The sequence below is a fragment of the Candidatus Baltobacteraceae bacterium genome (assembly GCA_036489885.1).
GTDB lineage: Bacteria > Vulcanimicrobiota > Vulcanimicrobiia > Vulcanimicrobiales > Vulcanimicrobiaceae > JAFAMS01.
This window is the reverse complement of sequence record DASXEW010000001.1, coordinates 576716-692058: the sequence shown is the minus strand read 5'-3', so window position 1 is coordinate 692058 and position 115343 is coordinate 576716. Positions and strand designations below refer to the sequence as shown.

101 protein-coding genes, 1 tRNA gene and 2 pseudogenes (2 of these 104 running past the window's edge) are annotated in these 115343 nt (G+C 60.5%); 44 read left to right on the top strand and 60 right to left on the bottom strand.

Annotated features, from left to right (window positions below; all coding sequences use genetic code 11):
* Window positions 1–1082 carry the 3' portion of a peptide ABC transporter substrate-binding protein gene (locus tag VGG22_03270; protein ID HEY1727383.1) on the top strand. 526 nt of this gene lie to the left of the window's left edge, so the window shows 1082 of its 1608 coding nt (coding positions 527–1608); the start codon falls outside the window, past its left edge; the stop codon is at window positions 1080–1082.
* On the opposite strand, the gene VGG22_03265 is transcribed toward VGG22_03270, so the two are convergent.
* Window positions 1083–1967: a LysR family transcriptional regulator gene (locus tag VGG22_03265; GenBank protein HEY1727382.1), complete on the bottom strand. Its 885-nt coding sequence runs from the start codon at window positions 1965–1967 to the stop codon at window positions 1083–1085. It lies immediately after the preceding gene.
* A gap of 309 nt (window positions 1968–2276) precedes the next feature.
* On the opposite strand from VGG22_03265, the gene VGG22_03260 reads away from it, so the two are divergent.
* The gene (locus tag VGG22_03260; GenBank protein HEY1727381.1) at window positions 2277–5138 is read left to right on the top strand and encodes a TonB-dependent receptor; all 2862 of its coding nucleotides are present in this window, start codon (window positions 2277–2279) and stop codon (window positions 5136–5138) included.
* A complete protein-coding gene (locus VGG22_03255) occupies window positions 5135–6967 on the top strand; it encodes a methyl-accepting chemotaxis protein (GenBank protein ID HEY1727380.1) in 1833 nt (610 codons plus the stop codon). The genes VGG22_03260 and VGG22_03255 overlap by 4 nt, the downstream gene beginning before the upstream one ends.
* Here VGG22_03255 and VGG22_03250 read toward each other — a convergent pair.
* From VGG22_03250 to VGG22_03230, 5 genes are all read right to left on the bottom strand, one after another.
* Complete coding sequence (locus tag VGG22_03250) at window positions 6895–7941, bottom strand: chemotaxis protein CheB (GenBank protein ID HEY1727379.1); 1047 nt, start codon at window positions 7939–7941, stop codon at window positions 6895–6897. The two genes, VGG22_03255 and VGG22_03250, sit on opposite strands and share 73 nt — an antisense overlap.
* Window positions 7938–10043 carry a response regulator gene (locus VGG22_03245; protein ID HEY1727378.1) on the bottom strand — a complete coding sequence of 702 codons (2106 nt, stop codon included), beginning with the start codon at window positions 10041–10043 and terminating at the stop codon, window positions 7938–7940. The genes VGG22_03250 and VGG22_03245 overlap by 4 nt, the downstream gene beginning before the upstream one ends.
* Complete coding sequence (locus VGG22_03240) at window positions 10033–10659, bottom strand: chemotaxis protein CheW (GenBank protein HEY1727377.1); 627 nt, start codon at window positions 10657–10659, stop codon at window positions 10033–10035. Before VGG22_03240 ends, VGG22_03245 begins: the two co-directional genes overlap by 11 nt.
* Window positions 10656–11483 carry a protein-glutamate O-methyltransferase CheR gene (locus tag VGG22_03235; GenBank protein HEY1727376.1) on the bottom strand — a complete coding sequence of 276 codons (828 nt, stop codon included), beginning with the start codon at window positions 11481–11483 and terminating at the stop codon, window positions 10656–10658. Before VGG22_03235 ends, VGG22_03240 begins: the two co-directional genes overlap by 4 nt.
* A 79-nt stretch (window positions 11484–11562) precedes the next feature.
* A complete protein-coding gene (locus VGG22_03230; GenBank protein ID HEY1727375.1) occupies window positions 11563–12564 on the bottom strand; it encodes an ABC transporter substrate-binding protein in 1002 nt (333 codons plus the stop codon).
* Between the two features lie 41 nt (window positions 12565–12605).
* Between VGG22_03230 and VGG22_03225 the strand changes: the two genes are divergently transcribed.
* Window positions 12606–13481: an oxaloacetate decarboxylase gene (locus VGG22_03225; GenBank protein HEY1727374.1), complete on the top strand. Its 876-nt coding sequence runs from the start codon at window positions 12606–12608 to the stop codon at window positions 13479–13481.
* Here VGG22_03225 and VGG22_03220 read toward each other — a convergent pair whose 3' ends face one another.
* The 4 genes from VGG22_03220 to VGG22_03205 form a co-directional block, all read right to left on the bottom strand.
* Window positions 13482–14207 (bottom strand): hypothetical protein, encoded by a 726-nt coding sequence (locus VGG22_03220; protein ID HEY1727373.1) that lies wholly within the window; start codon window positions 14205–14207, stop codon window positions 13482–13484.
* 113 nt (window positions 14208–14320) lie between these two features.
* Complete coding sequence (gene leuD, locus VGG22_03215) at window positions 14321–14959, bottom strand: 3-isopropylmalate dehydratase small subunit (GenBank protein ID HEY1727372.1); 639 nt, start codon at window positions 14957–14959, stop codon at window positions 14321–14323.
* Complete coding sequence (gene leuC / locus VGG22_03210; GenBank protein ID HEY1727371.1) at window positions 14959–16368, bottom strand: 3-isopropylmalate dehydratase large subunit; 1410 nt, start codon at window positions 16366–16368, stop codon at window positions 14959–14961. The genes leuD and leuC overlap by 1 nt, the downstream gene beginning before the upstream one ends.
* Before the next feature lie 98 nt (window positions 16369–16466).
* Window positions 16467–16542 (bottom strand) — tRNA-Asn (locus VGG22_03205).
* 89 nt (window positions 16543–16631) lie between these two features.
* On the opposite strand from VGG22_03205, the gene VGG22_03200 reads away from it, so the two are divergent.
* On the top strand, window positions 16632–16910 hold the full coding sequence (locus VGG22_03200) for a hypothetical protein (GenBank protein ID HEY1727370.1): 279 nt from the start codon (window positions 16632–16634) through the stop codon (window positions 16908–16910).
* Window positions 16907–18295 (top strand): amidase, encoded by a 1389-nt coding sequence (locus tag VGG22_03195; GenBank protein ID HEY1727369.1) that lies wholly within the window; start codon window positions 16907–16909, stop codon window positions 18293–18295. Before VGG22_03200 ends, VGG22_03195 begins: the two co-directional genes overlap by 4 nt.
* Before the next feature lie 51 nt (window positions 18296–18346).
* Here VGG22_03195 and VGG22_03190 read toward each other — a convergent pair whose 3' ends face one another.
* Window positions 18347–19216 carry a cyclase family protein gene (locus tag VGG22_03190; protein HEY1727368.1) on the bottom strand — a complete coding sequence of 290 codons (870 nt, stop codon included), beginning with the start codon at window positions 19214–19216 and terminating at the stop codon, window positions 18347–18349.
* Between the two features lie 146 nt (window positions 19217–19362).
* Here VGG22_03190 and VGG22_03185 point away from each other — a divergent pair, with 146 nt between their 5' ends.
* From VGG22_03185 to VGG22_03175, 3 genes are read left to right on the top strand one after another with little or no spacing between them, the layout of a single operon-like run.
* Window positions 19363–20586, top strand: coding sequence for an MFS transporter (locus VGG22_03185; GenBank protein HEY1727367.1), 1224 nt, complete (start codon window positions 19363–19365; stop codon window positions 20584–20586).
* A complete protein-coding gene (locus VGG22_03180; protein ID HEY1727366.1) occupies window positions 20555–22315 on the top strand; it encodes an IlvD/Edd family dehydratase in 1761 nt (586 codons plus the stop codon). Before VGG22_03185 ends, VGG22_03180 begins: the two co-directional genes overlap by 32 nt.
* A gap of 2 nt (window positions 22316–22317) precedes the next feature.
* Entirely contained in the window at window positions 22318–23523 is a 1206-nt protein-coding gene (locus tag VGG22_03175; protein ID HEY1727365.1) for an MFS transporter, read from the top strand.
* Here VGG22_03175 and VGG22_03170 read toward each other — a convergent pair.
* From VGG22_03170 to VGG22_03140, 7 genes are all read right to left on the bottom strand, one after another.
* Window positions 23520–25067 carry a DHA2 family efflux MFS transporter permease subunit gene (locus VGG22_03170; GenBank protein ID HEY1727364.1) on the bottom strand — a complete coding sequence of 516 codons (1548 nt, stop codon included), beginning with the start codon at window positions 25065–25067 and terminating at the stop codon, window positions 23520–23522. The two genes, VGG22_03175 and VGG22_03170, sit on opposite strands and share 4 nt — an antisense overlap.
* A 15-nt stretch (window positions 25068–25082) precedes the next feature.
* Entirely contained in the window at window positions 25083–26312 is a 1230-nt protein-coding gene (gene metK / locus VGG22_03165) for a methionine adenosyltransferase (protein HEY1727363.1), read from the bottom strand.
* Window positions 26313–27590 carry an adenosylhomocysteinase gene (ahcY, locus tag VGG22_03160; protein ID HEY1727362.1) on the bottom strand — a complete coding sequence of 426 codons (1278 nt, stop codon included), beginning with the start codon at window positions 27588–27590 and terminating at the stop codon, window positions 26313–26315.
* A gap of 68 nt (window positions 27591–27658) precedes the next feature.
* Window positions 27659–28465 carry a PHP domain-containing protein gene (locus tag VGG22_03155; protein HEY1727361.1) on the bottom strand — a complete coding sequence of 269 codons (807 nt, stop codon included), beginning with the start codon at window positions 28463–28465 and terminating at the stop codon, window positions 27659–27661.
* Between the two features lie 3 nt (window positions 28466–28468).
* Window positions 28469–28777: a stage V sporulation protein S gene (locus VGG22_03150; protein ID HEY1727360.1), complete on the bottom strand. Its 309-nt coding sequence runs from the start codon at window positions 28775–28777 to the stop codon at window positions 28469–28471.
* Window positions 28774–29544, bottom strand: coding sequence for a TIGR00282 family metallophosphoesterase (locus tag VGG22_03145; GenBank protein HEY1727359.1), 771 nt, complete (start codon window positions 29542–29544; stop codon window positions 28774–28776). The genes VGG22_03150 and VGG22_03145 overlap by 4 nt, the downstream gene beginning before the upstream one ends.
* Before the next feature lie 23 nt (window positions 29545–29567).
* A complete protein-coding gene (locus VGG22_03140) occupies window positions 29568–30116 on the bottom strand; it encodes a hypothetical protein (protein HEY1727358.1) in 549 nt (182 codons plus the stop codon).
* A gap of 713 nt (window positions 30117–30829) precedes the next feature.
* Here VGG22_03140 and VGG22_03135 point away from each other — a divergent pair.
* Genes VGG22_03135 through VGG22_03125 form a run of 3 tightly spaced genes read left to right on the top strand, consistent with a single transcriptional unit; the run spans window position 30830 to window position 34120 of the window.
* Window positions 30830–31330, top strand: coding sequence for a zf-HC2 domain-containing protein (locus tag VGG22_03135; GenBank protein HEY1727357.1), 501 nt, complete (start codon window positions 30830–30832; stop codon window positions 31328–31330).
* On the top strand, window positions 31317–32405 hold the full coding sequence (locus tag VGG22_03130; protein HEY1727356.1) for a DUF4367 domain-containing protein: 1089 nt from the start codon (window positions 31317–31319) through the stop codon (window positions 32403–32405). Before VGG22_03135 ends, VGG22_03130 begins: the two co-directional genes overlap by 14 nt.
* 8 nt (window positions 32406–32413) lie before the next feature.
* Window positions 32414–34120, top strand: coding sequence for an NAD-dependent malic enzyme (locus VGG22_03125; GenBank protein ID HEY1727355.1), 1707 nt, complete (start codon window positions 32414–32416; stop codon window positions 34118–34120).
* Here the strand turns inward: VGG22_03125 and VGG22_03120 are convergent.
* The 3 genes from VGG22_03120 to VGG22_03110 are packed head-to-tail and all read right to left on the bottom strand — an operon-like array spanning window position 34117 to window position 37906.
* Window positions 34117–35406 (bottom strand): hypothetical protein, encoded by a 1290-nt coding sequence (locus tag VGG22_03120; GenBank protein ID HEY1727354.1) that lies wholly within the window; start codon window positions 35404–35406, stop codon window positions 34117–34119. The two genes, VGG22_03125 and VGG22_03120, sit on opposite strands and share 4 nt — an antisense overlap.
* Window positions 35403–35759: a hypothetical protein gene (locus VGG22_03115; protein ID HEY1727353.1), complete on the bottom strand. Its 357-nt coding sequence runs from the start codon at window positions 35757–35759 to the stop codon at window positions 35403–35405. Before VGG22_03115 ends, VGG22_03120 begins: the two co-directional genes overlap by 4 nt.
* On the bottom strand, window positions 35756–37906 hold the full coding sequence (locus tag VGG22_03110) for a hydantoinase/oxoprolinase family protein (GenBank protein ID HEY1727352.1): 2151 nt from the start codon (window positions 37904–37906) through the stop codon (window positions 35756–35758). Before VGG22_03110 ends, VGG22_03115 begins: the two co-directional genes overlap by 4 nt.
* On the opposite strand from VGG22_03110, the gene proC reads away from it, so the two are divergent.
* Window positions 37787–38773: a pyrroline-5-carboxylate reductase gene (gene proC, locus VGG22_03105; GenBank protein HEY1727351.1), complete on the top strand. Its 987-nt coding sequence runs from the start codon at window positions 37787–37789 to the stop codon at window positions 38771–38773. The genes VGG22_03110 and proC overlap by 120 nt on opposite strands.
* Window positions 38774–38840: 67 nt before the next feature.
* A complete protein-coding gene (locus VGG22_03100) occupies window positions 38841–39176 on the top strand; it encodes a hypothetical protein (protein ID HEY1727350.1) in 336 nt (111 codons plus the stop codon).
* A gap of 86 nt (window positions 39177–39262) precedes the next feature.
* Here VGG22_03100 and VGG22_03095 read toward each other — a convergent pair whose 3' ends face one another.
* The gene (locus VGG22_03095; GenBank protein HEY1727349.1) at window positions 39263–39550 is read right to left on the bottom strand and encodes a hypothetical protein; all 288 of its coding nucleotides are present in this window, start codon (window positions 39548–39550) and stop codon (window positions 39263–39265) included.
* A 420-nt stretch (window positions 39551–39970) separates the two neighbouring features.
* Between VGG22_03095 and VGG22_03090 the strand changes: the two genes are divergently transcribed.
* The gene (locus VGG22_03090; protein HEY1727348.1) at window positions 39971–40324 is read left to right on the top strand and encodes an STAS domain-containing protein; all 354 of its coding nucleotides are present in this window, start codon (window positions 39971–39973) and stop codon (window positions 40322–40324) included.
* Window positions 40325–40427: 103 nt separating this feature from the next.
* Here VGG22_03090 and VGG22_03085 read toward each other — a convergent pair whose 3' ends face one another.
* Entirely contained in the window at window positions 40428–40907 is a 480-nt protein-coding gene (locus tag VGG22_03085) for an SRPBCC family protein (protein ID HEY1727347.1), read from the bottom strand.
* A 63-nt stretch (window positions 40908–40970) separates the two neighbouring features.
* Here VGG22_03085 and VGG22_03080 point away from each other — a divergent pair, with 63 nt between their 5' ends.
* Complete coding sequence (locus VGG22_03080) at window positions 40971–41234, top strand: hypothetical protein (GenBank protein HEY1727346.1); 264 nt, start codon at window positions 40971–40973, stop codon at window positions 41232–41234.
* Window positions 41235–41279: 45 nt separating this feature from the next.
* Here VGG22_03080 and VGG22_03075 read toward each other — a convergent pair whose 3' ends face one another.
* Window positions 41280–42722, bottom strand: a complete 1443-nt coding sequence (locus tag VGG22_03075) for a SpoIIE family protein phosphatase (GenBank protein HEY1727345.1) — start codon at window positions 42720–42722, stop codon at window positions 41280–41282.
* A 478-nt stretch (window positions 42723–43200) separates the two neighbouring features.
* On the opposite strand from VGG22_03075, the gene VGG22_03070 reads away from it, so the two are divergent.
* From VGG22_03070 to VGG22_03025, 10 genes are read left to right on the top strand one after another with little or no spacing between them, the layout of a single operon-like run.
* Window positions 43201–48807 carry a HAMP domain-containing protein gene (locus VGG22_03070; protein HEY1727344.1) on the top strand — a complete coding sequence of 1869 codons (5607 nt, stop codon included), beginning with the start codon at window positions 43201–43203 and terminating at the stop codon, window positions 48805–48807.
* Window positions 48804–49643 (top strand): CheR family methyltransferase, encoded by an 840-nt coding sequence (locus tag VGG22_03065; GenBank protein ID HEY1727343.1) that lies wholly within the window; start codon window positions 48804–48806, stop codon window positions 49641–49643. Before VGG22_03070 ends, VGG22_03065 begins: the two co-directional genes overlap by 4 nt.
* A gap of 40 nt (window positions 49644–49683) precedes the next feature.
* Window positions 49684–51273 carry an AMP-binding protein gene (locus tag VGG22_03060; protein HEY1727342.1) on the top strand — a complete coding sequence of 530 codons (1590 nt, stop codon included), beginning with the start codon at window positions 49684–49686 and terminating at the stop codon, window positions 51271–51273.
* Window positions 51273–52064 carry an SDR family oxidoreductase gene (locus tag VGG22_03055; GenBank protein HEY1727341.1) on the top strand — a complete coding sequence of 264 codons (792 nt, stop codon included), beginning with the start codon at window positions 51273–51275 and terminating at the stop codon, window positions 52062–52064. The genes VGG22_03060 and VGG22_03055 overlap by 1 nt, the downstream gene beginning before the upstream one ends.
* A gap of 10 nt (window positions 52065–52074) precedes the next feature.
* Window positions 52075–53706, top strand: a complete 1632-nt coding sequence (locus tag VGG22_03050; GenBank protein ID HEY1727340.1) for an AMP-binding protein — start codon at window positions 52075–52077, stop codon at window positions 53704–53706.
* Window positions 53703–54581 carry an amidohydrolase family protein gene (locus tag VGG22_03045; protein HEY1727339.1) on the top strand — a complete coding sequence of 293 codons (879 nt, stop codon included), beginning with the start codon at window positions 53703–53705 and terminating at the stop codon, window positions 54579–54581. The genes VGG22_03050 and VGG22_03045 overlap by 4 nt, the downstream gene beginning before the upstream one ends.
* A complete protein-coding gene (locus tag VGG22_03040; protein ID HEY1727338.1) occupies window positions 54578–55798 on the top strand; it encodes an ABC transporter substrate-binding protein in 1221 nt (406 codons plus the stop codon). The genes VGG22_03045 and VGG22_03040 overlap by 4 nt, the downstream gene beginning before the upstream one ends.
* On the top strand, window positions 55795–56661 hold the full coding sequence (locus VGG22_03035; GenBank protein HEY1727337.1) for a branched-chain amino acid ABC transporter permease: 867 nt from the start codon (window positions 55795–55797) through the stop codon (window positions 56659–56661). Before VGG22_03040 ends, VGG22_03035 begins: the two co-directional genes overlap by 4 nt.
* Window positions 56658–57623, top strand: a complete 966-nt coding sequence (locus VGG22_03030; protein ID HEY1727336.1) for a branched-chain amino acid ABC transporter permease — start codon at window positions 56658–56660, stop codon at window positions 57621–57623. Before VGG22_03035 ends, VGG22_03030 begins: the two co-directional genes overlap by 4 nt.
* 11 nt (window positions 57624–57634) lie before the next feature.
* On the top strand, window positions 57635–59149 hold the full coding sequence (locus VGG22_03025) for an ATP-binding cassette domain-containing protein (protein HEY1727335.1): 1515 nt from the start codon (window positions 57635–57637) through the stop codon (window positions 59147–59149).
* Here the strand turns inward: VGG22_03025 and VGG22_03020 are convergent.
* From VGG22_03020 to VGG22_02895, 26 genes and pseudogenes are all read right to left on the bottom strand, one after another.
* A pseudogene (locus VGG22_03020) lies at window positions 59125–59841 on the bottom strand (cytochrome c oxidase assembly protein). The gene VGG22_03025 and the pseudogene VGG22_03020 overlap by 25 nt on opposite strands.
* Before the next feature lie 11 nt (window positions 59842–59852).
* The gene (locus tag VGG22_03015) at window positions 59853–60917 is read right to left on the bottom strand and encodes an HD domain-containing phosphohydrolase (protein ID HEY1727334.1); all 1065 of its coding nucleotides are present in this window, start codon (window positions 60915–60917) and stop codon (window positions 59853–59855) included.
* Window positions 60910–61194, bottom strand: coding sequence for an Hpt domain-containing protein (locus VGG22_03010; GenBank protein HEY1727333.1), 285 nt, complete (start codon window positions 61192–61194; stop codon window positions 60910–60912). The genes VGG22_03015 and VGG22_03010 overlap by 8 nt, the downstream gene beginning before the upstream one ends.
* A 68-nt stretch (window positions 61195–61262) precedes the next feature.
* Window positions 61263–61646, bottom strand: a complete 384-nt coding sequence (locus VGG22_03005) for a hypothetical protein (protein HEY1727332.1) — start codon at window positions 61644–61646, stop codon at window positions 61263–61265.
* 182 nt (window positions 61647–61828) lie between these two features.
* Complete coding sequence (locus VGG22_03000) at window positions 61829–63088, bottom strand: helix-turn-helix transcriptional regulator (protein ID HEY1727331.1); 1260 nt, start codon at window positions 63086–63088, stop codon at window positions 61829–61831.
* Window positions 63089–63308: 220 nt separating this feature from the next.
* Window positions 63309–64562 (bottom strand): NAD(P)/FAD-dependent oxidoreductase, encoded by a 1254-nt coding sequence (locus VGG22_02995; protein ID HEY1727330.1) that lies wholly within the window; start codon window positions 64560–64562, stop codon window positions 63309–63311.
* 13 nt (window positions 64563–64575) lie between these two features.
* The gene (locus VGG22_02990) at window positions 64576–67515 is read right to left on the bottom strand and encodes a response regulator (GenBank protein ID HEY1727329.1); all 2940 of its coding nucleotides are present in this window, start codon (window positions 67513–67515) and stop codon (window positions 64576–64578) included.
* Complete coding sequence (locus tag VGG22_02985) at window positions 67493–68101, bottom strand: CheB methylesterase domain-containing protein (protein HEY1727328.1); 609 nt, start codon at window positions 68099–68101, stop codon at window positions 67493–67495. The genes VGG22_02990 and VGG22_02985 overlap by 23 nt, the downstream gene beginning before the upstream one ends.
* Entirely contained in the window at window positions 68098–70029 is a 1932-nt protein-coding gene (locus VGG22_02980; protein ID HEY1727327.1) for a response regulator, read from the bottom strand. Before VGG22_02980 ends, VGG22_02985 begins: the two co-directional genes overlap by 4 nt.
* Complete coding sequence (locus tag VGG22_02975) at window positions 70026–71501, bottom strand: methyl-accepting chemotaxis protein (GenBank protein ID HEY1727326.1); 1476 nt, start codon at window positions 71499–71501, stop codon at window positions 70026–70028. The genes VGG22_02980 and VGG22_02975 overlap by 4 nt, the downstream gene beginning before the upstream one ends.
* Window positions 71501–72013: a chemotaxis protein CheW gene (locus tag VGG22_02970; protein HEY1727325.1), complete on the bottom strand. Its 513-nt coding sequence runs from the start codon at window positions 72011–72013 to the stop codon at window positions 71501–71503. The genes VGG22_02975 and VGG22_02970 overlap by 1 nt, the downstream gene beginning before the upstream one ends.
* Window positions 72010–73209 carry a protein-glutamate O-methyltransferase CheR gene (locus tag VGG22_02965; GenBank protein HEY1727324.1) on the bottom strand — a complete coding sequence of 400 codons (1200 nt, stop codon included), beginning with the start codon at window positions 73207–73209 and terminating at the stop codon, window positions 72010–72012. The genes VGG22_02970 and VGG22_02965 overlap by 4 nt, the downstream gene beginning before the upstream one ends.
* Entirely contained in the window at window positions 73206–73688 is a 483-nt protein-coding gene (locus VGG22_02960; GenBank protein ID HEY1727323.1) for a chemotaxis protein CheW, read from the bottom strand. Before VGG22_02960 ends, VGG22_02965 begins: the two co-directional genes overlap by 4 nt.
* A 144-nt stretch (window positions 73689–73832) precedes the next feature.
* Entirely contained in the window at window positions 73833–76397 is a 2565-nt protein-coding gene (aceE, locus tag VGG22_02955; protein HEY1727322.1) for a pyruvate dehydrogenase (acetyl-transferring), homodimeric type, read from the bottom strand.
* Entirely contained in the window at window positions 76394–77008 is a 615-nt protein-coding gene (locus VGG22_02950; GenBank protein HEY1727321.1) for a TlpA disulfide reductase family protein, read from the bottom strand. Before VGG22_02950 ends, aceE begins: the two co-directional genes overlap by 4 nt.
* A gap of 135 nt (window positions 77009–77143) precedes the next feature.
* Entirely contained in the window at window positions 77144–77587 is a 444-nt protein-coding gene (locus VGG22_02945; protein HEY1727320.1) for a MauE/DoxX family redox-associated membrane protein, read from the bottom strand.
* On the bottom strand, window positions 77584–78543 hold the full coding sequence (locus VGG22_02940) for a histone deacetylase (protein HEY1727319.1): 960 nt from the start codon (window positions 78541–78543) through the stop codon (window positions 77584–77586). Before VGG22_02940 ends, VGG22_02945 begins: the two co-directional genes overlap by 4 nt.
* 49 nt (window positions 78544–78592) lie before the next feature.
* Entirely contained in the window at window positions 78593–80098 is a 1506-nt protein-coding gene (locus VGG22_02935) for a tetratricopeptide repeat protein (protein HEY1727318.1), read from the bottom strand.
* Window positions 80095–81075, bottom strand: coding sequence for an electron transfer flavoprotein subunit alpha/FixB family protein (locus VGG22_02930; protein HEY1727317.1), 981 nt, complete (start codon window positions 81073–81075; stop codon window positions 80095–80097). The genes VGG22_02935 and VGG22_02930 overlap by 4 nt, the downstream gene beginning before the upstream one ends.
* Entirely contained in the window at window positions 81075–81863 is a 789-nt protein-coding gene (locus VGG22_02925; protein ID HEY1727316.1) for an electron transfer flavoprotein subunit beta/FixA family protein, read from the bottom strand. Before VGG22_02925 ends, VGG22_02930 begins: the two co-directional genes overlap by 1 nt.
* 63 nt (window positions 81864–81926) lie before the next feature.
* Window positions 81927–82781 carry an ABC transporter permease gene (locus VGG22_02920; GenBank protein HEY1727315.1) on the bottom strand — a complete coding sequence of 285 codons (855 nt, stop codon included), beginning with the start codon at window positions 82779–82781 and terminating at the stop codon, window positions 81927–81929.
* Window positions 82778–83488 (bottom strand): ABC transporter ATP-binding protein, encoded by a 711-nt coding sequence (locus tag VGG22_02915; GenBank protein HEY1727314.1) that lies wholly within the window; start codon window positions 83486–83488, stop codon window positions 82778–82780. The genes VGG22_02920 and VGG22_02915 overlap by 4 nt, the downstream gene beginning before the upstream one ends.
* A gap of 38 nt (window positions 83489–83526) precedes the next feature.
* Window positions 83527–84513, bottom strand: coding sequence for a hypothetical protein (locus VGG22_02910; GenBank protein ID HEY1727313.1), 987 nt, complete (start codon window positions 84511–84513; stop codon window positions 83527–83529).
* Window positions 84514–84554: 41 nt separating this feature from the next.
* Window positions 84555–85346: a type II CAAX endopeptidase family protein gene (locus VGG22_02905; protein HEY1727312.1), complete on the bottom strand. Its 792-nt coding sequence runs from the start codon at window positions 85344–85346 to the stop codon at window positions 84555–84557.
* A 414-nt stretch (window positions 85347–85760) separates the two neighbouring features.
* A complete protein-coding gene (locus VGG22_02900; GenBank protein ID HEY1727311.1) occupies window positions 85761–86708 on the bottom strand; it encodes a hypothetical protein in 948 nt (315 codons plus the stop codon).
* A complete protein-coding gene (locus VGG22_02895) occupies window positions 86666–87058 on the bottom strand; it encodes a VOC family protein (protein ID HEY1727310.1) in 393 nt (130 codons plus the stop codon). Before VGG22_02895 ends, VGG22_02900 begins: the two co-directional genes overlap by 43 nt.
* Before the next feature lie 38 nt (window positions 87059–87096).
* Between VGG22_02895 and puuE the strand changes: the two genes are divergently transcribed.
* The 3 genes from puuE to VGG22_02880 are packed head-to-tail and all read left to right on the top strand — an operon-like array spanning window position 87097 to window position 89610.
* Window positions 87097–88005, top strand: a complete 909-nt coding sequence (gene puuE, locus VGG22_02890) for an allantoinase PuuE (GenBank protein HEY1727309.1) — start codon at window positions 87097–87099, stop codon at window positions 88003–88005.
* Window positions 87908–89221, top strand: coding sequence for a Zn-dependent hydrolase (locus VGG22_02885; GenBank protein ID HEY1727308.1), 1314 nt, complete (start codon window positions 87908–87910; stop codon window positions 89219–89221). The genes puuE and VGG22_02885 overlap by 98 nt, the downstream gene beginning before the upstream one ends.
* Before the next feature lie 11 nt (window positions 89222–89232).
* The gene (locus tag VGG22_02880; protein ID HEY1727307.1) at window positions 89233–89610 is read left to right on the top strand and encodes a gamma-glutamylcyclotransferase; all 378 of its coding nucleotides are present in this window, start codon (window positions 89233–89235) and stop codon (window positions 89608–89610) included.
* Here VGG22_02880 and uraH read toward each other — a convergent pair.
* Genes uraH through uraD form a run of 3 tightly spaced genes read right to left on the bottom strand, consistent with a single transcriptional unit; the run spans window position 89607 to window position 91638 of the window.
* The gene (uraH, locus tag VGG22_02875; protein ID HEY1727306.1) at window positions 89607–89933 is read right to left on the bottom strand and encodes a hydroxyisourate hydrolase; all 327 of its coding nucleotides are present in this window, start codon (window positions 89931–89933) and stop codon (window positions 89607–89609) included. The two genes, VGG22_02880 and uraH, sit on opposite strands and share 4 nt — an antisense overlap.
* Window positions 89933–91138: a urate hydroxylase PuuD gene (locus tag VGG22_02870; protein HEY1727305.1), complete on the bottom strand. Its 1206-nt coding sequence runs from the start codon at window positions 91136–91138 to the stop codon at window positions 89933–89935. Before VGG22_02870 ends, uraH begins: the two co-directional genes overlap by 1 nt.
* Window positions 91135–91638, bottom strand: coding sequence for a 2-oxo-4-hydroxy-4-carboxy-5-ureidoimidazoline decarboxylase (gene uraD, locus VGG22_02865; protein ID HEY1727304.1), 504 nt, complete (start codon window positions 91636–91638; stop codon window positions 91135–91137). Before uraD ends, VGG22_02870 begins: the two co-directional genes overlap by 4 nt.
* 29 nt (window positions 91639–91667) lie before the next feature.
* On the opposite strand from uraD, the gene VGG22_02860 reads away from it, so the two are divergent.
* Together VGG22_02860 and VGG22_02855 are read left to right on the top strand one after the other, a co-directional pair.
* Window positions 91668–93017, top strand: coding sequence for an 8-oxoguanine deaminase (locus VGG22_02860; protein HEY1727303.1), 1350 nt, complete (start codon window positions 91668–91670; stop codon window positions 93015–93017).
* 9 nt (window positions 93018–93026) lie between these two features.
* A pseudogene (locus VGG22_02855) lies at window positions 93027–93335 on the top strand (VOC family protein).
* On the opposite strand, the gene VGG22_02850 reads toward VGG22_02855, so the two are convergent.
* The gene (locus VGG22_02850; GenBank protein HEY1727302.1) at window positions 93231–96905 is read right to left on the bottom strand and encodes a molybdopterin cofactor-binding domain-containing protein; all 3675 of its coding nucleotides are present in this window, start codon (window positions 96903–96905) and stop codon (window positions 93231–93233) included. The pseudogene VGG22_02855 and the gene VGG22_02850 overlap by 105 nt on opposite strands.
* 91 nt (window positions 96906–96996) lie before the next feature.
* Here VGG22_02850 and VGG22_02845 point away from each other — a divergent pair, with 91 nt between their 5' ends.
* From VGG22_02845 to VGG22_02790, 12 genes are all read left to right on the top strand, one after another.
* Window positions 96997–98310: an NAD(P)-dependent oxidoreductase gene (locus tag VGG22_02845; protein HEY1727301.1), complete on the top strand. Its 1314-nt coding sequence runs from the start codon at window positions 96997–96999 to the stop codon at window positions 98308–98310.
* Window positions 98310–99560 (top strand): NAD-dependent dihydropyrimidine dehydrogenase subunit PreA, encoded by a 1251-nt coding sequence (gene preA / locus VGG22_02840; GenBank protein ID HEY1727300.1) that lies wholly within the window; start codon window positions 98310–98312, stop codon window positions 99558–99560. The genes VGG22_02845 and preA overlap by 1 nt, the downstream gene beginning before the upstream one ends.
* A gap of 24 nt (window positions 99561–99584) precedes the next feature.
* Window positions 99585–100976, top strand: a complete 1392-nt coding sequence (gene hydA / locus VGG22_02835; GenBank protein HEY1727299.1) for a dihydropyrimidinase — start codon at window positions 99585–99587, stop codon at window positions 100974–100976.
* On the top strand, window positions 100973–101869 hold the full coding sequence (locus VGG22_02830; GenBank protein HEY1727298.1) for a nitrilase-related carbon-nitrogen hydrolase: 897 nt from the start codon (window positions 100973–100975) through the stop codon (window positions 101867–101869). The genes hydA and VGG22_02830 overlap by 4 nt, the downstream gene beginning before the upstream one ends.
* Window positions 101869–103350 (top strand): NCS1 family nucleobase:cation symporter-1, encoded by a 1482-nt coding sequence (locus VGG22_02825; protein ID HEY1727297.1) that lies wholly within the window; start codon window positions 101869–101871, stop codon window positions 103348–103350. The genes VGG22_02830 and VGG22_02825 overlap by 1 nt, the downstream gene beginning before the upstream one ends.
* Before the next feature lie 9 nt (window positions 103351–103359).
* Window positions 103360–103662 (top strand): urease subunit gamma, encoded by a 303-nt coding sequence (locus VGG22_02820; protein HEY1727296.1) that lies wholly within the window; start codon window positions 103360–103362, stop codon window positions 103660–103662.
* Window positions 103659–103967 carry an urease subunit beta gene (locus tag VGG22_02815; protein ID HEY1727295.1) on the top strand — a complete coding sequence of 103 codons (309 nt, stop codon included), beginning with the start codon at window positions 103659–103661 and terminating at the stop codon, window positions 103965–103967. The genes VGG22_02820 and VGG22_02815 overlap by 4 nt, the downstream gene beginning before the upstream one ends.
* A gap of 69 nt (window positions 103968–104036) precedes the next feature.
* The gene (ureC, locus tag VGG22_02810) at window positions 104037–105755 is read left to right on the top strand and encodes an urease subunit alpha (protein HEY1727294.1); all 1719 of its coding nucleotides are present in this window, start codon (window positions 104037–104039) and stop codon (window positions 105753–105755) included.
* The gene (locus VGG22_02805) at window positions 105752–106210 is read left to right on the top strand and encodes an urease accessory protein UreE (protein HEY1727293.1); all 459 of its coding nucleotides are present in this window, start codon (window positions 105752–105754) and stop codon (window positions 106208–106210) included. Before ureC ends, VGG22_02805 begins: the two co-directional genes overlap by 4 nt.
* Window positions 106207–106878 (top strand): urease accessory UreF family protein, encoded by a 672-nt coding sequence (locus VGG22_02800; protein HEY1727292.1) that lies wholly within the window; start codon window positions 106207–106209, stop codon window positions 106876–106878. The genes VGG22_02805 and VGG22_02800 overlap by 4 nt, the downstream gene beginning before the upstream one ends.
* Window positions 106875–107486 carry an urease accessory protein UreG gene (gene ureG, locus VGG22_02795; GenBank protein ID HEY1727291.1) on the top strand — a complete coding sequence of 204 codons (612 nt, stop codon included), beginning with the start codon at window positions 106875–106877 and terminating at the stop codon, window positions 107484–107486. Before VGG22_02800 ends, ureG begins: the two co-directional genes overlap by 4 nt.
* A gap of 5 nt (window positions 107487–107491) precedes the next feature.
* The gene (locus VGG22_02790; GenBank protein ID HEY1727290.1) at window positions 107492–108196 is read left to right on the top strand and encodes an urease accessory protein UreD; all 705 of its coding nucleotides are present in this window, start codon (window positions 107492–107494) and stop codon (window positions 108194–108196) included.
* On the opposite strand, the gene VGG22_02785 is transcribed toward VGG22_02790, so the two are convergent.
* The 6 genes from VGG22_02785 to VGG22_02760 all read right to left on the bottom strand — a co-directional run bounded on the left by VGG22_02785 (window position 108166) and on the right by VGG22_02760 (window position 114023).
* Complete coding sequence (locus VGG22_02785; protein ID HEY1727289.1) at window positions 108166–108474, bottom strand: hypothetical protein; 309 nt, start codon at window positions 108472–108474, stop codon at window positions 108166–108168. The two genes, VGG22_02790 and VGG22_02785, sit on opposite strands and share 31 nt — an antisense overlap.
* Window positions 108471–109715: a molybdopterin-dependent oxidoreductase gene (locus VGG22_02780; protein HEY1727288.1), complete on the bottom strand. Its 1245-nt coding sequence runs from the start codon at window positions 109713–109715 to the stop codon at window positions 108471–108473. Before VGG22_02780 ends, VGG22_02785 begins: the two co-directional genes overlap by 4 nt.
* A 92-nt stretch (window positions 109716–109807) precedes the next feature.
* Window positions 109808–111856: an elongation factor G gene (locus VGG22_02775; GenBank protein ID HEY1727287.1), complete on the bottom strand. Its 2049-nt coding sequence runs from the start codon at window positions 111854–111856 to the stop codon at window positions 109808–109810.
* 66 nt (window positions 111857–111922) lie between these two features.
* Complete coding sequence (gene dtd / locus VGG22_02770; GenBank protein ID HEY1727286.1) at window positions 111923–112372, bottom strand: D-aminoacyl-tRNA deacylase; 450 nt, start codon at window positions 112370–112372, stop codon at window positions 111923–111925.
* A 6-nt stretch (window positions 112373–112378) separates the two neighbouring features.
* A complete protein-coding gene (locus VGG22_02765; protein HEY1727285.1) occupies window positions 112379–112699 on the bottom strand; it encodes a hypothetical protein in 321 nt (106 codons plus the stop codon).
* Between the two features lie 49 nt (window positions 112700–112748).
* The gene (locus VGG22_02760; GenBank protein HEY1727284.1) at window positions 112749–114023 is read right to left on the bottom strand and encodes an amidase; all 1275 of its coding nucleotides are present in this window, start codon (window positions 114021–114023) and stop codon (window positions 112749–112751) included.
* A gap of 314 nt (window positions 114024–114337) precedes the next feature.
* Between VGG22_02760 and VGG22_02755 the strand changes: the two genes are divergently transcribed.
* Window positions 114338–115343 carry the 5' portion of a diguanylate cyclase gene (locus VGG22_02755; GenBank protein ID HEY1727283.1) on the top strand. 269 nt of this gene lie beyond the right edge of the window, so only the first 1006 of its 1275 coding nucleotides appear in the window; the start codon lies at window positions 114338–114340; the stop codon falls past the right edge of the window.

Genomic DNA, 115343 nt, shown 5'->3' with positions numbered 1-115343 from the left:
TCCCTAAACACATCCTTGGCGGGAGTACGTTGATCAACACCGCTGCCTACAATGGGCTTCCGGTTGGTATCGGCCCCTTCCGTTTCACCGCCTACAATCGCGGCAGCGACGTCGAGATGGAAGCGAATCCATACTATTGGCGTGGCCTGCCGAAGCTGCACAAGGTCATCTATAAGATCATCACGGACGACAATACGCGACTCACGGAATTGCAGTCGGGTGAACTTTCCTTGTCGGACTTGATCAACGGCACGCAGGTGGCAACCGCCAAAGCCGTACCCGGCAAGAAAAACGCAACGCGCTTAAGTCAATTCATGGGCGGGCTGTTCTTCAACGTGACACACCCCGCAGTCTCGGAGGCAGTCGTTCGGCGTGCGTTACGCATGGCGACCGATCGCGCGACGTCGTTCGATAAGGTCTTTCTTCGTAATGGGAGGATGACGGAATCGGTGGTCCCGGTTATCACGCGTAACTATCTCGAACTTCCACTAACCAAGTACGATCCCGCCGCTGCTGCGAAGATGCTGGATGCCGATGGATGGAAAGTCGGCCCTGACAGAATCCGCCACAAAAACGGGGTTGCCCTCAACCTCGACATGGCGATTCCTTCGGGTTATCAGCCGAGCGCGACGCTCGCCGCGATCTTGAAAGAAGACTGGGCGCAAATCAACGTCGGCATCACGATTCACACGTGGTCGACATCGCAGTTCTTTGCAATCTATGCGAATGGTGGAATCATCCAAACGGGCAAGTTCGATGTCGCGCTCTTTTCGCAGTCGATGGGCCCGGTGTTTGCGAACATCAACGGCGTGTACGATTGCGCCGGCGCTCCTCCCAACGGAGCGAACGCTTCGCATTACTGCAATCACAAGGTCGATGCACTCGACGATCGCTACTTGCATTCGTACGATCCCAAAGTGCAGGAGGCCGCCGCAACCCAGTTCCAGCGCATCATCGACGAGGACGCTCCGGCGATCATCCTTTACGATCGCGCGTTTTTCTCCGTCTACGATGGCCGTATCACGGGGTATCATCCCCATCCGTTTTCCTACTGGGGTGATCCGATGGAGCTGGATATCTAGCTAGACGACGAGCCCCGTAGCCGAACACTCGATAAACGTCGAGAGCGCGGGCGAGAGCCATTTGTCCTCTCGATACGCGAGTAGCGTCGCGACGTTGCCGCGCAAATTGATCGGGAGTATTGCGTACTTTCCGTCCAAAAGCTCGCGTTCGATAGTAAAGCGCGGTAAGAGGCCGATACCGATTCCGGCTGCTACGCACTGCTTCACGGCTTCAATCGAGTTGAATTCCGAAACGACCGACGCGCGCCGTCCGGCGCGCGCGAGAAACGCTTCGAACAGCGTGCGATACGCGCAGGTCGGCTCCAGAACCAGAATCGTTTCGCGCACGAGATCGGCAGGACGTACGTTCGCGCGGTCCTCGAGCCGATGTCCCTTGGGAGCGATCAACACCAACTCGACCTCGCCGAAATTGTGCGTGCGGAAGCCCGCATAGTCTTTCGGTTCATCAATGAACAGGCCGATGTCGTAGCGGCAGCTCTGAATGCCGTTGCGGACGACGCCGCACTCCTCGACCTCGACGTAAACGCTCGCGCGCGGATGCCGCTTACGAAGCGCCTGGACGATCGGCGGCAAGCGGTACGTGCACAGCGACTCGGCCGTACCGACCCGTAGCGTCTCGGTCGCCTCCTCTTCCCGCAGGGCGTTGACAGCTTCCTCAGCCAGCTCGACCATGCGGGCCGCATAGGATTCGAGCTTTTCCCCGGCCGCGGTCAGCTCGACGCGTCGGCCAAGGCGCCTGAAGAGGGGCTGCCCGAGCTCCCGCTCGAGGGACTGGATCTGTGTCGTCACGGCGGACTGGGCATAGCTCAAGTGCTCGGCCGCCCGCGTGAAATTCAGGGTCCGGGCGACCTCGCGAAAGGTTCGCAGCTCTTTGAGCTCCAGCACGGGCGCATCTCTCCAATCTTGTTTTGAGATTGATGCTATCAGAATATTCGTTCTTTGCGATGGATGAAATACCCTAGAATATGCATATGGAACTGCTCGCCTTTGCCCTCACCCTAGCGGCGCTCGGGGCACTCGCGCTCCGCTACGGCAACGACTCGCGTGATCGCCACATGAGGAGCTGGCCCTTTCGCCGAGAACAGACGTCTTAACCCAGGTCAAGCCGGATGTACATTAGGCGCGTCATAGACGTCGCTTAGTCAATATGTCCACGGTGTCGCTACCCCTGAACTGGGTGCAGGAGGGCGACGCATGTTCCGAACTTGGCACGGAAGCATATTCTCAGCTCTTACCATCGCGCTCAGCGTGTGCACGTTCGGGACTTCGCAGGCGCAGACGCTTCCCACGGTGACCGGTCACGTTCGCACGTCGAGCGGCCAGCCGATCGCAGATGCAGCCGTCGCGCTTGACGGCGCGATTCACCTCGCCACGAAGACCGACGCCCGAGGTACGTTCACATTCGGAGACCTGAAGCCCGGCACGTACGTGGTACGAATATCGAAAGCTGGATTCGCGGAATTCGTCCGTAACGACCTTAGCGTTGCGCAGGGAACAAACGCGACGGTCGATGTCACGCTAACGGCTTCGTCCTTTTCCTCACTGCAAGTCATCGGGCAAGTCTCAACTGCATTGAGTGGGAAAATACCGCTCAATCAAACGCCTGCGGCCTTGCAAATAATTCCGGTGCAAGACTTCGTTGACCAAGGCAGCACCCAAGTCACGAAGCTACTCGAAGAGGCTCCAGGCGTAACATTGACCTCAAACGCTGCCGGCGGCGGTTCGAACAACGCGTCGCTTGGAGCGCCTGAATACCCGCAGCTGCGCGGTGCGCTTTATTACGAAACCGAATCGCTAATCGACGGCCATCCGGTTTCAGTCGGCGCGCTCGGCACGTTCAACCCGTTGCTCGTCCTGCCAGCACTCTTGCAAAACGTCGAGATCGCCGAGGGCCCCGGATCGATGCCGGATGAGATTAACTACGCGGTCGGAGGGACGATCAACTATCGGACGCTCGACCCAACGATTGCGCGAATTTCGTCATTTACGATCGGCACGGATCAGTACGGCGGAATCGACACGTCGGCGCGTGCCACAGGTTCCTTTTCCAACGGCAAGGTCGAGTACGCGCTGGCATACGGAACGGTGGGCACGCCCGGACCGCTTCAGAACTATCCCATTGCCGGGTCACCGGTTTGGCTCGCATTCGGGAAAGCGCCGTGGACGATCAACGGCCAACAAGTCTTAGGTATCCCCGTCTACATAACGCCGTCGCAAATACCGAACTATGTCGGCGGACCGGGAACCTCACACTTTTCAGAACCGGTGTACCTGTGCTGCACGCCCGTAAACACCGACTACAACGCGCGTGCCGAGCTCGCAAAGCTACGTTTCAATTTTTCGCAGCAAACGACGCTGACCGTGAGCTATCTCGGCGGACAATCGGGACAGAATTACACCGGGTCGATTCTTGGCTCCGGCACGCCTGTCTTCAACTTCTCGACGTTCGCGCCACCGGCCGGATACACGGGGTCGGTCCCGGCCGGTGTGTCGATCCCCTTCGATACGCAAGCCAACACGAATTACTATGAGTATTTGCAGCAGAATCTTTTTCAAGCCGAGCTGCGAACGACGATCGGTGAGAATACGCTGCTGGCCCGCGCCTACGGCGGATACGACAGCACGGTAGCCGAGGACTATACGCCGGGGCAACCCGCGACGGTCACCGAGAAGGCGTGGGGCGGAATCGCGCTCTGCCCGACCGGGGACATCAACGCGATCCTCGCGTGTGTGACTCCGGGCGGAGCGCCGGTGCCTTCGGTCGAGACGTTCTTCAACGGCCAGCCGGTCACACTGGGAACCGCCGACTCCGCAAACTACACGATCCTCACCGATCACGTTCGCGGTTATTCGCTCGAAGCGGATCGTCTCGTAGGCGACGTTCTTCTGACCCTGGCAGCGGATCGCTCGAATCACGACTCCTACGAATTCGCGATTTCACCGACAACACCGAACACTGTCGTCCTCCCGCCTGGCTCCTCGCAACAATTCACGACCTTCTTGAGCCGCGCGCTCGTGCAATTCACTCCGGGCCTTTCGATGACGCTCGGCACGTACTTGACGTCGTACGCGAGTCACTACACGGGGAACGGCGGCATGACGTGGAGCGATGCAACCCACACGCAAACGATTCCGCGGCTCGCGCTGCTGTGGCATCCGGACGTCGACTCCGTGTGGCGCTTCTCCGCCGGCGGATCGATCGCGCCACCGTACATTTCGCTCTTATCTTCTCCGGGAAGCACGCCGATTCACGATCCGCCCGGCGCTGCGCAGGGCTACTTCGTCAACGCAAACAACGGCCAAATCGCACCCGAGCAAGCTTTCGGCTTCGATCTCGGCTACGATCGCCGTCTACAAACAACATTACGTTTCTCGACCGATTTCTATTTCACGCACCTGCGCAACATGTTCTTGACCGAAACGTCTCAGCAAGGAACGTACGCGGCTCCGACGGGTCCCTCCGCCGGAATTGCAGAGCCGCTCTACGTGACGGAAACGGAGAACCTCGGCAACGCTCGTTACGAAGGCGTCGAAGTCCATTTGGACGACGCGCCGCGCGCCGGCTTTGGGTTCAAGGCACAAGGTTCGCTGCAACGAGCCTTCGCCTATGATTTGTCACCCGGATTCTATAGCACGACATCGGGTCCGTTCACGACGAACCTCGGCGTGATTCCCAACATCAATTTCCAAGCCAGCGGCAACGGCTTCAATGCAATCTCACCGGGCCGGGTTCCGTACAGTCAAGGCTACGGCGAGCTGAACTTCAGATCGTCAGGCGGCATGCTGGCGCTCCTCGGCTGCACCTACTTCGGCCCGAACAACAGTTACAACGAGCCCGCTTTCGAGGTGTTCAATGCGTCGCTGCGCTTCCCGGTCGCGCGCAGCGCATGGATACAACTCTCGGCCAACAACCTTACCGACATCTACGGAAACGCCTATTCCGCGCTGGTCGGCGGAGTGCCGGTTCCGCTCATCAATGGGAAGCTTGGAGCGATCGCGGGGTCGAACGTAGGTCCCACCAGCTTTCAACTCATGCTCCATGAAACGGTCCGATGAAAAATAAATCCGTCGCAGGCATTCGCATTCAGATCCTCCTGCTCACGATCGTTCCGCTCGCATTTCTCGTACTGACGCTCGTGCTGCTATTGGGACTGGTTCGAACGACGCTAAAATCGACCCAGATCTCGGAACACGTGACCCGTGTGCTTCAGGAATCGGATTTGATCACGCAAGGCTTCGACGCAATGAGCCGCAGCACGAGTCTCTTTGCAAAAACGCATAACCGCAAAGACCTTGCCGGCTCGTTTGTCGCGCAGCGCGACGTTGCCGATCAGCAGAACAAAATGCTGGACCTTGTCGCTAACGATCCCGTTCTGAAGCCGGAAGCCGAGCGTTACGTAAAGGACACGAGGGCCGTCGTGGCGCTCTTCATCACGGGACGGCAGCTCTTGGAGCAAAATCGCATGAAAGATGTGGCGAAGCTGATCACTTCGCCGTCGTCAAAGGCCCTTGGGACGGAGCTTGAGGGCGCCAAAGCCGCGCTGAGCACGAAGGCGGCTGCGATTGCTTTTGCATTGAACGTCGCCGGAAATCGAGCCATTACGGTTGGTGAACGCGTGCTGCTCCTCTCGGCAGCCGTCGGCATCTTCAGCACGCTCGTGCTCGCGTTGCTCTTCGGATTGCGATTCGTACGGCGGCTCGGAAATCTGGCGGATAATGCGCGCCGGCTGGCAGCGGGCGAAGCCGCGGAACCGCTTCGCGGATCTGACGAAATTACCGAATTGGATCGCATCTACCGGCAAATGTTCGAGATGGCACGCGAAGCGAAACTACGCTTGCAACATTCCGTACGCTCGTACGGATTGCTCGCGGGTTGGATTGCGGAAGGCAATCTGTCCGCGCGCGTCACCGTCGAAAACCCTGACGACGAGCTCGGCCAGCTCGGAACGAGCCTCAATGCAATGGCCGAGTCTCTCGAACGGCTGGTCGGCGAAATCCGCCGAGCCGCAACCAGCCTCGCGTCCGCCAGCTCGCAGATTCTCGCTGCAACGAGTCAACAGGTCTCGTCGGCGACCGAAGAGGCGGCTGCGGTGCGTCAGACCGCAGTAACGGTAATGGAAGTCCGGCAAACCGCCGAAGTCTCGTCACAAAAAACGAAGATGGTCGCCGAGCTCGCCCAGCGCGTGCGGCAAACGGCCGAAGACGGAAAGCTCTCCGTCGAGCAGAGCGTGCGCGGCAGCGAAGCTGCGAAGGAGCGCATGGAGATTCTTGCCGAGCGCATCATCGCGTTCAGCGAACAAGCGCAAGCCATCGCCGAGATCAACGCGACGGTCGCGACGTTAGCCGAACAGTCGAATCTCCTTGCAGTCAACGCGGGAATCGAAGCCGCAAAAGCGGGAGAAGCCGGCCGCGGCTTCGCCGTCGTTGCGGGCGAAGTCAAGGAACTCGGCTCACGCAGCAAAGAGGCTACCGTGCAAGTGCGCCGGATCGTCAGCGATATTCAGCGGTCCGCGCAAAACGCCGTCCTTGCGGCCGAGCAAGGCATGAAGGTAGCCGACAGCGGGATGGAAGTCGCCAAACGCTCGGGACAAGCAATGGAGATTCTCGCAACCAGTATCGGCTCGGCCTCAGACGCGGCGCAACAGATCAGCGCATCTGCAGCTCAGCAAGAAATCGGAATGGATCAGATCGCAGTTGCCATGCAAAGCATCGAGCAAGCCTCGATGCAGTCGGTCGCCGCGACGCAACAAGTCGAGCACGCTGCGCACGACCTCACGCGCCTCGCACAGAAGCTAACCGAAACGATCGAGCGTCACGTCCGGGTCAACGGCGTCGGCGAGAAATCTTTGATCAAGTTGACGATCCCCTCCGGTGAGAGGACATGAGCGGCCGCGTTCGCTGCGATCGCTTCCTTTGACATACCGAAGACGACGCAGCTTTCCTCATCTTGCGCGACGGTAACAGCGCCCGCACCTTGCAGCTCGACAAGTCCGGCAACACCGTCGCGTCCCATTCCGGTAAGCACGATCCCCATTGCAAGCCGTCCGAAATTATGCGCGGCAGAACGTAACAAAAACGTCCCTGACGGACGAAAACCGTCCTCCGGCGGTGCACTCGAGTCGAGCCGGATCACGCAAGGACGCTCGATAGACATCTGCGTACCGTCGGGTGCAATGTAGAGGTTCCCCGGCTTCGCAGTCATGCCGTCGGCAGCCACGTGTACGTCGACGCCCGTGTGCGCGGCCAGCCACAGTGCAAATCCTTCGACGAAACCTTCGGCAATGTGTTGCACGAGCAATATCGGCGGCCACGTACCGCGACCAAGACCGGTCAAAATCTCCGCAATCGCACCGGGCGCTCCGGTCGAGCCGGCGATCACGATGACTCTGGGGCTGGGAAGCATTGCTGCGCGCTCGCGAGTCGCAGACAGCCGTTTATCGCGTGGCCACCGGCGTACGACCTTTACATCGGACATGAGGCGCAGCGTGCGGACCAACTCATCGGCGACGCGGTCGAAATCCGGCGAACCGAGGTCGGGCGGCTTGCTAACGACTGCGAGAGCACCGTTTTGGATCGCCTCGAACGTTATCTGAACGTCGCGCGCCTCCGAACGCGCACTGGCAACGACGATCGGGACGGGACACGTCTCCATGATGATCCGCGTCGCTTCTATTCCATCGACCTTCGGCATGTGGCAATCCATTAGGATTACGTCGGGCTTTACTTCGCCCGCGAGTTTTATTGCTTCGGCACCGTCGACGGCCTTGCCGACGATCTCGAATGTTTCGGCGGTTTCCAGCACGTAACTCAAAAACTCGCGCTGGACTGCCGAGTCTTCCGCGAGCAAGACACGTATCACAGGAGCCTCCTAACGATCTCAAGCAACACGGTTTGATCGAAACCTGATTTCAGGACGTACGAATTCGCCCCGGCCCCAAGACCTCGTTCTCGGTCCTCGAGGGCTTCGCGTGCTGTCACCAGCACGACCGGCAGGTTCGCGAGCGTTGCGTGTCCCCGAATGCGCGACGTCAGTTCAAAACCGTCCATTCTCGGCATGTCGATGTCCGAGACGATGAGATCGAACTCTTGTGTTTGCAACAGCTCCCACGCCTCCATACCGTCGGCCGCAAGCGAGACGAGATAGCCGGCAACCTCGAAGAGATTCCGTTCCATCGTGCGGGTCGTAATCGAATCGTCGACGATGAGAACGCGCGGGATGCGCGGTCGAGCGAGCGCGTCGCTTTCATCGCGAACGGTTGCGTGCGAACCAAGGGACGTCAGAACGTCGAGGGGACGGAGAACGAGGACCAGCTCTCCCGATCCCAAGAGGCCCGCAGCGAGGACGTTTCGCACGCGACGCAACGGCGGCAAGAGCGGCTTCACGACGATCTCGCGCTCACCGATCACGTCATCGACGAGCACGACGCCACGACGGTCGCCGTTCGCGACTACCAACGCGGGCATCTCACGCCGAACCTCGTCGTCGCTGCCGTGCCGGATCAGACCGAGCGTCGCATCGAGGCTTCCAAACGGCAGAGACCGCTCTTTCTGCACGAACGTTCCGGCCTCAAGCGCAGGCAGCGCATCTTCGCGCGAGATCAGGAGCGTCCGCTCGACCGATTCAATTGGAAAAAGAAATTGCTGTCCGCCCGCGCTGACGAGCAACGCACGATACGTGACGATGCTCGCCGGAAGATCGAGTCGTATGGCCGTGCCTTTCCCCGGCGACGATCGGGTCGAAACACGTCCGCCGACGCGTTCGATCGAATCGCGGACGATCGCAAGGCCACGCCCGTGACCTGAGATCGTGGTCACCACGGGCGCCGTGCTGACGCCGGCACTAAACGCGAGTTCCGTTACTTCGGCGTCGCTCATACCGGCGACCGCGTCGGGTGTCGAGAGATGCGAACGCAGCGCAGCACCGCGAATCGCATCAATCGCAAATCCGCGGCCGTCGTCGCGGACTTCGATGCTGACCTTGTTTCCGTCCGCGGGCGCGATCGTTACGGAGACGTTTCCCGCGCGCGGCTTCCCGTTTGCAGCGCGTTCCTCCGGCGATTCGATGCCGTGATCGATCGCGTTGCGAACCATGTGAATCAATGGGTCCTTCACGAGATTGAGCACTTTCCGATCGACTTCCAAGTGCTCGCCCGAAGACTTCCAGACTACTTCCTTCCCGGTCATGCGGCACAAATCTCGAACCATCGCGGGAAAAGCCTCGAGTATCGTCTGCGCCGGCGTCAGGCGTGCGCGCAATAACTCATCGTAAAGGTCGTCAATGGTCGTTTGCAGGGCGCGCTGGTCCGAGCGAAGCGCATCCAAATGACGACGCGCGCGTGCCTCGAGCGTCCGCAGCCCTTCCAGAACCTCGCCCTTCGCGGTTTCGCGCAACCGGACGATTTCTTCCGCGATTTCGATCGCCTGCGTCGCATGTGCAGCTACGGCGAGCTTCGGACTCAACAGATCTTCCATTAATACGACGAGCCGGTCGAGACGCGACGCCTCGACGCGAATGACGTCAGTCGCCGGCTGAGTGATCGGTACGGCATGCGTACGAACCGGCGTATCCGCGACCTGAGCCGCCTTCTTCTCACCGCCGACCTGCGCGAGATCTTTCGCATCAACCGCTCCGGCGAGGAAGCCCGCGAACATCTCCGCGGCCTCACGGAGCGAGCGAATCGTGCCCGCATCCGGGGCGGTTCCGGCATCGACGTGCGAACGCAGAATCGATTCGCAGCGATGCGCCGCCGCCTCGAATGACTCGAGGCCTACGGAGCGCGACGCGCCTTTGAGCGTATGCATGACACGAAAGAGCGTTTCGACGTGCGTCGGAGTATCGGATGACGAATCGTCCGAGAGAACCTCGAGCTCGGCGGCAATCGTCTGCAAATGCTCTTCTGCTTCGAGCCGGAAGGTGGCGAGCAGCCGCGCACGCAGGGCCTCCGCGCGATCAGCCTGCATTGCCCGAATCCCCACTCGATGAATGCTCTGCGACGCCGATGCGATCGTCGACGACGAGCCGGACGTCCGCGATTAGTGCCCGCATATCGACGATCTTGGCACCGTCTGCCGCCTGCCACCCATCGATTCCGGCTACGTCGACACGCTGGAGTGATTCGACCGCATGCGCGCCTACCGCAACGGCCGCGCCGCCCGAGGTGAACAAAATCGCTTGAGAAAATTGGACGCTCCGCAACAGCGCACCACCCACGAGCGGCCGAATGTCGAGCAGCGGATAGACGCTGCCGCGATGGCTTATCAATCCGCGAAAGAACGTCGGCACACCGGGTAAGGCCGTTACATGCGTGATGGCGATTGCTTCGGAAGCCTCTTTGACGTCAAATGCATAGCGTTCACCGGCGACCAGCAATATCACGAGGTCGATGGCGTCGGGTAACGGAGGCGCGTTCGCCAGTGCTTCGAGCTGTCGTGCGCGCGCGCGAACGAGCGCTTCGATTTCTTCTTGCGAGCGCAGGTCGATCGCATTGATACGCTCCTCGGCCGACCGCAAACGCGCGTAGGCATTTCTCCAGTCGAGCGGCGCGCGAATTCTGCGTGCATCGCGATCGGAACTCAAACGAGACTCAATTCTTCGCCGGTGCGTGCATATTGAAAGAAGATCGCGCTCGGCAGCCGCAGAGGCCTCAGCCCCGGAAACCATTCCGAATTCGCCTCGACCGGCGCAACCGCGAGCCAGCCACCTGAGGCAAGACATTCAGCCAACCGGCGCGCGAGCCCGGCTTGATGCTCCGGCGTTAAATAGATGAGGACGTTGCGGCAAACGAGCAGATCGATGTTCGCGATACCCGGAGTGTCGGCCAGGTTCACCGCGTAGAACGAGACTTTCTCGCGGATAGATTTCGCGATCTCGAAGACGTCGGATTCGACTTCGGTAAAATAGCGCGCGCGCAACGCGGCATCGACTTCGCGGAGTGCCCATGCACGGTATCGCCCGGTGCGCGCGGCATCGAGCGCGCGTTCGTTGACGTCCGTTCCAATGATGCGCACTTCCCAATTCTCGCCGCGCAGCATTCCATCGAGCGCGATTGCGATACTATAGGGCTCTTCGCCGGAGGCACAACCCGCGCTCCAAACGTTGAGTCGCTTTACGCCGGCCCGCTTGGCTGCGATGAGCGGCGCGAGCACCTGGTCTTCGAGACTCGCAAACCAGGCGTTGTGCCGGAAAAAACTCGTCTCGCGAACCAGCAGCAGCTCGATGAGGTCTTGCCACACCGCCTGATCCGTCCCAGCGGTTGCCAGCCAATCCACCGCCGCATCCGGTGAGACACGCAGTGCCGCCGTCGCGCGCGCAAGAGCGAGATCGATGCGGTTAGACTGCATCGACTCGGCCTTGATTCCAAAGCGATCCTTGACGAGTTCCTGGAGACGGAGCCGGGTCACCCCTGGGTGCGGACTTCCTTTCGCGACGCTTTAGACTTAGGCGCGCGCAGCCTTGGCCCCCGTGTAGGGAACCCGTAACCTAGATCGGCTTGAGTGCGACGCGCTGCGAAGGCGGCAAAGTGCTTTGATCGCAGATTCGCGGGAGATCGACTTTTTCAGGACCGATCAGCTTTCCGAGACGCATCGAATCAATCGCGAGCTTCATCCCTTCGATGTTCAACTCGCCCTTGCCGAAATACGCCGTAGGCCGTTCGTGTGCGAGGCCAAGGCTCAAATAATGCTCGTCCGATCCTCCGAGCTGCGCGTAGATATGCGCTGACTGCAATGGATGACCGACGATGTAGTCGACCGCCTGAGCGCAAGCGCGCAGGAACCCCGCGACAAGATCTTTCTGCTCGCGAAGAAACTGTGGTGTCGCGACCCATACGGTTTGCATGTAGTGCGGGAGGTAGTCGCGCACGTAAAAAATCAACCGAATCTCGCTCTCATGCTGACTTAAGGTCGGATCGACGGTGAACGCAACGTCGAGCCCGCCACCGTTTAGAAGGACTAAGTTGTCGCCCACACCACCGGCCGCAATGAGCTGAACGCTCGCAGGATCGATACCGGCTGCCTGCAGACAGAGTGTGATCATCGCCTGACTGCTCGACGTCGGCTGCGTAAAACCGACGCGCTTTCCAACGAAATCGTGGATAGACTTAATAGGCGAATTCTTCTTCACGACCCAACAACACGTGCCGGGAGTTTGGACGCCACCTGCTATAATCTTCAGATCTTCTCCGGCCAGGATCGCCTTGATTGCAGCCGACGTCGCGACCAGCCCGAGCGAAAGCCCGCCTTGCGAGATGTTGCGAATGCTCGTCCCCCCGCCGTTCGATCCCGTGATCTCTCCTAAGACAATTCCCTCACGTTGCATGTAGCCCAAATGCTGCGCGATTGCGACGGGCATCCCGTAATCGAATCCGGGATACTGGGCTACCTCAATATTCAGATTCGCGGTCGCTGCAAGCACCGGCTGCGACATCACGGCTTGCATGAGTACGCATGCGCTTGATGCGATGAATGTTCCACGTTGTTGCATCAAAGGGGATTCTTCAGAACGCGCAAAGTCCTCTCTAATTCATGAGCGCCGAAACGGCAGCGCTACGCCGAGCCCTTGCAGATCCCGGCATCGTCGTAATGCCGGCCGCATTCGACGGAATGTCGGCGCTTGAGGTCGCCCGTGCAGGCTTCCAAGTCGTCTTTCTAACCGGCAATGGAGTATCCGCAAGCGCACTTGCGCTCCCCGATGTCGGATTTCTCAACCTCACCGACGTTGCAACCGTTACGGCCAACATCGCGCGAAACGTGGATTTACCTTTAATTGTTGACGCGGATACAGGTTATGGAAACGCGGTCAACGCCTACCACACTGTTCGCGTTCTTGAAGCGGCCGGAGCGGCTGGAATAATGTTGGAAGACCAAGTGAATCCAAAACGTTGTGGTCTACTCGCAGGAAACCGCGAGGTCGTCGGGTTCGATGAAGCCGTCGGAAAGATTGCGGCGGCGGCATCCGCACGACGCGATCCGGATTTTGTCCTAATCGGTCGAACCGATTCAGCGTCCGCTCACGGACTCGATGAGGCAATTCGCCGCGCAAATGCTTTCTTGGGGGCGGGCGCCGACGTGGGGTTCGTCGAGGGTGCGTGGACGAAGAACCAAATCGAAGCGATCGTAAAAGGCGTCGACGGTCCCATTATGATTAATCAAGACGAGAGCAGCGTCTCGGCGCAGTATACCGTCGCAGAGCTCGCCACAATGGGCGTTAAGCTTGCCGTATATCCCGGTATTCTTCGATATTCAGTCTGCTATGCGATGCGTTGGGGGCTCGAGATCCTAAAGCAAGACGGTTCAACAAAGCGCGCGAGAGATCGCATGATCTCATTCACCGATTACAACGATCTGGTCGGCCTAGATGGCGTCAAGAATCTCGAAGATCAATTTTTGCCCCCAAAATAATTAGACGAGCCTAACGTGATCTAGCCGTCCCATCTCCGCAGCGTTAGTGCCATAGACGTCCGCTGGGAGATGCAGACCCTTAAAAGCATCTAGCCCGTCACTCGGATGCTCGATCCCGGCGCGATCCAATGCCGTCGTGACTTGCTTCAAATGCATCGCCGTATGGTTTCGCAAGAAACCCAAGACGATGCTGAACGGCCACGGTTTACCGTTGCTTTTGTCGCGTCCTGATCCTTGCTCCCAAACCATGACGTCGGGACCAGCGTCACTCGTCTGGGCGTCGTAGTGCTCCATGAGAAACGCTTGCCAATCGGCGATATGTCCCTCCATATATCGGACCGCGTCAGTCGTCGACTGCAACCGTTGTGCGATATGCTCCGTGTCAATCGTTAGCCGATAGTCGCCTTCATTCCGTGCGCGCGGACCTTCGGCGATTTTCTCAAACACGTCTCCGACCAGGTCGCGCGTCGAACGGCTGCGCGCCGGCGTCGGCATGATGAACGCGTCCCAGCTCAATGACTGCACGAGCCTTAGCCACGTCTCGAGCATCGTCTCAATATCCCAGGCGAAACGTCTCTCGTCGAATTCCGCCGGCATTGCTAGTCCAAGCAGCGAGAACAGCTGCGAAACGTGCAGAATCGTGCCGACGTAACTGCCGACCTTGACGGCCGGGACGAGTGGGGAGCCGAGGTCCTTCCATTGCTGCGTCGATTGTTCGTCCTGCAACGGGTTGATCGCGACGAACGGAACGTTGTTCTTGCCAAGGAACTCCTTGACGATTACACACGTAGTTCAACCAGGAAGATGAAAGAGGACAACTGAGTCCACGGCGGCTCCTTTCAAACTGGCGTACCGTTCTCGAATCCGACGTCATACATCCATGGCCGCCGGGCACGGGCCTGCTTTTCGAACGCTTCGATCTTGTCAGCTTGCAGCAGCGTTACGCCAACGGCGTCAAGGCCCTCAAGCAGCATCCGACGGCGCATAGGTTCAATTTCAAAGTGAAACTCGACGCCGTCAGGGGTCGTGATCCTCTGAGCTTCAAGATCCACATGCATCGGATTGCGCCCGGCAGAACGTTCAACTGCGTCGCCGACAGCGCTGATAGCCGAGCCAGGCAAGATCACCGGCAACAGTCCCATGCGCAGGCTACTGTTATAGAAGATGTCGCCGAAACTCTCAGCAATGACGCAACGAATCCCAAATCCCATGAGAGCCCAGACGGCATGCTCGCGTGAGCTTCCACATCCGAAATTTTTTTGCGCCACGACGATTTGAGCCCTGCGATATTCGCGTCGATTTAGGATAAAGGCCGGAATTTCGCGACCATCGACGTCGTAGCGCAGATTATGAAAGAGATGCGCGCCAAAATCCGTGTTCGGGTCCTTGAGAAAAGGAACGGGGATGATCGCGTCGGTGTCGATATTGTCGCGCAGCATAGGAACAGCGACGCCGCTGATGTGTTTGAACTTTTCCATCAGTTTTGCATAAGCTTTCGGACGTCCACGATCTTCCCGCTTACCGCAGCGCCGGCCGCCATCGCGGGGCTCGCCAGATGCGTGCGAGAATCTCGGCCTTGACGATTTTCATAATTGCGGTTTGCAGTCGAAACGCAACGCGCACCGGGCGGCACGAAATCCGCATTAACCGCCGCGCACATCGAGCACGCCGACGCGTGCCACTCGAAGCCCGCCTCTTTAAAGATCCGATCTAAGCCCTCTGCTTCGGCTTGTCGCTTGACGGACGATGACCCGGGTACGACCATCGCACGGATACCTGGAGCTACCTTGCGTCCTTTCGCAACGTCGGCGGCGACACGCAAGTCGCTGATGCGACTGTTCGTGCATGAGCCGATAAAGACGACGTCGATGGGCAAACCTTCCATGCTGGTGCCGGGTCTCAGATCGGTGTAACGGAGCGCGCGCGCCATCGCTTCGCGGCGTTCGGAGCTCGTCTCCATTTCGGGATTTGGGACAGGTTCGTCGACGCCAATGGTGTCCATGGGATTGGTTCCCCACGTGATCTGCGGTGCAATGCGTGTGGCGTCGACGCTAATCTCACGTTCGAAATGAGCGTCGACGTCGCTCGGAAGCGTGCGCCAATATTGAAGCGCCGATTCCCAAGCGCTTCCTTTGGGAGCGTAGCGCCGATCGGCAAGATATTCATACGTGACGTCGTCGGGAGCGACCATCCCAATACGAGCTCCCCACTCGATCGACATATTGCAAAGCGTCAAACGTGCCTCGATAGACAGCGCACGCACTGCTGCGCCGGCGTATTCTACCGCCATGCCGTTGCCGGCCGCAGAGCCGGCCTGGCTGATGATATAGAGGATCATGTCCTTGGCGTATAACCCAGGCCCCATCCGGCCTTCGACGGTTACACGAATCGGCTCAGGACGCTTCATCGGGAGCGTTTGTGTCGCCAGCACGTGCGTAACGTCGCTCGTACCGAGGCCGAATGCCAGTGCACCGAGACCGCCGTTCGTACATGTATGGCTGTCGCCACACGCGAGCGTAAGCCCAGGTAAGGTTACGCCAAGCTCGGGGCCGACGACGTGGATGATTCCTTGCTCGGCATCGTTGATATCGAGCAACGCAACCCCGTACGCCCTTGAATTGCGTCGCTGCGCTTGGATGAAGACCGTGCCCTTGTCGTAGCTGAGATCGTTGCGATCCTCATTGGTCGCAAGCAAATGGTCCTGCACAGCGAGCGTTAGATCCGGCCGCCGCAAGCTCTGACCGGATCGCTCCAGATCGGCGAATGCTTTCAAGGAGGTCAAGTCGTGCATGATGTGACGGTCGATGTAGAGGAGATCGCTGCCGTCTTCAAGCGTTGCGACCACATGCGCGTCCCAGATCTTGTCGAACATCGTAGCGCCGGCCATTTGCATACCGTTTCGCTACAAACCGAAAAACTCCGCATCAAAAAGAGAAGCCCGATTGCTCGGGCTCCTCGATGCCGTCATCCGGCGTTCGCATGAATTGGCTCCCGGAGTTGGACTCGAACCAACGACCCGCTGATTAACAGTCAGCTGCTCTACCAACTGAGCTATCCGGGACCGGCAACCGCCCGTGGTTCGCCCGGCGGTACTCGTACCCTTCCCCCGTCCGAGGTCCCTACACATGGTTTACGAAGTGGCCCCTCACAATGGGAAGCACGCGTAAGGAATTCTTAGCAGCGGCCGCTATTGCCGCGAGTACGGCCACCGTCGCACAAGCCGAAACGATCGCCAAGGCCGATCCGGCGCCATCGCCCGCGGCCATCGAGTTCGCGAATCGCATGCGCCGCTTCGATCCGTCGCTGACCCCGAAGCAGCTGCACGATATCGCCAAGAGCAACGACGATACGTGGAAGGTCGGCGCGAAGGTGCACAAAGGACTAGAGAACGGTGATCCGATGTCGCCCTTCTTCGAGATCGGCGAATGACGCACGACGATCTCGCGTTTTCCGATGCTACGGCGCTCGGGAAACTGGTCGCCGCGAAAAAGATCAGCTCGCTCGAGCTGACCAACATCTATCTCGATCGTCTCGAACGCTACGGCGCGAGATTCGGCGCAGTCGTAACGATTCTGCACGATCGCGCGCGCGCCGAAGCGCAAGCTGCGGATCGAGCACTCGCACAAGGTCAGCCCTTGAGCGCGTTGCACGGCGTCCCGTACGGCGTCAAGGATCTGCTTGCCGCCGTCGGCGGACCGACGACATGGGGCGCGGCGCCGTATCGCACGCAAACCTTCGACTATGATGCAACGGTCGTTGCGCGCTTGCGCGCGGCCGGCGCGGTGTTGCTGGCAAAGTTATCGATGGTCGAGCTTGCCGGCGGCTTCGGTTACGATCAAGCCGACGCATCGCTGACCGGCCCCGGACGCACGCCGTGGAATCGCGCCTATTGGAGCGGCGGCAGTTCGAGTGGTCCGGGAGCTGCCGTTGCAGCGGGCCTCGTCGGCTTTGCAATCGGTTCCGAAACGGACGGTTCGATCATGAACCCGAGCACGAATTGCGGTGTCAGCGGACTGCGTCCCACGTTCGGCCGCGTAAGCCGCTATGGTGCGATGGCGCTCATGTGGACGTCGGATAAACTTGGGCCGATGGCGCGCTCGGCGCGCGATACCGGATTGATTTTGCGCACGATCGCCGGCGCCGATCCGCACGACTCGAGTGCAAAGAGCATCCCGTTCCGTGCTGCTACACGCCGTCCGCGCATCGGCATCATCGCGAAGTCGATGGACAAGACGCAGCCCTCCGTCGTCGCGAATTTCAAGCGTTCGCTCGAGGTGCTCCGCGATTTCGCCGACGTCACCGAAGACGTTCCGCATCCGGAATTTCCCTACGGCGAAGTGTTCGGCACACTGTTGTCGGGAGAATGCGCGTCTGCATTTCGCGATTTAATCGAAAGCGGACGCTCGAAGCTGCTGCACTCGCCGGACGATAAGATCGGCGGCTACGAGCAATATGCGACGCTAGCCGTAGACTTCGTCGACTCGATGCGCCAACGTGCGAAGATCGACAAAGCCATTCGCCGGATGATAGCGCCGTTTGACGCGCTGGTGCATCCGACGCAGCCGACCGTTGCTTATCCGGTCGGTCCTCGCTTTAGCAAGACATACACCCAGTGGCCGGGCGCCGTCGATCCCGTTACCTCATCGAATCTGGCCGGCATTCCGGCGATGAGCGTGCTCAACGGTTTTGCCGAGCACGGCCTGCCAACGGGACTCGGCATCATCGCAAACGCATGGCGCGAACCGCAGCTGGTCGCGATCGGCAACGCGTATCAAGCCCGAACGTCGTTTCACAAGCGCCGGCCGCCCTTGTAGCTGTCCCTCGACTACGCGCCCTTCGGGGCCGCTACGCTCGGGATGACAAATCTAGACTACAGCAATTGGGTTTGCCGGCGAGCCGACGTGGCCGCGCAAGCGCAGCGGCGGCGCAGCCAAAAAGAACCGAAAGCGATCGTGCTTTTCGAGCCACAGCGCAAGCTCGGTGAGATACCAGATCTCGCCGAGGTGAATGCCGAGCTTGAAAAGACAGTGTTCGTGCAGCGGTAAGAACGGCGTCCCCGGATCGCGCACGCGGGCCGGATAGGCTTCGACTGCAAAATTGTCGGCAACGATTGCGACGACGCCCGACTTCGTGATCCACTCTAGCAGCTCGGGATCAGAACCGTCCAAGGCCGCGCACGAGTTGTGCAACGTCTCTTTGTCCGGGCGACCGTGCATGTTGAGAATCACCTGACCGAAGCCGGTGTGAAGCGCGAGGATGTCGCCCTTCTTCAAAGTCACCTTTTGATCGCGCATCACGTCGCGAAGCATGTCGTAGTCAACGTAGGTCTTTGCCGTTCCGTAAGCCCGGTGCAAATCGACCATTACGCCCCGCCCGACGATGCAGGCCGCAGCCATCTCCTCGACGTCCGGACCCGGGTAGGTGCCGTTGTAGTAGCAAATCTCGGGCTCGCCGTCGCCGTTCGCGTCGAAGTGCGAGCCGATGTGGCTGAACGCATCCCACTGCGTCGAGTATTGCGTGTACAGCACGACCATGTCGTCGTTGACGACGCCGGTTGCTCCCTCGCGTTGCAAACTCAGCGGAAAATCGTGAGCCGGAATGCCGTTCGTCCGTTCGACGAACCGATGCTCGGGCGGATGACGGCTCGGGTGCAATACATTTCCGCCCGGCAAGTCAAGCGGTAAACTCAGGCAGAAACGCATCCCCGTGCGAATCTCTTCCGCAGCACGACGCACACGCTTAGGCGTTAGCTCATTAAGGCGTCCACGGCGGTCCGTATCGCCGTAATCGCCCCAATTTGAGCCGGGCGGTCGCTTTGTTTGCATGGCGATCATCTGCGCCAACCAGGACGGCGGAACCTCGGTTCTCAAATGCAGACTGGATGAGCGCTCCGTATCCATTACGCGCTTCGGCACTGCTTAACGCGTTCTGGGTTCCGCTCGCCTTTCAAGAGGCAGCACTTTTGGCAATAGCGGTACCGGCGCGTCTCCTGAAGCTCGCGCCTACCTCCTATACAACCGCGCTTGCGACGATCGCTTCCTTGTGCGCGGTCGTCTCGATGATCGCACCGCCGATCGCCGGGACGATCTCCGATCATTTGCGGCGTCAACGCGGTGGAACACGCAAGACGATCATCGTCGCCGGAGCAACTGTCGACATCATCTGTCTCGCGCTGGCCGCACGAGCTACCACGACCATCGCCTTCGGGGTCTTTATCTGCGGATCGATTCTGGGCGTCATGACCGCGATCGCCGCATATCAAGCCCTGCTGCCGGATACGGTTCCGCGCGCTGCCTGGGGCGAGGTTTCCGGAATGCGCGGCGCCGCGACGTTGATTGGAACGGTCATCGGTCTCGGCATTGCGGCGGTCATAAGCCCCGCCGGCACTCTAATCGTAACGGCCATCTTCGTTGCCTTGGGGACCGTTTCGGTCTATGCCATCCGTCCAGGCGCGCACCACGACGAGGAAGAGCACGCGAAGGTACGTGACTGGCACGACTTCATCGTCGCCTTTATCGCACGCTTGTTCGTTGGATTCGGGCTCTCGCTTTTGATGACGTTCGCGCTCTACTTCTTCCGCGACGTCATTCACACCGCAAATCCGCAAGCCGGGACGGGACTCGTCGCCGGCTGCTCGATCCTCGGCGCGATCGTGTCGACGATGTCACTCGGCAAGCTCTCGGATCGCGTCGACCGTAAGTTGGTCGTCGCATTCTGCGGCGCCCCGATGGCGCTTGCGGCCTTCGGCTTTGCTATGGTGCCGAACATGCACTTCATTTACATCTTCGCGCTGTTGTTCGGTTTCGGCTACGGGGGCGTCTTTTCGAGCGCGTGGGCGCTCGCGATCGATTCGGTGCCGCAGTTGCGCGACGTTGCGCGCGATCTAGGTATCTGGGGACTCGCTTCCAACATTCCGGCGGTGGTCGCGCCGGTCATCGGTGGCTGGGTGCTCGTTCATTTCGGCGGCACGGTCCTCGGCTATCAAATCTTGTTCTTTAGTGCGGCATTCGCGTTTGCGGCGGGTTCGCTCGTCGTGCTCGCAATCCGCGGCACAGCTACGGGAAGGAACCTCTATGGGCGGACAGTCGAACGGCAGCAAGCGTAACGGAAAGGGCTCAGGCGAGCTTCGCAGTCACGGTTGGTTTTCGAAGAACGATCGCGACGGCTTCATTCACCGAAGCTGGATGCGCAGCGAAGGCTTCGCACCCGACGTTTTCGACGGACGCCCGGTCATCGGCATCTGCAATTCCTGGTCGGAGCTGACGTCGTGTAACGTTCATCTTCGCCGCATCGCCGAATCCGTGAAACGCGGCGTTTGGGAAGCCGGTGGTTGGCCGCTCGAATTCCCGACGATCTCGCTCGGCGAAACCTACATGCGTCCGACCGCGATGCTCTTTCGCAATCTCATGTCGATGGACGTCGAAGAGTGCTTGCGCGCAAATCCGGTCGACGGCGTCGTGCTGCTCTCGGGATGCGACAAGACGACGCCGGCGCAATTGATGGGCGCAGCCAGCGTCGACCTCCCGACACTGCAACTCACCGGTGGCCCCATGCTCAACGGAAAATGGCGCGGTGAAGACATCGGTTCGGGTACGGCTGTATGGCGCCTGAGCGAAGACGTGCGCGCCGGGAAACTGACGACCGAAGAGTTCTTCGAAGCCGAAGCCGGGCAATCGCGTTCCAACGGTCACTGCATGACGATGGGCACCGCTTCCACGATGGCGAGCATGTCGGAAGCACTCGGCATGGCTCCGACCGGCAACGCTGCGATTCCGGCGGTCGATTCGCGCCGCTACGCGCTTGCGCAGTTGGCCGGACGCCGCATCGTCGAAATGGTGCGCGAAGATTTGCGCATGTCGAAGATTGCAACACGCGAGGCGTTCGAAAATGCAATTCGCGTCAATGCAGCCATCGGCGGCTCGACGAATGCAGTGATCCACCTGCTCGCAATTGCGGGACGTCTCGGTGTTCCGCTCGAGCTCGACGACTTTGATCGCCTGGGCCACGATCTGCCGCTACTCGTCAACTTGATGCCGTCGGGCAAGTATTTGATGGAAGACTTTTACTATGCGGGCGGCGTCCCGGTCGTGATGCGTGAGCTTTCGAAGAATCGTCTCTTGAACGATCGCGCTATGACCGTGAGCGGCAAGCCGATGGGTGACAACATAGCCGACGCAAAGAATTGGAATTCCGACGTCATTGCTACGTTCGAGAAGCCGTTCCAAGAGCACGCCGGCATCGCAGTACTCAAAGGCAGCCTTGCGCCGACCGGCGCAGTGATAAAACCGTCCGCAGCGACACCGAAGCTGCTCAAACACGGCGGACGCGCCGTCGTTTTCGAAAATGTCGAAGACTTTCACGCGCGCATCGACGATCCGAATCTCGACGTCGACGAAACGTGCGTTCTTGTCCTCAAAGGCGCGGGTCCCAAAGGCTATCCGGGAATGCCGGAAGTCGGCAACATGCCGCTGCCGCCGAAGATTCTCGCCAAGGGAATCACCGACATGGTGCGCGTCTCCGACGGCCGCATGAGCGGAACTGCGTATGGCACCGTCGTTTTGCACACGGCGCCCGAAGCCGCGAATGGCGGGCCCCTGGGTCTTGTGAAAAGCGGCGACCGCATCGAGCTCGACGTCAACGCACGCCGTCTCGATCTTGCCGTAAGCGAGACCGAACTCGACGCTCGCCGGCGCGCGCAGCACTATCCGCCAGTGAGCTTCGAACGCGGGTACGGCAGACTGTACGTCGACCACGTGCTCGGACCGGAGCGCGGCGCCGATCTCGACTTTCTGGTCGGCCATAGCGGGGCGTTCGTCGCGCGCGAGAGCCACTAAGGATGGCGCGCGAGAGCATCTTCCGCTCTCGCGACTTCCGTCTCTTTTATTTCGGGCAAGCGACCAGCTACATCGGTGATGGGCTGCGCACGATTGCGTTGCCGCTGCTCGTCTTCAAGCTGACCGGCTCGGCGCTCAACTTGGGTCTAACGTTTTCGCTCGAATGGTTTTCCTTCGGCGTTTTCAGTCTGGTCGGCGGATCGCTTGCCGATCGTCTCAACCGCAAGCGTCTGATGATTTCCGCCGACGTCGTTCGTTCGCTGATCATTCTCAGCTTCGCGCTCGGCTATCGAAGCGGTTGGTTAACGTTGCCGTTGCTCTACGTCGGAATTGTTCTGCACACGGCTTGCGGCGCAATCTTCAACGGCGGTCAAGCCTCCAGCATACCGTACGTGCTCGGCAAAGATCGTGCGACTCGCGCCGTCTCAGCACTCATCGGCACGGAGTCGGCGGTGAACACGGCCGTTCCGCCGCTGGGCGGCGCGATCTTTGGCCTTTTTGGTCCGTTCCCCGCGCTGATCGTAAACGCGGCGACGTATCTCGCATCGATCTTTTCGCTGAGCATCATTCGCGACCTCGGACCGGAAACGGTCACGGGTTTCCCGCGCGTGCATCACGTCGCGAGCGACATCGCGGTTGGGTTTCGCTTTCTGTTCGCCGACAAAGCGATGCGGATCGTGACCTTTGCGTCATTCATATCTAACTTTTTTGGCAGCATCGGCTTTACGGCATACGTTCCGTTCATCAAGCGCGATCTCGGTGGCAACGACTTGAGCGTCGGTATCGTTTTCGGCGCAATGGGCGCGGGCACGGTGCTTGGTGCGCTCTTGGTTTCGCGCGTGCACGTACCGTTCGGGAAGATCATGGTGATCGGATATCTCTGGGGTCTTCTTCAATTCGGTCTGCTGTGGTCGCACAGTACCGTCCTCGCCGCAATCGTCCTCGGGATTCTATCCGTTGGCGGCGGCTGGACCGTGTCGGCGACGCTCGGTTGGCGCATGCGCATCATTCCAGAGGAGACGGTCGGTCGCGTCTTCGGCGCCGCGCGCTTGATCGTGCTCGGCGGAACATTGCCGGGAGCGCTGCTGGGCGGAATAATCGCCGACGTCTATGACGCACGAACCGCAATCGCCGCGAGTACGATTGGCATCGCCTGTGTCGTCGTTTGGATCGCTGCGAACCGGACGGTGCACGAAGAGCGCCGCTAAGCGGCTTCGATAGAAACGTGCTGCGCTTGTTGAGGATTGTGCGGCGCCGGCTTACGTATCAGGAACACGAGTGGTGCGAGCACGAGGCTCAGCAGAGCGAGAAACATCGAAGCGTCCGCAAAAGCTAGCGTCAACGCTTCCCGATTGATGATGCCGAAGAGCTGCGCGAGAGGAAGTCTGTGCGCTAGCCACTCGGCGACGGCCGGATTGCGCAGCGTCGCGTTGCCGGCTAAGTCCGAGAGATGCGCTGCTGCCCGGCGGTCGAGCAACGTCACGAGAATTGCCGTCGAGATTGAACCGCCCAGCTGCAACGAAAGCGACGTAAACGCGACGGCCTTGGGCGCAACGTCTTGCGGAACGGCTGAAAGCACGGCGATCGAGATCGGAACGAAGAGCATCCCGAGTCCAACCCCACCCGTCAACTGAGCCCATAGAAACGTCCAGAACGTCGAGATCGAGGTCGTGTCGAGACACTGGAGATAGTTCGAGACCGAGAGCAACAGGAAACCGATCCCAAGCGACAGGCGCGCATCCAATTTTCCGCGCCCAACCAGATTCGCGATCGGAATCGTGGTTATCGCAATACAGATCGCGCGGACGAAGATCAGTTCGCCCGAAAGCGTCGCCGTGAACCCCAGGATGCCTTGAACGTACTGCGGCAAGATAACGATTGCGCCGTAAAGCGACGCACCGACGGTAAACGCGAGCATCGAGCCCGACCACACGCTGCGAAACTTCAGGACGCGAAGGTCAACGACGGGATTGTTTGTCCTCAACTCCCACCATACGAAGGCAATCAGCGCAGCTGCGGTCGACGCAACGAAAAACCGGATCACACCGGAATCAAACCACTCGCTGCGCTCCCCCTGACCGAGAACGTACTGCAACGAGCCAAGGCCAATCGCCAGCAAACTCAAGCCGATTGCATCGATCGGCAGCTTACGCGGCTCCGTCGGATTGCGCAATCGCATGAGAACGATGATGCCGGCCAGCGTTCCCGGAACGAGGTTGATGAAAAAGACCCAGTTCCACGCGTAGTTGTCGGTGAGCAGGCCGCCGAGATAGGGGCCGACGCTCGGACCGACGATTGCGCCCAGCGCAAAAATGGCTTGGCTGGCGCCGAGCTGCGCTTTCGGAAACGTGTCGCGCAGCGTCGCTTGACCCGTCGCGATCAAACCGCCGCCGAACGCGCCTTGCACGATGCGCCAGAAAATGAGCTGCTCGATCGAGCTGGAGATGCCGCACAGCATCGATGCGATCGTGAAGCCGAAGATGGCCGTTGCGTAATATTGCCGGCGCCCGAAACGCAGCTGAAGCCAAGGCGTCAGCGGGATGATGACGACGGCCGAAATGATGTAACCCGTGACGATCCAAGCACCCTCATCAATCGTCGCGCCGAGATTTCCCTGAATCGTCGGCAACGCCACGTTGACGATCGTCGTGTCGAGCGTCTGCAACAACGTTGCAAGCATGACGCCGATGACAACGATCACGCGTGCGCTGCCGTACTCTACGACATTCGAACCCAGGTCTTGCTGAGCCATCCGCCCAGCAGAACCTTACCCGACGAGCGTTAGTTCCGGATCGGGCGGAGCGCCCTTGAGGCCGGCGGCTTCCCGCAACGTAGCAGCCTTGTCGATCTGCTCCCACGGCAGGTTGAGATCGGGCCGCCCGAAATGCCCGTACGCCGCGGTCTGTTGATAGATCGGACGTCGCAGATCGAGATGCCGGATGATTGCCGCCGGACGCAAATCGAAATGCTTAGCGACGAGCGCAGCAATCTTTTCTTCGTCGATTTTGGCGGTTCCGAAGGTCTCCACCAGGACGCTAACCGGATGCGCGACGCCAATTGCATACGCAACCTGTAATTCGCAACGATCGGCAAGTCCCGCGGCGACGACGTTCTTCGCAACATAGCGCGCCATGTATGCAGCCGAGCGGTCGACTTTGGTCGGATCCTTTCCGCTGAAAGCACCGCCGCCGTGGCGCGACATGCCGCCGTAGGTGTCGGCGATGATCTTGCGCCCGGTCAAACCGGCGTCGCCCTTAGGCCCACCGATGACGAAGCGGCCCGTCGGATTGACGAACACGCGCAGATCCTTATCGCGGAGCGCTTTGGGAATCACGTGATCGATGACACGCTCGGTTACTTCCTGACGGAGTGTATCGAGCGGGACGTCAGGCTCGTGCTGCGTTGAAATGACGACTGCATCAACGCGCACGGGACGTTGACCGTCGTACTCTACCGTAACCTGCGACTTGCCGTCGGGGCGCAGATACGGAATATTCTCGTTCTTGCGAACCGATGCCAGCATGCGCGTCAAATTGTGCGCGAGCGTGATCGGCAGCGGCATCAGCTCGTTCGTCTCGCGGCACGCGTAACCGAACATCATACCTTGGTCGCCGGCGCCGATCAGATCGAACGCTTCGTGCGAACCGGCTTCCTTGGTTTCCAGCGCGCGGTCGACTCCCATCGCGATGTCGGGCGATTGCTCGTCGATCGAGACGCTGACGCCGCACGTTTCGGCGTCGAAGCCGACGTGTGATTTCGTATATCCGATGTCGGCAATCGTCTTACGGACGATGCGCGGAATATCGATATAGCTCGAGGTCGTCACCTCTCCTGCGATGTGAATCTGGCCGGTGATCGCAAAAGTCTCGACGGCGACTCGGCCGTTCGGGTCCTTCTCCATAATGGCATCGAGAACGGCATCGGAAATCTGATCGGCAATCTTGTCGGGATGACCCTCGGTTACCGATTCGCTGGTGAACAATCTGCGATACGCCATTTAGGTCGTTCCCTCCGACCAGGATGCGAGATATTTTGCCTGTTCCGGAGTCAGGGTATCGATGCGAACGTTCATTGCTGCAAGCTTGAGAAGCGCAACTTCTTCGTCGATCGATTCGGGAACCGGATAGACTTTTTTCTCTAAACTCTTGTGATGCTTGACGAGATGCGCGGCCGCCATCGCTTGGTTTGCGAACGACATGTCCATCACGGCCGCGGGGTGACCTTCGCCGGCCGCAAGATTGACGAGACGGCCGTCGGCGAGAATCGAGACCCTCTTACCGTTCCCCAGTGTGTAGCGCTCGACGAACGTACGCGGCGATTCACGCTCGGTCGCGATGCGGGCAAGCGACTCGAGATCGATCTCATCGTTAAAGTGCCCAGAATTGCAGACGATCGCGCCGTCTTTCATCGATGTGAAGTGCTTTTCGTTGACGACGTGATAGTTGCCGGTGACGGTCACGAATACGTCGCCGAGCTTCGCAGCGTCGTTCATCTCCATGACCATAAAGCCGTCCATCACCGCTTCGATCGCTTTGCGCGGATCGACTTCGGTGACGATGACGTGAGCGCCGAGCCCTTTAGCGCGTGAGGCGACGCCGCGGCCGCACCATCCGTAACCGCACACGACAACGGTCGAGCCGGCAAGCAAGACATTCGTTGCGCGAATGATGCCGTCGAGCGTGGATTGTCCGGTTCCGTAGCGGTTGTCGAACATGTGCTTGGTCAGCGCATCGTTGACGGCAATCACCGGATACGGCAGAACGTTGTCCTTCTGCATCGCGCGCAGACGAATGACGCCGGTCGTCGTCTCTTCGCAGCCGCCAATCATGCCCGCAAGCAGCTCTTTGTGCTTGGTCGTGATCGCGGTGACGAGATCGCACCCGTCGTCCATCGACATCTGTGGTTTGCTGGCGATTACCGCTTCGATGTGACTGTAATACGTTTTGTTGTCTTCGCCTTTGATCGCGAAAGTCGGAATCTCGTACGTCTCGGCGAGCGCCGCGGCCACGTCGTCTTGCGTCGAGAGCGGATTGCTGGCGCAAAGCGCAATCTGTGCACCGCCGGCTTTGAGCGCGAGCATCAGATTTGCCGTTTCGGTCGTAACGTGCAAACACGCACCGATGCGAACGCCGGCGAGCGGCTTCTCTTTCGCGAAGCGGTCCCGAATTTGACCGAGTACCGGCATGAACGAACCTGCCCATTCGATCCGGGAACGGCCGGCTTGTGCGAGGCTCGCGTCTTTGATGTCGCCGCGGGCCGATTCGATGACGTGCAAAATCAGACTCCTGTTGGGGGCTTCGAAGTGTCCACCATACCCCGATGGGGGCCTGGACAACAATTACTTTATCGGCCGATTAGCTCCAGAAACGGCGCGATATCCCCCTCTTCGACGTCCATGCCGACCACGCTTGAATTCCAGCGTGAGTCGTGGAAGTCAGAGCCCCCTGTCATGACCAGTCCGAGACGCTCGGCTTGGGCTCGAAAATGAGCGATCATCGGTGGGGTATGCGATGGATAGAAGACCTCGAGGCCGACAACGCCGTGCGCGGCCATCTCGTCGATGATCGAGTAGTCGGAGAGCCGCCCAGGATGGGCGAGGACCGGGACGCCGCCCGAGCGCGCAATCGCCTCGATCGCCTCCGGGGCCGTGATATGCGCCGAAGGGACGTATCCGGGGCCGTCCCGCCCGACCAGATCATTGAAGACGGTCTGCACGTCTTTGACCATCCCGGAGCGGACCAATGCCTTTGCTACGTGCGGCCGGCCAAGGGATTCACTACCGCCGGCCTCCGCAGCGACCATCTCTTCCGTTAGCGGGTAGCCGGCACGCGCGAGCCGCTCGATCATCGTTTTGATGCGTACGGTCCGGGCTTGGCGATTTGCCTCGAGTGTGGCATGGATCGGCGCCGCGGAAGACGGGTCGAAAGCGTAGCCGAGAATGTGAATGTCGACACCGTCGCGGGTTGTGTTGATCTCGATGCCCGGGACGATCTGCGCGCGTGATTCCGGCAGCTCACCGTACGCACGCGTCGTGTCATGGTCGGTGATCGAAAAGATGCGGACGCCGCGCCGGTCCATCGACTCGACCAGCTCGGCGGTCGACAGACTCCCATCGCTATTGCGTGTATGCGAGTGAAAATCGACGAGCAAGATCTATTTGGATCTACGCTCGACTGCGAGACGAATGGCGGTTCGTTCCTTTCCGTCGATTTGCACGTCGATAAATTCCGGCACGCACACGAGATCGTAAGCGCTCGCCTCGAGGTACGAGCGAGCGATGGCGATTGCCTTCACGGCTTGGTTCGTAGCGCCGGCGCCTATGGCTTGCAGTTCGGCGGTGTCACGCTCGCGCAGTACGCCGGCAAGCGCGCCGGCGACCGAGTTCGGGTTGCTCTGTGCGGAGACTTTGAGGATGTGCGTTCCGGGACTTCGGGACGGAGGTGTGCCGGGATTTTCATTCATGCGATCCCTCGGAGAAAGATGCGTTTGATATCGAGGGCCTTGCCGCTTGTGCGGTCGATTGCGACAACCGCCGCACAAAATTGCTTCAAACCTCCCTTCTCCACATTGAACCGTTCTGAAAACGCAGTCGTGAAGCGGTCGATGACTCCGGCCGCTTCCATTCCGATCACGCCTTCAGTCGGTCCGGTCATCCCGACGTCGCTCAGATAGGCCGTCCCACCGGAAAAAACTTGATCGTCTGCGGTCTGCACGTGTGTGTGCGTCCCGTAGACGAAGCTAACTTGACCATCGAAGAACCGAGCGATCGCCATTTTTTCGGACGTCGCTTCGGCGTGCATGTCAACGATGATGATCGGCGTCGCTTCGCGCAGCTCGTCGACGAGCTCACGCCCGACGCGAAACGGATCGTCGACCGTGGGCATGAATACGCGGCCCATCAGATTGAGCACGCCAACGCGGACGCCGTCGACGTCGATCGTCGTCGAGCCGCGGCCGGGCGTGCCGGGCGGATAATTAGCCGGGCGGATGATGCGATCGGAGTCCTCGAGGTGCGAACGAAACTCGCGCTTGTCCCAAATGTGGTTGCCGCTCGTAATCACGTCGACGCCGACGCTGAACATCTCTTGGGCCGTCGGAACGGTCAAGCCGAATCCACCCGCAGCATTTTCACCGTTGGCAATGCAGCAATGAATTTGATGCTGCTCGCGAGTCGACGGCAGGCAACGCTTCAGCGTCTCGCGGCCGGGTGAGCCGACGACATCGCCTATAACGAGAACGTTGAGCGCGTTGCTTATCGGCGCGCCGGAGCCTTCGCTTTGCGATTTTTTACGAAATACACCATGACGCGCCGTTCGTCGCGATATCCGACGAGCGAACGCTTTTGATCCGGATCGCGCATCGCATCGATCGCGTGCTCGACTTGCAAGTCCTCGAGCTCCGCGTTTTCTTCGTCTTGTTCTTCGACCGGATTCTTCACGAGAGCGTCGCCATAGCGCGCACTGAGCACGCCTATCTGCAGCAACAGCTCTTCGCGTGTGAAGGACGCCGAATCACGCGTGCAGTGAACGAACGTCACCGCGTGGTCCGTCTCGCACCGCACGCTAATCGTGCTCACATCCCGCCCCTCGAGCGCAACGAACGCACGGACGTGATCGTCGAGCACCGCAGCAAGCTCCCGCTGCTCGAGCCTGGTCAGCCGTCGTGCGACGACGTACGTAAGCCGCAACGTCCCGTCGGTCGGATGCGACCACAGCGACGAGATCTCTGGAAAGCGCACCAAAAGCGAAACGATCGAGTCGACCGTATCACTATTTTCGAGCGGAACCTTCGTCGAAATCATTATCTGCTTCTAAGGACGGAGAAGCCGTCCTGAGCGTACTCGAACGGCGGCTGGGGGGTCTTGCCATTCGTACCCGCATGACGGCTGCCCCTGTCGGGGCGAGGGGGCCACTTCTCGGGCCCCAGAATCAGCCTGACCGTGGGACAGCCCCGAAAGAGGCCCGAGCCCCCGTCGGCGGAACAGACGGCGTTCGTCGAGCGGGCGATTGAGCAGTATGGGAAGGCGACCTATAACTTCGCGTTCCGCCTCGTCGGAAACGAAACCGACGCGCGTGATCTCGCGCAAGAGGCCTTTATCCGCGTCTACCGGGCTTGGCGGTCGTTCCAACCAGGCACCTCGTTCCTCTCCTGGATCTATAGAATCGTCACAAACCTCTATCGCGACGAACTAAGACGGCGAAAGGGACGTTTCCAAGAGGAGATACCTGAAGACAACGCTCCCCAGGAATTCGGTGGCCAGCGCCCGCTCGCCGTCGACCCAATCGAGGAATACGTCGACAGGCAACTCTCCGAACCGCTTTCACGGTCTCTGCGGAAGCTTTCGCAAGACCAACGACAAGTGATCATACTAGCCGACATCGAGGAATACAGCTACCAGGAAATCGCGGACATAATGGGGTGTTCGATCGGAACGGTCCGGTCTCGGCTTCATCGTGCTCGCGCACTGCTTCGGCGTTTGGTTCAACAAGAAAACGAGCGTTCTCAATCACGATAATGCAGCATCTCACGAGCGACCTACTCATCGACTACCTCCACCACGAGCTCGGCCCCGCGGACGACGCTCGCGTACTAGCACATCTCGAGACGTGTGAAGAATGCAAGCACGAACTCAACGTCGAGGCAACCATAACCGACCGGCTGCGCGCAGTCGCGCGGGCCGAAGAGCTCGATCTTCCGCTGGGCATGCAAAGCGCGATCATGGCACGCATCGCGGACCTGCGCCCAAATCGCTGGCATGCATTGCATAAGTTCTTGCGTCCGATCGTGATCGTTCCGTTCGCCGCTGCCATCGCCGCCGGCGCCTTCTTCCTCACGCCCGTCTTGTCGCCGCCGGCGTCGCAGAGCGCTGGGCTCCCCGTCAGCTATTATCTGCAAGAGCATGACGTTCGGGCACAGGAGAATCCGCTTGGTGACCGGAGCGCAGTCATTTTGTCGTCGCTGAACTCGACGAATGACGGCGTACCGGTGATGCAAGCCGTTGATGCGTCGCGCTAAAGCGCTAACGTTTGCGTATCTTAGCGGCCTAGCTGCGGTCATCGCCGGAGTTTGTTCCGCGGGCGCCGCAACACCGGCGCCGAGCGCGACAGCCGCTACTTCGGCAAATCCGAATCAAGACGACGCGCGAGCCACGGAGCTGCTCAGCGACGCAATGCACGCGCGCCAGTCAATCTCTTACATGGCGCAAGTGCAGACGATCCATTTCGGGCCGTCCGGCACCGTCGCGACGATCGCGCGCGAAGAACACCTCGCGCCTAATCAAACTCACAAGCTCTACCTCGCGCCCCAAGAGATGTACGGCGACAGCGTCGTCATTCACGGCGCCGAAACATTTTCGTACGACGCGCAACATCAGCGCGTCGTCATTTCGCATGGACCGACGTTCGATCCGCAGACGATCACGAACGGAAACCTCGCACTGCTCTTGGCGAACTACCGTCCGATAATCGCCGCGCCGGAGATCGTCGCGGGCCGGCCGACGATTCCGTGCGCGCTCGTCAACCGCTTCACCGGGGTGCGCGTGATGCGCGTCTGGATCGATGCTCAAACGCACTTGATCCTGCAAAAGGAAACGTATCGCGCCGACGGGACGATCGGATCGCGCACGCAATTCGAGAACGTTCGCTACACGCAAGCCATGCCGAATACGCTTTTCTCGACGCCGATCCCGGCCGGCTATCACGTCGTCGAAAACCAAACGCCGACATCAAACGCAACCGATATCGAACGCGTGGTCAAAGATGCGGGATTTACACCGGCAAGCCCGCGCTATCTACCGGAGGGATTCACGGTTGTGAGCGCCGACGTAACGATCGTCAAGGGCGTGAAGACGTTGCAGCTGATGTATTCGGACGGGGTACGTTCGCTTTCGCTTTTCGAGAATGCCACAAACGTTACGGCAGATTTCGGACACACGAAGCCCGTTCCGATCAAGATCGAGAACCGGGATGCGCTCTATATGAACGACGGTTCGACGACGCTGTTGTCGTGGAAAAACGCCGGCCTGACCTTTGCGCTGGTCGGCGATCTCGATATCAAGGAGCTCAAGGCAATAGCCGCTAGCGTCTCGTAGGGAACGGGGTGCCCGCAGCTCGACCGTATACAACGAATGCCCGCGGGGAATTCGAAATCTCCGCGCGTGGATCGGATGTTTTACATCTCCCGGCGATCAACAAAGGGACTGCGTTCACGAACGTGGAGCGCGCCGCTCTGGGACTTACGGGATTGCTGCCGCCGGCCGTCGTTTCGATCGAGCAGCAAGCAGCTCGTTTGTACGACATGTACTCACGTCTGCCGAACGATCTTGCGAAGAACCAGTTTCTTGCCGCGCTGCAGGATCGCAACGAGACGTTGTTCTTCTACTTGTTCGGTCAACACGTCGTCGAGATGTTTCCGATCGTCTACACACCGACGGTCGGAACGGCAATTCAGCAGTACAGCCGCCAGTATCAACGCCCACGCGGGGTGTTTCTCTCGATCGAACACCCGGAGCTGCTCGAAGAATCGCTGCGCAATGCCGGCGCGTCAAGCGACGACATCGACCTGCTGGTCGCAACCGACGCCGAAGCGATTCTTGGGATCGGCGACTGGGGCGTCGGCGGGATGGACATCTGCATCGGCAAGCTCGCCGTCTACACGGCGGCGGCCGGAATCGATCCGACGCGCGTGATCCCGGTAATGCTCGATGTCGGGACCGACAACCCGTCGTTGATGGACGATCCGCTGTACCTTGGCTACCGGCATGCACGCGTGCGCGGCGCGCTATATCAAGCCTTCGTCGATCGCTACGTGCAGACCGCGCACCGTCTGTTTCCCAACGCTCTTCTGCACTGGGAAGACTTCGCGGCCTCGAACGCGCGTTGGATTCTGGATCAGTATCGTTCGAAACTGTGCACGTTTAACGACGACATTCAGGGAACGGCCGGCGTCGTGCTGGCGGCGATTCTCTCTGCGCTCGAGGTAACGGGCGGCCGGCTACGCGACGAGCGCATCGTGATCTTCGGCTCGGGAACGGCCGGAATCGGTATCGCGGATCTCATTCGCCGCGCGATCGCAACGCAAGGCGTAACAGATGAGGAAGCGGCTCGCAGTTTCTGGTGTATCGATCGCAATGGTTTGCTGGTGCGCGACATGCCGAACATTCGCGACTTCCAGGCGCCGTTTGCTCGCAAGCGAGACGACGTTCGTGATTGGACTGCCGATCCCCAGCGCGGCATCACGCTCGCCGAAGTCGTCCGTCGCGTTCACCCGACCGTCTTGATCGGCTGCTCCGGGCAAAGCGGCGCGTTTACCGCAGAGGTCGTGCATGCGATGGCGCAGGGAACGCCGCGCCCGATCATCTTGCCGCTCTCGAATCCGACGGCACTCTCCGAAGCGGTTCCGGAAAATCTGGTCGAGTGGACCGACGGGCGCGCGCTGATCGCGACGGGAAGCCCGTTCGATCCGGTGTTGCACGACGGCATCTCGTACACAATCGGACAAGCCAACAACGCCATTATCTTCCCGGGCCTCGGCCTTGGTGCGATCGTTACGCGCGCACGCGTCATCAGCGATGCCATGTTCGTTGCTGCGGCCAGCGCCCTCGCCGAGATGGTCGACGCCTCGACGCTCGGCGCCGCGATTCTTCCGCCCGTTTCAACTTTACGTGACGTTTCGCGCAAGGTGGCAATTGCGGTTGGCGAGCAAGCGGCGCGCGAAGGGATCGTCGGCGCGCCCATCAGCGATCTCGCGCAAAAAATCGACGCCACAGCTTGGCAGGCGCGCTACCGCACGATCCGCGCCGTCTAGCGCAAATAGAGCAATACGGCGAGGACGACGCCGGCGAACGCTGTTGCCCACGTGAATGGCAGCGTTTGACGCATCACGTCCTCCGGGCGAACGCCCGCGTATTCGGCGCTCCACACCGTTTGGGTCCCTGTCGGATCCGAGACGCCGACGATTCCATTGATCGACGCAAAGGTGCCGAGCACGAGCAGCGCCGGATACGTTCCAAGTGCGAGCAGGACGCCCGCGATTCCAACTCCCATTCCGACGATGTTGAGAGGACCGCGGTAGAGCGCGAGCGGCGCGAGCAGGCCGAACCCGATCGCATACACCCACGGATTGTGGGGCGCGATCGCACTGACGATCGGATGAAGTGCGTCGACGATTCCCGGCATGCGTACGGCCGTGAGCAGCATCCCGATTACGATGAAGAGATACATTGGCGCCGCGGCCAGTTCCAGGCCGCGATATGCGGTCTTGAGCATCACTTCATTGAATGCGCGTGGTCGAGTGGTCAGCACGCCGTAGAGAATTCCGATGATAAGCGCGGGAATGACATCGAACGAAATCCCGAATGCAGCGCTCCCGAGCACCAGTGCAATCGGAATCGCCGGCGTGATAAGCGCGTACCATGGCGCCGTGCGTGCGGCTTGACGCGTTCGCGGCGCGGACACGGCCCAATTGTAGACACGGCCCGAAATCCGTGACTGAACGAACAAGAACGACAAGCCGCCGATCAGGACGATCGGGAAATAGCGCACCAGGAATCCGACGACGTCGGCTTGCGGTACGCCCATCGCTTGCGAAAGATATTTCCAGGTTTGCAATTGAAGCGGATTTCCGCACCACAGCCCGACGACCACCGTAGAGGCTGCAACCGTGCGCGGCACGCCTGCCGCCAACATCGCGGGAATCCCGATCAATCCTACCAGGATCGCTGCGGGCGCGCTGCCGGTAACCGTTCCAACGAAGATCGCGACGAACCAGACGGCAAAGGCCACTGCGTACGGGCGATCACCTCCGAGCTCAACCGCTTTGCGCACGAGCGTTTGCGCGATTCCGGTCTCGTCCATGACGGCGCCGAGCCAGCTCCCGAAAACTACCGCGACGATTGTCGCTGCGAGCGCCGTTGCGCCGCTTGCGATGATGCCGCCCAGGATACTATCATCGGGCTTCCCGATCCACGGGATTCCGAGAATGATCCCGACGACTACCGCAAGCGCCATCAAGGCGAGCGGCGTCGCAAGCTTCTTCGTCATCATCAGAATGACGAAGATCGCCATCGCGGCGAGCAGCAGCGCACCGGTCACGGCTGACCTGATTGACGGCTCAAAAGCTCGTTGAGCAACTCCGGTGAGGCCGGCAAATCGAGGAGCTCGCGCGCAAACCTATGCGCGTCCTCTTCGCCTTGCGGACCGTGCGAACTCCCGGAGATCATATGAAAGCACTCGTGCGCGATCGCAATCTCGTCGAGATGCTCCGGATCGAACGGCAAATCGTTGACGAGCACCAACTCTGAGAGCATCTCGAGCGTGTCGAGATAGATCACGATCGTCTTTTCACGTGCATCGAATTCCGAGATGATCCAGCGATCCTCACCGATCCCCCCGCGGCGCTCGACAATCTTGGCGCCTAAACGCTTGGCGAGGGCGCGCGCGGTCACGCGCGATGCTCGGCGACGATGATGCCCGGTTCGGTGGCGCTCATCGTACGAAGATGGTCGGATGCGATCGTGACCACGAGCTCCGGATCGACCATCCCGCTCAAGTTGACGATCCGGTCACGCAGCAGCAAGTGCAGCGCGGGAAGCATCTTCCCAGCGTCGCCGTACGACGTCAGTGCCTCGAGAATCTCACGCAGCTCATCTTCGGCCTGCGCGATCGTCGTTGGGACGATCCGCGCGTCCGGCACGCGTAACCGAATCACGCCTTCGCGGTCGATGACGCGCACGGGATCTTTCGCGGATCCGAAATAGCGCAACAAACCCGACGGCTGCATTCGCGCCGTATAAACGGAAAACTGCGGTGTGCTTGCCGCCAGCTCGAGGACCTCGGGCGCTGCGCCCATCGACTCGGCCGCGATGCTGCGCCGCTCGTCTTCGGCGGCTTCCATACGCCTGAGATCTCGCGCGCGCAGCTCAGTCGCTCCGCTGGCAGCGGCACGCACGATGTTGCGCTGAGAATCGACGCTGACATCGACCTCGACGCTCTCGCGCGCCGCTCCGGCCGCGACGGCGGCATCTTCCGCTTCCGCTCGAATCTGCGCGATGTCCAGAGGCGTGGGACTCGGGATCATGCGTTCGACGACGTCACGTACCAGCGCCAGCGCCACGCCGATAGGCGAGATGACGTGCGCGTTTCGCGCGATGCGGAATTCGCAGCCGAGTGTCTTCGCGAGCGCTGGAACGAGCGCCGAAGCTCCGCCCCCGCCGCCAACCAACACCATTCGCTTTAGGTCCAGGCCGTAATCGGCCGCCAACTCGTCGACAGTCGAGCGTGTCTTCGCAACCGCTGCATCGATAACGGCCCGCGCGATCTCATCGACCGTACAACCGAAACGTTCAGCCAGCGGTCCGAACGCGACTCGCGCGTTTTCCACATCACCTCGCGCCCAGTCTCCATCCGGAACAAACCCGGCAATGTTGGCCGCGCACGAGAGCGTCAACGCCGAGCGTCGACCTGCGGCGTCAACCGCGATGTAGTCTTCGGGATCGGACGGCAACGGACGAAATTCGATCAACCGCGCGTTTGCGCACGCGCCGGAACTCGCGTAGACCGCATAGTCGAGCCCCGCAATGTGCGCGCTGCGAGGACCGACGTCGATCTTTCCGTTGCGAACGCGCACCATCGACCCGCCGCCGATTCCGATCGAGCGGACGTCGAGTGACTGCAGAAACGTTCGGTGGCCGCCGAGCATCGCGTAGCGCACTTGGACGCGACCGTCGCGAATCGCCGAAATGTCGACGCTCGTTCCACCGACTTCCAGAAAGACTGCATCCGAGACGCGCTCGTACATGAGCGCGCCAGCCACTCCGGCTGCGGGCCCGGAGACCAGCGTCAGTATCGGACGGCTGCGCAGTTGATCGATTCGCATCACGCCGCCGTCGCCTCGCATGATCATGAGCGGCGAGGTGATCCCCGCACTGCTGACGCTCGATTCCACACTGTTGGCCGTTTCAATCATTCGCGGCAAGATCGACGCGTTAATCACGGCGGTCCTCGTCCGCGTTCGCAAACCGTAGAGCTTGCTGATCTGGTGGGCCGCAGCCGCGGGAACATTCGCGCGCCGTGCCGCGTCCGTCACCGTGTCTTCCGCCGTAGAATCGTCAACGCTATACAAACCGCTGGCTACGATCACGCCTGCACCTTGTCCAAGCAACGCGCGAATAGCACGATCGGCGTCCTCTGCGCTCGGCGCCGACGTCGCAAGAAACTCGCGCATCGAACGCAGATACGTACCAGGCGCGAGCTCGATCGGCTTGATGAACGTCTGGGAACGGGCCCGCAAGCCTTCGAGTCCCCCGCCGATTCCGACAATCCCAACGAGTGCAACGTCGCCCTCGAGTAGTGCGTTCGTGGCTTGCGTCGTACCGTGCGAAATGTAGCGCACGTCGGATGCCTGCAGATTGTGCGTCGAAAGCAAACGCTGCAGCGCCTCGATGATCCCAGCCGCTACGCCCTGCGGCGAACGATGCGTCGTCGGGACCTTGACATGACCGATCAGCTCCAGCGAGGTCGCGTCTATTGCAACGGCATCAGTAAACGTGCCGCCGACGTCGATACCGATGCGTATCCCGAGGCCAGTCCCCACGTATTTTGGCGCTTCATGTTTGCAAACGGAACGTCCTTGCGGACGGCGAAAGAGCGCTTGAGCATGAAAAAGAAAACATTGGGGATCGTCGGTGCGGGCGCGATCGGCCAGGCATTGCTGCGCGGCCTGCAATCCGGCTCGGCTCCGTTCAAGATTTGGGCTGCGACGCGTACGCCGCAATCCGCGGCGCGCATCGAACGCGATTTCTCGATCACGGCAACCGATGAATACGACGAGCTTGTACCGGAAACCGACGTTGTCCTCGTCTGCGTCAAGCCGGCGCAAACCGATGCAACACTCGAGCGGCTACGCAAAGCCGGACTCAAAAAACATGCACTCGTCATCTCGGTAGCCGCGGGAGTTTCGATCGCTGCGCTCGAGCGCGCGATCGGCGACGACGTCGCCGTGATCCGCGCCATGCCGAACGTGCCCGCGCTCGTGAGCGAAGGTATGACCGTCATCGCACTCGGACGTCACGTAACCAAAGATCAGGCCTCCGAAGCGACGGACATTTTTAAATCCGTCGGACGCTGCATCGAGCTGCCCGAGCACCATCTCAACGCCGTCACTGCAATCAGCGGCTGCGGACCGGCCTACGTCTTCCTTATAATCGAAGCTCTCGCGGACGCGGGCGTTAGCGTCGGGCTTCCTCGCGACGTTGCGCGTGAGCTGGTCGCGCAAACGGTTCTCGGCGCATCAAAGATGGTTCAGGATAGCGAACGGCACCCGGCGGCTATGCGTGACGACGTCACGACTCCGGCCGGGTGCACGATCGGTGCGCTCTTGGTGCTCGAAGACGGAAAGATCCGCTCGGTGCTGGCGCGCGCAATCGCCGAGGCGACGCGCATCGCAGGCACCTTAGCTTAGATTACCGGCTCTGCGGCGACGGAGCGCTCGGCACTTGTTGGTCTTGGCGATGACGTTCCCGTAGCGTTTGGAGACGCTGCTGGAACTTCGCGCGCTGATCGGGATTCAGTACCGCCATGATTTCTTGCCGTTGCGCATGCATGCTCGCACGACGCTGACTGCGATCGGCGACGCCTTGGTTTTGCGCGCGGTACTTCTGATGGATGGCCTTGATCCTCGCTTTCTGACCGGACGTGAGATTCAAGCCCTTGAAAAGCGAAGAATGATGATGACGTTGGGCCGCAGCCGGCGGCGGTGCGGGTTGCGGTGCCGTTTGCGCGAACGCGGCGCCGGTTTGTATAACCGCGGCGGCGACGAGTACCGCGATGGCAGTACGAATGAACACGTGGACTCCTCTGTCTGACGTGCTCATCGTACTGCCCGCCTGTTGCTAGCGCTTTAACTCAGAATTAGAGCCCGGGCAAAAAACGCTGGGAATGCGAGTTAGAGCTAGTGGCTACTTCCATTGGTCGTTCCGCTATTGCTTCCGGCGCCACTACCGCTCGTTGAGCCCGAACTGCCGCTCGAGTTGCTCGAACCGGTTGAGCCGTTCGAACTGCCTTGCGATCCGGCTGCGCCCTGGCTTTGCGCAGGCGGCTGAATGATCGTCGTATTCGACGTCGTTGCCCACGGGTGCCACAAAAGGACTGCAACGATGAGCGCGATCGCGATAACGGCGACGATTGCAACACCGGCCGTGCCGCCTCCGCCTTGAACCACTACGGGTCGGTCGGACATATCTGCCACGTTTGGCACCTCCTGGTGAAGGCTTTTACCCCGTCCCAGGATCTACAACGACGCTTGCTAGGCTTTCGGAAAGACTGAGCGATGATCCGAAATCGAACGTGCTACTGCTGCGTCGAGCACCCAGCCCCGATCCCGCGAACAGGTGCACGTACGTGGGCGCAGCGCGCGGCATCCCATACTGTCGTGCATTCCGATCGCATGTCCGCACTCGCAAACAACCAGCTCTTCGAGGGCAGTCGTTCCCGCGGCCCCTTGTGCGTAACGTCGAACCATTTCCATAGAAAAAGGCCTCCTCGCCCGGAGTGCGATTGAGCGTTGAAATACCCCGTGAGTCTTTCGGGCAAACCTTCTGCCCGCAAAGCCTAATCTGTCTAGGGCTTGGGTACAAGGTTCTCGGAGAGGTCATTTTCTATGACGACGACATTTGCGCCGGTGACGGTGGAGCAGCTTGGAAGGCTGACACTCGTTCATGTCCTCGGCGAGCTCGACATCACGAACTATCACGAGCTCAGCGAAGCGATCGAGCGAGCAGGCGCCGGATCGCCCGACCCAATTCTCGTCGCATTCGTCGAGTGTACGTACATCGATACGTCCGGCATCACTGCGCTCGTGAGCGCGCATCGACATTTTGGGAAAAGACTGCACGTGATCGTCCCCCACCATTCAAAGATTCGCAAGATTTTCGAAGCGACCGGATTACACCGCGCGCTCCTCGTTCATGACGATTTCCGTGCCGCAATCGAAGACGCAACGTCGCAGCTCTAAGTGAAGATGCATCGCCTTCCGCCCGACGTTCCACCGACCGGACCCGGACCCACTCCCGAGCCGATACCGCCCGAGATGCCGTATCCGCCGGGTCAAGCTCCCGCTACGCCTGAAGCGCCGGTGCCGCCTGAGCACCCGCCGATGACGGAGCCTTGGGGCTGATCTTCGACTCCAGGCTCTCGGCGAAACGCGCGAGATCGCTGCGTAACTGAAGCTCGAACGCTTTCCCGGCGCCGAGAATCTCGCTGATTTTGCCTATCATTCCGGACGGCGGCGTGTATTCGATCGTTATTTCGACGTCAGTATCGCCATCTGGACGCGGCGTGAACGCGACCAGTCCGCTGTTTTCTAATCCGTCGATCGAACGCCAGCCGATTTGGCGGCCGGGAATCCAATTCTCGTTACGGGCTGCCCATTCGTGGCGTCCGACGATATTGACGACCCAGCGCGTGCGCTCGCGATCGATATACGAAACGCTACGCACGTGCGACATGAAAGACGGATACTCCGGAAAGTTCGTCCACAACGAGTAAATGCGTTCGACGGGAGCGTGCACGATAATTGAGGCTGTTTGCCGCGACATTGATCACCAAAATTAAAACGACGGACCGAACGCTAAGTCCGGTCCGCCGCGCTTTGAGGGTGTGTGATGCTTTTTCGGGTTGGGATCGCGCAAGCGATCCAATCCGATTCTTCCCTAGGAGCCGCCACTGAAACCGGGACCGACATCAATCCATTGCGCACGAATCTCGTCGCGTTCAACGCGCACCAAACGATCCACCATCTGCGGCCGGGTCAACATGCATTCGCAGCGCATGGGTTCATCGCTTTGCAAAGGCGCGACGCAGCCGTGCCGGCCGTGCCACTCGAGATAATGTCCGCACGGACAGATCAAGATTCGTTCCAGTGACATCTCGCACATTATCCCCATTTTTGCTTGGGGACTAACGCAATGTTATGTCGTTTGCATTTGCATGCGAACTTGCGTACTCGCGCTATCGGTACGTATCTCGACGCGGTCCATCAACGCGCGCATCAACGGAATGCCACGACCGCGTTCTTCTTCTTTGGTCGCGGCGCGCCAACGGCCGGAGTCTTCGATGTGTACGCGGATTATGGACTCGTCGACCCGCACGCAAAGATGGACCGTCCCGGGAACGTCCGCGTAGGCATGTTCGACTGCATTGGCAACCGCCTCGCCGACCGCTGTTATGACTGCAAACCGGTGGTCGTCGCCGATCCCCTGATCGATCAGAAAACGCTCCAGGCCCCGCCTAACGAACGGCGCCGCAAATGGAACGGCGGAAAAGACGCAATCGAAGGCCTCGACCGCGCGCGGCTGGATGAACAACGTCATCGTGGCAACGTCGTCGACGTTTTGCTTTGACCCAAAGACGCGGTCCTGAACCGATTTGGCCGGATGCGCGGAAAGCTCGGCAAGCTCGTCGAGCGACGCTCGAATCAAAGCCGACTCGCCGAAAAAGACATCGCGCTCGAACTCGACGATACCGTCCGTATAAAGCACGACGAGCGTCCCCGGTGAAAACGTAAACGTCCACGGTGTGGGCGCTAAATCGTCGACGACACCAAGCGGTAAGTCACCGTTCGGAAGCATGAACGAATGGCCATCGGGAGTGATGACCAGCGGCGGCGGATGGCCGGCGCTCGCGTAGGTGAAGACTGACGTGCGCGGATCGAAGATGCCGACGAGCGCCGTGACCATCATCGGCATCGAGCGCAGCATCTGATTGGCGCGACTCAGCACCTCGCCGGGCGAGCGAGCATCGTACGTCGACGCGCGCACAGCCTGCCGTGCCTCGCCCATTACGACCGCTGCCGAGAGTCCGTGGCCGGCTACGTCACCGATCGATATACCAATGCGGCCGTCCGGGAGCTCGAAGGCGTCGTACCAGTCGCCGCCTACGATCGATTCGCCGGCGGCGGGACGATACGCCGCGTCGAGGACCGCCGAACCGTTGCGGGGCAACACCTCCGGCAGCAACGCGCGCTGCAGCGTTTCGGCTACGTGGTGTTCTCGGGCAATGGCCTGCGCCGTGTCGATGCCGATCGCAATCCGAAGGGCGAGCTCCTCAGCCAAGCTTCCTATCAAAGAGGAAGGCGCATCGCCGGCTCCCGCCAGCCACAAGAAGCCGTACGGCGTCGCGCGTCCAGTGATCGCGACCTCGAGCGCCCAGCCTCCCTCACTTCGCAGCGACGTGATCGGCGCATGGGGGAGGCGCCGGTTTAGCGCCGTCTCGCTCGGCGCGCGACCGGCCGACGCGGCGACGCGAACCTCGTCTTCGCTCCCAAGCAGCCCGATGGTGCAGCCGTCGACCCATGCGGGCACGAGCAATTCGGCGAGCACGGGTAGCGCGCTCTCGATGTCCTCGGCTGGCAATAGGAGACGACTCGCGGACGATAGGAGTTCGAGAACTCCCTGAACCGACTGCGTCAGATCGTCATCGGTCACGGCGAGCGCATTGGTTAAACTCAAACGAGCACCCCTGCAGGTATGCCGCAGTTTTGCCCATGCGAGGAAGCGGCCAAACGCACTCTCGCCCTTGCGACCACAGAGCTAACGTTTAAATGCTCGTGATTTCGGGTATTTCCGGGCAAAACTGGCCAGTGCGAGGTGTGCGCTTCCCTCATGGGACCACGCCTCCTTTCTGACTTCACGGAGTCTGCTTATGCCTCTTACGGTCGCACCCAGTCCGAAGGCGAAGTCATCAGCTTCGTCTCCGTCGCGTTCCAACGGCGCGAAATCCAACGGCCACTCGAACGGTGCGCGATCGCGTGCGTCAAAAGCGCCCGCCTCCGGTAATCGCGAGGTGCTCAGTGCACTACGCGCCCTCGGACGCGGCGATTTCTCCGCCCGTTTGTCGTCCAGCACGACCGATCCGGATTTGGCAGAAGCATTCAACGACGTCGCAACGCTGAACGCGCGACTAGTACGAGAGCTGCAGCGCATCAGTCAGACCGTCGGACGTGACGGACGGCTTGCGCAGCGCGTCTCGGTTTCGGGTGCAGTCGGTGACTGGTCGGCTGCAATCGATTCGGTCAATGAGCTGATCTCCGACCTCGCGCATCCGATCATCGAGACCGGACGCGTGCTGGCGTCGGTCGCGCGTGGCGATCTTTCGCAACAGGTCACGCTCGAAATCGACGGCCGTCCGCTCAAGGGTGAATTCTTACGAGCCGGCCGCACGCTGAACACGATGGTCGATCAGCTGAACGCATTCGCTTCGGAAGTCACGCGCGTCGCACGCGAAGTCGGTTCTGAAGGAAAACTGGGTGGCCAGGCCCAGGTCCGCGGCGTAGCCGGTACGTGGAAAGACTTGACCGACTCCGTGAACTCGATGGCCGGTACGCTGACGAACCAGATTCGGAACATCGCCGAAGTCACCACCGCCGTGGCTCGCGGTGACCTTTCAAAAAAGATCACCGTCGAAGCGCGCGGCGAGATTTTGCAGCTGAAAGACACGATCAACGTCATGGTCGATCAGCTGAACGCATTCGCGTCCGAGGTCACGCGCGTCGCACGCGAAGTCGGTTCCGAAGGACGGCTCGGCGGACAGGCCGACGTCCGCGGCGTTGCCGGTACCTGGCGCGATCTCACCGAGTCCGTCAACGGAATGGCTGGTAACCTGACGGCACAGGTTCGTAACATCGCCGAAGTCACGACCGCCGTCGCAAAGGGAGACCTTTCGAAGAAGATTACCGTCGACGTTCGCGGCGAGATCCTTCAGCTCAAAGACACAATCAACACGATGGTCGACCAGCTCAACGCATTCGCATCCGAAGTCACGCGCGTCGCACGCGAAGTCGGTACCGAAGGAAAACTCGGTGGCCAGGCGCGCGTCGAAGGCGTCGCGGGTACGTGGAAAGACCTTACCGACTCCGTGAACTTCATGGCCGGTAACTTGACCTCGCAGGTCAGAAACGTCGCCGAAGTCACGACTGCCGTTGCGCGCGGCGACCTTTCAAAGAAGATTACCGTCGACGTACGCGGCGAAATGCAAGAACTGAAGGCGACGATCAATACGATGGTCGACCAGCTGAACGCATTCGCATCCGAAGTCACGCGCGTCGCACGCGAAGTCGGTACGGAAGGGAGACTCGGCGGTCAAGCCGTCGTCGAAGGCGTCGCCGGTACGTGGAAGGACCTTACGGACTCCGTGAACTCGATGGCCGGTAACCTGACTTCGCAGGTCCGTAACATCGCCGAAGTCACGACCGCAATCGCGCAAGGCGACCTTTCAAAGAAGATTACGGTCGCCGTTCGCGGCGAGATTCAAGAGCTCAAGGCCACGATTAATTCGACGGTCGACCGGCTCAACGCATTCGCATCCGAAGTCACGCGCGTTGCGCGCGAAGTCGGTACCGAAGGAAAGCTCGGCGGACAAGCCGTCGTTCCGGACGTCGCCGGTACGTGGAAAGACCTTACCGACTCGGTGAACTTCATGGCCGGCAACTTGACCAGTCAGGTGCGTAACGTCGCCGAAGTTACGACCGCCGTCGCAAAAGGCGACCTCTCACGTAAGATCACCGTCGACGTGCGCGGCGAAATGCTCGAGCTCAAAGGTACGATCAACACGATGGTCGACCAGCTCAACGCGTTCGCATCCGAAGTCACGCGCGTCGCGCGCGAAGTCGGTACGGAAGGAAGACTTGGAGGTCAAGCCCAGGTCCCCGGTGTCGCCGGTACGTGGAAGGACCTAACCGACTCCGTGAACTCGATGGCCGGCTCGCTGACCGCGCAGGTTCGTAACATCGCCGAAGTAACGACCGCCGTCGCAAAGGGCGATCTTTCAAAGAAGATCACCGTCGACGTGCGCGGCGAGGTTCTCGAGCTCAAAGGCACGATCAACGTCATGGTCGACCAGCTCAACGCATTCGCATCCGAAGTCACGCGCATGGCGCGCGAAGTCGGATCGGAAGGCATTTTGGGTGGTCAAGCGCAGGTGCCCGGTGTCGCCGGAACCTGGAAGGACCTTACGGACTCGGTCAACACGATGGCCTTCAATCTGACGAACCAAGTCCGTAACATCGCGCGCGTTACGACCGCCGTCGCAAACGGCGACCTTTCGAAGAAAGTTACGGTCGACGTGCGCGGCGAGATGCTCGAGCTGAAAGACACGATCAACACGATGGTCGATCAGCTCAATGGTTTCGCATCCGAGGTCACGCGTGTCGCGCGTGAAGTCGGTTCCGAAGGAAAACTGGGCGGACAAGCTCAGGTGCCGGGTGTGGGCGGCGTGTGGAAAGACCTGACCGACTCCGTGAACTCGATGGCAGGTAACCTCACGAACCAGGTTCGCGGAATCGCGAAAGTCGTTACCTCGGTCGCAAACGGCGACCTCAAACGTAAGCTGCTCCTCGAAGCCAAGGGTGAGATCGAAGAGCTCGCCGAGACGATCAACACGATGATCGATACGCTCGCAACGTTCGCCGATCAGGTTACGACCGTTGCGCGCGAAGTCGGCTTCGAAGGTATCCTCGGCGGACAAGCTGAGGTTCCCGGTGCCGCCGGTCTGTGGCGCGACCTGACGGACTCCGTCAACCAACTGGCTGCACAGCTGACGTCGCAGATTCGTGCGATCGGTGAAGTCGCAACTGCCGTCACCAAGGGTGATCTCTCTCGAACGATTGAGGTCAGTGCACGCGGCGAGGTCGGACAGCTCACCGAAAACGTCAACGAAATGATTCGGAACTTGCGCGACACGACGCGTAAGAACCAAGAACAAGACTGGCTCAAGACCAACCTGGCCCGCTTCACCGGTATGTTGCAAGGCCAGAAAGACATCAAGACCGTTGCGAAGATGATCATGAGCGAGCTGGCTCCGCTGGTCGAAGCGCAAACCGGTGTCTTCTACTTGAACGAACCCGTCGACGAGCAACCGCTTCTCAAGCTCATCGCCGGCTACGCGTATACGACGCGCAAGCATCTCAAGCAGCACTTCACGGCGGGCGAAGGCCTCGTCGGGCAGTGCTTGTACGAACGTGAGCGCATCCTCGTCACGAATGCGCCGCCCGACTACATCGAAATCAGCTCGGGACTCGGCGCTTCGGGCCCGCTCAACATCGTCGTGCTGCCGGTGCTCTTTGAAGGCGAAGTTCGCGCCGTCATCGAGCTCGCGAGCTTCCAGAAGTTCAGCGAGATCCACTTGCTCTTCCTCGATCAGTTGACCGAATCGATCGGCGTCGTTTTGAACAACATCGCGACGAACATGCGTACGGAAGAGCTGCTCAAGCAGTCGCAATCGTTGACCGCAGAGCTGCAAAGCCAACAGGACGAGCTTCAGCACACCAACGAGGAGCTGGAAGAAAAAGCCCGCCTACTCTCCGAGCAGAACGTCGAAGTCGAACGCCGTACGCGCGAAATCGACTCGGCACGCAAAGAGCTCGAGCAAAAGGCCGAGCAGCTCGCGCTCACCTCGAAATACAAATCTCAATTCTTGGCAAACATGTCGCACGAGCTGCGCACGCCGCTCAACTCGCTGCTCTTGCTCGCCAAACAGCTCGAAGACAATCCGGGGCAGAACCTCACACCCAAGCAAGTCGAGTTCGCACAGTCGATCCGGCGCGCCGGTATCGACCTGCTCGACCTGATCAACGACATTCTCGACCTCTCGAAGATCGAGTCCGGCATGACTCCGGTCGAGATTGGGCCGATGCCCTTCAACGACATCGTCGAGAACGTCGAGCGCACGTTCCGCAGCATCGCGCAAGATCGTGGGCTCGCGTTCACTGTACAGCTCGGTGAAGGATTGCCGGAAAGCATCGAAACCGACAGCGTTCGTTTGATGCAAGTCCTCAAGAACTTGCTCTCCAATGCCTTCAAGTTCACACAGGACGGCGCCGTGACGCTCGACGTCACGACCGAACGCCGCGCAGACGCGAGCGGCAACATCATTCCGTGGGCCGACTTTGCGGTGACGGACACCGGCATCGGTATCGCGCCAGACAAGCACAAAGTCATCTTCGAAGCCTTCCAACAAGAAGACATGAGCACGGCCCGCAAGTTCGGTGGCACCGGACTTGGTCTGGCAATCAGCCGTGAAATCGCCGGCCTCTTGGGCGGCGAGGTCATGGTTGAAAGCGCGCCGGGCGATGGTAGCACGTTCACGTTCTCGCATCCGCTGGTGCGCCCGGCGCAACGCCTTTCCCACGTCATGGCAATGCCTGCGCCGCAACAATCGAGCGTCGCGACTACGCCGGCGGCGCCGGCACCGAAGCCGATCCCGGCCGCGACGATCGACTACACGGGGCATCCCGAGATCGCCGACGATCGTGGCTCGGCACAACCGAGCGATCGCGTCGCCCTCATCGTCGAGGACGACACGATCTTCGCGCGCATCTTGCTCGGACTCGCGCGCGATCGCGGGTTTAAAGGGCTCGTCGCAACCAGCGGAGCCGAAGGGCTGGCATTGGCGCGGCAGTTCTTGCCCGACGCGATTACGCTCGACATCAGTCTCCCGGATATGGACGGCTGGGACTTACTCGACGCCGTCAAGCGGGATCACAGCACACGGGAGATTCCCGTGCACGTGATTTCGGGAGCCGAGCAGTGGCAGCGGGCCATGAATTCGGGAGCGGTCGCGCATCTGCGCAAGCCGGTCACCGAAGAGCAGCTGGTTAGTGCGTTCGATAATCTGCTCGGATTCGCCGAGCAGCGTTCGCGCAGCGTGCTCGTCGTCGAAGACGATCTCACGCAGCTTTCAGCGATGGCAAATCTCATCAGTACCGGCGAGATCGTGGTAACGGCCGTTGCGGCCGGTACCGAAGCGCTCTCAGCGCTGGATGAAAACCGTTTCGACTGCATCGTCATGGACTTGGGTCTTCCGGACATGGCGGGCGTCGACCTGATAAAGCAGATCAAAGAACATCCGACGCATCCGCAGGTACCGATCGTCGTCTATACGGGACGCGAGCTCAGCGAGGCGGAGGAACACGAGCTGCGCCGCCTGAGCGAAAGCGTCATCATCAAGGACGCGATGGCCCCACAACGGTTGATCGAAGAGACCAATTACTTCCTCAACCAAGTCGAATCGCGCCTTGCCGTCGGCAAGCGCGGCTTCGATAAGGCTCGCATCGGATCGTCGCTCGAAGGCCGGACCATTCTCGTCGTCGACGACGACACGCGTAACATCTTCGCGCTCAAGACGATGCTCGAAGAATATCGCCTGAACGTCCTAACCGCCGAAAGCGGAATGCAGTGTCTCGACATGCTTGGGCGTGGCGAGCACGTCGACATCGTCCTGATGGACATCATGATGCCCGAGATGGACGGTTACGAGACGATCCGCAGGATGCGCAGCGACGATCGCATGCGTGATCTGCCGATCATCGCCCTCACCGCGAAAGCGATGAAAGGCGATCGTGAAACGTGCCTCGCGGCGGGCGCATCGGAGTACATTTCCAAGCCCGTCGATATCGAACAACTCATCTCGCTCATCCGCGTCTGGTTGAACGTCCCCGCGTGATCGTACCGCTTCCGAGCACGGTCTCGGTAGCCGACATCGAGTTGCAGCTTCTTCTCGAAGCCGTCAATCGATTCTCCGGCTACGATTTCCGTGACTACGCTCCCGCATTCGTCAAGCGCCGGGTGGCCGAGCGAATGCGGGCAGAGAGTTTGCGGACGATCTCCGGGCTGCAAGAACGCGTTCTGCACGACGGCGAAGCGCTCGATCGTTTCGTTTTCGGACTGAGCTCGCGCTCGAGCGAGCTTTTCGACGAACCGTCGCTATTCGCGGAGCTGCGCACCACGATCATGCCGATGTTGCGCACGTTCCCGTTGATTCGTGCTTGGATCGTCGGATGCGGCCGCGGCGAAGAAGCCTATTCGCTCGCTATCCTCTTCCGCGAAGAAGGCCTCGCGCGGCGCGCACGGATCTACGCCACGGATCTATCCGGCACGGCGATCGCATGCGCAAAGGAAGGTAAGATCCACGCTGAGACGCTCGATGGGGCGTTTCGACGATATCGCGAGTCCGGCGGAAAATCGACGCTCGAAGATTACATCTCGTTCGAAGGCGAGGCGCCCTCGATGGATCCGGCCTTACGAGAAAACATCGTCTTCTCGACGCACAGTCTCGTGTCGGACGGGTCGTTCAACGAATTTCACTTAGTGTTGTGCCGCGAGCAGCTGCCGCAATTCAACAAACATCTCGCGTATCGCGCCCATCAGGTCATCTTCGACTCGCTCAGTCGCGGCGGGTATCTCGCACTCGGACCGAGCGAATCGATCCGTCTCGCCCCGCATCAGCGCTGCTTCGAGCGCGTCTCGCAGATCGAACAGATCCACCGCCGCATACGATAGCCCGGGATGACATGGCAAAAACTCCAGCGAACGCTGGCGCGTGCGTGTGCCTTGGCCCGAACGGCTAACACCCGAGGTTGTTTCCGGCTTCTATCGCAGCGGTGACTGGCAAGAGCAAACTGCGAACGAAACGCTGGATCGCTTAGCACAGCTTCGGCCAGATGCATTAGCGCTCGTCGATTCGACGCGGCGGTTGACGTTCAGAGAATATCAAGAGGCAGCCATAAACCTGGCTTCCGCGTTCCTCGAATTGGGGCTTACGCGTGACGACGTGATCGCGGTGCAGCTCCCGAACGGCGTCGATTTCCCGATAACCATCAACGCCGCGATGCGTGCCGGGATCCCGTTCTGTCAATTTCATCACGGATTCCGTAGCAAGGAAGTCGGCTTCGTGCTCGAGTTCTCGCGAGCGCGTGCCGTCGTAATCCCGGGCGTGCACCACGGCTTCGACTATGCGGCGATGATCGCCGAGCTGCGCCCGAAGCTCCCCAATCTCGAGCGCGTCATCATTGCATCCGATCCGGTTCCTCCGGCGTCCCAACATGCGCTGGCGCAACTTGCCGAGCGCCGGCCGAAGAGCGACGACCTCTGCCGGATGGCGTTTACTTCGGGAACGACCGGCGATCCCAAGGCGGTCGTGCACACGCACAATACGTCAAGCTGCACGGCACGTTCCTCGGCGCGCGATCAACGCATGAGCGAGCAGAGCGCCATGCTGCTGTTTCTACCGGTCGGACTCAATTGGGGACTCGGCTGCACCAAGCAGTCGTTGTTCTCCGGCTGCAAGATCGTGTACATGGAACGCTTCGAGGCGCGAAAGGCGCTCGAGATCATCGAGCGCGAGCGCATCACGCATTTCGTCACCGCCCCTGCAAGCCTCGTCACGATGATGGACGCGGCCGACGGCGGGAACTACGATCTCACCTCGCTCGAAGTGATCGTATCGGGCGGCGCGTCATGTCCGATCGAGGTTATGAAACGCGCGCAACAACGTTTTGGTGCACGCGTTCTCGAGATGTACGGTATGCTCGAATCCGGCGTCCAATCGCGGACGTACATCGAAGACGACTATCAGCTCGTCGCCGGAACCGTCGGACGGCCCGTGCGCGAGGCGCAGGTGCGTGTATGCGATGCCGAAGATCGTCTTGTCCCCGCAGAAACGGTCGGCGAAATCGAGTGCTTCGGGCCGTCGGTGATGTTTGGCTACTACGAGAATCCCGATGCGAACAAGCGGGCGTTCACCGCAGACGGGTTCTTCCGCACCGGTGATCTCGGCGTATTCGACACCAGCGGATTGCTGCGCATAGCAGGGCGAACGAAAGAGATGATCATTCGCGGCGGAGCCAACATCTATCCGCGCGAGATCGAAGAGGTGCTCTTCGAACATCCGAAGGTTGCCGACTGCGCGATCGTCGGAGTCCCGCACCCACGTCTGGGCGAGACGGCGGTGGCGTGCGTCGTCCTTCGTCCAGGCCAACACTTTGGGTTTGACGACATGATTGCGTTCCTCGAGCCCCGCATTGCGCGCTACAAACTACCCGAGCGTTTGATCGTCCTCGACGAGCTTCCGCGCACGCCGACCGGGAAAGTTCAAAAGCCGTCCCTCGCGCAGCTCGTGGAGGCGAAATAGTGGACTTGGGACTTCGCGGCAAAGCCGCAATCGTGTGCGGTTCGGCACAAGGAATCGGATTTGCGATCGCACGCGAGCTTGCGCAAGAAGGCGCGCAAGTGACGATCACCTCGCGCAAAGCCGAAAATCTCGCGAATGCTGCAAAGAAGATCAAAGAGCTCACCGGCGCCGACGTCTTGCAAATTCCGGGTGATTGGACGAAGGCCGCCGACAACGAGCGCGTAGTCGGCGACACCGTAGCCGCGCGTGGACGTCTCGACATCCTCGTCAACAACGATGGTGCGCCGCCGCTCGGCGATCTAATGAAGTTTGATGACGCTGCTTGGCTGAAAGCTATCGAACGCAATTTTCTCTCCGCGGTTCGAATGACGCGGCTGTGCGTTCCGCACATGCAAAAAAACGCGTGGGGCCGCATCATCAACATAACGGCCACGTCCGCGAAGTCGCCGATCCCGCAATACGGGCTTTCCGTTTCGACTTGGGCGGGGCTCTTCGGTTTTGCGAAAACGCTGTCGCTCGAGATCGCCGGCGACGGCATCACGATCAATACGATTATGCCGGGACGCATCAACACCGAACGGCTCGAGATCGTGCTACGATACGAAGCCGAGCGTTCTGGTCGCGACTATCAAGAGATGGTCGCCGAAGACGTCAAGCGAATCCCGGTGGGCCACGCAGGTGAGCCGGAGGACATCGCGGCGCTGGCGGCCTTTTTGTGCTCGACCCGTGCCGGCTACGTCACGGGCACGGCGATTCAAGCCGACGGAGGGACGATCCGCAGCCTATTGTGAGGGAAACGCGATGCAACTCCTGAGAGAACGACTGACCCCTGCCGTCATCAAGCAGTACGAGACGGCAGGGCTTTGGACCCAGACGACGGCTTGCGAAGTTCTCGAAGAGAACGCTCGCCGGTTTCCGGATCGTATTGCGCTCGTAGATGGCCGTTTGCGAATCACGTACGGCGAGTATTGGGGCGCAGTCCAGCGGCTCGCAACGAAATTCGTCGAGATGGGGATCACGCGCGAGGACGTCGTCGCGATTCAGCTTCCGAATTGGACCGAGTTTGCGATCGCCGTGAACGCTGCGATGCTGGTGGGGATTCCGTTCTGCCAGTTTCATGCCGACTTCCGAGCCAAGGAAGTCGAGTTCATCCTTTCGTTCGCAGAAGCAACGTGTTTCGTCTTCGCGCAGGAGTTCCGCGGCTTCGCATACGCTCCGATGGTCGACGAGATGCGCGCACGCTTGCCGCGGCTGAAGCATCTCATGATGGTCGGCGACAATATCCCGAGCGGAACATTCGATCTCCGTGCGTTCCTTGCCGATCGCTCGCAAAAGATCGATGATGCTGCGCTGCGTCCGCGACGTCCCAAGGGCAACGATCTCTGCCGTGTCGCGTTTACGTCGGGAACGACCGGCGATCCGAAGGCCGTGCAGCACACATATAACACGACGATCTGTGCGTGCTACGTCTGCAACCGCAATCAACTCCTGGGTGAGGACGGCGCGACGCTTATCTTCTTACCCGTCGGCCTTAACTGGGGGCTCATGCTGATCGTCGAAGCCATCCTTGCCGGCGCGAAGGCCGTTTTGATGGATCGTTTCGATGCGGGACTGATGATGCAACAGATCGAGCGCGAGAAGATCACCCACTTCGCGTCCGCACCGGCAGCGGTGATCGCGATGCTCGATCATGCCGATCTGAAGAAATACGATCTCACCTCGCTGCGCGCATATGTCGTCGGCGGCGCATCTTGCCCGATCGAAGTCATCCTGCGCGCCGAACGCGAAATTCCGGGACGGCTCCTAGAAATGTACGGGATGCTCGAAACCGGTTCGCAGGCGCAAACGCTTACGGGTGACGATCCCGAGCGCGTGGTCGGACTCGTCGGACGCCAAGTTCCCGAGGTACCGCTGCGCATCTTGGATGAGAACGATCAGGATGTTCCAGTCGGTACCGCCGGCGAGATTGCAAACATTGGTCCTTCGGTGACGCCGGGATATTACAACAACGCGTCGGCGAACGAGCGCGCCTTCACCAAGGATAATTGGTTCAAGACCGGAGACCTTGGCGTTCTCGATTCCGACGGTTACCTCAAGATCGTCGGCCGCAAGAAAGAGATGATCATTCGCGGCGGCGCCAACATCTATCCGCGCGAAATCGAAGAGGTGCTCTTCAAGCATCCCGCCATCGCTGATTGCGCCGTGATCGGGACGCCGCATCCGCGAACCGGCGAACAAGTCGTCGCGTGCGTCGTCGTTCGGCCTGGGATGACCTTCGGATTCGAAGAGATGAGCGCGTTTCTGGCTCCCCAAATTGCCAAATACAAGCTGCCCGAGCGTCTCGAGCAGATCGAAGTCCTACCACGTACTCCGACCGGTAAAGTCCAAAAGGGGCGCCTGCGCGATCTCATCGAGTCCAAGGCGACGGCATGAAGCTGATCGACATGCACTCGCACTGGGGTACGAAGCGCGGCTACGTTCTGCGCACGCCCGAGCAACTCGAACAGCAGCAACACACCTGGCGTTCGAAGCCGCGCTATTATACGGAAGAGGAACAGGCTCAGTACTTCCGTCAGAGCGGCGTCCGCGTTATCCTCGACTTCGGATTCGACAAGGGGCTGATCGGCGGGGAAGCGCGCCAGATCCATGACTATGCGTTCGAGTACCAGCGCACGTACCCGGACTGCGTGATCGGGAATTGGATTCATGTCGATCCCAAAGCCGGCAGGCCCGCGCTCGATGAGTTTGAGTATTGCTTGCGCGCCGGCGCCGGATTTTGCGGGCTCGCTGTTTCGAGCGCCGGCTCCACAGCCGCGAGCGATCCCGCCTGGGAGCCCTTCTATCAGATGTGCACCGACGCGGGAGCGCCCGCGCTAATCTTCGTCGGAACGACCGGTGCCGGAGCCGGCTTACCCGGCGGCGGCGGCATTCGCCTGGATGCAACGCATCCACGGCATCTCGACGAGGTCGCTGCTTCGCACCCCGATCTCACGATCATCGCTGCGCGACCAGCGTGGCCGTGGCAAGACGAGATGATCGCGATCATGCTGCACAAGCCGAATGTTTGGTACGAGCTGCATGGCTGGTCGCCGAAGTATCACACGCCCGCGCTCAAACACGAGATATCGCGCCGCCTCAAAGACCGCGTCATGTTCGGCGCCGACTTTCCGTTGTTCACCTACGAACGGCTGGTCCTGGATTGGACGAAGGAAGGTTACGCGCCCGAGATTCTCGAGAAAATTTTCTATCGCAACGCCGAGCGTTTCTTCGAAATTCACTCGGCGTCAACCAAAGGAGTCAAGGTATGAGGGGAATCCGCTTTTTCGCTTGGGTCGCACTCGTCGCGCTCGTCTCGACGCTTGCGTACGTTCCGGCACGCGCCGCGGGCGTCCAAGGTCTGGGTGCAAAAAGTATTCTGATCGGCGTGCAAGTCTCGCTGACTGGTCCGGCCAGTACGGTTGGGCAGGGTTTCAAGGCCGGAACGCAGATGGCGGTCGACGAGATCAACGCGCACGGGGGGATCAATGGCCGTCACATTGACGTCGTGTACGAAGACGACGCCGGCACGGCCGAAGGCGGCATCTCCGCGGTGCGCCGCTTGATGGATCAAGACAAAGTCTTCGCGATCTTCGGGGGCGGCACGAGCACCTCGACGGCCTCGGTGATTCCGTTGATTCAGCAGTCGAAGTTCTTGTACTACGACTCGCTCGCGAGCGACCCGCGCGTCCTGCAAAACTATAGCCCCTACGTCTTCAGCGGCATGACCGTCGTACGCGCAGATGTTGCCGCATACGCTGCCAAAGTTCTGGGCCAAACGTTCAAAGCGCACACCGTCGGCTTTCTTTCGAGCGACGAAGCATTTTGTACGACGGTACTGCCATTCATGATTCCGCGGCTCGCCGATCAGGGCATCAAAGTCGTTTTGCAAGAAAAGTTCAAGAGCGGTGACACCGACTTTACGGCTCAAGCAAACGCGATCAAGTCCGCAAACCCGGATGCCATGTACCTGTGCGGGCTTCCGGCCGACGGCGGACGTCTTCTTCCGCAGCTCAAGCGCGCCGGAATAACCTCGAAGCTGCTCGGAGACACCGTCTTCGGCGACACGGTCGTACCGAAACTTGCCGGACCGGCAGCCGACGGATTCTATTCGCTCTGGATCAACTCCGAACAATTCATGGGCGAGAAGACCGGCCCGATGGGTGAATGGAAAATGCGTTTTGCGAAAGCCTTTCCCAACCCGCCGCCCAACACGCCCAACTCGTTTTCGCTCGCGGGCTATGCGGACTTCTACGTGTTCGCCGACGGCTTACGCCGCGCGGGAGCGAATCCGACCCAAGACAAAACGGTTGACGGACTCGAGCACGTCCACAACTTTATCGCGGGCAAGGATTCGTTTTTCACGTGGGCCGTACCGATCGGTCTTCCACGCTCGTTTCGAAACGGAGATCACAAAGGTAACCGCGAGTGCGTCTTGATCGTCGTCAAGAACGGCGACTACACCCGCGTCGAGAACTTCGGTACGTGACATTACTCGTCGGCGGCATCGCGATCGGAGCGGTCTACGCTCTGATCGCGATTGGGCTGACGCTGATCTTTCGCGCCACGGGCGTCGTCAATTTCGCACAGGGCGAAATGCTGATGGCAGGAGCGTACGCATACGTATTTCTGGCGCAAAACGGACAAAGCACGCTCGTGCAGATTTTGGGACCGATTGCGCTCGGCGCAGTGATCGGCCTCATGTTCTTCTTCGTAACGCGCATTCTCTTAGGCCGGGCCCCCGAGATCAGCATCGTTATCGGCACGCTCGCGATCTCGATCCTCATGCAAGCGGCCGCGCGACTGCAATTCACCGACAATCCGATACGCGCCGTCCCTTGGCTCTTCGGCGACCATGATGTCTCGCTCGGCGGCGCAGGGACGGTCTCACTCAACAGCTTCACGGTCGTCGCAGTCACGCTGATCATCTTCGCCGCCTTATACGTCACGTTCACGACCACGACATACGGTAAGGCGATGCGTGCCGTCGCGGAAGATCCGCGACGCGCAGCGATCACCGGCATTCCGGTCAATCGTATGCTCGCGCTCAGCTGGTCACTGGGCGGAGCCGTCGCGGCGATTGCCGGCGTGCTGCTGGCGCCGATTACCGGCGTCTTTCCGGCCATGGGCGCCGGTGTGCTCTTTCCCGCCTTTATCGCCGCCGCAATCGGCGGCTTCGAGAGCGTCTTCGGTGCGCTGTTCGGCGGCGTCATCCTCGGCGTCGTACAGACCTATGCGGTCGTCGGAGTCGGCGGCGTTGCTCGCGACGTCATAACCTTCGCGTTACTCGTCGCGGTCTTGATCTGGCGTCCGCAGGGCATCTTCTCGACCGTCAAGCTGCGTACGCATTGACGAAGCTACTCCCCCGGTTTCCCTACTCGCCCTTCGTTTACGGTTCGTTGCTGGGAATAGCTGCGATCGCGTTCGAGTTCACGCTACCGGCATACCCGCGATTCGTCTTCGGACAATTCGCGGTGCTGGTCATCATTACGCTCGGCGTGAACCTGCTGCTTGGCGTTGCCGGTTTGCTGTCGCTCGCAAGTCCCGCCTTTGTCGGGATCGGCGCCAACCTCTCGACGGCGATCATGCTCCGCGCCCACGTTCCAATACTCATTTCGATTCCGATTGCCGTCATCGTGGGATGGTGCATCGGGTGGATTCTCGGCTTCGTCTCATTGCGCTTGGCCGGCTTCTATCTCGCAATGGTGACGTTCGGGTTCCTCGACGTCTTTCTCGTCATTTTGAATGAGGGCGGTGATTGGACGGGCGGCGGCTACGGTCTGATCGCCCCGCCCACGACGCTGCCGCTAATCGGCAACGTCACGCTCGACGTGGTGATTGCGATCTGCGCATTCACGGCCAGCCTCGCGATCGTGCTCGTCCGCGAGCTGCAGCGCTCGCGCATCGGACGCGCGTGGCTCGCGATCAAGGACGAACCAATCGCCGCCGAGATCCAAGGCATCGACGTCCCGCGCATGAAGACGCTCGCGTTTGCGGTTTCGAGCGCCCTTGCGACGCTCGCAGGTACGTATCAAGCCTTGCTTCTCGGCGTCACGAACCCGAGCGCCTACAGCTTGAACGTTGCGGTCGCGCATTTGACCTACGTCGTCGTCGGAGGCATGACGGCGAGCGTGGTCGGCCCGGTCGTTGGACCATTCATCCTCTTCGTCATACCCGAGCTGTTTCGCGCAATTGGGCAATACCGCGAAGTATTCTACGGAGCCGTTTTATTGCTCGTGCTCATCCTGGCACCGAACGGAATCACGGGAACGATATTCGATCTGACAAAAGGCCGCGCGAGACCAGGCCGATAGCGATCTTACAAATGCGTAACGTCGACGTCTCATTCGGCGGCGTGCACGCTCTCCGCAGCTTCTCGATCTCGCTCGACGCGGGCGAGATTCATGGACTCATTGGGCCGAACGGCGCCGGGAAGACGACCGCAATCAACACGTTGTGCGGCGTCGTGGAACGGCAGGGTGGCGAAATCGAAGTTGGCGGCCGGCCGATCAATCCACGACCGCGCCGTCTTGTCGAGTACGGCATCGGGCGCACGTTTCAAAAGCCGGCAATCTTCTTCGACCTCAGCGCGCTCGAGAATGTCTTAGTCGGCGCGCACGCTCAGGGTAGGACGGGCGTCATCAATGGGTCGCTCGGAACGAATCTCGCTTTGAAAGAGGACCGCGAGCTCTCCACGCGCGCCGTCGAGCTGTTGCGCGCGGTCGGATACGAGCAAGATCCCAGCGAGCCCGCGAAACGCTTGGCCTTCGGCCCACAGCGGCAAATCGAAGTCGCGCGGACGCTGATAAGTGAGCCGCGTATTCTGCTGCTCGACGAGCCGACGGCTGGCCTGACCGGCGCGGAAATCGCGCGTCTTGCCGCGATGCTTCGTTCGGTGCGTGACGAACGCGGCGTGACGATCTTGCTGGTCGAACATAACGTCCCGTTCGTCTTCGGGTTGTGCAACACGGTCACCGCAATGCACGAAGGGGCACGCATCGCATCCGGAACGCCGGTCGAGATTCGGGTCAACGAAGCAGTTGTCGAGTCGTATCTGGGTCCACATCATGGTGAGACCGTCAAATCGGCGCCCATCGAACCGCAAGCGGGCGAGGTGACGCGCATTCTCGACGTGCGCGATCTGACGTCGGGTTATGGAAACACCACGATCATTCGCGATGCGAGCTTGCACGTCGGCACGGGCGAGATCGTCGCGCTGCTCGGGCGAAACGGTGCCGGGAAGACGACACTGCTCAACACGATTCTTGGCGATCCGCGTCCGCGCAGCGGCGACGTCGTCTGGGAAGGCCGCTCGATTCGCGGGCTGAGTACGGATCGCATCGTCACAGCCGGAATCGGTTTGGTTCCACAACAGCGCGCGATCATCGCGCGCCAATCGGTCGATGACAATCTCCTTCTCGCGACGTTCGGAATTCGTCTCTCGCGCGCCGAGTTTGCCGCGCGCGTCGACGAGATGATGACGCGCTTTCCACGACTTGCGCAGCGCCGCACCTCGCTTGGCGGAAGTCTGAGCGGCGGTGAGCGCCAGATGCTGGCGATCGCGAAAGTGCTGATGCGCCGGCCAAAATTGCTGTTGCTCGACGAGCCTTCGATCGGGCTCGCACCAACGATCGTCGACGAGCTTGCGTCGATCGTCGCGCAATTGCGTGACGAAGGTCTTCCGGTGATGATCGCCGAGCAAAACGTCACATGGGTTGCTCCCATTGCACGCCGCGCGTACCTCATCGAGGGCGGTCGCATTATCGAGGAAGGCGCACCATCCGTCCTCGCCGAGTCGGAAGCTCTCGCCGAGCGCTATCTCGGCTCCATCCAAGGCTGACGGTCGTAGACGAGCGCGCGGCGTTCCTCGTCGCGCAACCACTGCGCCGCGAGCCCTATCAACGCGACGAATAGGGCCGCTCCGCCGCCCAGCCACATGATCTCGCCGCCGTAGGCTTGATCGACGAGCGCTGCAGCTGAGCCTAGCCGCGCCGCGTAGTTTGGATACATCGGATGCGATGCGGTGTAAATCGCGAGCGCCAGAAAGCCGCAGATCGGCATAGCCATGAACACGTAGAAGATACGCGCGGGATACGAAAGCGCGTGGGGCGCCGGCGCGACGGCTAAGATCGGATTCCAAAACACCAAAGCCACGGTCAGATAAAGAACGTGCTCGAAGCCATGCACGGCGGGATGGTCGAGCGCAGCTTCGTACATCGGTGAGAAATGCGTCGCGTACAAAACGACCGCAAACGCGAGCCACGCAACGACCGGTGATGCGAGCGTCAGAAGGAGCGGCGTGCGCAGCGTATGAGAAACTCGGCGTGCGGCGCCGGTAGGCAGCAACGCCAACAACCGTCGCAGCGGAGCGCCGAGCAGTAAGAGCGGTGCGGCCACCAGCATGATGATGACATGCGCAAGCATGTGCCACGCGAACGCGCGGTCGGAGAGCACGTCGAACCACGGCCCGAGCACGATCGCAAGGACAATGAGTCCCGCAAGCAGCGCCAAATTTGCGCGCATGGGGACACTATGCCCAGAAGTTAGGCGGCCGCTTCGGTGTCCGGAAACTCGTTACGGATCTCTTGGATCTTCGGCATCATGTCCAAGAACGCGTCGAGCAGATGCGGGTCGAAATGCGAGCCGCGGCCGCGCCGCAACGTCTGAATCGTGTCGGGCAGCGACCAGGGAGCCTTGTAAGGACGCGTCGCCAAGAGTGCGTCGAAAACGTCGCCAATCGCGCAGATTCGAGCCGCAAGTGGAATGGCTTCGCGCGCGACGCCGTCCGGATAGCCGGTACCGTCGTACTTCTCGTGATGCGACAACGCGATCAAACCGGCGAGCTGGATGAGCGGCGATTCGCTATCGCGTAAAATGTCGTGACCTGCGACCGTATGGGTCTTGATGATCTCACGCTCGGCCGGACTGAGCGGCCCGCGTTTGAGCAAGATGCGATCCGACACGGCAACCTTGCCAATGTCGTACATCGGCGCGGCGCGGAAGATAAGCTCCTGCGTCATGAGGTCGGTGCCGTATGCCTTCGCCAGGATATGCGCGTAGTGACCCATCCGCACGACGTGGTTGCGGCTCTCTTTGGCACGATGTTGCGCGGCGCGCGTCAAGCGGTGAATCGTCTCGAGCTCGCGTTGACGGATATTGCGAGTCGAGCGCGCTACCTCTTCTTCGAGCGCAGCGGCTTTGTCGGCGAGCTTGCGGCTGCGCGCACGAAGCTTGAGCATCTTCTGCACGCGTTCCGCTAGGACGAGCGCATCGATCGGTTTCTTGACGACGTCGTCGATTCCAATGCGCAGCGCGTGAATACGCAGCTCGTTCTCATCGGCATCGGTGACGATGACGACGGGCACGTCGCCGCGCGCACGTTTGCGAAATTGATCGACGAAATCCAAGCTGCGTACATCCGGCATCCGGAAATCGACGACCAATACATCCGAGTCCAGACCGGCAGCTTGTTTGACGGCGGTCGCCGGAGAGGCAAACGTCAAAACCTGCACATCAGAAATCTGCTTGAGATTGTACTCATATGCATGCAAATTTGCCGTATTGTCTGCAATGACGACGACCGTGCCCATCGAGTCGGGCCTATTCACTTCCGGTTATATCGTCCCCTAGAGCCGCGACCGCCTTTGCAAGGCGCTCCTGGGCTGCCTGGAGCGCGCCGATGTCTTGCGCGAGATCGCCCCAGCGGGTGGCACGCGCCCATCCTTCCGCTCGCTCGCTAAGATCGCCAAGCTCCTCGGCGCCGACCGTCCGCGTGAGCCCCTTGAGCTCGTGCAGAACCTTGCTCGCATCATCGCTGCGAGCGTCGCAAAGCGCCTGTAAGCGATTGATGAGACCCGCGCTATGCTCTACGGCTTCTGCGACCAAGGCACGTAGATTTTCGGGATCATCCGCAAACAGCGATTGGAGCGAATCGAGATTGAGAACCTTCGGCGTTATGCGACCTCTGGAATCAGCTTTCGCCTGTGAGGCTGCCGTTCATGCTGCGGTCCCGCCGACGCATGTGGGACGGCTGTCCCGGTACGAAGCCGTTGAATGGCCACCGTCGAGCCGAACTCCGCAGCCCGGCGGAGCTCGGTCAAAACACTTTCGCGCTCGCGCGCGAGCAGACGCTGCGAAACGTGCTGCTCTTGTTCCAGACCGAGCTCGCGTCGAATCTCCGTGCGAGCAAGCTCACGCACCAGCGCGATGCGCCGATCCGTAATTCGGATCGGACTATTCATGGCGAGAAATAGCAGGGCCTCACCGAACGCCGAGGACGCCAGCAACGAAAAGGGTGCAGTTTGCAACGTTAGCAGACCGGCAGAACGCCAACACACCCCATGATGTGTCGCGAGACGTGCCCGACAACTGAAAAGATCACGTGGAAAACACTGTAAAACCCGATGAGAGCGACCATTTCATGTACCTCACAAGCAAGAGCTCTGAGGCCATGATGTCATCGCGTGAAAAGTCGCGTGATCAGGAGATACTGACCGTGTGGCGCGAAGCCACGCCCAGGTTAGATTTCAGCTAACTTCGCGATCGCTTCAGTGCGATTCCGAACACCGAGCTTTTCATACGCGCTCATCAACCGGCGCTCCACAGCGTTCCGGGTCACCCCTCGTTCCTTCGCGATCTCACCGTTGGTTTTGCCCGTTGCGGTCGCGCGAAGGAGCGTCAACTCCGTATGCGTCAAAGCTCGAGCTCGCTCAGGAATTCGCTGGACACGATCGAGACGGACTCGCTTCACGCCCGTGAGCAGTTCCACGAGACCGCGCACGTTTTGGAGCATAGGGTCGGCCATCTCGACTTGATGGCCTCGGATCGATGCAAAGAGCGCTCGCGCCAGAGCGCCACTGCCTCCCGGCAACTTAGTTCGAGCTTCTAGAGCGCGAGTTCCACGGTGAACGTCACCGACCAGGATGCAGACAAAAGCTCCGATCACAGAAGCGAGTCGCCGACGTATCGAGTCACCGGCGTTTTCCGGAACGCCGCCTTCGCGGCTCATGCTGATAGCACGACGCGCTAGCCTGGCCGCTTCATCATCGATTCCCGAGCCGGCAAGCGCGAGCGCCGACAACGCATAGGCTAGACTGTAGTCGGCCTTAGAGCGCGCAGCCTCAAGGAACGAGTCAACGGCTCCCTTCATCGTTGCGAAATCTCCCGAATGACCCAAGATCATAATCAATCCAACCTGAGCAGCTTGTCCTCCCGAATACGTGTCGTACCACTTGTCTCGTCGCAATAGTTCAAGAAGGGAACGCGCACGATCCCATTCACCAAAGCAAACAGCGAGATCGAGTTGCGCGATCAGAAACAACCGTCGGATGACGGCTTCGCCCGCTGCCGTCGCCTCTACGGCTGCGACCTCGGCGTAGTATCGAGCGGCCTTCATGTCGCCGGTCAGATGATAGTGCACCGCGTAAAGAACACTCGCGGCGCGTGCGGCAAGCCGCCGCTGCCCGTCAGCATCCGCAAACCACAGGGCTTGCAATGCGTGATTTTCGGCGGCATGTGGTCGGCGGGCATAAAAATATGCCAATCCGGCTCGATGTTGGACAACTGCGCTTGTTGCGGACGCCAACGACTTCTTTGATACAACATCGACCAGAATTTTCTCGGGATCGTTGCCGTGCATTGCCTCGACGATCGCGCGCAGTGCCGTGAGCCGCGCGGCAAGGTCCGGATCATCGACGTCAGGGATGGAATCGATGACTTCCGCCGCTCGAGCTGCGTCGCCAATCGAGACATACTCGGGAACGATCGCGTCCGCAAGCATGGCGCGCTCATGCGGATCCGTCGAACTGCGGAAACGCGCCTCTAGCTCGCGCAAGAGCCGGCTTGGGTCTTGAACCTTTCGCGGCAGCCTTTCGGGAGATTCGCTTGCGACCGTTGACATTAACAAACACCCATGGAGCCCCCGTCACAACCCGTGCCGAGTGCCTTAAGGGCCATTTCAAGTGCCCTGTGGAGAAGTCCGCCTCCTGAGCATCGGAGCGCTATCGTGCGGCGAGTGCGTCTCGCGCAGCGCGCTCGCCGCTTTCAAGAGCGCCGGAGACTGTGCCCGATGCATCGGGCGAGGTCGCCTCACCCGCAAAGAACAGCGTCGAGGCAATCGGCTTGGAGAGCTTCTCACGTGCGCCGCTACCGCCGACGAGCACGTAGCTGTAGGCGCCGCGAGCGAACGGATCGGCGCCCCAGTCGTGCGCAAGCGCAGATTCCAAATGCATGTCGGCGGAGCGTAGGGCGAACGTCGTCTCGAGCGACGTGATGGCGCGATGCACGATTTCGTCCTCGCCGAGTCCCTCGAGCCGCTCGGCTCTTGGCCCGCCCGCCCACGCGGTCAATAGTGGGACATGTAAAGGCAGCTGTGTCCAAAACGTCGGAAAATCCGTCGCGAAGTTGTGAAAGAATGCGCCAGCGCCGATTCGCTCGTCGAGCTCTTCCCACCATGCAGAACGAAAATGCAAGAGGACCTTCACCACGCTGCCCATCGCGATCGCACCCAAAGCAACGGTTTTTTCAGCGTCCAGCGGCGGCGAGAAGCGGATTTCCGAAAGCACCTTGATCGGCACGGTGACGATTGCGACCGCTCCTTCGATCGAAAACCGCTCGCCGTGCGTCTGGCCGGAAACGACGACGGCTCCGGGTTTCCACGCAATCTCTTCCACGATGCTTTGAAGACGAATGTCGATTCGAGCCGGATCGAACGAGCGCACCAGCGTGTCGATGAGCGGCCCATAGCCGCCAAGCGGGCGCGTCGAGCCGGTTAATGTGGGACCGTTCCACTCGGCGATGATCTCTTTGAGGCTCGCGCGTGCCGGATCCGCGGCATCGTAACCTTCGACGAGGACGCGGAACCAGCGCGCAGCTTCGTCGAGATCGTGCTCGTTCTCGATCTCGCGCAAGAAATCGTCGACGCTGAGATCGCGCTGCAGATTGCCGGCTCGTTCGACGACCCGGTATGCAAGTTCAAATCGATCGGCGCCGCGGACGAATTCGCCGCCGACGCGTTCGAAGTTTCCGTCGGCAACCTCGATGTTCGTCGTCCCGGCGTCATGCAAGAGATCGAGCGTTATCTGTGGGCTGCCGTGAATGTATTCTGCGCCAAGCTCAGCCGCCGCTGCGAGACCGGGTAGCGAGCGCGTATAGGCTCTGCCGCCGAGCCGATCACGTGCCTCCAGTAGGATTGCAGAACCGCCGGCGCGCGAAATCAAGCGTGCCGCGGCAAGACCCGCAGCTCCGCCCCCTATGACGACGGTGGGTTTACTCGATACGTGCGCCTCCTGCAGGCGTCAGCGTCGAGGTCGCACGGATGAGAGCCTCACGCAGTGGAGCCATCAGGATCGGTTTCGAGACGTAATCGTCCATTCCGGCTGCCAAGCATCGATCGCGATCTTCTTGTGTTGCATTCGCCGTCATTGCGACGATGAGGCTGCGTGAGCGAATGCCTGCATGCTCGAGCTCGCGAAGGGCGCGCGTCGCCTCGAAGCCGTCCATCACCGGCATATTGCAATCCATCAGAACGACGTCGAACATCTCTTTCTCGAGAATTGCAAGCACTTCGCTACCGTTCTCGACCATCGCAACCTGACAGCCGAGCATCGCGAGCTGCCTCTCGGCAACGCGCCGGTTGAGCGCGTTGTCTTCGGCGACGAGAACTCGCAACGGGGTTTCGAGCGGCACGATTTCGCCTGTGTCCTTCTGCGTCGGAACCGGCTCGCTGTTGCCGCTTTTCTTCGCGAACATCGTTATTAGCCGGTCGTAGACGTGTGATTGCACGAGCGGCTTCGTCAGATACGTCTCGAAGCCGTAGGCTTTCACGCCCTTTGAAGGTTCCTCGACGTCGTTGAACGTCAGCATCATGAGACGGGTCGCCGCGATGTCCGCGTCGCGCTTGATCTCATAGCCCAAACCGAGCTCGTTGATCGAACCTTTGAGCGAGCCGACGATCGCAACGTCGAAGGGCTCGAGATCGCGCGCAGATTTCCGCAACGTATCCAGCGCCGACCGGCCCTCCGACGTCTCGACGACCTTCATATCCCAGTCTTCCGCATAGCGCTTGAGCATAATGCGCGTGTCTTCGTCTTCATCGATGACCATGAGGCGCAGCCCGGCGAGTATTCCCGGATGCGGACGGTTGCGGCGTTCCGATGCGACTTCCAACATCACCGTGAACGTGACGGTCGTCCCTTCACCCGGCGCGCTCTCGAGATGAATGTCGCCATTCATCAGCTCGACGTAGGCTTTGCAGATCGAGAGACCTAGGCCCGTTCCGCCGAACTTGCGCGTGGTCGACGCGTCGCCTTGCACGAACGGCGTGAACAGCTTCCGCTGTGTTTCCTCGTCCATACCGATGCCGGTATCCGCGACGCTGACGCGCAGCATTGCGCGCCCGTCGGCGAGCTTCTCGCCCAATTGCACGGAGAGCAAGATGTGCCCCGATTCCGTGAACTTGACGGCATTGCCGACGAGGTTCATGAGCACTTGACGCAAACGGCCGGGATCGCCACGGAACGAGCCGGGGACGCCTGGCGCGACGTAGGTCATGAGCGTCAGCGACTCGCGCTTGATCGCGCGTCCGATCAGCTCGACGACGCTGTTGACGACCGGCTCCAGCTCGAATTCGACCAGCTCGAGCTGCGCGCGGCCCGATTCCAGCTTCGAGAAATCGAGGATGTCGTTGATGATCTTGAGGAGTGCGAGCGACGATTCGTGAATCGTTCGCGCGGATTCGGACTGATCCGCATCGAGGTTCGTGCGCTGCAACAGCTCCGACATTCCGACGATGCCGTTGAGCGGCGTGCGGATTTCGTGGCTGACCGTCGCGACGAACTCGGACTTGAGCTTGTTCGCTTGCAGTGCTTGTTCGAGCGCAGTACGGAGATCGCGCATGTTTTCGCGACGTTCCGTGATATCGCGGCCGACCGAAAGGCTAACGCTCCGCCCGTCGACTTCGCCGGCCCGAACGTAGATCTCGATCGGAAACGTCGAACCGTCTTTGCGTAGCGCAATCGTTTCGGCCGTGAACCCCTCCGGAACACGTGGGAAGAGCGCTTGGATCTGCTCGTGCACTTCGGGCGCTCGGATCTGTTCGATGTTCATCGTGAGCAGCTCGTCGCGCGTGTAGCCGTACACTTCGACCGCGGCCGCGTTCGCCTCGACGATCTGATGCGTGTCGTTGTCGATGAAGAGAATCAGCTCGCGCGTATTCTCGGAGAGCAACGCGTAGCGCATGCGCTGCGAGCGGCGTAAGCGGTCCTCGAGCATCTTGCGCTCGGTGACGTCGTGCCAGATGACCTGGACGCACTCGACGTCATCGATTGTGATCAGCGAAGCCGTGATGTCGATCCAAAGCCGCGATCCGTCGTCGCGCCGGACCGCAACCGTGTGCAGATGTCCGCTTCCGTCGTGGAGCAGCTGTTTCCATGTCGCATTGTCATCGCCCATCAGATGAGGCGCCAAGTCGACGAGCTTCGCTCCGACGAGCTTGTTGTGCGGACGTCCCGCGATCTTGCCGGCTTCGCGGTTGGCCTCGCGGATCACGCCCTCTTTGTCGCAGAGCAAGATTCCGCTGCTCGCGTTTTCCAACAGCGTCGCGTACTTCTCTTCCGAGACATGGACGCGGCTTTCGAGTAACAGCGCATATTCTTCGAGCTTTTCTTTCGCAGCCGCCAGCTCGGAGCGATGCTTTTGCAGCTCGCGATTTGCACGAACCGTATCCTCGAACGTCGACATGAGCAAATCGAGGATCTGCTCTTTTTCCGACGTGATCGTGAAGCGCTTTCCGAGGAAAACGACCTCGATGCCGACCGACAGTTTACGGCCTAAGCGGACCGCACGATTGTCCAGAATCGCGCGCACGCGACCGACGAGATGGTGTTCGTCGTACGGTTTGGTCAGAAAGTTGTCGGCACCGGCCTCGAGACCGCGGATGACGTCCATGGCTTCGCTGAGCGACGAGACGAGCATGACGGGAACGTCGCGCGTTGCTTCGGCGGCTTTGACTTTGCTGCAAAGCTCGTAGCCGGACATTTTGGGCATGACGATGTCGGAGATGACGAGGTCGATGGCATCTTCTTTAAGGATGTCAAGGGCTGCGAGACCATCGCTTGCAACGACGACCTCCCAACCTTCCGCTTCGAGGATCGAGCGAAGTTGCTCGGCCTGCGTCGCGCTGTCCTCAACGACTAGTAATCGTGCCATGGTTACCCCCTTGAACTCCGTTTGGACGACCCGCTGCCCAAATACGTGCGATGATCCCGTCCAGAGAAATGATTTCGTCGGTGCATCCTGCCTCGATTGCGGCTTTGGGCATACCAAAGACCGCGCTGCTTTTCTCGTCTTGCGCAATGACGGTACCGCCGGCGTTTCGTATGGCCGCTAGCCCGTCAACACCGTCTTTACCCATCCCAGTAAGTATTATCGCGAGCACGCTCGCGCCATACGTCCTTGCAACCGACTTGAACAGCATCGTCGCCGAAGGCCGGTGCCCGGCCACCAGCGGCTCGTCGGAAAGCGCGATCGTTCGGTCCGCAGCAATAGTCAGATGATGCTCGTCGGCTGCAACGTAAACAACGCCTTCGCGCAGCGGCTCACCGTGTTCCGCTACCTTGACTTTCAAGTCGCTTGCATCGTCGAGCCATCGAACCATGCCATCCACGAAACCAGGAGTGATGTGCTGCGTGACGACGATCGGTAGTGAGAAGTTTCGATCGAGCTTTGAAAGAATCTGGTGCAGTGCCGCCGGTCCTCCCGCCGACGCGCCGACTGCGACGACAGCGTGTTTCATAAGAGCTCCGCCAACGTCTGCAGCAGCGCACCTTGGTCGAAATTGCCTTTGGTGACATAAGCATCCGCGCCCGCGTCGACGCCACGCCGCTTGTCTTCATCGGTCCCGCGCGCCGTAACCAAAACCACGGGAAGATCGCTGAGATGTTGCGAGCCGCGAATCCGCTGCGTCAGTCCAAAGCCATCCAGACGCGGCATGTCGACGTCGGTGACGACCAGGTCGACCGGGACGTCTTGCAACACCGACCACGCTTCTTCTCCGTCGCCAGCCGTTGCAACGTCGTAACCCGCGGCTTCCAAAATGCTGCGTTCGAGCGTTCGAGTCGTGATCGAATCTTCGACGAGTAACACACGCTTTCGCCCGGCCCGCGCTTCGCCGTTTGCACTTGCAGAGGAGCGGCCGCGCTCGTGGGCCTGTTGCACGATGTAGCCGCCTCGCAAAATGACCGCGGTAGAACCGTCCGCAAGAATCGTCGCGCCGATTGCGCTACGTATCCCGCCCAGGCGTGGTCCGAACGGACGAACGACGACTTCGCGTTCCTCGATCAGATCGTCCACTGCCAGCGCAACGCGCCCCAGCGTGTCTTTGATAAAAATGACGTAACGCGCGTCGTTCGGAGAACGCATCTCGTCGTTGAGATGCAAGATGCTTGCGCAATCGACGAGCGACGTTGCAGAGCCCTCGCGGATGATCCGCGGACGCCCTTCGACCGATACGATCTCCTCCGGACGCACGCGGACAAAACGTTCGACCGCCGACGACTCGATCGCCAGCGTGTTTCCCGCAACTTCAAAGACGACGGCGCGCACGGTCGTAAGCGTGAGCGGGACCATCATCACGAAACGTGCTCCGGCACCGGAGTCCGAGTGCACGGTTATCGTTCCGCGCAGGTCGTCGATCGATGAACGAACGGCATCCATCCCGACGCCGCGCCCAGCCTCTTTCGTGAGTCCGCGCGCAGTCGAGACGCCCGGCAAGAATATCGCGCCTCCGACGTCGAGATCGCTGATCGTGTAACCACGTTCTTCCGCACGCGTTCGAATCGCAGCCAGATCGAGGCCATTGCCGTCGTCGGAAACCGTCACTTCCACGCCGCCGCCGTGCAAAGCGGCGTAGACCGTGATCGAGCCATCCGCCGCCTTACCCGCCCCCGCGCGCTGAGCCGGCGGCTCGATTCCGTGGATTATGGCGTTGCGCACGAGATGCTGGAGCGGATCACGCAGCCCGTCGAGAATCGCGCGGTCGAGCTCGATCCCGCCGCCGACGATGTGCAGGCGGCACTTCTTGCCTTCGCTCGCGGCGCAATCGCGTACGATTCGCTCGAGACCCTCGCAGGCGAGCGAAAACGGGAGCATCCGGATGTTGCGGACTTCCTCGTCGACGCGCCGCGCCGCGCGCTCCAGGAACGCCCGGTCGGCCCCGGTTGTAAGCGCAACGAGGAGCTCGCCGGTATGTTGCAGGAGCACATCAAGTTTATCCGACGCGACCCGCAAGGTCGTGTCGTGAACGGGCACCGGTGCCGGTGCAGTAGGGACCACCGGTGTCGCGGCCGTGGTTCCCGTTACTGCAACCGGCGCCGGCGCCGGCGTGCTAGGCGGAGCGCGCAATCGATCCGCTCGTGCACGAAGTGAGTCGACGACGCCGAACAGCGTCTCGACCGATTTCTGGTCGAGCGCCGCGGGCTGGTCGCGACAAGTCGCGAGGAGGTCCTCGGCGCGATGACAGACGTCGGCAATGTCGGCGAGACCGACGGCGTTTGCCGCACCCTTCAAGCTATGCGCTTCCCGGAAAAGAGCGTTGACGAGCTCGTGGCGCTCACCATCGCTCGTGACGCCCTCGAGCGCCAAGAGATCTTGCTCGAACGCGCCCAAACGCTCTTGGAGCTCGCCCAAGAACGTTGTCAGCAAGCGCTCCGAGATAGTCGTCATCCGGCGACTCCGTTTGCGCCGCGCAGCAGCAGCCGCAAGCGAGAACCTATGCCCTCGAGATTTCGGGCAGCTTGTTCCGATTGTTGCGTCGATGCGAGATTCTGCGACGTCGCTTGGTCGATGTTACGCATCGCCGACTGGATCTGCGACATTCCGACGACTTGCTGGCCGACGGAGGTGCTGATCGAGGTCGAGGCTTGAGCCGCTTCGACGATCGTGTCGACGAGCAGCCGAATTGCTTCGTCGGCTTCGTTGACGATTCGCATCGCTTCGTCGACACTCTTCGTACCTTGTTCCGTCGCCATGACGGCAGCATTCGTCGACTTCTGAATCTCGGCAAGAATCTGGCGAACTTGTACGGTCGCCTTCTTCGATTGATCGGCGAGTGCTTTGATCTCTGCAGCGACGACGCTGAAGCCTTTGCCCTGGTCACCGGCACGCGTCGCTTCGATCGAAGCATTGAGCGCCAGAATATTTGTTTGCTCGGCAAGATCGTTGACGACCGCGATGATCTCGCCGATCGCCTGCGCCTGTTCGGCGAGCGCCAAGATGCTTTTTGCGATCGACTCCGTGCGCGTTTTTATGTCGCCCATCACGACGATCGTGCTCTCGACCGAACGCCGCCCGACCGCGCCGCCATCGGTAGCACGTCGCGAAGAATCAACGACTGCTTTGGCGCGCTCGTTCGATTGTTCTGCGGTTTGCGTGATTTCTTCGACGGTGGCGACCGTCTGCGCAACGGCTGCGGCCTGCTCTTGCACGCCAGCTGCCTGTTGGGTCGTCCCGGCGACGATCTCCGCCGTCGCCGCTGAAAGTGTTGCGATGGCCTCCTCGATCGGCGCGCTTAGATTACGAATCGCGATAAACCCGATGACGATGAGCACCAGAATTGCTGCAGCTCCACCAAAAGCGATCGCGTTGAGCGTCAAATTGGTCGCGTTTTGCGCGTCGACGTCACGTTCAGCTTGCAGCCGGTTTTCTTCGTCGTCGGCCTCCTGCAGTGTCCTTTGAACACGCGCGCTCAGATCGTTGGCAAGACCGGGTGTGACGGTCTTCAGTAATCCCGCGAGACCTTTCGCGCGGCGCACGGCCATTGCTTGCGCTCGAACGCGTTGCTCTGCATCGAATGTATCGCGCAGCATGCGCGCTCGCTCTTGCTGGCGCGGATTGTCCACACTAAGACGCGTAAAAGTTCCGAGCGATGCGTGAAATGCCGCGACGTCATTGAGGTACGCTTCTGCGACACTCTGGCGCCCCGATAGGAGATACGCGCGCTCATCGGCGAGGGACTTGGTTGCCTGTATCTCCATCGATGCGATCGAATAGCGCACGTCGTAGGTGTGCAGCACCCACCCTCTTGCGATAAGCAAGTTTTGGGTACTCGCGTAGCCCAGAAGAGCCAGCGCCACGATCGCTAGCGGCCCGAGCGCAAAAACGAGAGCTAGCTTACGCGCGATACTCCAGCGGCGCATTAGGTGTCCCTTTCTTCGGCCGAAGAGCGAATCGCAAAGCGGCCGTCCTGCAGTAGCGCCTTGCCGTCCAAAAGCAACATCTCGCGAAACAGGCGCGCTACGAACTCGTGATGGTCCTCGAGCGCAGGCGCCGCGGCAATTTCCGATTCGGGGAAGCGGACGAGCTCATCAAGGCTGTCGGCAACGATAGCAAACTCCGGCTCGTCGACACCAAGAATCACGGCCGACAGGGCCTCGGACCGAACCGGCTGGGTACCCCAGATCCGGGCGAGATCGATTGCCGGGACGATGTCACCTTGGACACCGAGTATACCGAGAAAGTGCGCGGGAGATCCCGGCAGTGCTGCGGGCCTCGCCCGCTGCAATACGCTGAACGTGAAGCGCGTCTCGATCGCGTACCGCTCGCCGCCAATCTGAAAGCAGAGGAGCTCGACCAAACGGGTCGGTTCGCGGAGAGCCGCCGACTGCGAGAGCCGCTCCGCACGCCGAATGAGAACCTCTTGTGCACTCATACGCCTGCTCCAATCCTGGAAGGACGCGTCCGAAGCAGCGACAGCTCCGCCTGGACCGACGCCCCAATACCGTCCCCGTCCTCGCTGAGCCGGTGCGCGCGGCCGAGCGCCCTGCGCGCCGCGACCGTGCGCCCACCTAAACGAAGCGCCCGGCCCAACAACAAATGCGCGAACGCACCCGTCCGATCCAAAAAGATCGCACGCCGCGCCGCAATCGCAGCTTCTCCGGCCCGATCCTCGTCGAGAAGCTCCATCGCTTCCCTTACATACCGTTGCGGATCAAGTGTTTCATCAACGATGGCTATGACTGGTGCGGCGATTGGAGCGGCTGGGCGTGATGACGTTTCCCGATACGAACGTCCGTCGAGGGAAATGTCATCATGACGAGGCGCTCCAATCGAAAACAAAACCTGCGCAGCTCCACGCCGGTACGCAAGTCCCGACGGCGTCGTAACAATCTCGATGTTCGCATCCGAGATGATCGGATCGGACGGTGACGTGAACAGCCACCCGCCTTCACGCAACGCCGACGTAAGAAGAGATGTGACGCGCGCGACGACATCGGATTCGAGGTACATCAAGACGTTGCGGCACAAGATCACGTCGAATCCCTCGGCCGTCATCGCACTCGCCAGATTGCGCGATTCGAACGTGACGCGTGACGCAATACGGGGCGCAATCTTCCAACGGTTTTTGGCAGCGCGCGAAAAGTATCGTGCACGCCACATCGAGTCGATCTCGCGAAACGACCAATCACCGTAGACGCCTTCACGAGCCGTAGCAATTGCAACCGTTGAGATATCGGAACCGAGAACTTGCGAACGCGATTCGAGACCGCACTGTTCCAAAGCGATTGCAAGCGAATACGCTTCTTCACCGGTCGCGCAGCCCGCGGACCAAACACGAATCGAGCGACTGAATGCCGGAAGCACAGCCTCTTTGATAAATTCAAACTGCTTTGGATCGCGATAGAAGTACGTCTCTCCAACGGTAATCTCGCTCAGCAACGTCTCGAAAGCGTCAAGATCGTTGTACACGCGATTCAGGTATACCATCGGGTCTTTCGCGCGCGCTCGCGTCATTGCGCGCGCAATGCCGGCTTCCGCAAAGGCGCGTCGCGCCGGAGGGAACGACAAACCGCTCCGCTCTGTAAGGAGCGAAGCAATGTCGGCGAAAGCCGCTGTGCTCCAGGTCACGTTGTCAAACTCGCTTCCGAAACCGCATCGAGCTCCGACTCGCTGATGAACGCTTCGGGATCGTGAATCACGACAAGCCCCTCGGGCGTCCGAAGGATTCCCTCAAAGCTGCGCGTTCCGACAAGCAATCCTTCCGAACCAATCAACGAATTCGGATCGTATGTCAGGATACCGATAACACCATCGACCCACATCGCGATCGGACGGCTGTGCGTCTGCACGAGAATAAAGCGATGTTCGGGTGAAAGCGGTTGTACGGGACGACCGAAACGCGCGCGCATGTCCATCAGCGGAATGACAACTCCGCGCACATCGATCACACCGGGGACGAATGGCGGCTGTCCTGCGATCGGACGGTACGCTACGGCACGCAGAATCTCAACAACCGGTTGCGTAGAGATGGCGATGCAAAGATCGTCCAACTCGAACGCAAGGGCATCGACGTGGGAATTGAGAGTTTTCGATTGGATTGCTGTCAAGGCTGCGACCCCTTAACCCTAACAAATCCAAGTGTAGCGTGTGATCAGGACCTCCTGACACCCTGCCACGGATGCGTGTATTACAAAGACGTAACCGTAATGACTCGACTAAGAGTACATACGATAACTTTCTTTCGTACGTTATTATATCACGCTTGAATGAATAAACTCTGAACGAACGCGTTGTGCAATTGCATTTGCGCTAACGCCGAAATGATCGCGCAGCGCTGCGCGAGTGTCGCTCATACCGAAGCCATCTGTGCCGAGCGTCACAAATTTTTTCCCAGCTGGAATCCAGGATCGCACGAGGTCCGGAAGCGCGCTAACGTAATCGCTAGCTGCAAAAATTGGTCCACGCGTTGAAGCGAGCGACGCGGTAATCCAAGGCTGCTCGCGACCTTCTTCACTCTTTCTTATCCCGTCCCAGCGTAGTTCCGTCCAGCTCGTGACGCTCCAGACGTTCACCGGTATACCATCGCATTGCAATTGATCGGCTGCGAGCAGCGCTTGGCGCAGAATCGTCCCGCTCGCAAGCAGCTGTGCTTTTGCTCGCTCCGCTCCTCGGAGCAGATACATTCCGCGCAAGATCCCTTGCTCGCTCTGCGGAGGAAGCGCAGGGTGTACGTAGTTTTCGTTCATGACCGTCACGTAATAGAAGACGTCTTCTTGCGCTTCGAGCATGCGGCGCATTCCGTCGCGGACGATCACGGCAAGCTCATGCGCAAAGCCTGGATCGTAGGCTTTGCACGTGGGAATAGTCGACGCGATCAAATGACTGCTACCGTCCTGATGTTGCAAACCCTCGCCCGAGAGAGTCGTCCTGCCCGCGGTCGCGCCGATCAGGAATCCGCGCGAGCGTGAGTCGGCAGCCGCCCAAATTAAGTCGCCGACACGTTGAAAACCGAACATCGAATAAAAGATGTAGTACGGCAGCATCGCCTTGCCGTGCACTGCATAGCTCGTCGCTGCTGCAATCCATGACGAGAGCGCGCCGGCTTCCGTGATCCCTTCCTCGAGTATCTGTCCTTCGCGGGCTTCCTTATAATACGAGAGCTGGTCTTTGTCTTCGGGATCGTAGAGCTGTCCGAAGGGCGAGTAGATCCCGATTTGCCGGAAGAGCGCTTCCATCCCGAATGTGCGCGCTTCGTCGGCGACGATCGGCACGAGCCGGTCGCGGACCTCGGGATCGCGCAAGAATTGGCGCAAGAGCTGCACGAAGGCCATTGTCGTCGAGAACTCGCGTTCGCCACTGCCGTTGATGAGAGCGTCGAGCGTTTCGAGCTGCGGTACGGTCACGATCGGCGCCGATGAGTCACGCGCCGGAAGATATCCGCCCAGCTGTTCGCGGCGTGAGTGCAGGTACTGCATCTCCGGTGAATCATCGGCCGGACGGTAGAAACGCAGCCCGCGAAGATCGGTTTCGCTTAGCGGCAGATCGAATCGATCCCGAAACTCGACGAGCGCTTCGTATTCGAGTTTCTTGCGCTGATGGGCGGTCATCTTTCCTTGGCCCCAGCGCCCCATGCCGAACCCCTTCTTGGTTTGCGCGAGGATAACGGTGGGACGTCCGCGTGTCTTGATTGCTGCGTCGTATGCAGCGAAGATTTTGACGGGATCATGTCCGCCGCGCTGGAGATTCTCGACGTTTTCATCCGAAAGATCGTCGATCAGCTCAGCTAGTTCCGGATATTTGTTGAAGAAATGCTCGCGGTTGAACTGCGCATCGGTCGCCGCGTACGTCTGCATCTGACCGTCGACGGTTTCTTCGAAGCGCCGCAGCAGCACGTCGTTCTTGTCACGCGCAAAGATCGGGTCCCAATCCGATCCCCATAGAAGCTTGATCACGTTCCAACCGTATCCGTTGAACAGACCCTCGAGCTCTTGCACGATCGAGCCGTTACCGCGTACCGGACCATCGAGACGTTGCAGGTTGCAGTTGATGACGAAGACGAGGTTGTCGAGCTCCTCACGCGCGGCGATCGAGAGTCCGCCGAGGCTTTCAGGCTCGTCCATCTCTCCGTCACCGATGAACGCCCAAACGCGGCGATCTGCCGCATCGATGAGTCCGCGATTTTGCAGATACCGCATGAAGCGAGCTTGATAGATTGCATTGATCGGCCCGAGCCCCATCGATGCGTTTGGAAATTGCCAGAAATGCGGCATCAAGAACGTGTGACAATAGGACGAGAGCCCTTTGCCCGACGTCTCCCGGCGAAAATGTTCGAGGTTCTCTTCGGTGAGGCGGCCTTCCAGAAAGGCACGCGCATAAATCCCGGGCGCTGCATGCGGCTGGAAAAAGACGAGATCGCCCTCGCGTCCGGCGCGAAAGAAATGATTGAAGCCCGTCTCGAACAGCTCGGCGATCGAGGCATACGTTGCAATGTGGCCGCCCAACTCGGGATGCTGTTGGTTCGCACGCACCACCATCGCAAGCGCATTCCATCGAATGAGTCCGGTGATGCGGCTTTCGAGCTGCAGATCGCCGGGATAAGGCGGTTGGCGGCGTGGCGGAATCGTGTTGCGGTACGGCGTGCGTCCAGAACGCAAATGCACGCCGAGACGGCTTGCGTGTTCGAGCGCGTGCCCAAGCACGAAAGCAGCACGCTCCGGCCCGCCCGTACGAATGACCGACTCGATTGCCTCTCGCCAGTCCTGTGTTTCGGTGGGGTCGGGATCTCCGTTCAGTGAGAAGAGCCCGTGCTCGATCACTTTAGTGCTTTATTGATTTCCGTCTTCAGGGTCTTATCGCTAACCTCGCCGCTGGCGAGCCACGCGACCTTACCGCTCTTGTCGATAAGGATGATCGACGGATAACCGTCGAGCATGTACTTGCCGGCGACGTCGAGCTGCGGATCGTACGCGATCGGATACGTGACCCCGAACGTCTTCTGGAAATTGACGACGTCCAGTTGTGAAGACTGCGACTGTCCATCCATTCCCGTCGGGCTTCCCGAGACGCCGACGAAATCGACCTGACTACCGTACTTCTTGTAGAGCGCGTCGATCGTAGGGACCTCATGCTGACAGTGCGGACACCAGGTCGCGAAGATCTCCAAAAGAACCGGTTTGCCGGTGCCCTCTGCCGTTTTGAGATCGAATGGTCCGTCGGTCGTCGCAACGGTGAACTCAGGCGCGACTTGGCCCACCTTGATGCCCGATTGAATCGGAGCTGACGTCGCGGACTCCGGAACGCGCGAATAAAACGCAACGACCGCGATGATGATCAGAATGACCAATCCGAGTGTCAGGTACAAGAATAGTCGGTTGCGCTGTGCCCGCCGGTTCACTTCCGCGGGCGCGATGATCGATCTCTTGCTCATTCTAAAGGCGCTCCGCCCCAGGCTCCGCGCCCCCCCATTTGCGCTCGGCCCATCAACATTCCATTCATGCCAACATTATTTCGCCGGCCTCGCAATAACGCCGTTGTGTCTTTCAAGATGCCCGATTCTTTCATGCTATTGATTTTGGATTCTCTCATCGAGTGCGAGGACCCCGGGACCGCGCCAAACGATCAGTGCAGCCAGTAATGCAAGGCCAATGTCGCGTGCAACCTCGACCCAAGACGCCGGCCGCGTATCTCCCGGACCGAAGCAGCCGCAGGATGCCGGAATTCCGCGGATTACGACCGATGCGACCGCAGCCGCAAAAATAGCGAACTCGCACAGCGCGAGAGCGCCGATGAGACGCGTGTAGAGCCCGATCAGAAGGTAGGCGCCCAGCAGTACTTCTATCAGCGGGATCGCAACCGAGACGGGCGCGATGACCGCCGGCGCGATATACGGGATCCGATACGACGCGATCGTGCTCGCGAGCGCATCGAAGTGACCAAGCTTGAGAGCTCCCGCGGCGAGCAACGTCCCGCCCACGATGATGCGCGCCAGGAGCGATACAAACTTCATTGCAAAGCGCGCGCAAGCGCGTCGCGCTGCTGCGCCGGGATCGCTTCTTGCGAAGGTTGGCCGATTTTTGAGGCGCCGGCATCGTACGCGCGAATCGTTTGCTCGACGCCCGAGCACAGCAATCCCAGATCGTAACCACCCTCGAGAACGAAGACCGCCCGGCCCTCGCAAAACTCGTCGGCGATCTCGCGGAAACATGCGCCGAGCGCACTCGACACGCCGATATCGACGCCTAGGTCGCCGACCGGATCGCCCGCTGCAAAGTCATATCCCGCGCTGACTACGAGCATGTCGGGTCTGATACGAGCACACAAGCGGCGCAGCGTCTCCTGCCAGAGCGCGGCGAAACCTTCGGTGTTATAGCTCAAGCCCAGCGGAAAGTCGATCAGCGTTCCATTTTCATCGACGCGGTTTTCGCGGCCCGAACCAGTGCCGGGATACGCCGGCGATGCGTGCGTCGAGACGTATGAGACGCCGCCACCCACGAGCGCCTCCGTCCCGTTCCCGTGGTGATAATCGAAGTCGACGACGAGTGCGCGGCCGCCGCTCCTTGCAACGAAGGCGCGAGCCGCGATGCCGGCATTGTTGAAGAGACAGAAACCCATTCCCCGGCGCGGCTCGGCGTGATGCCCCGGTGGACGCACGACGGCGAACGCTGCACGATTTTCATTGATTGCGGCGTCCAGGGCAGTCAGGGTTGCGCCGGCGGCTCGCACCGCAGCGTTCCATGAGGTACGATCGATGATCGTATCGCCGGTCGAGAGATACGCAGCCTGAACCGAAGAGTGCAGACGCTCGATTTCGTCGTGAACGAGATCGACGTACGACCCGGGATGCACGAGCGTGAGCTCTTCGCGCGTGGCGTCACGGGCTTCACGACGATCCGCGGCGAGGCCGGTTCGCTCGAGATGACGGAGTAGCGTAAGCAAACGTGCGGGTGACTCGGGATGCGCTATCCCTTCTAGGTGCGCGCTGCAGCGTTCATCGCCGACGACGAGCAGTTGTTTACCCCTGTTGCTTCTTCTGCCCCGAGGGCTTGTCGATGTCTTGAATCATCTTCTGCACTTCGGTATAAGCTTGCGTGCCCGGCTTCAAGTAGGCAAGGAATCGCTGATACGCGCTCTTGGCCTGAGCGTTTTGTCCCTGCTTCTGATATGACTGCCCGAGCATGTAGATCACGCTTGGATCCTGCTTGACGTAATCGCCGCCGCTTTTTTCGATCGTTTCGAAGATCTGCTGCGCCTCTTTATAATTACGCAGATTGAGATCGGTTTGACCGACCGCTTTGAGAACGTCGGGTGCGTGCGTCAGATCGTAAGCATGCCGGAACGCATCGTGCGCGTCTTTCCAATTCGTTTGCGACGCATAGACGCTACCGAGGATGCTCCAGCCGCGTGGATCGTTGGGCGCAATCTCCGTCAGTCGTTTGAGATCGTCAGCCGCCTTCGGATAGTCTTTTTTGTCCGCGTAGTAGGTGCCCATACGTCCAAGCGCATCCTTGTTGTCGCGATTGGGCCCAACCGCCAGTTGCCATTCCGCGGCTGCGCCGTCGAGATCTTTTTGACCGGCGAGATAGTCGCCGTATGCGAGATGAAGCGCAAGCACGCTCGGAAACTGCGCGATCGCAGTCTTGAACGTTTGCACCGCTAAATCGTTCATTTTTTCGTTGGCATAGATCCGCGCTTCGTCGACGGAAACGCTGGCTTTTTCCTCGGTACTGGGCAGCAACGTGCGAATGCGCTCGAACGTCGCTATCGCACCCTTGACGTCGTGCTGAGCCGCGAGCGTCTGAGCCTTGCCGTTTAATGCGTCGATGTTGTTGGGATCGATCGTCAGCGCGCGATCGAAGATCGGTCCGGCGAGCGCGATCGCATTTTGTTTGAGGTACGAGCGCGCTTCGAGCAGAACCGGTTGCGGATCTTTGGGATCCATCTTCGCCGCGGTCTCATACTGCACTCGCGCGTCATCGTATTTTTGCTCGCCCTCGAGCACGCCACCGTACATCTCGTACGCGCTTTTATCGTCCTTATTGAACGTCAGGGCGCGCTTGCCGACGCGTTCGGCGTCGGCAAAACGGTTCTGGCGCGTATAGGCGTCGGCGAGCGCAGAGAGGATGCTGAGGTTCGTCGGCTCCTGGTTCGTCGCGTTTTCGAGATCGGCTGTCGCTTGCGGGAGCCTATTTAATTGCAGATTCGCATAGCCGCTGAGGTAGTAGACCTGACTCGTTTTCGTCCCGAGCTGCAGCAGTCGCTGCGCGGCGGCCTCCGCAAGATCCGGCCTGTTGATCTGCAAGAAATTGCCGGCCAAACCGATGAGCGCCTCGCGATCGTTGGCATTGGCCTTCAATCGCGCTTGTAGATGTGGGATCGCAACCTCTGGAGGCTCGGGTGTCGCTGTCGGTGAGGCCGAGGGCGAGGGTGTTGCTTTGCCCGCCGCTATGCCAACGGAGGGCGCGCTCATGAACGCCGCAACGATCGCCACGGCGGCGATGAACGCAAAAACGAATCTCAATGTACCTTCTCAGCCTCGACGCGTTTGGTCAGCTCGGGGATGATTTGAAATAGGTCGCCGACGACCAGCAAGTCGGCAAAATCAGCGATTGGAACGTTCGCGTCTTTATTGATGGCGACGATAGTACCAGCCGTGCGCATGCCGACTTTGTGTTGAATCGCGCCTGAAATCCCGACGGCGATATACAAGGAAGGACTAATCGTCTTTCCGGTCTGTCCTACCTGGTGGGCATGCGGGATCCAGCCTGCATCGACTGCCGCACGGGAAGCCCCAACCGCCCCGCCGAGCGCTTCGGCCAGCGGCTTGATGAGGGTCGTAAACGGCTCCGGTCCGCCCAGGCCGCGTCCTCCCGAGACCACCGTCGAGGCTTCCTCGACGCCCAATTCAGGCGCAGCTTCCTCGACCTCGGCACCCATTTTCATTCCGTACTTCTTTGCGGGCAGCGTAAGCGTTTCGAGGCTCGAGGTCGGTGAGGCAGCCGGCTTAGCCGCAAAGACATTCGGGCGCACGCTAACGACCCCATACTCCGTGTTCTTGAATGCGCACGTCGTAATCGTCAAACCACCCAGCTTCGGCGAGACCGTGCTGACCTTGCCATTTGCTACGGTAACGTCCGTTGCGTCGGAAGTGATCCCCGCATCGAGTCGAGCCGCCACGCGGCTGCCGACGTCACGCCCGATCATCGTGTTGGGGACGAGGATCAGGGCCGGGCCTGCCGCCTTTGCTGCGGCTTCGAGCGCATCGACCAGCGGATCGATCAAATACTCTGCCGTGACTCCGCCCTCGGCGACATGCAGGGTGCCCAGACCGAACGCCTTCGTCGCTTCGGCGGCTTGCGACGCGCCCGCGCCCGCGACGACACCGTGCGTCTTTCCGCCAAGTGCAGTTGCAAGATCTTGCGCTTTTGTTGCCAGCTCGAGCGAAACGCGGCGCGGTGCACCCGCACGCTGTTCGATAAAAACGATGACGTCGCGCATCAAAGCAACTTCTTCTCGCGCAGGAAATCAAAGATCGCGCCTGCGCCTTCGGTGCCGTCGGCGGCATTGACGACGCGTCCCTTTTGGCGGGCAGGCGGTGTCGCAAGCTCCAGCAGCTCGGTTTTCGCGCCATCGCTGCCGGCTGCGCGCGTGAAATCGACATCGGCAAGCGAGAACATTTTAATTTCCTTTTTCTTCGCGCCCATGATGCCTTTGAGCGATGGATAGCGCGGCTCGTTGATCGCTTTCGTCACCGACACGAGCGCCGGCGTCGCGACGCTGACGTCGACGTAACCCAAATCAGTTTCACGCTGTGCGTTGATCGTAGTTCCATCGGAATCGAGCTTACGAACGTACGTCAATCCCGGAACGCCGAGAACTTCGGCGAGAAACCCGGGGACCTCACCGGTGATTGCGTCAGTTGACTGCGTACCGCATAAAATCAAGTCGAATCCGGTCTTCTTCAGCGCGGCGGCCATTGCGTGCGCGGTCCCCGCAATATCCGAGCCTTCGAGCTTCGGGTCGCTCAGCATCACCGCATCGTCTGCGCCCATCGCGAGCGCTTTGCGCACGATCTCTTTTCCGCTCTCGGGAGCCATCGTAAAAATCGTAACGGTCGAGCCGTCGTTGCGCTTTTCACGCAACTGAAGCGCCGCTTCGATCGCATATTCGTCGAATGGATTGAGCACGTTCTCGACGCCGGTGCGCACGAGGCGCTTCGTCCCAGGATCGATGCGCTTATCGGCGTTGGTGTCCGGCACCAACTTCACGGTTACAATGATTTTCATTTTATTATCGCCAGCATTGCCAAACCGGGGCCGATTCGGGCCGGGAAAGGGTGACTCCTACCCTTAGTGCGCGACGAGAATTGCGGCGGTTTCTTCCTCGGCCACTTCCGTCGGTTCTTCGCGTGTCTCGGCGGCCAGCGACATTCCCCAGCGTACGACCGTTCGCGCTTCAACCGCGTTGAACAACGCTTCAACCAAGAGACCTAGCGCTGAGATCGTCACGAGACCCGCAAACATCGCAGGCGTTTGCAAGTAATAGCGTGCGTTGCTGATGTACCAACCCAGCCCACCCGCTGCGCCGGCAACACCGAAAACGAGCTCGGCTGCGACGACGGTGCGCCAGCCGAACGCCCACGACGTTTTTGCGCCCGTGATGATCTGCGGAAGCGCACCCGGAAGCAACACGTCGAAAACCAAGCGCGGCCCGCGCAAGCCAAGATTCTGTGCGACCATCCGCAACGTCGACGAAATCGTACGGAAACCACTCTCGGTGTTGAGCGCGATCGGCCAAACCGCGGCGAGCGCGACGACGAAGATAATCGAGCGCGGCGTCAGTCCGAACCATAACATCGCAAGCGGAAGGACCGCGACTGCGGGAAGCGGGTTGAACGCCGACGTCAAGACACGCAGCAAATCATGGCCGACGCTCGAGAGAACGCCGAAGGCAGCGAGCAAGATGCCGCACGCGGCCCCGATTGCCATCCCGATGATAAGAATCTCGAGCGTATGGACCGTCGCGCTGACCAGCGACCCGTTGGCGATGTCGACAACAAACGTTTGCGCGACATCCGAGGGCGCGGCAAAGAGTAGTTGCGGAATGTGGAACGCCATCACCCAGATTTGCCAGACGACGACGATCCCAACGACGAGAATCACGCGCCGGGCGAATGGCGGAAGATTCGTCCAGCGAGGCGTCATGCCGCCGCGCCTTCGTCCAGTAGTTGATGCAAGTACGCCACGGCGTTCGAACCGGTTGCTTTGACGTCGACGATCTCACGCACGCGTCCGGGACCGCGCGTGAGAACGAGAACCCGATCGCCGACCGCTGCGGCTTCTTCGATCGAGTGGGTGATCAATACGATCGAAAGTCCGAGACGCTCGTGGATCGCAAGCAGCTCGCGCTGCATCTTCGTGCGCGTGATCGCATCGAGTGCGCCAAACGGTTCGTCGAGCAGCAGCAACGTCGGCTCGAGCGCGATGGCGCGCGCGATCGCAGCGCGCTGCTTCATTCCACCGGAGAGCTGGTGTGGATAACGATCGCCGGCATGACCGATGCCGACGAGATCGAGAACGGAATCAGCCCGCTTGAGCGCCTCTTCTTTTGAGACTCCGCTTTTCGTGACGCGCAGCGCGTACGCGACGTTACCGCGAATCGTATGCCACGGAAAGAGCTGGTCGAAATCCTGGAAGACGACCATGCGATCGGGACCGGCCGATGCAATCGGCCGCCCTTCGATTGTCAGACGCCCCGCGCTCGGCCGCATAAACCCGCCGATTGCTTTGAGCAACGTCGTCTTTCCGCAGCCGGAGGGACCGATGACGACGAACTTCTCGCCGCGACCCACCTCAAACGAAATGCCGTCGACTGCGACGACGCGCTTTCCGGTGCGTTCGCGGTACGTCATCGTCAAGTCGCGCGCGACGACGACGGCGGAGTTGCCGTTCAGTCGCCGGCCCCATTCATCAGCGGCAGCTCCAGATCGCGAATCGAACCCGGCGCTTTGTTTAGCATTCCGATATCTTTCATGAACGTCGCTACTTTGACGAAACCGCGTGGAACCGTCGAGTACTCGAGCCCGGGCTCGCGCAGCCAGCCCAGGTACTGACCGGCGGGAACCTTGCCGCCCGAATCTTGCATCAAGATGTCGGCGAAACCGCCGGGACTCTTGTGAATGTAGTCGGTCGCGCGTCCGAGCTGCTCGGCAAAATAGCGCACGAATTCCGGATATTTGTTGTTGAACGCGTCCGTCGTATAGACGCAGTTGAAAGTCATTCGCCCCGTCGCTTGCCAGCTGCGAAACACAACGTGGCCGCCATCGGCAACTTCTTCGAATTGGAACGGCGGCGAGCTCATGTGTGCGTCGAGCTGTCCGTTCTTGAGCGCGACGAGACCCAGTGGGTGTTGTATCGCAATGATGTTCGTGTCGAGCGCTTTGGCGTTGCCAAGTTGCTGCTGAGCGCCCATACGTAGCGCGATGGCTTGAATCGCGTCGGGCGACGGCATCCCGATCTTCATCCCCGGCTTGATGTCCCGCAGAGTCTTGATCGCCGGATTTTTTGAAACCATCCAGAGATCCATCAAGTCGAGGCCGCCGATCAACTTATAACCGACCCCGCGATCCCAACCGATAAGAAATGGTCCAGATCCGCCGGAGCCGATCGCGATGTTGCCGGAGATAATTCCGTCGCGAATCGCATCGCCGTTGGTGAGAACCGGCCAGTCGAACGTCGTGCCGGGATATTTTTTCTCGAGAACCTTCTGGTATTTCATCACCAACAGGTTGCCGTAGCCGATTCCGGGCTGAATTGCGATCGTCATTGTCGAGGGCAGCGGCGGGTCCGCGGCAAGTGCCGGTTTCGGCAGTGCGGCGGCCGAAAACGCCGCGGCACCCCCGGCAAGAATCGCGCGCCGTGTAAACGTGTCGTGCATAGGTCCCCTCCCGTCCATCAACGTCCGTGAATGTTGTTACGTTACGCGATTCGGCGGCGTGACCATCCTAACGCGAGACTCGCGACCAAACAGACCGCGACGGCGACGATTGAAGCTTCGGGGCCGAACGAGCCCCCGGTGAGGACATCGGGTCCGGCGAGCCTCGAGCTAAAAAGCGTGTCGTGCACGACGATGCCCGAGACATTCGTACCGTAGATCATGCTTTCCGAGAAATTCCAGCCCGCATGAATTCCGATCGGGAACCACAAACTTTCGGTTACGGCGTACGCGACCGCGAGCAACACGCCGGCCTCGATCGCGATTGCAACACTGCTGACGACCGTCGCGTGCGGATTGAACGCATGGATTGCGCCGAAAAGCACCGCGGATATCGCGAGCGCAATCCACGGTCCCCACAGATCTCGGCACGTCCGGAAGATGAATCCGCGAAAGATGATCTCTTCAGCCGCGGCGTCCGCAAGAAGCGCGACGAAGGCGACGAGGAGCGCCGTACTCCACGCTGAGCCGATGATGCGATAGTCGCCGGCAAGCGCGATGACTCCGATCGTTATCGAAAAGATGACGAGTCCGAACAACAAGCCGAGGATCGTCAACCGCAGCATGCGCTTCGGCGCAACCTCCGCCGGGATGCGGCGCTCGGTGTAGCGCTCGTAGCCCCAATACACGACGAGCGCCAACACCAAGGTGATGATCGCGACGATAACGGCCGGCGTGTGGAACTTCTGGAGCAGCCATTGCAAGCCGACAAGGACTGCCGTAAACACGACGATCCCGAGCATCATAAGGCCAAGTCGTTTAAGGACACGAAGCACAGTCGTCATCCTCGGCCTACAGGCAGTGCGCGCTATTTGTTTCGGCTATAAATGGGGTGGCCGAGACTTGAACTCGGACGCCCTTTCGGGCTGCAGATTTTCTTACCACTATGGCTTTCGCCACCGCTTCACGTTTTGTGGTCCGGACTGTGCCTTGACCATATGAGGTTCTCACGTAGGCCGCGCCCGTCCAGTCTCTACACCTTCCGTCTAAACGGCTTGGCTCGGCGTTGTCATCGTCTGCACGACGGAAGAGTTCACCGAATTTGAGCGCATCCCAATCGCCGTTTCCGAACGATTGGCTCCATAAAAGTCTGCTGCGTCTACCGATTCCGCCACCACCCCTGGTGACGTGCGACCCTTTCGCTGTCCTTCGACTTCGCGCCCTTCGGGCGCTACGCTCAGGATGACAGATCAGCCAAACTTCACGATCAGATAGCCATACAAAAGATCGCGTTGCGAGACGGTGCATTCGGCGAGGCTGAGGATGCCGAGCGCTTCATCGGCGATCAGGAGTCCCGCTGGAAAGATATCGGCGCGCTGCGGACTGATCCGCGCCTGCACGCGGCGCACCGGAGCGTCCATGGCAAGAAACTTGTGCGCGAGCTCGGTTAGCGCTGTGCGCGTGAGGACCATGCCGTCGATGTCCTCGCGATCTCGGTCAGTCACGATCGCCGCAGCGTTGAACATCGTTCCGCCGACGGCGAAGACCCTGCTCGGGCGCAAGAAGTCGGTCAGCGGCGCAAGGCGCGCGCGCGCGAAACTGCGCGCTTCTTCTTCCAGCGCCGGAATGTCACCCGGCACTTGCGCGCCGAGCAACGCAGGAATCGCTTCGGATAGGCGCACCGCGCCGATCTCGCACGACACGCGCGCTTCGACCTGTGCTTTGCCCGACGCATACTCGGTGCTTCCGCCGCCGATGTCGATTACTCCGACAAGATCGTGATGCGTTCGACTCGCCGTTGCACCGACGAACGACAGCTCTGCTTCGCGCGGACCTGAAAGAATTTCGAGCCGCGCCCCGACACGACGCTCGACTTCACGCGCAAACCCCTCCCCGTCCGAGGCGCGGCGCATCGCACTCGTCGCGATAGCGCTCGCGTCCGCGCCGTAGCTCTGCATCTCGCGTGCATAATCGTTGATCACGCTGAGCGTCCGCTCCCTCGCCTCGGGATCGAGTGGTCCGGCCTCCTTGAGGTTTGCGCCCAGTCGCGTACCAATCGAACGATGAACGATCGGTTCGAGTCTTCCATCGACACTTTCTCGGACGATCAAAAGACGCGTCGAGTTCGTTCCGATTGAAACAATCGCGTGAAGGCTCAGCGTCTTTCCTTCGCGCCGTTTTGCACGGACAGTTCCCACCGGTAACCGTCAGGGTCGTGGAACCACAAACCCATATGCGGCGAGCCCGGAGCTTCGGGGCCGATCTCGTCACCCGGATCCTCGAGCTTCACGCCTTTTCCGCGCAGGTCTTCGAGCGCTTCCCGCAGCTCGTCCATCGAGTTGAGGTGGAACGACATGTGACCGAGGGTTCCCGGATGCGGAACGCCTTCGTGCAACACGATCGTGACCGCATCGCTCTGGATGGCTACGCCGTCATCGAACTCAAACGCTACGCGCATCCCAACGTTCTGCACCCACCAATGCGCGCTTTTCTTCGGATCGCGAACGCGTATCCCGAAATGACCGACTTCGCCGAGTTTCCAAGCCATGGCGGACACTACGGCGCGGCGCCGAAACGACCCCGTCGATGCGGGATTTCTTCGGATATGGCGCGCAGCCGCCCGATCCGCGTTGGCCGAACGGTGCACGGCTCGCGGTACAGATCGTGATGAACTACGAGGAAGGCTCGGAATACGCAATCGGTGACGGTGACGCCGCTTCCGAAACCTATCTCTCGGAAGTGCCGGGCGCGACGCTCGGCCCGGGAAAACGCGATTTGATCGTCGAGTCCGTCTACGAATACGGAAGCCGTGCCGGCTTCTGGCGCTTGATGCGCATCTTCGAGGAGCGCAAGCTCAACGTCACCGTGTTCGGAGCCGCGCTGGCGCTCGAACGCAATCCGCAAGCGGCGGCCGCGATCCGAACCGCAGGACACGAAGTCTGCTCGCATGGTTGGCGCTGGATCGGCTTTACGGACATGAGCGAGTCCGAAGAACGCGACCAGATGCGCCGCGCCGTCGCGTCGATCGAGAAACTGATCGGCGAGCGACCCTACGGATGGTATTGTCGCTACGCACCGAGCTTGAACACGCGGCGCCTCGTCGTCGAAGAAGGCGGCTTTCTCTATGATTCGGACGCCTACAACGACGATCTGCCATACTGGGTGAAGGTCTCGGGAAAAGATCATCTCGTTATTCCGTATACGCTTGACGTCAACGATATGAAGTTTTCCGTGGCGCCCGGATTCTCGTCGCCGAGCGGCTATTTCGAGTACATGCGCGACGCTTTCGACGTGCTGTATCGCGAGGGTAGGACCTCGCCCAAGATGATGTCGATCGGATTGCACTGTCGCTTGGCCGGAAGGCCGGGGCGCACGGCCGCGCTCGAACGGTTCCTCGATCACGTCGCAAAACACGAAGACGTGTGGGTGTGCAAGCGCGTCGACATCGCGCGCCATTGGATCGCAAACCATCCGCCGGAGGAGCGCCATCAGTAAGGTTGTCGAACGTCTCGCGCAGCTTTCCATTCTCGGACGCTACGAAGGCGGGATCGATCGCGGCTTGGCAACGCCGCAAGAGCGAGCGGCACGCGAGCACTTCGCAAGCTGGGCACGCGCAAATAAATACTCGCTGTCGCAAGACCGCGTCGGAAATCTGTTTGCACGCCGTGAAGGACAGCGCAAAGATGCCGCGCCGATTCTGGCCGGTTCGCATCTCGACACGGTGAAGACGGGTGGCGCGTACGACGGCGCGTACGGTGTCGTCGGCGCGATGTGCGCGCTCGAGCTTCTGGATGCACGCAATATCACGACCGACCATCCGCTCGAAGCGACCGCGTGGGTTGGCGAGGAGGGAAGCCGCTTTCCGCTCGGATGTTTGGGAAGCGCGGTCTTCGCGGGCTTGACATCCGCGAACGATGCGCTCGCTCTTGCCGATGAAACCGGAACCACACTTGGTGCTGCGCTTGCGCAGGATGCCGGGGGGTTGTTGCGCGACGTACCGCAGCGCGCGAGTAATGATGTCGCCGGCTACGTCGAGCTGCACGTCGAGCAGGGGCCGCTCCTCGAACGCGCGGGCGCGCGTCTGGGCATCGTGACGGCGATCGCGTCGCAGAGACGTTTTCGTGTGACGCTCGAAGGCGAGAGCGGACACGCCGGAACCGTGCCGATGGGGATTCGTTCCGATTCACTCGGCGGCGCTGCCGAAATCATTCTCGCGATCGAGTCGACTGCGCGCGAACTTGGCGAAGCCGTCGTCACCGTTGGCCGGATGACGGTCGAGCCGGGCTCGACGAACGTGATTCCGGCGCGCGTGACGTTTAGCGTCGACATGCGGTCTCCGCACGATGCGCACGTCGATGCGATCGAACAAACGTTACGCGATGCGATCGCGCGAGCCATGTCAACGCGTGGGGTTCGCGCCGAGCTCGAAGGACTCGAAGGACGCAAAGCGACCCCGATGACGCCACGCATGCGAGAAGCGATCCGGCGCGCGGCAAACTCGACCGGCGAGCACAGCATGGACGTTCCCAGCGGCGCGGGCCACGATACGATGTGCATCGCCACGATTGCGCCTGTGGCGATGATCTTCGTGCCGAGCATCGGTGGCGTCAGTCATGTCGGCATTGAGAAAACCTCGGACGCGGACCTTGAGCTCGGGGTCGAGGCGCTGGCGGCGGCGCTGGTCGAGGTTGACCGCGACCTAAGGGCGTAATCCCTCGGCGGATGAACTTCTTCATTTGCGGTTCGGCGCTTCGCGGCCAGCCTGACCACAAGAATCTGGGCGACGCGCGCTTCGTCCGGGAAGCGCATACCGCCCCGCGCTATCGTTTGCACTCGGTTCGAGACCAGCACCCGGGGATCTACGAAGTCGGCATCGGCGGCGTCTCAATTGCCGGCGAGCTGTATGAATTCACGCCCGAACAGCACGAGCATTTGCTGGCGAACGAGCCGCCCGATCTGTACGAAGGGACGATCATCCTTGATGATGGTTCAACCGCGTCGGCGATGATTTATCCGCGCAAGCTCATCGAGGAACGCGGATACCCGGATATCTCGCACTTCGGCAGCTGGGCCGCGTACAAAACTGCGAAGAGTTCCTAGCTCCCCCTGTACGTGGAGTAGCCCCACGGCGAGATAAGTAGCGGCACATGATACCGCTCCTCGCCGACGTCAATGCGAAACCGCACCGGAATCTCGTCGTAAAACGCCGCTGTTCCGGCGCCGGCAAAATACTTTCCGACGGCAAAGACCAGCTCGTACCATCCGGATGCGAGCTTTCCGCCGAACGGTGAGGGGATACGCCCATCAGCATCGGTCGTTGCGCGCGCAAGCTCTTTGCGTTCACTGCCGACGTGGTACAGGGTGACGTCCACGCCGGCCGCGGGTTCCCCGAGCGACGTATCGAGCACGTGAGTCGAAAGCATTACGGTTGCTTTGCGCCTTCGATCTTCGCGCCTTCCGAGATCCAGGCTCCGATCTGCGTGCGCTCGTCCTTCGTCATGTTCGTGAGATTTCCGAGAGGCATGTTCTGCGTGAGAACGGCCTGGGCTTCGATGCGCGCAGCGTTGTCCTTTATGTGCTCGGGCGTGTCGAGTAAGACACCCTCCGGCGCTGAGGTGAAGCCCGCCTGCATCGGATGTTCCGCGTGACAGACGGCGCATCGCAATTTGAAGATCGGTTGGACGTCGGCGAATGTGACGGTCTTCGAGACCGCGGCGGGCCGAGGCGCCAGCGCAAGCGCAACGACGATGACCAGCAGTCCGGCTCCGATGAGAAGCCATGGAACGTAGCGCTGCTTGTGCGTCAGCAAGAAAAATTGCCGCACCAGAATCGACGCCAGACTCAGGATCGCCAGCGCCTCCCAACCGAACGCACTGCCGTACGTCATCGGATAGTGATTGCTGATCATCGTGAAGAGCACGGGCAGCGTGAAATACGTGTTATGGACGGAGCGCATCTTGCCCAGCAAGCCCGGCCGCGGATCGGGTTCCTCCCCGCGACGAATTTGTGCGAGCATTTTGCGCTGGCCCGGAATGATGACGTGAGACACGTTCGCAACCATGATCGTCCCGATGATCGCGCCGACATGAATGTAGGCCGCGCGCGCACCAAAAACGTGGAAGAGTCCCCACGCCGCCAAGACGAGGAAGGCGTAAACGGCGACGCCGAGCGCGATTGGATTGCGCTCAAGCACTTTGCAGAGCGCATCGTAGATCATCCATCCAAGGACGATCGATGCAATGCTAATCCCAATCGCTTGCGGCGGCGAGAGATCGAGCACGCTCTTATCAATCAGCAGCGTGCTCGCGCTCGACCAATAGACGATGGCGAGCATCGCCATACCGGAAAGCCATGTCGAGTACGCTTCCCACTTGAACCAGTGCAAATGTTCCGTCAACGGCTCGCGCCTGGGGCCGGTCGGATACTTCTGATTGTGATAGAAGCCGCCACCGTGTACCGACCACAGCTCACCCGAGACGCCGTTCGCGGTATCTGCAGGGTCTTTGGCCGGTAGCAAATTGTTGTCGAGCCAGACGAAGTAGAACGACGCGCCGATCCACGAGATCCCCGCGGTGATGTGAAACCACCGCATCAGCAGATTGAGCCAGTCGAGGACGTAGGGCATCATTCGATTACGTTATCCAGTCGTAAGCGCGCGATCTTTCCGATCTCGCCGAGTGCCGTTGCGATCTCCGTATTGCGATCGTTGCGTCCGCGCTGTTCCAGCGCATCGAGGATCGAGCTCTTCGTCTGCCCACGCACGCAGATGACGAATGGGAACCCGAAACGCTCGCGATACGAAGCATTAAGCCCATCGAACCGCGCATTCTCCTCGGGCGACAGGCGGTCGAGACCCGCTGAGGCCTGCTCGCTCGTCGAAGCCGGCGTCAACCGGCCTTCGCGCGCCACGCGGCCCGCCAAGTCCGGATGGGCGGCGATGAGCGATATGCGTCGCTCGAACGGACTCTCTGCAACGATCGCATTCATGCACGCGCTCAGCGCGTCGAGATCGGGAAATGGCCGTTGCTCCGCCGCGAGCTCCGCGACCCACGGTGAGCTCTCGAAAGCGAACCCGACGGCCGCGACGAACGAAGTCCGCTCGGCCGCATTGAGATCGGCGATCGTCATCGCACGCTCCGCATCCGGCCATCTTCGCTATGACGACGCTTCTCCTGCGCCACGCGCACCTGCTTGCAACCTTCGACGATGCCGATCGTGCGTTCGAGGACGGTGGAATCTTTGCGCGCGACGGCGTCATCGAGCACGTCGGCCCCAGCGACGGCCTACCCTCCGGCGCCGACGAGACGATCGATGCCACCGGCATGGTCGTCCTTCCCGGCCTAATCAACACGCACCATCATTTCTTCCAGACACTGACGCGGAATCTCCCGATCGCTCAAGACGCACCGCTCTTTCCATGGCTGGTCGCGCACTATCCGATTTGGCGTTGCATCACGGCTGAGGGCGTTCGCTCGGCGACTGCAATTGCGATCGCCGAGCTGATACTTTCCGGATGCACGACTGCCGCCGATCACGGCTACCTCTGGAAGAACGGCGCTCGTGTCGACGATCAGATCGACGTCGCACGCAAAATGGGCTTTCGTTTCCACGCATCGCGCGGATCGATGTCGATCGGACAGTCCAAGGGCGGCCTTCCGCCTGACGACGTGGTCGAAGACGAAGGCGCGATCATGGCCGACTGCGTTCGTGTCATCGATGCTCATCACGATCCGGCGCGTTTCGCGATGACGCGCATCGTCATCGCGCCGTGTTCGCCGTTTTCCGTCTCGACCGATCTGATGCGGGCAAGCTCCGAACTGGCGCGCGCTCGAGGTTTGACGCTGCACACGCATCTGTGCGAGACGAAGGACGAGGAAACGTACTGTCTCGAGCACTTTGGGAAACGTCCCATCGCACTCGCCGCCGGCTTGGACTGGACAGGGCCCGACGTTTGGTACGCACACGGAATCGCGATGAACGATGACGAGATCGCGCTCCTCGGGCGATCGGGAACGGGCGTTGCCCATTGCCCGAGCTCCAACATGCGTCTTGGTTCCGGTATCGCTCCGATTCTTGCGCAGCATCGCGCCGGAATGCGGGTCGGCATCGGCGTCGACGGTTCCGCCTCAAACGATGCATCGCATCTTCTCGAAGAAACGCGGCAAGCAATGCTCTTACAGCGCGTCGTGCACGGCGCCGAGGCAATGTCGGCCCGGGACGCCCTGCGCTTGGCGACACGCGGGGGCGCCTCCGTGCTCGGGCGCGACGACATTGGTTGCCTTGCGCCGAACATGGCCGCGGATTTCATCGGCGTTCGCCTCGATTCGCTTCCGCTCGCAGGCGGCGCCGTGCACGATCCGCTTGCGGCACTCGTCTTTTGTCGCACGCCGCGCGTCGATCTCAGTGTGATCGCGGGAAACGTCCGCGTGCGCGACGGAAGCCTCGTCGGCGTCGATGTCGACGCCCTCGTCGAACGTCACAACGAACTCGCTCGCGCACTCGTCTAAAGGAGACCAATGATCGTCATCGACTCGCTCGACCATCTCGTTCTAACCGTGCGCGATCTCGAGGCGACCCGCAAGTTTTATTGCGATGTGCTCGGAATGAAATTCGAGACTTTCGGAGAGGGCCGCACCGCGGTGCATTTCGGAACGCAGAAGATCAATCTGCACGTCGTCGGCAAGGAGTTCGAGCCGAGGGCCAACCGTGCAACAGCCGGATCAGGTGATCTCTGCTTCTTGACCTCGGTTCCGCTCGATACCGTCATTGAAACTCTGCGGACGAACGGCGTCGCCATTGTGCAAGGACCCGTTGCCAAGACCGGTGCTCAAGGTCCGATCCGCTCCGTTTACGTGCGCGACCCCGATCTCAATCTGATCGAGATCTCGAACTTGATGGTCTAAAGCGCGCAGAATGCGTTCAGGCGTCATCGGCAAATCGGTTACCCATACGCCGGTCGCATCGTGAATTGCCGCTGCGACGGCCGGCGCGAACGGAACCAACGGCATCTCGGCAACGCCGCGCGCACCAAACGGACCGTTCGGGTCGGGGTTTTCGAGAATCACGGGATAGATTTCGGCCGGCATGTCGAGCGCTGTCGGTAGCAGATACGTCGAGAAGTAGGGTGTTTCGATTTTGCCGTCCGTCGAAATGAAGTTTTCGGTCAGCGCGTAGCCGAGAGCTTGCGCGAGACACCCTTCGATCTGTCCCTCCACGAGCTGACGATTGATCGCACGGCCGACGTCGTGCACGGTGATCACGCGCAAGACGCGCGTTACCCCTGTTCGGATATCGACTTCGACTTCGACCGCTTGCGCCGCGTATCCATACGTAAAGTGCGGGGTGCCCTGCCCGGTCTGTGGATCGAGCGACGTCGTTCCACCGGGCTGGTAGGTGACGGTCGCGCTTGGTGCATCGCCGCGCTGCCAGGCGGCGAGCGCCACTTCGCAGGCATCCTTTACCGCGCGTCCGCCAAACAACGTCATGCGCGACGCCGACGCCGAACCCGCGTTCGGAGACAAGCTCGAATCATCGACAATCATGCGGATTAGGCTCAAGTCGATGTTGAGCACCCGAGCCGCAATCTGGCGCAGGATCGTGTGCGAACCTTGACCGACCTCGGCCGCTCCGATCGCGACCGACGCGCCGCGCAGTTTCTCTCCCAGGACGTTGAGCGCAACTGTGGCCGTGGCCTGATCGGGAAAGCCGAACGAATATCCGACGTTCTTCATCCCGCACGCGACGCCGATGCCGCGCTTGACGCTGTCCCTCGACGAGCGGCGATCTGCCTCAAAGCGGTTGGCCACTTCTTTGATACAGCGGTCGAAGACGGCTTGCGCGCTGACGCCTTCGGGAAGCGGCTCACCGGTCGGCTCGATATCGCCTTCGCGATAGAGATTCTTGCGACGCACTTCGATCGGGTCGATCTCGAGTGCGTGTGCGAGTCGCGTCACCATCGACTCAGCCGCAAAGTGGGCTTGCGGCGACCCGAATCCCCGGAACGCGCCGGAGGGGATGTTGTTCGTATACGTCACACAGGCATCGGTTTCGACGCTCTCAACGCGGTACGGACCCGTGGCGAACGTCAATGCGCACTTGAGAACCTCGACCGAAGTCGACGCGTACGCGCCTCCGTCAGCAATCATCGACGTCTTTGCCGCGACGATACGACCGTCGCGCATCGCGCCCCATTTCGTCGTAATCTGGAACGGGTGGCGCTTGTGATGTCCGATTATCGACTCGTCGCGCGTCCACGCCATTGCGACGGAGTGCTTCAGCTTCCAGGCTGCGAGCGCAGCCAGCGGCGTTAGCGAAAGATCTTCGCGTCCGCCGAACGCGCCGCCGATCTTTGCATATCGAACGATAACGTCGTCCTCGTGCAGCGACAGCAAAGAGGCCAGCTGTCGCCGGTCTTCGTGCAGCCACTGACCCGCCGTCTCAACGACGAGGCGTTCGTCTTCCCAATAGGCGACCGCCGCGTCCGGTTGGAGATACGCGTGTTCTTGCCAACCCGTCGTGAATGTTGCTTCGACGACGACGTCTGCCGATTGCAACGCATCCTCGACCGGTGGACCATGCACGATCTTTTGCCGCAGCAAGATGTTGTCGCGATCGGCGTGGACGCGTGGTGCATCCGGCTCGGCCGCCGCGCGCGGGTCGGTCAGCGGCACCAGATCTTCATACTCGACGCCGACCAGCGCAACCGCCTCGCGTGCAATCTCCGCACTGTCCGCGACGACGAGCGCGACGCGGTCGCCGTAGAAGCGAACGATATCCTCGCACAACAGGGGCTGATCGGCCTCGATCAAACCGAACCGGTTGCGCGGAACGTCTTGCGCCGTCAAAACCGCGTGCACGCCGGCGAGCGCAAGTGCTGCGGACGCGTCGATGCGCAGGATTCGTGCGTGTGCGCGATGCGCGAAGACGGCGGCGGCGTGCAGCATATCCGGCTGAATCAAATCGGCCGGATACATCGCGGTTCCGTTTACCTTCTCGAGCGCGTCGGCACGGGGCTTTTCGAGCTTGACGACCGTCTCATCCATCGCATCAAGAATCTTGCGATAGCCGGTGCACCGGCAGAGATTTCCACTAATCGCGACCTGCGCATCGTCGAGCGTAGGCGTCGCGCGCTCCTCCATAAACTTCGCACCGGCCATCAGCATGCCCGGGATGCAGAACCCGCATTGGACGGAACCGCGATCGATGTACGCTTGCTGAAGCGGATGCAATCGCTCGCCGGCAAGTCCCTCGATCGTCGTAATACTCGCCCCATGCGCTTGCGCAGCCGGAACGAGGCACGACATGACGGCTTGCCCGTCCAGCCACACCGTACACGCGCCGCATTCGCCTTCTGCGCAGCCCTCTTTCGAGCCCGTTAGACCGTAATCGCGCAAAGCGGCCAGGAGCGTCTTGCTCTGTGCATCGTCGAGCCTGCAGGGTGAACCGTTTATCGTCGCTTCGATCAGTCCGTCGAACTGGAGCGCGGCGCGCACGGGCGATTCGGTTTCGAGCAATACGGGGTCTTCAGGAAAGTCATCGGCCTCCGAACCATCCTTGAGCGTCTCAAGCGCCTGCATGATGAGCGCGCGCACGGCGCGGCGCCGATAGTCGGCTGAGCCGCGCAAGTCGCTGATCGGCGCGATCGCCTCAACGGCCAGCTTCGCGGCGTGTTCGATCGTGGCAGGCTCGAGCGTATTGCCGGTCAAGACGCCTTCGGCTTCCGGTGCGCGAACGATCGTCGGCCCGACACACCCGAGCGCGATCGACGCTTCTTCGATCTTTAGGCCGTCAAAGCGCAGCACCACTGCGACGTTAATGACGGAGATGGCCTGCGCACGGCGTAGTCCGAGCTTAAGGAATATGCCGCGGCGTTCGACGTCGAGCGCGGGGAAGCGAATCTCTCGCACGATCTCATCGGGCCGCAACGCCGTCGCACGAAAACCCGTGTAGAAATCCTCGAGGGGCAGCGTGCGCGACCCATCCGCACTGGCGAGTACGATCTCCGCGCCAAGCGCGACGAGCGGGGCAATCGTGTCGTTGGCCGGCGATGCGGTCACCAAATTGCCGGCGATCGTCGCGCGCGCTCGAATCTGAGGCGCTCCTACCTCTATACATGCTTGTGCGAGCGGCAAGAGCGCATCGCGCAGGTTGAGCTCGCGCAGGATATCATTGTGCGTCGCGAGCGCACCGATCCGAACGACATCGCCGTCTTGGCGCACGTAACGGAGATCCCAGATTCCGGTGAGATCGATGAGGTGTTCGGCCGGCCGAACGCCGCGCTGCTGCTCGACGATGAGGTCGGTGCCACCGGCAACGAGTCGCGTGCGGGCGGGCGCGTCGCGTAACTCACGCAGCGCCTGATCGAGCGTCGTCGGACGGCTAACCGTTTTCCACATCATAAAGGCGCCCCCGTGGGGCCTCGTAACAACATTGGACGATAATTGTTCAGGGGGCTCCCGCGCGAAACCCTCGAATTGACCGCGTTCTATGCCCGAATCGAGCCTGGGAGAGCCGATACAAAAGCGCCTCTTGCCCCTCGATGTATTTCTCGAGGCAAGCCGATGCTTGTACTGTTATGACGCGCCTTGCACGCAGGCATGTCCCACGCACATCGACGTCCCGGGGTTCATCGGCAAGATCGCAACCGGCGATCTACTCGGGAGCGCGCGCACCATCATGGATGCAAATCCTATCGGCGCGAGCTGCGCGCGGGTGTGTCCAACCGAACAGCTGTGCGAGGGCGCGTGCGTCTACGAACATCAGGGCACGCCAATTCGAATCGGCGATTTGCAACGCTATGCGACCGACTGGCTGATCGATCACGGCGACGTCGAGCTTTTCTCCGCGGGTACGCCGACCGGACGCCGTGTCGCGATCGTCGGCGGGGGACCCGCGGGACTTGCTGCAGCGCGCGACCTGCGCCGTAAGGGCCACGACGTCACGATCTTCGAGAGCAGACCCGAAGCCGGTGGTCTCGATACGTACGGGATCGTTCCGTTCCGTCTACCGATCGAGGTTGCGTTGTGGGAAGCGCGACAGGTCGCGAATATGGGCGTCGAGATGCGCCTCGGAACCCGCGTCGGCACGGACGTTCTCCCGCAAGACCTCCTAGAGAACTATGATGCCGTCGTCATTGCGATGGGGATGGGCAGCGTTCCGCAGCTGGGGATTGCGGGCGAAGAACTTCCGGGCGTGTGGGATGCGCTCGACTTCATCGAGCGCGCGAAGCTCGGCAAGCCGATCGAGAAACTCGGTCATCGCGTTGCGATCATCGGAGCCGGAAACACCGCGATCGACGCTGCGACCTGCTCCCGGCGTCTGCACGCCGGATCGGTGACGATGTACTACCGTCGCGGCCCCGATGAGATGACCGCTTATCAATTCGAAGTTGAGTTCGCGAAAAGCGAAGACGTCGAGTTCCGCTTTCATGCCGTTCCGGTTCGCATTCTCGAACGCAACGGACGTGCCGGCGCGATCGAGTTCTTACGTGCGAAGCCCGGGCCGAGAAATGCAAAACTCGAAACGATCCCCGGATCCGAATACACGGTTGAAGTCGACACCATCGTTCGCGCGATCGGTCAAACGCGGCTTCTTCGGCTGCTCGACGATTTCGAAGTCCGTCACGACGGCAGCGTAGCGATCGTCAACGACGATTTCCAGACCTCGAACCCCAAGGTTTTCTGCGCCGGCGACATCGTGTTTCGAAGCGGAACCACCGATGCGATGGTCGTCGTGGCCGCTCAGCAAGGTAAACTGGCAGCCCGCGCGATCGACGGTTTCTTATCCCGAGGTATTTCATAATGGCCGATCTGCGAACGAATCTCGCGGGCATCGCAAGCCCCAATCCATTTTGGCTTGCTTCGGCTCCCCCGACGAACAGCGGTTACCAAATCATGCGCGCATTCGAGGCCGGCTGGGGCGGCGCCGTTTGGAAAACGCTGGGCGACCCGATCGTCAACGTGACTTCACGCTTTGCCGGACTCAATGCGGCCGGATACCGGATGTTCGGGATGAACAACATCGAGCTCATCACGGATCGGTCACTCGAAGATAATTGCCGCGAGATCGTGGAGGTGAAGAAACGCTTCCCCGATCGCGCGATCGTCGTTTCCCTGATGATGGAATGCAAACGAGAGCGGTGGCGCGACCTCGTTGCACGCGTGGAGCAAACCGGTTGCGATGGGCTCGAATTGAATTTCGGTTGCCCGCACGGCATGAGCGAGCGCGGCATGGGCTCGGCCGTCGGTCAAGATCCCGAATTGATCGAGGAAGTCACCTCGTGGGTCGTCGAGGCTACCCGCATTCCCGTTCTCGTAAAGCTCACGCCGAACGTGACCTCGATCAAGCACATGGGCCGTGCCGCACGGCGCGGGAAAGCCGCGGGCATCAGCCTCATCAACACGGTCAATAGCCTCATGGGCGTGGATCTCGAGACCTGGAATCCTATTCCGCACGTCGACGGAAAGAGCTCGCACGGCGGATTCTGCGGCCCGGCGGTCAAGCCGATCGCCCTCAACATGGTCGGCGAATGCGCCCGCGATTCCGAAATCGGGATTCCCCTCAGCGGCATCGGCGGGATCGCCACGTGGAGCGACGCCGTCGAATTCATGTTGATGGGTGCGACGAGCGTTCAGGTCTGCACCGCGGTGATGCATCACGGATTCCGGATCGTGGGCGATATGATCGAGGGCTTGAACAATTATCTCGACGGACGCGGTATCGCACGCGCCCAAGACATCATCGGGAAAACCGTCCCGAAGTTCGTAGACTGGAACGATTTGAACCTCGACTACAAAATCGTGGCTCGGATCGATCAGAGTCTCTGCATTCATTGCAACAAATGCTACATTGCGTGCGAGGACGCCGCGCACCAATGTATCGACCGGATACCGCGCAACGGCACGACCGACTGCGTCGTCGACGAATCGCATTGCGTGGGTTGCAATCTGTGCCAGATGGTCTGTCCAGTCGACGATTGCATAACGATGGTGCGCGTCGACGATGGGCGCTCAACGAGAACGTGGCACGACGTGGAGGCAACACAGGTATGATTTTAGGGGCGGAGCGCCTTTAGAATGGGGACGATCATCAAGGGCGGAACGGTTGTCACTGCGACGGACACCAGCAGGGCGGACATCCTCATCGAACGAGAGACCGTGGCCGCAATCGCGGCAAATATCCCGCCGGATTCGCACACGACGATCGACGCAAAAGGGATGCTCGTTTTCCCGGGGTTCATCGACCCGCATACGCATCTCGACATGCCGTTCGGCGGCACGGTTACCGCCGACGACTTCTTTACGGGAACCAAAGCAGCGGCGCTCGGCGGGACAACGTCTATCGTCGACTTCGCACTGCACACCAAAGGCGACTCGCTCAAGAACGCGCTCGACACCTGGCACAAGAAGGCTGCCGAGAAGGCCGTGATCGACTACGCCTTCCATCTAACTATTGCCGACGGTCGCCCCGAGACGATCGCCGAGATCCAGCGGATGATCGAGGACGAGGGCGTGAACTCGTTCAAGGTCTTCATGGCCTACAAGGGCATCTTGCAAGTCGACGACGAGACCATCTTCAAGGTGCTCAAGGCGGCCGCGAAACACGGTGGACTCGTGCAAGTTCACGCCGAGAACGGCGACGTGATCGAATGCATCGTCGCGCAAGCTCGCGCCGACGGCATGCGCGCGCCCAAATACCATGCGTTGACACGTCCCGTCGAATGCGAGGGCGAAGCGACGCATCGCGCGGTTCGGCTTGCCGAAATCGCGGAGGCTCCGATCTACGTCGTTCACGTTTCGAGCGCGATGGCAGCCGACGCGATCAGCGACGGACGCAAGCGTGGTTTGCCGATCTACGGCGAGACGTGTCCGCAGTATCTCGTTTGCAGCGTCGACGATTACGACCGGCCGGATTTCGCCGGAGCAAACTACGTGATGTCGCCGCCACTGCGTGAAAAGTGGAACCAGCAAGCTCTGCTCGGAAAGCTCAAGAACTTCGAGCTTCAAACCTTCGGCTCGGACCACTGCTCCTTCAATCACAAGGGACAAAAGGAGCTTGGCAAAGACGACTTCTCGAAGATTCCGAACGGTGCGCCGACGATCGAAGACCGCGTTGCGATTCTGTACAACAGCGGCGTCGTCTCGGGTCTCATCGGGCTGAACAAATTTGTCGCGCTGGCCAGCACGAATCCGGCGATCCTTTTCGGCCTCTTCCCCAAGAAAGGCACGATTGCGATAGGTAGCGACGCCGATATCGTCATTTGGGATCCGAAAGCGACGCGCACGATCAGCGCACGCGAGCATCACATGAATGTCGACAACAATATTTTCGAAGGCATGCAAGTCCACGGTCGCGCCAAGCACGTCTTTTCGCGCGGCTCGCAAATCGTCCGCGATGGTACGTTCGTCGGCGAACGCGGACGCGGTAAATTCACTCGCTCAGCTCCCTTCCGGCCGGTGCAATTATGAACGACAGCAGACCCGACATCGTTAAGATCGGGCTCATTCAAACCCATCACGACGTCGACGGTGGCCAGCCGGTCGCCGTGCACAAGCAGAAGGCGATCGAGAAGCACCTGCGGCTCGTCCGAGAAGCCGCGAAGAAGGGCGCCCAGATCGTCTGTCTTCAGGAGCTTTTTTACGGCCCGTACTTCTGCACCGAACAAACGCCGAAATGGTACGAGGCAACCGAACCGATTCCGGATGGTCCGACGACAAAGCTGATGCAGGATCTTGCAGCTGAGCTCGGCGTGGTGCTCGTCGTTCCGATGTACGAAGAAAAACAGCCGGGCGTTTATTACAACACGGCCGCAGTCATCGACGCGGACGGCTCATACCTCGGCAAGTATCGCAAACATCATCTTCCGCAGGTTGCGGCCGGACCCGCGCCGTGCGGTTTTTGGGAGAAGTATTACTTCAAGCCGGGTAACAGCGGCTATCCCGTCTTCGAAACCCGGTTCGCAAAAGTCGGCGTGTACATTTGCTACGACCGCCACTTCCCCGAAGGCGCCCGACTTCTCGGGCTTGCCGGAGCCGAAATCGTTTTCAATCCGTCGGCAACCGTCGCGGGGCTTTCGGAGTATCTCTGGAAACTCGAACAGCCTGCGCACGCCGTCGCGAACGGATACTACGTCGGCGCCATCAATCGCGTCGGCGTCGAGGGGCCGTGGAACATGGGCGAGTTCTACGGACAATCGTATCTCGTCGATCCGCGTGGACAATTCGTGGTTCAAGCCTCGCGCGATCGCGACGAGGCGATCGTCGGAAATTTAGACCGCAACGTCATTCGCGAGGTGCGCGACACCTGGCAGTTCTATCGCGACCGCCGTCCGGAAACGTACGGCGCGATGGTCGAGCTCTAGTGGCGAAAACACAAGCGCAGCACGGCGACATCGTCGTCCTTGAAGCGGATGCAATCGCCGAGGTGAGTGGAAACGGAGATCTCTGGAACGACGATCTCCGCCCTTGTACGCTTGTCGAGCACAATTGGCCCGGGCCGAAGTTCTCCACGCTCTGGATCGGCATGTGCTTGTGCCTTCCGACGTATTCGCTGGCCAGCGGAATGATCGCGCTCGGTATGAACTGGTCAGAAGCCGTGCTGACGGTCTTCGTCGGAAGCTGCGTCGTACTCGTGCCGATTCTCTTGGTGTCGCACGCCGGCACGCGCTTCGGTATCCCGTACCCCGTGTTCGCGCGCTTGTGGTTCGGGATGCGCGGAGCGCACCTGCCGGCACTCGCGCGAGCGGTCATTGCCGCCGGATGGTTCGGAATCAATTCGTGGTTCGGCGGTCTCGCGCTCGACGCGATTCTCGGGCGTTTGGTCGAAGCGTGGAACGCCACGAACGGCCATCTTGCAATCGCCTTCGGCGTCTTTTGGCTCTTGAACGTCGCTGTTGCATCACGCGGACCGCAAGCCATCGGACGGCTCGCACAAATATCAGCACCAACGCTCGCACTTGCAGCGCTGGCTCTTTTTGCATGGGGAATCAGCAGCGCAGGCGGGTTCGGACCGATGCTTGCAGCGCCGCCGACGCTGCACGGCGCGACCTTCTGGGCCGCGTTCTTTCCATCGGTGATCGGCGTCATCGCGTTCTGGGCAACGCTGGCGCTGAACATTCCGGATTACACGCGCTACGCCATAACGCAGCGCGGTCAGGCTCTCGGGCAAACGTTTTCAATGCCTTTGACGATGGCGATATTCTCCTTCATCGGGATCGCGGTCACATCCAGCACTGTGCTGCTCTTCGGAAAAGCCTTGTGGAATCCGATCGACTTGATCCTGAAATTTCCGACAGTTGTCGTCGTCATTGCCGGCATCATCGTGATGATGTCATCGATCACGATCAACGTCGGCGCAAACGTTATGGCGCCTGCGCGCGCGTTCGAAAATCTGTGGCCCAGCCGGATCACGTTCGCGATCGGCGCCGTCATCACGGGTTTGCTCTCGCTCTTGATGCAGCCGTGGTACGTCTTGGCGAACTACGGCAACTACATCTTCACCTGGCTCGGCACGTATGGCGCACTTCTAGGTCCGATCGACGGCATCGCAATCGCCGACTATTGGCTCGTTCGGAACAAGCAGCTCGACTTGCGGGCGCTCTATCAGGAGAAAAGCCGCTATGACTACGCCCGGGGCCTCAACCTGCGTGCGTTGATTGCCGTCGTCATCGGCTGGGCGATCGCGCTTCTTGGGCTGACGACGTCCGCGCTGCACTTTCTATGGTCCGGAGGATGGCTTTTCGGACTCGTTGGCGGATTGATCGCGTACGCGCTGCTGATGCGAGGGGACCCGTCGGTGCTGCGTTCTGGAGAATTTGACGCAATTACGGACACCGTCGTATGAGGTTCCCACGTGCATCTTTCAGACGTCGAACGCGATAAGCTGCTGCTTTCGTACGCCGCTGAGTTGGCATGGCGCCGGCGCAAGCGCGGCGTGCGGCTCAACTACCCGGAGGCAATTGCCGTCATTTCGTCCTTCGTTCTCGAAGGAGCACGCGACGGCGTTCCCGTCGCCGATCTCATGGAGCGCGGCCGGAATGTTCTGGCGCGCGAAGACGTGATGGACGGCATTCCCGAGATGTTGCACGAAGTCCAAGTCGAGGCAACCTTCCCCGATGGAACAAAGCTCGTGACGATCCACGAGCCGATCCCGTGAAGCCCGGCGAATTGCTTCCGGCATCCGGGGACATCGAGCTACGCGCCGGCCGCACGCGCCGCACCGTCGACGTCAAGAACACCGGTGACCGACCGATTCAAGTCGGCTCGCATGCGCACTTCGCCGAAGTCAACGATGCCCTCGTCTTCGATCGAGTCGCCGCTCACGGCATGTGCCTCGACATTCCCGCGGGTACAGCGATTCGTTTCGAGCCAGGTATCGAACGCCCAACCGGTCTCGTAGCGATTGGCGGCGAGCGACGCATCGTCGGGCTGCGCAATAAAGTAAACGGACAGCTAGACTAATGTTGTTGAGGGCCCCCTCGGGGAATGTCGGCATGGGGGGCGTGGAGCCTGGGGCGGAGCGCCTTTAAAATGAAGATCGATCGCGCGGCATACGCGCGTTTGTACGGACCGACAACAGGCGATCGCCTCCGACTTGCCGATACGGATCTCATCGTCGAGATCGAGCGCGATCTCGGAACGTATGGCGACGAGACCGTTTTCGGTGGCGGTAAAGTGATTCGCGATGCGATGGGTCAGCATCCGACCGCAACACGCGACGGCGACGGCGTTCTCGATACGGTGATCACGAACGTTACCATCATCGACGCCATCGGCGGCATTTATAAAGCCGACGTCGGTATTCGCGACGGGCGCATTGCGGGAATCGGAAAGTCAGGGAACCCATGGGTGATGGAAAGCGTCACGCCGGGGATGATCGTCGGCGCGGCAACTGAAGCGATCGCCGGCGAAAATCACGTGCTCACTGCCGGGGCAATCGACGCGCACATACATTTCATCTGTCCGCAGCAGGTTGACGTCGCCATCGCAAGCGGGATAACAACGATGATCGGGGGCGGAACCGGGCCTGCTTCGGGAACGAACGCGACGACCTGCACGCCCGGCGCGTGGCACATCGCTCGGATGCTCGAAGCCGTCGATTCACTCGCCGTGAACGTCGGCTTTCTCGGGAAAGGTAACGCATCCGACACGGCACCGCTCGCCGAACAAGTCAAAGCCGGCGCGATGGGTCTCAAGTTGCACGAGGACTGGGGGACGACGCCTGCTGCGATCGACACCGCCTTGCGCGTCGCCGACGAATACGACGTGCAAGTTGCGATCCACACCGACACGCTCAACGAGATGGGCTTCGTCGAGGAAACGATTCGTGCGATCGCCGGCCGCCCGATCCATACCTATCACACGGAAGGCGCCGGCGGCGGACACGCACCCGACATAATCCGAATCGCGGGCGAAGCGTATGTTCTGCCCTCGTCCACGAATCCTACACGTCCGTACACAATCAACACGATCGCCGAGCACCTCGACATGCTGATGGTCTGCCATCATCTCGACCCTAGGATCCCCGAAGACGTCGCGTTCGCAGATTCACGTATCCGCGCCGAGACGATAATGGCCGAGGACATCTTGCACGACATCGGCGCGCTTTCGATGCTTTCATCAGATTCGCAAGCGATGGGTCGCGTCGGCGAAGTGATCATGCGAACGTGGCAAACCGCGCACAAAATGAAACTGCAGCGAGGTCCCTTGCCCGGCGATACTGCCAAGAACGACAATGAGCGCGTCAAGCGATATATAGCAAAATACACGATCAATCCCGCGATCACGCACGGAGTAGCGCACGAAGTCGGTTCGATCGAAGTCGGCAAGCTTGCGGACCTCGTGCTCTGGAAGCCTGCGTTCTTTGGCGTGCGTCCCGAGCTGGTCATCAAAGGCGGCGCGATCGCGTGGGCGGCGATGGGAGACGCGAATGCTTCGATCCCAACCCCAGAACCCGTTCGCATGCGTCCGATGTGGGGCACGTATGGGCGGATGCCACAGTCGATTGCGGTTAGCTTCGTCTCAAATGCATCGCTCGCCGCCGGCATTTCCGAGCGGCATGCAACGGGACGGCGTCTGGTTGCCGTGCGTAACACGCGCTCGATCGGTAAGCGCGACATGATCCGCAACTCGGCGACGCCCCGTATCGAAGTCGACCCGAGGACCTACGAGGTACGAGCCGACGGCGAGCTGCTGCTATGCGAGCCCGCACGCGAGCTTCCTCTAGCCCAGCGGTATGCACTGTTTTGACGCTCCGCACGATCCCCGCGCCGCTCGGCAATCTGGATCGTTTCGATGTCGGGGCGCGGCGCGTCGAACGCGTCGTCGTCCGCAGTGACGATCTTGCAAAACGCGTCCTGCGCCTCGAAAGCAGCGTCGGCGAAATCGGAATTCGTTTCGATGACGAGCGCAGGCTTCGCGACGGCGACGTTCTCTACGCGGACGAGAATCTCGTCGTGATCGTCGGCGTCGAAGCCGACGAATTGTTCGTTATTCGGCCGCGTGACATCGGACAAGCCCTTGCGATTGGGCACGCGCTCGGAAACCGGCATCTTCCCGCGCAGTTCGACGGCGACGCGATCCTCGTCCGATACGATCCGCTCGTCGAAGCGCTTCTACGCGAACAAAACGTTCCATTTTCGCGCGAAGCGCGCGTCGTTGCCGAGCCTTTTCGCCACGCGCATGCACCGCATGGTCACGAATGAGCCTGGTGCAAATTCTCGTGCTGGCCGACAGCGCATTTCCGACGGGAGCTTTCGGGCACTCATTCGGCTTGGAAACTGCGATTCTCGACGGCCGCGCGTACGACGCCGATACGATTGCGACCTGGATATCGTCATTTGTTTTGGACGGCCTCGCGACGCTCGACGCGGCAGCCTTCGTTCTCGCAACTCGCGATGGAAATGATGTACTCGCCCTTGACGAAGTCGTAAGCGCGGCCATCGTTGCCGACGAGGTCCGGGCTGCGAATGCCCAGCTGGCTCGGGCAACGCTTGCGAGCTACGACGCGATGCGCCTTCAGTCTGATGCCCTCGATCGCTACAGCACTTTGCTTGCACGAAACGAAGCGTACGGCGTGCACTCGCTGGCCTGCGGGCTTGGCTATGCCGCCGCCGCCGTGCCATGGAGTGACGGATTGAGGGCCTATCTCTCGTGTACCGTCAGCGCGCTCGTGTCGGTAGCCGTGCGCGCGATCCCGCTGGGCCAGCGCGCAGGAGTCGACGTGCTTTGGCGGCTTCGATCGTTAATCGAAGAAGCGGCACAGCGCGCGCAGCGCGTCGAGTCCGCGGAGGATCTTCGCACGCAGGCCTTTGCCTGCGAGATCGACGCCATGCGCCACGCGTCGCTCGACGGAAGAATGTTCGCTTCGTGAGCGCACTGCGCGTCGGTATCGGCGGCCCCGTAGGAACCGGGAAAACTGCACTCGTCGAGCAGCTTGCACGGGCATTCCATCCGCGTTTCAACCTCGCCGTGGTGACGAACGACATCTATACGAAGGAAGACGCATTGATACTGACGCGTAGCGGGTGCCTTCCATCGGAACGAATCCTCGGGGTCGAGACCGGAGGCTGTCCGCACACGGCGATTCGCGAAGACGCCTCGCTCAATCTCGCAGCGATCGCGAATCTCGAAGGCAAGTTTCCCGGCCTAGAGCTCGTGATCGTTGAAAGCGGTGGCGACAATTTGGCCGCGACGTTCAGCCCCGATCTCGCCGACGTCACCGTCTACGTCATCGATGTTGCCGGAGGTGATAAGATTCCGGCGAAAGGCGGCCCCGGAATCAGCCGATCCGATCTGCTTGTCATCAACAAGATCGACCTCGCACCTCACGTCGGTGCTGATCTCGAACGGATGCGACGGGATGCGCAAGTAGCGCGTGGCGAGCGTCCGTTTCTGTTTACGGATATGCGGCACGGTGTCGGCGTCGATGCCGTCGTCGCGTTCGTCGAGCGCGCGACGTTGCTCGACGCGCGGCCATAGACGGCTTGCTGCTCCTCGACGCGGAGCAACGCGCCGGCGCGACGCGGCTCGTCCGCGTCTACTACGAAGGGACAGCGCGTTCGAGCCGCGCGTTTGACGACGGTATCGGAACGCGCGTCATCGTTTCGACGCTTGGACCCGGCTCGCTCGGTGGAGATCGGCTGCAAATCGTTGGACAGGTCGGTGCAGGCGCGCACCTGATCGTAGAAAGCCAGAGCGCGACGAAAATCTACGGCCCGGGCACCTCCAAATGCTTTGCGCACTGGACCGTCGCGGAAGGTGCGACTCTCGAGTTACGCACGGAACCACTGCTGCTATTCGGAACCGCGTGCTACGAAGGCCGCACCGAAATCGAGCTCGCGCCGACCGCGCGAATATCGATGCTCGAATGTATCGCGCAAGCCGAGAACGCACCAGCACGCGCCCGACTCATCACGACGATTCGTCGCGGCGAGCGTCTGGCGCTGCGCGACGCGATCGCGCTCGATACGGAAAGGCTTCAGTGTAGCGCGGTGGGCACGTTCGTCGGGTTCGGGGGCGAGCTGCGCGTAGCGGACGCGGACGATAATTCCGTTCGCATCGGCACCGGCTCCACGCTGCAAGGCGGACTATTTCTTCGCGCAATCGGACGGCGCGTGTGGGACGTCAGGGCGAGGCTAGCGTCCGCGTATTCGTTGCCTCAGGTCTTGCCGTTCTGCGACATCAAGTAGTCGACGATCTTGGGAACGTCATCGTCGGCGATCGTTGCTTTGTAAGCGGCGCGCATCTTATTGACCTCAGCCGTCCATTGCGCCCGGGTCAAAGCCGGTTGAAAATAGACGTAGTCGGCGTTGTGACAAACGAGACAATTGGCTTGCACGATCCCGAGATTCGGCCCCGCCTTGAACATGATGCTCGACGGTGGAAGCGTGATCGATTCGCTCTTTGGAAAACCCGCCGCTACGAGCCCGAGGACAACCGCGACGCCGAGCACGATCGTACGCATCATACCGTCACCTCATATGTCTCGATGTTGTTCTTCAGATAGCCGGCCGGATTCCAGACCGCAACGTTCGTCTGGACTTCACCATTGTTCGCCGTGGCGCGGCATGCGAGCGTGTGCGTGCCTGTACCGGCGCGTGTAGTCCAGTGCGCCGTCCATCTGCGGAAGCTGTAGTTTCCGAGATCGCGGCCAAGCTTTGATTCTCGCCACGTTTTCCCGCCGTCATCCGAGAACTCGACCATCTTGATTCCGCTGCCGCCATCGAAGGCAATCCCGCGAACTTCGGCACTGTAGCGGTAGGGGTACATCGGATCGGGCTTCTCGAGACCGGCAATGAAGTTGCCGTTCTGGACGTTCGTGACGAACGAGCGAACCCGCATCTTGTTGATGGGAATCGTCTTGTAACCGGTCTGATCCGGCGTCACGGAATTGTTCGGCGTGTCGGGTATGCGATAAGCCGTCGCCATCCAGAAATTGCCGTCGACGTGATCGATGACCTCAATATCCGTGAGCATCTTCACCCAATACGTCGCGAACCAGCCGGGCACGACCAAGCGAACTGGGAAACCGTTGAGCAGCGGCAGCGCCTCGCCGTTCATCTCGTATGCGACCAGCATGTCGGGATTGGCGGTAATGACGTCAACGTCGAAGGCTTTTTGAAAGCGCGGAGTTGCCGGAAGCACGCCGTGATCGAGCCCGTGTAGCGAAACTTGCTTTGCGCCGGCATCGACACCGGCTTTCTTCAGAATGTCGACGAGTCGCACGCCCTTCCAGCGCGCGTTGCCCATCCCGCCGTTCGCCCACTCACCACCGGCCACGCGCGGGTTGAAGAGACCGCGACTATTCCCTGAGCACTGATTGACTGCGACGATTTCCGCCGGCTCGAATTGCGTGCGGAGATCCGAGATACTGAGCGACAATGGCTTCTTGACAATTCCGTGAACATTGAGCCTAAAACTGGTCGCGTCGACGCTCGTCGGAAATCCCGCCTCGTGCCAACGTACGAAAAAAGCATCGTTCGGCGTGACATCGCTTTGGTCGAAGACCTCGAACGGGGTCTCCAAAATCGCCGGCCGGCTCGATTGCACGATCATCACGCGTTTTTGCGGGTACTTTAGCAGCGGCCGCTTCCCGTTTTGCATCGGGAGCTCGATCCAATTCTCTTCTGCCGCAACCGGTCCGGTGGTTGCAAACGCGGCGCCAGCCGCCGCAGACCCAACGAGAAATTCGCGCCGTCTTAAACGCATCGCAGTCCCCCCTCTGCGGCAATTTTCGTTACTTGCTCGCTTTTGTCATCCCGCGCGTAGCAAGGATGACAAAAGAGGGATCAGACTCGCCCTTATGTTGCTGCGGTCGCCATCAATTGATCGGCAACTTTTTGCGGCGCGATCTCAAAGCGATCGTGCTTCCAACGGAATGTTCCGAGGCCTTGCGAGATCGTTCGCAGCTCCGTGATGTAGTGCGAGAGCTCGGCTTGCGGAACGAATGCGGCTATATGATGGAAGCCCGTCCTTTCCGACGGCTCGAATGCGAGAACTTGTCCGCGTTTCGTCGTTACCTGCGAGAGGGCGTTGGAGGCGTACGCATTCGGCACCTCCGCGTCGAGGCGCACGATCGGTTCGAGCACGACAGGCTTGCACTTCGGAATTCCGTCGCGCATCGCCATCGAGCCGGCCGTTCGGAACGCCTGGTCGCTCGAGTCAACGTCATGATATTGTCCGTCGTAAAGCGTGACGTGCACGTCAACGACGGGATATCCGCCCAGGGGACCGCGCTCGAGTGCTTCGCGGACGCCTCGTTCGACGGCCGGTATGAAGTTGCGCGGCACCACGCCGCCAACGATTTTATCCTCGAAGGTCACGCCGTTGCCGCGTGGACGCGCCTCGATGCGAATTTTCACGTCGGCAAATTGTCCGTGGCCACCGGTTTGGTGTTTGTACCGCGCATGAACTTCCGTGCCGCCGATGATTGTCGTACGATAGGCGATCGACGGCTCTTTGGCGTCGAGACTCAGATTGTACTTACGTGCAAGGCGTTCGAGCGCGGTCGAAACGTGCACCTCGCCGCTGCCCAGCAGTTGTAGTTCGTTTGTGAATTCCGCGCGTCCGACGCGAAGGCTGGGGTCTTCTTCGATCAATCGAGCGAGCGATTGCGAAAGCTTGGCTTCGTCCAGCTTTTCCTTCGGCTTCACCGCGACGGCAAACACCGGATCCGAAAGCGGAACGGTCGGCATGACGATGTCGGTCCCGGGTGAGACGAGCGTATCTCCGGTGCCGACGCCGTCCATGCGCGCAATACCGACGATGCTGCCGGGCCCGGCTTCCGTGACCGGGCTCTGTTTCTTGCCTTGCAGACGATACAGACCACTCATTCTGACCGCCGCGTTGCTGCGCGACGATACGACGAGGGGCGAATCGGGTTTGAGCGTTCCGGTCAAAACGCGCGCAACCGAAAGTTTGCCTTGTTGATTGACTGTTGTCTTGCAGACTTGCAAAACGATCGGTCCATCAGGGCGCACGTTGACGTCACGACCGTCAATGTCGTTGTGCGGAAGCGTATTCGGCGCCGGGCAGAGCCGATCGATTGCAGCGACTAGCGCATTCATTCCCGTACCGTTCAGCGCAGCTGCGACCATCACGGGCGCGACGAGGTCGTGCGTCGCGTCCTCGGCGAGATCTCTGATGACCTCTTCCCTAGAAGGCTCTTTGTCTTCGAGCAGCTCCTCGAGCAATGTATCGTCGAAATCACCAAGTGCTTCGAGCAACTCACGCCGGAAGCGCGACACGTTGTCACGCACGCCGTCGTTGATCTCGACCTGGTGTTCTTTACCGTCAGGATCGAACGCATACGCGACCTGTTCGACGAGATCGACGTAGCCTTGCAGCTCCGGACCTGCGCCGATCGGCAAATGCTCGGGAATGACGTGCAGTCCGTACGAATCGCGCAGCGCTGCAAGCGTCCCGATGTAATCCGCACCTTCGCGATCCATCTTATTGACCACGAAAAGATGCGGCATCTTTCGCGATTCGATGAAATCGATCAGCGACTGCGTCTGCATGATGCGCGTCGGATCGGGATCGACGACGACGATCGCGGCGTCGGCAGCGAGCAGTGCTTGCTTCGTCTCCTCAAAAAAATCAACGAAGCCCGGGCAGTCGATTAAATTGAGTTCGACGTTGCCACAGGCTGTGTAGGCGAAGCTGACGCACGTGGATTGCGCGTGCCCGATACATTCGGGCTCGAAATCGGTGATGGTTGTCCCATCGTGTACCGATCCGCGTCGTGGAATCGCGCCGCAATGTGCGAGCAGCGCTTCAATCAGGGTCGTCTTGCCGCTATGGTGCGGACCGACGACCGCTACGTCCCTCAGGCGTGAAAGTTCCGGCATGGCAGAGACTCCGAATTACGCGTGGGACGGGGGCGTTCGCCCTTGCCGGACGCCGCCCTTCCGGCATCAGAAAAGGCGCTTTGTGTCGAGTAGAATCGTGACCGGACCATCGTTTACCAGCTCGATCGCCATCGTCGCACCGAAGCGGCCGGTTGCAGTTGTGAGCCCCTGCAGACGCAGCTCGGCAACGACCCGTTCGTAAAGCGGCTCGGCCTGTTCCGGCCGCGCCGCCGCGATGAACGAAGGACGCCTGCCTTTACGCACGTCGCCGTGCAGCGTGAACTGCGAAATGACGAGCACGGCGCCACCGGCTTCCGCAACGTCGCGATTCATATTGCCCTCGCCGTCACGGAAGATGCGCAGCGACGCAATTTTTCGGCCGAGGCTAACCGCGTCTTCGACGTCATCATCGACCCCGACGCCGACGAGCACCAGCAATCCACCGTCGATCACGCCGACGACGTCCTCGTCGACACGCACCTGCGCACGCGTCACCCGTTGGACGACGGCACGCATCGCGCCCTACTGCATGATCTTAGCGAGAACGAGCAGCCGGTGCCGGAGGACGAGTTTCGCCTCCCGTGCGGGTTCGTCGGCCGGCGTGAATGATTCCAAGTGTTTATCGAGCTGCTGACCACGCGTGAGCGCGTCTTTGTAGTTCTCGCTTTTGATCGACTTCTCCATGGCCGTGACGAGCCGAGGAAGATCCCGCACCTGCGCCGGGTATTTCGCGGCGTTGCGAATCAAGTCGGCGGTTATTGCATTGACTGCTTCCGCCACTTGTTTTGCTTCCGCGGCATCCCTCAATTCCGCAATGGGATCGTCCATGAATTGATCGTTCATGCGGAGTCCTTTTGCACGCTTGGGGGTACACCCTCGCAAGCAAGCTCCATTAGTGACGCAGCGTATCTTCGACGCTGCGTGCAATCGCCAGCAAACGGGCGTCGTCGCCGCCGCTTGCGAGCAGTTGCAAACCAACCGGCAGTCGCGAGCCAAACGATCCGATCGGCAACGAGACCCCGCACTGCCCGAAGACGTTGCCCGGACGAGTGTTGCGTAGGGTGCGCCGATTCCAAGCTCCCGCAGCTTCGATCGTCTTGCACTCCGCAACAGGTAAAGGGATTGTCGGGCTCGTCGGGCTGATCCACGCATCGAAGCCGCGCATCCGCTCCGCCGCAGCCGCGACCAAGACGCCGCAACGCCGGACCATCGTGATATAGTCGCTGGCCGTGATTTCGAGACCGCCGGCGATGCGCTGGCGCACGACGGAGTCCAAAACGTCGAGGTGCTTTTCAACGCGCTCTCGACCCAGCGTCGCGACGAGATCGGCGGTAATCATTTTCGCAAAAACCGAATCGACCAGATCCAGCTCTGGCAGATCGACGACGTCGATCCGGACGCCCGCACGTTCGAGGCGCGCCATGGCTTCGTCCGAGCAACGCTTCACGTCAGGATCCAAATCGTCGAAGAATACCCGCGACGGCCGTCCGAACCGCAAGCGATCGATGCGGACTTCAGGCGTACGCATAGGCGTGAGCGTTTCGAAGATTTGCACCGTGTCTTGGACGCTGCGCGTCAACGGTCCGATCGTATCGAGCAAGGGTGACAGCGGAAAAACGCCGTCGATCGACCAGACGCCGGGACTCGGCCGATATCCGACGAGTCCGCAGAGCGCCGCGGGCTCACGAACGGAGCCGCCCGTGTCGGTGCCGATCGCGAAATCGCAAAAACCGGCGGCGGTTGCGCATGCAGAGCCATTGCTCGAGCCACCCGGAATCCGGTGCACGTCGAGATCGCACGGATTCCATGGCGTACGCCGTTCGAGATTATATGTGCCGAGCGCGAATTCCGTAGCGCGCGTCTTTCCGATAATCACACAACCAGCCGCGCGTAAACTCTGCACGAACTGACCTTCCGGCGGGACCAGATCGTCGATCGGCATCTCGCTTCCGGCGCGCGTCGGCATCCCGGTTACGGCCAGATGATCCTTGACGGCGACGATCTTACCATGAAGCGGGCCGAGCACCGTTCCGGCATCGCGCATTCGATCGAGGCTGCGTGCGGTCGCGAGCGCACGCTCGCGATCGACGTAAATAAAGGCTCCGATCTTCGCATCGAGCTCGTCGATGCGCTGCAAATATTGCAGCGTTTGTTCTTCAGCAGACATTGCCGCGTCATTCGGCTCTGCTTCTATGGAGTTCCCGTTACCGTGCGGGCCGCTCGAATGTTTCACTGCCGCGCGCGAAACATGCCCCCTGTCGCGGCGTACATAGACCGTAGGAAAAGAAAGGACAAAAACAATGACGCTCGCATCACCACACGCGCTCCCGATCCAGATTCGTCAGCCCTCAGTCCCGGTACGTGGAACTCTGCCAAACGGTCTGTCCCAAGACCGCTCGACGTTCCCAGGCTGGGGTCCCAAGCTCTAATTGTGCGTCGAACCGCACGGGAGAGGCGAGTCCGGGGAAGAAATTCTTCTTCATGGGCCCTGGGTCGTTTCATGGAGTCCAAATCCTGCTCATACTCGGCGAGGCACTGTTCGTATCAGTGCTCTTCGTCGTATGTTTCCGTGTACGTCCGTGGCTAGGTCTCGCACCGCTTTATGCGATGACCGGTGTGATCTACTATCTCGCATCCTTTTTGGCGGGAACGGTCTACATTCAGGTCGCGCCGTCGATTGTCGTTTCACCCGGTTCCGTCGCGTACTTCCCTGCGCTGCTGTTCGTTGTTCTCGCGATCTACATCGTCGAGGACGCGCTGGAAGCGCGACGTCTGATCTCCGGGCTGCTCGCCACGAACCTCTTTCTCGCGGTCGTCGGCTATTTGACCGCCGTGCACTTGCAATTGCCGGGAGCGATCAATCCGTACCACCTGCCGAGCGGGCTCTTCGTCACGCAGCCGCGCATCCTGACCGTCAGCCTGTTAGCAATGTTCGCGGACACGCTGATGATCATCGTCGCCTACGAGGTTCTGAGCCGCTTCATCTCGGTTCTCTTTCTGCGCATCTACGTTGCGGTCGGCATCACGCTGGCGTTCGACACCTTACTCTTTGTCACGGGGATCGCATTCGAACGGCCTGAGTATACGGCAATCCTCAAGAGCGAGATCATCGGCAAACTCGTCATTGGAGTGATCTACTCCGCGGCGCTCACGATATATCTGCGCTGGTTTGCGATGCAGACGACAAGCGGTGCGGGCGAGGCTCCGATCACGGACACAATTCGCGTCCTCACGTATCGTCAGCGATTTGACGTACTTCTGGCGCACACGAATAAAGACGCGCTCACCGGGCTCTACAACCGCGGGTTCCTCGATGAGATCTTGGACTCGGCCGCGTCGATCTCGCTGCGTTCGGGGCGGACGCTCTCGATTCTCATGGCGGACATCGACTTTTTCAAGCGCGTCAACGATACGCGAGGACATGCCGTCGGCGACCGGGTTCTGCACGACGTCGGCAGCTCGCTGACCATGACATTCCGCTCCGCCG

Coding starts and splice junctions, on each gene's coding strand:
- VGG22_03260 (HEY1727381.1), top strand. CDS start 2,277: ATGTTCCGAACTTGGCACGGAAGCATATTCTCAGCTCTTACCATCGCG.
- VGG22_03255 (HEY1727380.1), top strand. CDS start 5,135: ATGAAAAATAAATCCGTCGCAGGCATTCGCATTCAGATCCTCCTGCTC.
- VGG22_03245 (HEY1727378.1), bottom strand. CDS start 10,043: ATGCAGGCTGATCGCGCGGAGGCCCTGCGTGCGCGGCTGCTCGCCACC.
- VGG22_03230 (HEY1727375.1), bottom strand. CDS start 12,564: ATGCAACAACGTGGAACATTCATCGCATCAAGCGCATGCGTACTCATG.
- VGG22_03225 (HEY1727374.1), top strand. CDS start 12,606: ATGAGCGCCGAAACGGCAGCGCTACGCCGAGCCCTTGCAGATCCCGGC.
- leuD (HEY1727372.1), bottom strand. CDS start 14,959: ATGGAAAAGTTCAAACACATCAGCGGCGTCGCTGTTCCTATGCTGCGC.
- leuC (HEY1727371.1), bottom strand. CDS start 16,368: ATGGCCGGCGCTACGATGTTCGACAAGATCTGGGACGCGCATGTGGTC.
- VGG22_03200 (HEY1727370.1), top strand. CDS start 16,632: ATGGGAAGCACGCGTAAGGAATTCTTAGCAGCGGCCGCTATTGCCGCG.
- VGG22_03195 (HEY1727369.1), top strand. CDS start 16,907: ATGACGCACGACGATCTCGCGTTTTCCGATGCTACGGCGCTCGGGAAA.
- VGG22_03185 (HEY1727367.1), top strand. CDS start 19,363: ATGAGCGCTCCGTATCCATTACGCGCTTCGGCACTGCTTAACGCGTTC.
- VGG22_03180 (HEY1727366.1), top strand. CDS start 20,555: ATGGGCGGACAGTCGAACGGCAGCAAGCGTAACGGAAAGGGCTCAGGC.
- VGG22_03175 (HEY1727365.1), top strand. CDS start 22,318: ATGGCGCGCGAGAGCATCTTCCGCTCTCGCGACTTCCGTCTCTTTTAT.
- VGG22_03170 (HEY1727364.1), bottom strand. CDS start 25,067: ATGGCTCAGCAAGACCTGGGTTCGAATGTCGTAGAGTACGGCAGCGCA.
- metK (HEY1727363.1), bottom strand. CDS start 26,312: ATGGCGTATCGCAGATTGTTCACCAGCGAATCGGTAACCGAGGGTCAT.
- VGG22_03150 (HEY1727360.1), bottom strand. CDS start 28,777: ATGAATGAAAATCCCGGCACACCTCCGTCCCGAAGTCCCGGAACGCAC.
- VGG22_03140 (HEY1727358.1), bottom strand. CDS start 30,116: ATGATTTCGACGAAGGTTCCGCTCGAAAATAGTGATACGGTCGACTCG.
- VGG22_03135 (HEY1727357.1), top strand. CDS start 30,830: ATGCAGCATCTCACGAGCGACCTACTCATCGACTACCTCCACCACGAG.
- VGG22_03130 (HEY1727356.1), top strand. CDS start 31,317: ATGCGTCGCGCTAAAGCGCTAACGTTTGCGTATCTTAGCGGCCTAGCT.
- proC (HEY1727351.1), top strand. CDS start 37,787: ATGCGTCGTCGGGACCTTGACATGACCGATCAGCTCCAGCGAGGTCGC.
- VGG22_03095 (HEY1727349.1), bottom strand. CDS start 39,550: ATGTCCGACCGACCCGTAGTGGTTCAAGGCGGAGGCGGCACGGCCGGT.
- VGG22_03090 (HEY1727348.1), top strand. CDS start 39,971: ATGACGACGACATTTGCGCCGGTGACGGTGGAGCAGCTTGGAAGGCTG.
- VGG22_03085 (HEY1727347.1), bottom strand. CDS start 40,907: ATGTCGCGGCAAACAGCCTCAATTATCGTGCACGCTCCCGTCGAACGC.
- VGG22_03050 (HEY1727340.1), top strand. CDS start 52,075: ATGCAACTCCTGAGAGAACGACTGACCCCTGCCGTCATCAAGCAGTAC.
- VGG22_03045 (HEY1727339.1), top strand. CDS start 53,703: ATGAAGCTGATCGACATGCACTCGCACTGGGGTACGAAGCGCGGCTAC.
- VGG22_03040 (HEY1727338.1), top strand. CDS start 54,578: ATGAGGGGAATCCGCTTTTTCGCTTGGGTCGCACTCGTCGCGCTCGTC.
- VGG22_03025 (HEY1727335.1), top strand. CDS start 57,635: ATGCGTAACGTCGACGTCTCATTCGGCGGCGTGCACGCTCTCCGCAGC.
- VGG22_03000 (HEY1727331.1), bottom strand. CDS start 63,088: ATGCTTGCGGACGCGATCGTTCCCGAGTATGTCTCGATTGGCGACGCA.
- VGG22_02990 (HEY1727329.1), bottom strand. CDS start 67,515: ATGGCACGATTACTAGTCGTTGAGGACAGCGCGACGCAGGCCGAGCAA.
- VGG22_02985 (HEY1727328.1), bottom strand. CDS start 68,101: ATGAAACACGCTGTCGTCGCAGTCGGCGCGTCGGCGGGAGGACCGGCG.
- VGG22_02980 (HEY1727327.1), bottom strand. CDS start 70,029: ATGACGACTATCTCGGAGCGCTTGCTGACAACGTTCTTGGGCGAGCTC.
- VGG22_02975 (HEY1727326.1), bottom strand. CDS start 71,501: ATGCGCCGCTGGAGTATCGCGCGTAAGCTAGCTCTCGTTTTTGCGCTC.
- VGG22_02970 (HEY1727325.1), bottom strand. CDS start 72,013: ATGAGTGCACAAGAGGTTCTCATTCGGCGTGCGGAGCGGCTCTCGCAG.
- VGG22_02950 (HEY1727321.1), bottom strand. CDS start 77,008: ATGAGCAAGAGATCGATCATCGCGCCCGCGGAAGTGAACCGGCGGGCA.
- VGG22_02945 (HEY1727320.1), bottom strand. CDS start 77,587: ATGAAGTTTGTATCGCTCCTGGCGCGCATCATCGTGGGCGGGACGTTG.
- VGG22_02930 (HEY1727317.1), bottom strand. CDS start 81,075: ATGCGCGACGTCATCGTTTTTATCGAACAGCGTGCGGGTGCACCGCGC.
- VGG22_02925 (HEY1727316.1), bottom strand. CDS start 81,863: ATGAAAATCATTGTAACCGTGAAGTTGGTGCCGGACACCAACGCCGAT.
- VGG22_02920 (HEY1727315.1), bottom strand. CDS start 82,781: ATGACGCCTCGCTGGACGAATCTTCCGCCATTCGCCCGGCGCGTGATT.
- VGG22_02915 (HEY1727314.1), bottom strand. CDS start 83,488: ATGACGTACCGCGAACGCACCGGAAAGCGCGTCGTCGCAGTCGACGGC.
- VGG22_02910 (HEY1727313.1), bottom strand. CDS start 84,513: ATGCACGACACGTTTACACGGCGCGCGATTCTTGCCGGGGGTGCCGCG.
- VGG22_02895 (HEY1727310.1), bottom strand. CDS start 87,058: ATGGCTTGGAAACTCGGCGAAGTCGGTCATTTCGGGATACGCGTTCGC.
- puuE (HEY1727309.1), top strand. CDS start 87,097: ATGCGGGATTTCTTCGGATATGGCGCGCAGCCGCCCGATCCGCGTTGG.
- VGG22_02880 (HEY1727307.1), top strand. CDS start 89,233: ATGAACTTCTTCATTTGCGGTTCGGCGCTTCGCGGCCAGCCTGACCAC.
- uraH (HEY1727306.1), bottom strand. CDS start 89,933: ATGCTTTCGACTCACGTGCTCGATACGTCGCTCGGGGAACCCGCGGCC.
- VGG22_02870 (HEY1727305.1), bottom strand. CDS start 91,138: ATGATGCCCTACGTCCTCGACTGGCTCAATCTGCTGATGCGGTGGTTT.
- uraD (HEY1727304.1), bottom strand. CDS start 91,638: ATGACGATCGCCGATCTCAATGCGGCCGAGCGGACTTCGTTCGTCGCG.
- VGG22_02860 (HEY1727303.1), top strand. CDS start 91,668: ATGACGACGCTTCTCCTGCGCCACGCGCACCTGCTTGCAACCTTCGAC.
- VGG22_02850 (HEY1727302.1), bottom strand. CDS start 96,905: ATGTGGAAAACGGTTAGCCGTCCGACGACGCTCGATCAGGCGCTGCGT.
- VGG22_02845 (HEY1727301.1), top strand. CDS start 96,997: ATGCCCGAATCGAGCCTGGGAGAGCCGATACAAAAGCGCCTCTTGCCC.
- preA (HEY1727300.1), top strand. CDS start 98,310: ATGGCCGATCTGCGAACGAATCTCGCGGGCATCGCAAGCCCCAATCCA.
- hydA (HEY1727299.1), top strand. CDS start 99,585: ATGGGGACGATCATCAAGGGCGGAACGGTTGTCACTGCGACGGACACC.
- VGG22_02830 (HEY1727298.1), top strand. CDS start 100,973: ATGAACGACAGCAGACCCGACATCGTTAAGATCGGGCTCATTCAAACC.
- ureC (HEY1727294.1), top strand. CDS start 104,037: ATGAAGATCGATCGCGCGGCATACGCGCGTTTGTACGGACCGACAACA.
- VGG22_02800 (HEY1727292.1), top strand. CDS start 106,207: ATGAGCCTGGTGCAAATTCTCGTGCTGGCCGACAGCGCATTTCCGACG.
- VGG22_02785 (HEY1727289.1), bottom strand. CDS start 108,474: ATGATGCGTACGATCGTGCTCGGCGTCGCGGTTGTCCTCGGGCTCGTA.
- VGG22_02780 (HEY1727288.1), bottom strand. CDS start 109,715: ATGCGTTTAAGACGGCGCGAATTTCTCGTTGGGTCTGCGGCGGCTGGC.
- VGG22_02775 (HEY1727287.1), bottom strand. CDS start 111,856: ATGCCGGAACTTTCACGCCTGAGGGACGTAGCGGTCGTCGGTCCGCAC.
- dtd (HEY1727286.1), bottom strand. CDS start 112,372: ATGCGTGCCGTCGTCCAACGGGTGACGCGTGCGCAGGTGCGTGTCGAC.
- VGG22_02765 (HEY1727285.1), bottom strand. CDS start 112,699: ATGAACGATCAATTCATGGACGATCCCATTGCGGAATTGAGGGATGCC.
- VGG22_02760 (HEY1727284.1), bottom strand. CDS start 114,023: ATGTCTGCTGAAGAACAAACGCTGCAATATTTGCAGCGCATCGACGAG.